The 115343-nt window shown below is 69.5% G+C and carries 104 protein-coding genes and 1 pseudogene (1 of these 105 running past the window's edge); 52 read left to right on the top strand and 53 right to left on the bottom strand.

Annotated features, from left to right (window positions below; all coding sequences use genetic code 11):
* The 10 genes from LR394_RS30125 to LR394_RS30080 all read left to right on the top strand — a co-directional run.
* Window positions 1–1173, top strand: partial view of an aldehyde dehydrogenase (NADP(+)) gene (locus LR394_RS30125; protein ID WP_231447972.1) — the 3' portion only. 213 nt of this gene lie to the left of the window's left edge; only the last 1173 of its 1386 coding nucleotides appear in the window; its start codon lies off the left edge, out of view; it ends in the stop codon at window positions 1171–1173.
* A 144-nt stretch (window positions 1174–1317) separates the two neighbouring features.
* Window positions 1318–1986 (top strand): GntR family transcriptional regulator, encoded by a 669-nt coding sequence (locus tag LR394_RS30120; RefSeq protein WP_231447971.1) that lies wholly within the window; start codon window positions 1318–1320, stop codon window positions 1984–1986.
* A 1745-nt stretch (window positions 1987–3731) separates the two neighbouring features.
* A complete protein-coding gene (locus LR394_RS30115) occupies window positions 3732–5438 on the top strand; it encodes an ABC transporter substrate-binding protein (RefSeq protein WP_231447970.1) in 1707 nt (568 codons plus the stop codon).
* A gap of 1 nt (window position 5439) precedes the next feature.
* On the top strand, window positions 5440–6402 hold the full coding sequence (locus LR394_RS30110) for an ABC transporter permease (RefSeq protein WP_231447969.1): 963 nt from the start codon (window positions 5440–5442) through the stop codon (window positions 6400–6402).
* Window positions 6399–7388: an ABC transporter permease gene (locus LR394_RS43310; protein WP_231447968.1), complete on the top strand. Its 990-nt coding sequence runs from the start codon at window positions 6399–6401 to the stop codon at window positions 7386–7388. The genes LR394_RS30110 and LR394_RS43310 overlap by 4 nt, the downstream gene beginning before the upstream one ends.
* Window positions 7385–8200: an ABC transporter ATP-binding protein gene (locus LR394_RS30100; RefSeq protein ID WP_231447967.1), complete on the top strand. Its 816-nt coding sequence runs from the start codon at window positions 7385–7387 to the stop codon at window positions 8198–8200. Before LR394_RS43310 ends, LR394_RS30100 begins: the two co-directional genes overlap by 4 nt.
* The gene (locus LR394_RS30095; protein WP_231447966.1) at window positions 8197–9036 is read left to right on the top strand and encodes an ATP-binding cassette domain-containing protein; all 840 of its coding nucleotides are present in this window, start codon (window positions 8197–8199) and stop codon (window positions 9034–9036) included. The genes LR394_RS30100 and LR394_RS30095 overlap by 4 nt, the downstream gene beginning before the upstream one ends.
* The gene (locus LR394_RS30090) at window positions 9033–10322 is read left to right on the top strand and encodes an alpha/beta fold hydrolase (protein WP_231447965.1); all 1290 of its coding nucleotides are present in this window, start codon (window positions 9033–9035) and stop codon (window positions 10320–10322) included. Before LR394_RS30095 ends, LR394_RS30090 begins: the two co-directional genes overlap by 4 nt.
* Window positions 10319–11845, top strand: a complete 1527-nt coding sequence (locus tag LR394_RS30085; protein WP_231447964.1) for an aminopeptidase P family protein — start codon at window positions 10319–10321, stop codon at window positions 11843–11845. Before LR394_RS30090 ends, LR394_RS30085 begins: the two co-directional genes overlap by 4 nt.
* Window positions 11842–14553 carry a beta-L-arabinofuranosidase domain-containing protein gene (locus LR394_RS30080; RefSeq protein ID WP_231447963.1) on the top strand — a complete coding sequence of 904 codons (2712 nt, stop codon included), beginning with the start codon at window positions 11842–11844 and terminating at the stop codon, window positions 14551–14553. The genes LR394_RS30085 and LR394_RS30080 overlap by 4 nt, the downstream gene beginning before the upstream one ends.
* A gap of 1 nt (window position 14554) precedes the next feature.
* Here the strand turns inward: LR394_RS30080 and LR394_RS30075 are convergent, their stop codons facing one another.
* Genes LR394_RS30075 through LR394_RS30065 form a run of 3 tightly spaced genes read right to left on the bottom strand, consistent with a single transcriptional unit; the run spans window position 14555 to window position 17827 of the window.
* Window positions 14555–15076 (bottom strand): AAA family ATPase, encoded by a 522-nt coding sequence (locus LR394_RS30075; RefSeq protein ID WP_231447962.1) that lies wholly within the window; start codon window positions 15074–15076, stop codon window positions 14555–14557.
* A complete protein-coding gene (locus LR394_RS30070) occupies window positions 15051–15668 on the bottom strand; it encodes a hypothetical protein (protein WP_231447961.1) in 618 nt (205 codons plus the stop codon). Before LR394_RS30070 ends, LR394_RS30075 begins: the two co-directional genes overlap by 26 nt.
* On the bottom strand, window positions 15665–17827 hold the full coding sequence (locus tag LR394_RS30065) for an MMPL family transporter (RefSeq protein WP_231447960.1): 2163 nt from the start codon (window positions 17825–17827) through the stop codon (window positions 15665–15667). Before LR394_RS30065 ends, LR394_RS30070 begins: the two co-directional genes overlap by 4 nt.
* A gap of 167 nt (window positions 17828–17994) precedes the next feature.
* Here LR394_RS30065 and LR394_RS30060 point away from each other — a divergent pair, with 167 nt between their 5' ends.
* Window positions 17995–18693, top strand: a complete 699-nt coding sequence (locus LR394_RS30060; protein WP_231447959.1) for a response regulator transcription factor — start codon at window positions 17995–17997, stop codon at window positions 18691–18693.
* Window positions 18694–18695: 2 nt separating this feature from the next.
* Window positions 18696–20117: a sensor histidine kinase gene (locus LR394_RS30055; protein WP_231447958.1), complete on the top strand. Its 1422-nt coding sequence runs from the start codon at window positions 18696–18698 to the stop codon at window positions 20115–20117.
* On the opposite strand, the gene LR394_RS30050 is transcribed toward LR394_RS30055, so the two are convergent.
* Entirely contained in the window at window positions 20095–21066 is a 972-nt protein-coding gene (locus LR394_RS30050; RefSeq protein ID WP_231447957.1) for an MBL fold metallo-hydrolase, read from the bottom strand. The genes LR394_RS30055 and LR394_RS30050 overlap by 23 nt on opposite strands.
* A 165-nt stretch (window positions 21067–21231) precedes the next feature.
* On the opposite strand from LR394_RS30050, the gene LR394_RS30045 reads away from it, so the two are divergent.
* The 5 genes from LR394_RS30045 to LR394_RS30025 are packed head-to-tail and all read left to right on the top strand — an operon-like array spanning window position 21232 to window position 25307.
* Entirely contained in the window at window positions 21232–21777 is a 546-nt protein-coding gene (locus LR394_RS30045) for an RNA polymerase sigma factor (protein WP_231447956.1), read from the top strand.
* Window positions 21774–22565: a hypothetical protein gene (locus tag LR394_RS30040; RefSeq protein WP_231447955.1), complete on the top strand. Its 792-nt coding sequence runs from the start codon at window positions 21774–21776 to the stop codon at window positions 22563–22565. Before LR394_RS30045 ends, LR394_RS30040 begins: the two co-directional genes overlap by 4 nt.
* The gene (locus LR394_RS30035) at window positions 22565–23362 is read left to right on the top strand and encodes an ATP-binding cassette domain-containing protein (RefSeq protein WP_231447954.1); all 798 of its coding nucleotides are present in this window, start codon (window positions 22565–22567) and stop codon (window positions 23360–23362) included. Before LR394_RS30040 ends, LR394_RS30035 begins: the two co-directional genes overlap by 1 nt.
* Entirely contained in the window at window positions 23359–24717 is a 1359-nt protein-coding gene (locus tag LR394_RS30030) for a hypothetical protein (RefSeq protein WP_231448043.1), read from the top strand. The genes LR394_RS30035 and LR394_RS30030 overlap by 4 nt, the downstream gene beginning before the upstream one ends.
* The gene (locus tag LR394_RS30025) at window positions 24714–25307 is read left to right on the top strand and encodes a hypothetical protein (protein ID WP_231447953.1); all 594 of its coding nucleotides are present in this window, start codon (window positions 24714–24716) and stop codon (window positions 25305–25307) included. The genes LR394_RS30030 and LR394_RS30025 overlap by 4 nt, the downstream gene beginning before the upstream one ends.
* A 4-nt stretch (window positions 25308–25311) precedes the next feature.
* On the opposite strand, the gene LR394_RS30020 is transcribed toward LR394_RS30025, so the two are convergent.
* Complete coding sequence (locus tag LR394_RS30020) at window positions 25312–25722, bottom strand: MarR family winged helix-turn-helix transcriptional regulator (RefSeq protein WP_269330022.1); 411 nt, start codon at window positions 25720–25722, stop codon at window positions 25312–25314.
* Window positions 25723–25917: 195 nt separating this feature from the next.
* Here LR394_RS30020 and LR394_RS30015 point away from each other — a divergent pair, with 195 nt between their 5' ends.
* Entirely contained in the window at window positions 25918–27390 is a 1473-nt protein-coding gene (locus tag LR394_RS30015; protein WP_231447951.1) for an MFS transporter, read from the top strand.
* Between the two features lie 107 nt (window positions 27391–27497).
* Window positions 27498–27968, top strand: a complete 471-nt coding sequence (locus LR394_RS30010) for a hypothetical protein (protein ID WP_231447950.1) — start codon at window positions 27498–27500, stop codon at window positions 27966–27968.
* A 3-nt stretch (window positions 27969–27971) separates the two neighbouring features.
* On the opposite strand, the gene LR394_RS30005 is transcribed toward LR394_RS30010, so the two are convergent.
* The 3 genes from LR394_RS30005 to LR394_RS29990 form a co-directional block, all read right to left on the bottom strand.
* Window positions 27972–29591, bottom strand: coding sequence for a hypothetical protein (locus LR394_RS30005; protein WP_231447949.1), 1620 nt, complete (start codon window positions 29589–29591; stop codon window positions 27972–27974).
* 147 nt (window positions 29592–29738) lie between these two features.
* Window positions 29739–30815: a sensor histidine kinase gene (locus tag LR394_RS43305; protein ID WP_331283114.1), complete on the bottom strand. Its 1077-nt coding sequence runs from the start codon at window positions 30813–30815 to the stop codon at window positions 29739–29741.
* A 55-nt stretch (window positions 30816–30870) separates the two neighbouring features.
* Window positions 30871–31503 (bottom strand): response regulator, encoded by a 633-nt coding sequence (locus LR394_RS29990; protein WP_231447948.1) that lies wholly within the window; start codon window positions 31501–31503, stop codon window positions 30871–30873.
* 182 nt (window positions 31504–31685) lie between these two features.
* On the opposite strand from LR394_RS29990, the gene LR394_RS29985 reads away from it, so the two are divergent.
* Together LR394_RS29985 and LR394_RS29980 are read left to right on the top strand one after the other, a co-directional pair.
* On the top strand, window positions 31686–32081 hold the full coding sequence (locus LR394_RS29985; protein ID WP_231447947.1) for a hypothetical protein: 396 nt from the start codon (window positions 31686–31688) through the stop codon (window positions 32079–32081).
* A 17-nt stretch (window positions 32082–32098) separates the two neighbouring features.
* Complete coding sequence (locus LR394_RS29980) at window positions 32099–33058, top strand: threonine ammonia-lyase (protein ID WP_231447946.1); 960 nt, start codon at window positions 32099–32101, stop codon at window positions 33056–33058.
* On the opposite strand, the gene LR394_RS29975 is transcribed toward LR394_RS29980, so the two are convergent.
* Window positions 33051–34019 (bottom strand): NADPH:quinone oxidoreductase family protein, encoded by a 969-nt coding sequence (locus LR394_RS29975; protein WP_231447945.1) that lies wholly within the window; start codon window positions 34017–34019, stop codon window positions 33051–33053. The genes LR394_RS29980 and LR394_RS29975 overlap by 8 nt on opposite strands.
* A gap of 238 nt (window positions 34020–34257) precedes the next feature.
* On the opposite strand from LR394_RS29975, the gene LR394_RS29970 reads away from it, so the two are divergent.
* Window positions 34258–35073 carry an ATP-grasp domain-containing protein gene (locus tag LR394_RS29970; RefSeq protein WP_231447944.1) on the top strand — a complete coding sequence of 272 codons (816 nt, stop codon included), beginning with the start codon at window positions 34258–34260 and terminating at the stop codon, window positions 35071–35073.
* Here LR394_RS29970 and LR394_RS29965 read toward each other — a convergent pair.
* The 7 genes and pseudogenes from LR394_RS29965 to LR394_RS43775 all read right to left on the bottom strand — a co-directional run.
* On the bottom strand, window positions 35056–36327 hold the full coding sequence (locus LR394_RS29965) for a cytochrome P450 (protein WP_231447943.1): 1272 nt from the start codon (window positions 36325–36327) through the stop codon (window positions 35056–35058). The two genes, LR394_RS29970 and LR394_RS29965, sit on opposite strands and share 18 nt — an antisense overlap.
* A 57-nt stretch (window positions 36328–36384) precedes the next feature.
* Window positions 36385–37530, bottom strand: a complete 1146-nt coding sequence (locus LR394_RS29960; protein WP_231447942.1) for an FAD-dependent oxidoreductase — start codon at window positions 37528–37530, stop codon at window positions 36385–36387.
* Between the two features lie 19 nt (window positions 37531–37549).
* Window positions 37550–38818, bottom strand: a complete 1269-nt coding sequence (locus LR394_RS29955; protein WP_231447941.1) for a hypothetical protein — start codon at window positions 38816–38818, stop codon at window positions 37550–37552.
* Window positions 38819–38878: 60 nt separating this feature from the next.
* Window positions 38879–40204: a hypothetical protein gene (locus tag LR394_RS29950; RefSeq protein ID WP_231447940.1), complete on the bottom strand. Its 1326-nt coding sequence runs from the start codon at window positions 40202–40204 to the stop codon at window positions 38879–38881.
* Window positions 40205–40296: 92 nt separating this feature from the next.
* Window positions 40297–41295 (bottom strand): alpha/beta hydrolase, encoded by a 999-nt coding sequence (locus tag LR394_RS29945; protein ID WP_231447939.1) that lies wholly within the window; start codon window positions 41293–41295, stop codon window positions 40297–40299.
* 139 nt (window positions 41296–41434) lie between these two features.
* Window positions 41435–42490: a hydroxyacid dehydrogenase gene (locus LR394_RS29940; RefSeq protein WP_231447938.1), complete on the bottom strand. Its 1056-nt coding sequence runs from the start codon at window positions 42488–42490 to the stop codon at window positions 41435–41437.
* 1121 nt (window positions 42491–43611) lie between these two features.
* A pseudogene (locus LR394_RS43775) lies at window positions 43612–43767 on the bottom strand (DapH/DapD/GlmU-related protein); the annotation flags it as partial.
* A gap of 530 nt (window positions 43768–44297) precedes the next feature.
* Between LR394_RS43775 and LR394_RS29930 the strand changes: the two are divergent.
* A complete protein-coding gene (locus LR394_RS29930) occupies window positions 44298–45353 on the top strand; it encodes a substrate-binding domain-containing protein (protein ID WP_231447936.1) in 1056 nt (351 codons plus the stop codon).
* A gap of 16 nt (window positions 45354–45369) precedes the next feature.
* Here the strand turns inward: LR394_RS29930 and LR394_RS29925 are convergent, their stop codons facing one another.
* Window positions 45370–45726 (bottom strand): hypothetical protein, encoded by a 357-nt coding sequence (locus LR394_RS29925; RefSeq protein ID WP_231447935.1) that lies wholly within the window; start codon window positions 45724–45726, stop codon window positions 45370–45372.
* 262 nt (window positions 45727–45988) lie between these two features.
* Between LR394_RS29925 and LR394_RS29920 the strand changes: the two genes are divergently transcribed.
* Window positions 45989–47665: a long-chain-fatty-acid--CoA ligase gene (locus LR394_RS29920; protein WP_231447934.1), complete on the top strand. Its 1677-nt coding sequence runs from the start codon at window positions 45989–45991 to the stop codon at window positions 47663–47665.
* A gap of 10 nt (window positions 47666–47675) precedes the next feature.
* Complete coding sequence (locus tag LR394_RS29915) at window positions 47676–48581, top strand: heme-dependent oxidative N-demethylase family protein (RefSeq protein ID WP_231447933.1); 906 nt, start codon at window positions 47676–47678, stop codon at window positions 48579–48581.
* Window positions 48582–48612: 31 nt separating this feature from the next.
* Here the strand turns inward: LR394_RS29915 and LR394_RS29910 are convergent, their stop codons facing one another.
* From LR394_RS29910 to LR394_RS29895, 4 genes are all read right to left on the bottom strand, one after another.
* On the bottom strand, window positions 48613–49545 hold the full coding sequence (locus LR394_RS29910) for a TIGR03619 family F420-dependent LLM class oxidoreductase (protein WP_231447932.1): 933 nt from the start codon (window positions 49543–49545) through the stop codon (window positions 48613–48615).
* A gap of 88 nt (window positions 49546–49633) precedes the next feature.
* Entirely contained in the window at window positions 49634–50104 is a 471-nt protein-coding gene (locus tag LR394_RS29905) for a CBS domain-containing protein (RefSeq protein ID WP_231447931.1), read from the bottom strand.
* Window positions 50105–50194: 90 nt separating this feature from the next.
* Window positions 50195–51523, bottom strand: coding sequence for a carbohydrate-binding protein (locus LR394_RS29900; RefSeq protein ID WP_231447930.1), 1329 nt, complete (start codon window positions 51521–51523; stop codon window positions 50195–50197).
* 76 nt (window positions 51524–51599) lie between these two features.
* Window positions 51600–53051 carry a glycosyl hydrolase family 18 protein gene (locus LR394_RS29895; RefSeq protein WP_269329999.1) on the bottom strand — a complete coding sequence of 484 codons (1452 nt, stop codon included), beginning with the start codon at window positions 53049–53051 and terminating at the stop codon, window positions 51600–51602.
* Window positions 53052–53294: 243 nt separating this feature from the next.
* Between LR394_RS29895 and LR394_RS29890 the strand changes: the two genes are divergently transcribed.
* The gene (locus LR394_RS29890; protein ID WP_231447929.1) at window positions 53295–53492 is read left to right on the top strand and encodes a hypothetical protein; all 198 of its coding nucleotides are present in this window, start codon (window positions 53295–53297) and stop codon (window positions 53490–53492) included.
* Between the two features lie 4 nt (window positions 53493–53496).
* On the opposite strand, the gene LR394_RS29885 is transcribed toward LR394_RS29890, so the two are convergent.
* Window positions 53497–54381 (bottom strand): S1 family peptidase, encoded by an 885-nt coding sequence (locus LR394_RS29885; RefSeq protein ID WP_231447928.1) that lies wholly within the window; start codon window positions 54379–54381, stop codon window positions 53497–53499.
* Window positions 54382–54615: 234 nt separating this feature from the next.
* Between LR394_RS29885 and LR394_RS29880 the strand changes: the two genes are divergently transcribed.
* Both LR394_RS29880 and LR394_RS29875 read left to right on the top strand, forming a co-directional pair.
* The gene (locus LR394_RS29880; protein ID WP_231448039.1) at window positions 54616–55095 is read left to right on the top strand and encodes an MEKHLA domain-containing protein; all 480 of its coding nucleotides are present in this window, start codon (window positions 54616–54618) and stop codon (window positions 55093–55095) included.
* Between the two features lie 47 nt (window positions 55096–55142).
* Window positions 55143–56153 carry a helix-turn-helix domain-containing protein gene (locus tag LR394_RS29875; protein ID WP_231447927.1) on the top strand — a complete coding sequence of 337 codons (1011 nt, stop codon included), beginning with the start codon at window positions 55143–55145 and terminating at the stop codon, window positions 56151–56153.
* Window positions 56154–56309: 156 nt separating this feature from the next.
* Here the strand turns inward: LR394_RS29875 and LR394_RS29870 are convergent, their stop codons facing one another.
* From LR394_RS29870 to LR394_RS29840, 7 genes are all read right to left on the bottom strand, one after another.
* On the bottom strand, window positions 56310–57431 hold the full coding sequence (locus tag LR394_RS29870) for a M20 family metallopeptidase (RefSeq protein WP_231447926.1): 1122 nt from the start codon (window positions 57429–57431) through the stop codon (window positions 56310–56312).
* Window positions 57424–58092: a DUF1028 domain-containing protein gene (locus LR394_RS29865; protein WP_231447925.1), complete on the bottom strand. Its 669-nt coding sequence runs from the start codon at window positions 58090–58092 to the stop codon at window positions 57424–57426. The genes LR394_RS29870 and LR394_RS29865 overlap by 8 nt, the downstream gene beginning before the upstream one ends.
* On the bottom strand, window positions 58089–58520 hold the full coding sequence (locus LR394_RS29860; RefSeq protein WP_231447924.1) for a RidA family protein: 432 nt from the start codon (window positions 58518–58520) through the stop codon (window positions 58089–58091). The genes LR394_RS29865 and LR394_RS29860 overlap by 4 nt, the downstream gene beginning before the upstream one ends.
* Before the next feature lie 2 nt (window positions 58521–58522).
* On the bottom strand, window positions 58523–59767 hold the full coding sequence (locus LR394_RS29855; RefSeq protein ID WP_231447923.1) for a flavin-containing monooxygenase: 1245 nt from the start codon (window positions 59765–59767) through the stop codon (window positions 58523–58525).
* A 123-nt stretch (window positions 59768–59890) separates the two neighbouring features.
* Window positions 59891–60766 carry a carbohydrate ABC transporter permease gene (locus tag LR394_RS29850; protein ID WP_231447922.1) on the bottom strand — a complete coding sequence of 292 codons (876 nt, stop codon included), beginning with the start codon at window positions 60764–60766 and terminating at the stop codon, window positions 59891–59893.
* The gene (locus LR394_RS29845; protein WP_231447921.1) at window positions 60763–61731 is read right to left on the bottom strand and encodes a carbohydrate ABC transporter permease; all 969 of its coding nucleotides are present in this window, start codon (window positions 61729–61731) and stop codon (window positions 60763–60765) included. The genes LR394_RS29850 and LR394_RS29845 overlap by 4 nt, the downstream gene beginning before the upstream one ends.
* A 78-nt stretch (window positions 61732–61809) precedes the next feature.
* The gene (locus tag LR394_RS29840) at window positions 61810–63192 is read right to left on the bottom strand and encodes an ABC transporter substrate-binding protein (RefSeq protein WP_231447920.1); all 1383 of its coding nucleotides are present in this window, start codon (window positions 63190–63192) and stop codon (window positions 61810–61812) included.
* A gap of 358 nt (window positions 63193–63550) precedes the next feature.
* Between LR394_RS29840 and LR394_RS29835 the strand changes: the two genes are divergently transcribed.
* Both LR394_RS29835 and LR394_RS29830 read left to right on the top strand, forming a co-directional pair.
* Window positions 63551–64492, top strand: a complete 942-nt coding sequence (locus tag LR394_RS29835) for a LysR family transcriptional regulator (RefSeq protein ID WP_231447919.1) — start codon at window positions 63551–63553, stop codon at window positions 64490–64492.
* A 199-nt stretch (window positions 64493–64691) separates the two neighbouring features.
* Window positions 64692–66992, top strand: coding sequence for a beta-glucosidase (locus LR394_RS29830; RefSeq protein WP_231447918.1), 2301 nt, complete (start codon window positions 64692–64694; stop codon window positions 66990–66992).
* An 8-nt stretch (window positions 66993–67000) separates the two neighbouring features.
* Here LR394_RS29830 and LR394_RS29825 read toward each other — a convergent pair whose 3' ends face one another.
* A complete protein-coding gene (locus LR394_RS29825) occupies window positions 67001–67585 on the bottom strand; it encodes a nucleosidase (RefSeq protein ID WP_231447917.1) in 585 nt (194 codons plus the stop codon).
* Window positions 67586–67738: 153 nt separating this feature from the next.
* On the opposite strand from LR394_RS29825, the gene LR394_RS42190 reads away from it, so the two are divergent.
* Entirely contained in the window at window positions 67739–70105 is a 2367-nt protein-coding gene (locus LR394_RS42190; RefSeq protein WP_269329998.1) for an IPT/TIG domain-containing protein, read from the top strand.
* 226 nt (window positions 70106–70331) lie between these two features.
* Complete coding sequence (locus LR394_RS29810) at window positions 70332–70580, top strand: hypothetical protein (RefSeq protein ID WP_231447916.1); 249 nt, start codon at window positions 70332–70334, stop codon at window positions 70578–70580.
* 9 nt (window positions 70581–70589) lie between these two features.
* Here the strand turns inward: LR394_RS29810 and pdxA are convergent, their stop codons facing one another.
* From pdxA to LR394_RS29755, 11 genes are all read right to left on the bottom strand, one after another.
* Entirely contained in the window at window positions 70590–71654 is a 1065-nt protein-coding gene (pdxA, locus tag LR394_RS29805; RefSeq protein ID WP_231447915.1) for a 4-hydroxythreonine-4-phosphate dehydrogenase PdxA, read from the bottom strand.
* Between the two features lie 64 nt (window positions 71655–71718).
* Window positions 71719–72957, bottom strand: coding sequence for a four-carbon acid sugar kinase family protein (locus tag LR394_RS29800; protein ID WP_231447914.1), 1239 nt, complete (start codon window positions 72955–72957; stop codon window positions 71719–71721).
* The gene (locus LR394_RS29795; RefSeq protein WP_231447913.1) at window positions 72954–73628 is read right to left on the bottom strand and encodes an SDR family NAD(P)-dependent oxidoreductase; all 675 of its coding nucleotides are present in this window, start codon (window positions 73626–73628) and stop codon (window positions 72954–72956) included. Before LR394_RS29795 ends, LR394_RS29800 begins: the two co-directional genes overlap by 4 nt.
* 1 nt (window position 73629) lies before the next feature.
* A complete protein-coding gene (locus LR394_RS29790) occupies window positions 73630–74802 on the bottom strand; it encodes a sialidase family protein (protein ID WP_231447912.1) in 1173 nt (390 codons plus the stop codon).
* Window positions 74799–75566 (bottom strand): HpcH/HpaI aldolase family protein, encoded by a 768-nt coding sequence (locus LR394_RS29785; protein WP_231447911.1) that lies wholly within the window; start codon window positions 75564–75566, stop codon window positions 74799–74801. Before LR394_RS29785 ends, LR394_RS29790 begins: the two co-directional genes overlap by 4 nt.
* A gap of 27 nt (window positions 75567–75593) precedes the next feature.
* A complete protein-coding gene (locus LR394_RS29780; RefSeq protein ID WP_231447910.1) occupies window positions 75594–76550 on the bottom strand; it encodes an aldo/keto reductase in 957 nt (318 codons plus the stop codon).
* A complete protein-coding gene (locus LR394_RS29775; RefSeq protein ID WP_231447909.1) occupies window positions 76550–77398 on the bottom strand; it encodes an ATP-binding cassette domain-containing protein in 849 nt (282 codons plus the stop codon). The genes LR394_RS29780 and LR394_RS29775 overlap by 1 nt, the downstream gene beginning before the upstream one ends.
* Window positions 77395–78411, bottom strand: a complete 1017-nt coding sequence (locus LR394_RS29770; protein ID WP_231447908.1) for an ABC transporter ATP-binding protein — start codon at window positions 78409–78411, stop codon at window positions 77395–77397. Before LR394_RS29770 ends, LR394_RS29775 begins: the two co-directional genes overlap by 4 nt.
* The gene (locus tag LR394_RS29765) at window positions 78408–79301 is read right to left on the bottom strand and encodes an ABC transporter permease (protein WP_231447907.1); all 894 of its coding nucleotides are present in this window, start codon (window positions 79299–79301) and stop codon (window positions 78408–78410) included. The genes LR394_RS29770 and LR394_RS29765 overlap by 4 nt, the downstream gene beginning before the upstream one ends.
* Entirely contained in the window at window positions 79298–80257 is a 960-nt protein-coding gene (locus LR394_RS29760; RefSeq protein WP_231447906.1) for an ABC transporter permease, read from the bottom strand. The genes LR394_RS29765 and LR394_RS29760 overlap by 4 nt, the downstream gene beginning before the upstream one ends.
* Window positions 80258–80260: 3 nt before the next feature.
* Window positions 80261–81835 (bottom strand): ABC transporter substrate-binding protein, encoded by a 1575-nt coding sequence (locus LR394_RS29755; protein WP_231447905.1) that lies wholly within the window; start codon window positions 81833–81835, stop codon window positions 80261–80263.
* Between the two features lie 222 nt (window positions 81836–82057).
* Here LR394_RS29755 and LR394_RS29750 point away from each other — a divergent pair, with 222 nt between their 5' ends.
* The 3 genes from LR394_RS29750 to LR394_RS29740 all read left to right on the top strand — a co-directional run bounded on the left by LR394_RS29750 (window position 82058) and on the right by LR394_RS29740 (window position 84459).
* Entirely contained in the window at window positions 82058–82861 is an 804-nt protein-coding gene (locus LR394_RS29750) for a DeoR/GlpR family DNA-binding transcription regulator (protein WP_407937154.1), read from the top strand.
* A gap of 37 nt (window positions 82862–82898) precedes the next feature.
* A complete protein-coding gene (locus tag LR394_RS29745; RefSeq protein ID WP_231447903.1) occupies window positions 82899–83498 on the top strand; it encodes a hypothetical protein in 600 nt (199 codons plus the stop codon).
* Window positions 83499–83700: 202 nt separating this feature from the next.
* Window positions 83701–84459 (top strand): glycoside hydrolase family 16 protein, encoded by a 759-nt coding sequence (locus LR394_RS29740; RefSeq protein ID WP_231447902.1) that lies wholly within the window; start codon window positions 83701–83703, stop codon window positions 84457–84459.
* 69 nt (window positions 84460–84528) lie between these two features.
* Here the strand turns inward: LR394_RS29740 and LR394_RS29735 are convergent, their stop codons facing one another.
* Together LR394_RS29735 and LR394_RS29730 are read right to left on the bottom strand one after the other, a co-directional pair.
* The gene (locus tag LR394_RS29735) at window positions 84529–85068 is read right to left on the bottom strand and encodes a CAP domain-containing protein (protein WP_231447901.1); all 540 of its coding nucleotides are present in this window, start codon (window positions 85066–85068) and stop codon (window positions 84529–84531) included.
* A 186-nt stretch (window positions 85069–85254) separates the two neighbouring features.
* The gene (locus tag LR394_RS29730) at window positions 85255–86466 is read right to left on the bottom strand and encodes a serine hydrolase domain-containing protein (RefSeq protein ID WP_231447900.1); all 1212 of its coding nucleotides are present in this window, start codon (window positions 86464–86466) and stop codon (window positions 85255–85257) included.
* A 276-nt stretch (window positions 86467–86742) separates the two neighbouring features.
* Here LR394_RS29730 and LR394_RS29725 point away from each other — a divergent pair, with 276 nt between their 5' ends.
* From LR394_RS29725 to LR394_RS29700, 6 genes are read left to right on the top strand one after another with little or no spacing between them, the layout of a single operon-like run.
* The gene (locus tag LR394_RS29725; protein WP_231447899.1) at window positions 86743–87435 is read left to right on the top strand and encodes a FadR/GntR family transcriptional regulator; all 693 of its coding nucleotides are present in this window, start codon (window positions 86743–86745) and stop codon (window positions 87433–87435) included.
* On the top strand, window positions 87383–88105 hold the full coding sequence (locus LR394_RS29720; RefSeq protein ID WP_231447898.1) for a PDC sensor domain-containing protein: 723 nt from the start codon (window positions 87383–87385) through the stop codon (window positions 88103–88105). The genes LR394_RS29725 and LR394_RS29720 overlap by 53 nt, the downstream gene beginning before the upstream one ends.
* A 52-nt stretch (window positions 88106–88157) precedes the next feature.
* Window positions 88158–89180 (top strand): ABC transporter ATP-binding protein, encoded by a 1023-nt coding sequence (locus tag LR394_RS29715; protein ID WP_231447897.1) that lies wholly within the window; start codon window positions 88158–88160, stop codon window positions 89178–89180.
* Window positions 89181–89185: 5 nt separating this feature from the next.
* Complete coding sequence (locus tag LR394_RS29710; protein WP_231447896.1) at window positions 89186–90349, top strand: extracellular solute-binding protein; 1164 nt, start codon at window positions 89186–89188, stop codon at window positions 90347–90349.
* Window positions 90346–91209, top strand: coding sequence for an ABC transporter permease (locus LR394_RS29705; RefSeq protein WP_231447895.1), 864 nt, complete (start codon window positions 90346–90348; stop codon window positions 91207–91209). The genes LR394_RS29710 and LR394_RS29705 overlap by 4 nt, the downstream gene beginning before the upstream one ends.
* On the top strand, window positions 91206–91994 hold the full coding sequence (locus LR394_RS29700; RefSeq protein ID WP_231447894.1) for an ABC transporter permease: 789 nt from the start codon (window positions 91206–91208) through the stop codon (window positions 91992–91994). The genes LR394_RS29705 and LR394_RS29700 overlap by 4 nt, the downstream gene beginning before the upstream one ends.
* Here LR394_RS29700 and LR394_RS29695 read toward each other — a convergent pair whose 3' ends face one another.
* Complete coding sequence (locus tag LR394_RS29695; protein WP_231447893.1) at window positions 91995–92453, bottom strand: DinB family protein; 459 nt, start codon at window positions 92451–92453, stop codon at window positions 91995–91997.
* A gap of 12 nt (window positions 92454–92465) precedes the next feature.
* Window positions 92466–93077, bottom strand: coding sequence for a class I SAM-dependent methyltransferase (locus LR394_RS29690; protein ID WP_231447892.1), 612 nt, complete (start codon window positions 93075–93077; stop codon window positions 92466–92468).
* Between the two features lie 122 nt (window positions 93078–93199).
* Here LR394_RS29690 and LR394_RS29685 point away from each other — a divergent pair, with 122 nt between their 5' ends.
* The 3 genes from LR394_RS29685 to LR394_RS29675 all read left to right on the top strand — a co-directional run bounded on the left by LR394_RS29685 (window position 93200) and on the right by LR394_RS29675 (window position 97552).
* A complete protein-coding gene (locus LR394_RS29685) occupies window positions 93200–93751 on the top strand; it encodes a helix-turn-helix domain-containing protein (protein ID WP_231447891.1) in 552 nt (183 codons plus the stop codon).
* Window positions 93752–93833: 82 nt separating this feature from the next.
* Window positions 93834–95627 carry an FAD-dependent oxidoreductase gene (locus tag LR394_RS29680; protein ID WP_231447890.1) on the top strand — a complete coding sequence of 598 codons (1794 nt, stop codon included), beginning with the start codon at window positions 93834–93836 and terminating at the stop codon, window positions 95625–95627.
* A complete protein-coding gene (locus tag LR394_RS29675) occupies window positions 95627–97552 on the top strand; it encodes an iron-containing alcohol dehydrogenase (RefSeq protein WP_231447889.1) in 1926 nt (641 codons plus the stop codon). The genes LR394_RS29680 and LR394_RS29675 overlap by 1 nt, the downstream gene beginning before the upstream one ends.
* On the opposite strand, the gene LR394_RS29670 is transcribed toward LR394_RS29675, so the two are convergent.
* A complete protein-coding gene (locus LR394_RS29670; protein WP_231447888.1) occupies window positions 97549–98289 on the bottom strand; it encodes a cutinase family protein in 741 nt (246 codons plus the stop codon). The two genes, LR394_RS29675 and LR394_RS29670, sit on opposite strands and share 4 nt — an antisense overlap.
* Window positions 98290–98431: 142 nt before the next feature.
* Here LR394_RS29670 and LR394_RS29665 point away from each other — a divergent pair, with 142 nt between their 5' ends.
* Complete coding sequence (locus LR394_RS29665; RefSeq protein ID WP_231447887.1) at window positions 98432–99688, top strand: flavin monoamine oxidase family protein; 1257 nt, start codon at window positions 98432–98434, stop codon at window positions 99686–99688.
* Window positions 99689–99757: 69 nt separating this feature from the next.
* Here LR394_RS29665 and LR394_RS29660 read toward each other — a convergent pair whose 3' ends face one another.
* Window positions 99758–101785, bottom strand: coding sequence for a beta-galactosidase (locus LR394_RS29660; protein ID WP_231447886.1), 2028 nt, complete (start codon window positions 101783–101785; stop codon window positions 99758–99760).
* A gap of 71 nt (window positions 101786–101856) precedes the next feature.
* Entirely contained in the window at window positions 101857–102438 is a 582-nt protein-coding gene (locus LR394_RS29655; RefSeq protein ID WP_231447885.1) for a TetR/AcrR family transcriptional regulator, read from the bottom strand.
* 239 nt (window positions 102439–102677) lie between these two features.
* Here LR394_RS29655 and LR394_RS29650 point away from each other — a divergent pair, with 239 nt between their 5' ends.
* The 4 genes from LR394_RS29650 (at window position 102678) to LR394_RS29635 (ending at window position 104947) form a co-directional block, all read left to right on the top strand.
* Window positions 102678–103238: a hypothetical protein gene (locus tag LR394_RS29650; RefSeq protein WP_231447884.1), complete on the top strand. Its 561-nt coding sequence runs from the start codon at window positions 102678–102680 to the stop codon at window positions 103236–103238.
* Window positions 103239–103247: 9 nt separating this feature from the next.
* Complete coding sequence (locus tag LR394_RS29645) at window positions 103248–103679, top strand: VOC family protein (RefSeq protein WP_231447883.1); 432 nt, start codon at window positions 103248–103250, stop codon at window positions 103677–103679.
* A gap of 216 nt (window positions 103680–103895) precedes the next feature.
* The gene (locus tag LR394_RS29640; protein ID WP_231447882.1) at window positions 103896–104258 is read left to right on the top strand and encodes a hypothetical protein; all 363 of its coding nucleotides are present in this window, start codon (window positions 103896–103898) and stop codon (window positions 104256–104258) included.
* 104 nt (window positions 104259–104362) lie between these two features.
* Window positions 104363–104947, top strand: a complete 585-nt coding sequence (locus LR394_RS29635) for a hypothetical protein (protein ID WP_231447881.1) — start codon at window positions 104363–104365, stop codon at window positions 104945–104947.
* Here the strand turns inward: LR394_RS29635 and LR394_RS29630 are convergent.
* Window positions 104931–108380 carry a protein kinase domain-containing protein gene (locus LR394_RS29630; protein ID WP_231447880.1) on the bottom strand — a complete coding sequence of 1150 codons (3450 nt, stop codon included), beginning with the start codon at window positions 108378–108380 and terminating at the stop codon, window positions 104931–104933. The two genes, LR394_RS29635 and LR394_RS29630, sit on opposite strands and share 17 nt — an antisense overlap.
* Before the next feature lie 175 nt (window positions 108381–108555).
* On the opposite strand from LR394_RS29630, the gene LR394_RS29625 reads away from it, so the two are divergent.
* The 3 genes from LR394_RS29625 to LR394_RS29615 all read left to right on the top strand — a co-directional run bounded on the left by LR394_RS29625 (window position 108556) and on the right by LR394_RS29615 (window position 110801).
* A complete protein-coding gene (locus LR394_RS29625) occupies window positions 108556–109101 on the top strand; it encodes a Chromate resistance protein ChrB (RefSeq protein ID WP_231447879.1) in 546 nt (181 codons plus the stop codon).
* Between the two features lie 11 nt (window positions 109102–109112).
* Entirely contained in the window at window positions 109113–110282 is a 1170-nt protein-coding gene (locus LR394_RS29620; RefSeq protein WP_407937153.1) for an MFS transporter, read from the top strand.
* A 90-nt stretch (window positions 110283–110372) separates the two neighbouring features.
* Window positions 110373–110801 carry a hypothetical protein gene (locus LR394_RS29615; RefSeq protein WP_231447877.1) on the top strand — a complete coding sequence of 143 codons (429 nt, stop codon included), beginning with the start codon at window positions 110373–110375 and terminating at the stop codon, window positions 110799–110801.
* 121 nt (window positions 110802–110922) lie between these two features.
* Here the strand turns inward: LR394_RS29615 and LR394_RS29610 are convergent, their stop codons facing one another.
* From LR394_RS29610 to LR394_RS29595, 4 genes are all read right to left on the bottom strand, one after another.
* The gene (locus LR394_RS29610; protein ID WP_231447876.1) at window positions 110923–112926 is read right to left on the bottom strand and encodes a HelD family protein; all 2004 of its coding nucleotides are present in this window, start codon (window positions 112924–112926) and stop codon (window positions 110923–110925) included.
* Between the two features lie 48 nt (window positions 112927–112974).
* Window positions 112975–113598 carry a TetR/AcrR family transcriptional regulator gene (locus tag LR394_RS29605; RefSeq protein WP_231447875.1) on the bottom strand — a complete coding sequence of 208 codons (624 nt, stop codon included), beginning with the start codon at window positions 113596–113598 and terminating at the stop codon, window positions 112975–112977.
* A 60-nt stretch (window positions 113599–113658) separates the two neighbouring features.
* The gene (locus LR394_RS29600; RefSeq protein ID WP_231447874.1) at window positions 113659–114432 is read right to left on the bottom strand and encodes a sulfite exporter TauE/SafE family protein; all 774 of its coding nucleotides are present in this window, start codon (window positions 114430–114432) and stop codon (window positions 113659–113661) included.
* 38 nt (window positions 114433–114470) lie between these two features.
* Window positions 114471–115343 (bottom strand): alpha/beta hydrolase (locus LR394_RS29595; protein ID WP_231447873.1); only part of this gene is annotated, 873 nt, incomplete at its 5' end.

The raw sequence follows: 115343 nt of genomic DNA, 5'->3' as shown, positions 1-115343 counted from the left end.
GCCCGGCTGTTCGCCACGGCGCTGCGCGAGGGCACGGTGCTGCCCACCCAGATCGACCCGCCGCAAGCCGAGTGGGGCAGCGGCCCACGCCCCGACCTGCGTCGCACGGTGCTCCCGTTGGGGCCGGTGCTGGTGTTCGCGGCGAGCAACTTCCCGTTCGCGTTCAGCGTCTTCGGCGGCGACACGGTCTCGGCCCTGGCAGCCGGCTGCCCGGTCGTGGTCAAGGCTCACCCGGGGCACCCGGTGCTCTCGCGCCGGACCGCCGCGCTGGTCGAGCAGGCGCTCGCCTCGGTGGGCGCGCCGGCGGGTGTGTTCGCTCTGATTGAAGACGTCGAACCGTCCTTGAGCGCGCTGCGGGACCCCCGGATCAAGGCCGTTGGGTTCACCGGTTCCACCGCGGGTGGGCGCGCGCTGCACGACATCGCGCTCTCCCGCCCGGAACCCATCCCGTTCTACGGCGAGCTGGGCAGCGTGAACCCGGTGGTGGTCACCGCCGAGGGCTGGGCCGAGCGTTCGGACGAGATCGCCTCCGGCTGGCTCGATTCGCTGCTGATGGGCTCCGGCCAGTTCTGCACCAACCCCGGCCTGGTGTTCGTGCCCGACGCCGAACAGTTCTTGGCCGGGCTCTCGCTGCCGGCCCCGGGGCGGATGCTGAACTCGCACCTGGAGAAGGGCTTTGCCCAGTCGGTCGAGGTGATGGCCGGACTGCCCGGCGTGGCGCAGGCGCAGGCCGGCCCGGCCAACGAGCAGGGTGTGGTGGCCCGGGTCTTCACCGCCTCGCTGGCCGACGTGGTGGCCTCGCCCCAGGCCCTCGACCTGGAGATGTTCGGCCCGGCCGGGCTGGTGGTCTCGTACGGCGACGACCTGTTCGGCCTGCTCGAACTTCTGCGCACCGTGCCCGGCCAGCTCACCGGCACCGTGCAGGGCACGACCGAAGGATTCGAGGCCGGGGCACTGACCGCGGTGCTGAGCGCTCGGACCGGGCGGGTGCTGTACAACCAGTGGCCCACCGGCGTCAGCGTCACCGCGGCCCAGCAGCACGGTGGCCCCTATCCCGCGTCCACCAGCCCGCTCAGCACTTCGGTCGGTCTGGCCGCGATCGAGCGCTTCCAGCGTCCCGTCGCCTTCCAGAACTTCCCCCCGGCCCTTCTGCCCGCCCACCTGCGCTCCTGATCCACGCGGATCACCCGGACGTGGTCGCAGTTCCTTGCGATCACGTCCGGGTGAACCTGACTCGTTCGTGAAGGCTCTAGGGTTGGACAGCGCGTAGGGACGGGTGCCTGCCGGTTTCGCAGGCCCGCCGGGGAGGTAGAGGTCGTGGTTTCACACATCGGTCCGCTGGCCGTGAGCGCCAACCTGCGGGGCACGGTCGAGGAGGCGCTGGCTGCGGCCATCGTCTCCGGTGAGCTGGGGCCCGGGGAACTGCTCACCGCCCCCACCCTGGGCGCCCGCTTCGGGGTCTCGGCCACGCCGGTCCGCGAGGCCATGCTCAACCTGCAGAAGCGCGGCTTCGTGGAGGCGGTGCGCAACAAGGGCTTCCGCGTCACCGAGGTCAGCGAGCAGGACCTGTGGGAGATCGTCCGGCTGCGCCAGCTGCTGGAGGTGCCCCCGATGCGCGACATCGCCCGGACCATCCAGCCCGCCTCCTGCGCCGAGCTGCGGGTGAAGGCCGACCTGATCGTGCGCAGCGCCGAGGCAGCCGACATTCCCACGTATCTCGACGCCGACGTGGACTTTCACCTCACCCTGCTGAAGCTGACCGGCAACCGGCGCCTGGTCGAGATGGTCCGCGACCTGCGCCAGCAGACCCGGATGGTCGGCCTGGTGAACATGATCGGCACCGAGGAACTGGCCCGCTCGGCGGTGGAACACCACCACCTGATGGACCGGCTGGAGCAGGGCGACGGCCGGGGTGCGGAGCAGCTGATGCACGCCCACATCGAGCACGTGCTGGGCTGGTGGAACGGCCGGGTCGAGCGCGACTGAGGGCAGTGCCATTGCACAGCCCCCAACTGCCTGACCAGCGTCCGTGACCTGGCAGGAGCTCGCACAGCGCCAAAACCCCAGGTCAGCTCACGGCTCGCCAGCGCAACCCCTGGTGATGTGGGGACGCTGGCTGGTGAAGCTTGATGCTGGCCGGCGAGCATGGGGCCGGCTGGCGAAGTGTGGACGCCTGCGGGTGAAGTCGGATGCCGGCCGGCGAGGGTGGGCACCGGCTGGCGAAGCGGGGCGCTGGCCGGTGAGCATGAGGTACCAGCTGGCGAAGCGTGGACGCCTGCGGGTGAAGTCGGATGCTGGCTGGCGAGCATGGGGCCGGCTGGCGAAGCGGGACGTCTGCGGGTGAAGTCGGTTGCTGGCTGGCGAGGGTGAGGTACCGGCTGGCGAAGCGGGGCGCCGGCCGGTGAAGGGGGCACTGGCTGTTGATGCCGGGACGCTGGCTGGCGAGGGGAGTACCGGGTGGTGAGGCAGCGGCCCCGGGTGGTGAGGCAGCGGCACCGGTTGGTGAAGCAGGGAAGCCGTTTGGTGAAGCGGGGGCACCGGCCGTGAAGGTGGATGCTGGCTGGTGAAGCTTGGGTGTGTGCTCAGTCCGGTTGCTTCATTCGGCTGGTCAGCCTAGCTGTTCCCCCGGTGGCTGAGGCATTTCGTGGCCGGGCGCGTGGCTCTGCCGGGTCGACCCAGCTAGTTTCAGCTCGCGGACCTGGCCGCTGCACTGGCCAATCCACCTGGTCAGCCTGGCCACTTCGACCGCCTGAGCCGCTACGCCACGTCACCCAGCCAAGACGCCACCCACGCCAATCCGCCGCCCCCGCCGGGCCCTCGCATCAAATTGCAGCTACGGCAGGCTGCTACGCCAGGCCATTCGCACCGGGTCGCGACCCATGCCAAGCCGTCGCCACGCCGAGCTCGCCGCATCAGACTGCAGCTATGCCGGGCTGCTGCGCCAGGCCACCCGCACCGGGTCGCAACCCATGCCGAGCCGTCGCTACGCCGGGCCCGCCGCATCAGACTGCAGCTATGCCGGGCTGCTGCGCCAGGCCACCCACGCCAGGTCGCGACCCAATGCCAAGCGGCCACGCCGAGCTGCGGCTCGGACCGCCATCCACATCAAACTGCCGCCATGCCCGGCCACCGACGCCGAATTGCCACATCAAGCCACGACACAGGCCGCTTCACTCAACTGCAGGCCCCACCGGCTGCCTCGCCCAACCGCGTGCCCAGCGCTCCGCCCAGCCGCCTCGCTGGCCGGCCGCCTCGCCTGGCTGAAAGGTGCTGCTCACCATCGCTGGGCGGAAGTGTTACGGCGCGGTTGCCGGGCTTGAGCGCTTAAGTAGGAGGGCCCGGCTCATCGTTGCGGTGGGTTACTCAGAAACCTGCTGCAGTGACCACATTTCGCGGCGCCCTGACGAAAATGTGCCATCCGTCGAAACAAACATTGCCGGCTTGTAACTAGTTGGTCCTGGACCCTTCACCTATGAGGTGTGACATATTACTGTTCCTGCAGGTGGCCGGGACCGCAGCAGCGGATCGGCACCCGTCGCCCGGTGACCGGGTGAGCCAGGACAGGGATGTCTCCGTGCTGGTCCACGTGGTCGCCGCGACGCCCCGCCAGCCTGCCCCGATGGCGCGGGCATCTGCTTTAGAGAACGTTTTTCGCTGATCCAGACCAGCGCGGACCGTTGAGGCCGAGGATTCAGGCCCGGTCCGCGCGGCATCCCGGAAGGCAGGACCTCGTGAAGAGAAGCGCACCCCCGGTGGCGATGGGTGGCCTGATGATGGCCTCGGTCCTGGCCCTGTCGGCCTGCTCGGGCGGTTCGTCCGGCGGCGGCAGCACCAGCGGCGCCGGCGGTGAGGCCCCGGTCAAGGGCGGGACCGTCGAGGTGCTGCAGACCTCGGACTTCTCCTACCTGGACCCGACGCGCGGCTGGGACGGTGGGGTCAACTCCTTCTACCGGCTGGTCTACCGCACCCTGGTGGCGAAGGCCCCGAACGACGCGGCCGACCCCAACGCGATGGTGCCGGACCTGGCCGAGTCGCTGGGACAGGCCTCGGAGGACGGCCTGACCTGGACGTACAAGATCAAGCAGGGCGTCAAGTTCGACACCGGCGCCCCGATCACCTCCAAGGACGTCAAGTTCGGCATCAGCCGCAGCTGGGACCCGGAGATCGGGATCGGCTCGCCGTACATGAAGCAGCTGATCGACGCGCCGGACGACTACGAGGGCCCCTACAAGTCCGGTGACCTCGAAACCATCGAGACCCCGGACGACCAGACCATCGTCTTCCATCTGAAGGCGCCGTTCCCGGAGTTCGACGCGGCCCTGTCGCAGCCCAGCGCCACCCCGTTCCCGGAGGGCACCGGCGAGGGCGACGAGTTCATCAACGACATCGTCGCCTCCGGCCCGTACGACCTGGAGAAGTTCACCCCCGGCAGCCTGGTGCAGCTCAAGCGCAACGCGGAGTGGGACGAGAGCACCGACGAGATCCGTAAGGCCTACCCGGACGCCTGGAAGTTCACCATCGGGGTGGACGGCGCCACCATCGACGAGCGGCTGATCGCCCAGCAGGGCTCCGACATCAACACGATGACCAGCGCCCCGACCCTGCAGACCGCCACGATCGCCCGGGTGCAGACCCCGCAGCTGCAGGAACGGCTGATCAAGAACCCGTCGACCTGCCTGACCTACATGGGGATGAACACCACCAAGGCGCCGCTGGACGACGTGAAGGTGCGTCAGGCGATCGAGTTCGCGGTGAACAAGAGCAGCGTGCTGAACGCCACCGGCGGCACCCAGTTCGCCACCATGGCCAGCACGATCATCCCCTCCACGGTCTCCGGCCACACCGGCTTCGACCTGTACCCGAGTGCGGACGGCAGCGGTGACGTGGAGAAGGCCAAGGCCCTGCTGGCCGAGGCCGGCCAGGCCGACGGCTTCGAGCTGACCCTGGACATCCGGGCCACCCCGGCCATGCAGCGTCAGGGTGAGGCCGTGCAGGAGTCGCTGGCCCGGGTCGGGATCGACGTGAAGCTCAACGTGATCGACACGTCCACCTACTACGAGACCATCGGCACCACCTCGCAGCAGAACGACATGGCGATCACCGGCTGGTGCCCGGACTGGAACTCCAGCGCCTCGACCTTCATCCCGCCGCTGTTCGACGGCCGCAACATCTACGACAAGGGCAACTCCAACCTGGCCCAGCTGAACGACGAGGCGGTCAACAAGGCGATCGACGCGGCCAAGGCCGAGACCGACGTGGAGGCCGCCAACGCCGCCTGGGGTGCGCTGGACGAGCAGATCATGCAGCTGGCCCCGATCGTGCCGCTGAACGTGGAGAACCGGCTCTACCTGCCGGGCGAGAACGTGGGCGGGGTGATCACCCCCAGCGGTGACATCGACTACACGATCATCGGGCTGAAGGACCCCTCGAAGAGCTGACATGACCATCCCTTCAACCGGTCTGCAGGTGCCGGCGGAGTCCCCGAACGAGGGGGACTCCGCCGGCACCACCCCGCCGGCACGCTGGAGCGTGCTGCGGAACCTGCTGCGCGACTGGGCCGCCCTGGCCTGCCTGGGCTACGTCGGCCTGATCGTGCTGATGGCGGTGTTCGCCCCGCTGATCGTGAAGGTCAGCGGCTGGGGCCCGTACGAGTTCGACCAGAGCGCGATCGACCCGAACATGGGCGGCATCCCGCTGGGCAGCTGGGGCGGCATCTCCGGCGAGCACTGGCTCGGCGTGGAACCCGGCTCCGGTCGCGACATCTTCGCCCGGATCGTCTACGGTGCTCGTTCCTCGCTGCTGATCGCGCTCAGTGCGACGCTGCTGACCAGCCTTCTCGGCGTGGTCTTCGGGCTGCTGGCGGGCTATTTCGGTGGCCGCACCGACATGGTGATCTCGCGGGTGATGGAGTTCCTGATGGCCTTCCCCGCGCTGATCTTCATGATCGCGGTGCTCTCGGCGCTGCCCGCCGACGACCGGGCCTACCTGCTGGTCCTGGTGATCTCGGTGTTCGGCTGGCCGTACCTGGCCCGGATCGTGCGGGGCCAGACGATGTCGCTCAAGCAGCGTGAGTTCGTCGAGGCGGCAGTGGCTTCCGGCGCATCGCGGCGAACCGTGGTGTTCACCGAGATCCTGCCCAACCTGCGTTCCACCATCCTGGTGATGGTGACCCTGGCGGTGCCCGGCTACATCGGCACCGAGGCCGGCCTGTCGTTCCTCGGTGTGGGTGTGGTGCCGCCCACCCCGTCCTGGGGTCAGATGATCGCCAGCTCGGTGAGCTGGTACGCGGTGGTTCCCACCTACTTCCTGGTGCCGGGAACCTTCCTGGCCCTGCTCGTCCTTTCGTTCATGGTTCTGGGTGACCGGATCCGTGCCGCAGTCGACCCGGGAGGCCGTTCGTGACCCGGTTCGTGGTCAACCGTGTGGCCGGCATGCTGCTGGTCCTGTTCCTGGTCTGCCTGTTCACCTACATGGTGTTCTTCCTGCTCTCGCCCGACCCGGCGGTGCAGATCTGCGGAAAGAACTGCACGCCGGAGCGGATCGACCAGATCCGCGAGAACCTCGGCCTGACAGATCCTTTCCTCACTCAGTTCTGGAACTTCCTGTCCGGCCTGTTCGCCGGGCGTACCTACGGCGGCGGGATCGAGTGCGCGGCGCCCTGCCTGGGCTACTCGTTCCAGACCTCGCAGCTGGTCACCGACATGATCGTGCAGCGCCTGCCGGTCACCGCGGTGGTGGCGATCGGGGCGGCCGTGCTGTGGCTGCTGATGGGCGTGATCGGCGGCCTGCTGAGCGCGGTGCAGGAGGGTAAGTTCGCCGACAAGTTCATCGCCGGGCTGACTCTCGGTGGGATGTCGGTGCCGAACTACGTGCTGGCGCTGGCCCTGCAGTACGTCTTCGTGGTCTGGCTGCAGGTGCTGCCGTTCTCGCAGGCGGTACCGTTCGCCGACGACCCGGTGCAGTGGTTCCTGAACTTCATCCTGCCCTGGTCGGTGCTGGCGATCGGCTACGCGGCGAGCTACACGCGCCTCACCCGGGCCAACGTGATCGACACGCTGAACGAGAACTTCGTGCGCACCGCCAAAGCCAAGGGATTGCGCCCGGATCTGGTCTGGCGCCGGCACGCGTTGCGCCCGGCCCTGACCCCGATCGTCACCATCGCCGGGATGGACTTCGCCGGCCTGCTGGGAGGCGCGCTGATCACCGAGACGGTGTTCGGGATCAACGGCGTGGGCAAGCTCGCGGCCGACTCGATCACCAAGAACGACCAGCCGGTGATCATGGGCGTGACCCTGCTGGCGGCGTTCTTCGTGGTGGTCGGCAACATGGTGGTGGACCTGCTGTACTCGGTGATCGACCCTCGGGTGAAGGCGGGTGCCCCGGCATGAGCCAGCTGCTGAAGGCGAACGGGCTGAGCGTGAGCTTCGGCGCCGCCAAGGTGGTCGACGAGATCAGCTTCGGGGTGCCGCGCGGTGGCACCCTGGGCATCGTCGGCGAGAGCGGATCCGGCAAATCGATGACCAGCCTGGCCATCATGGGTCTGCTGCCCAAGGGCGGAAAACGCGAAGGAAGCCTCGATTTCGACGGCACGGAACTGACCGCGCTGTCCGAACCGCAGATGCGGGCGGTGCGTGGTGACCGGATCGCGATGGTGTTCCAGGATCCGCTGTCCTCGCTGAACCCGTACTACACGGTGGGCACGCAGATCGCCGAGGCCTACCGGTCGCACCGCTCCGGGGTCAGCCGCAAAGCCGCCAAGCAGGCGGCGATCGAGGCGATGGAACGGGTGCACATCCGCGAGGCCGGGCGGCGGGTGGACGACTACCCGCACCAGTTCTCCGGCGGTATGCGCCAGCGCGTGATGATCGCGATGGCGCTGAGCACCGACCCGGAACTGATCATCGCCGACGAGCCGACCACGGCGCTGGACGTGACCGTGCAGGCGCAGATCCTGGAACTGCTGGCCGAGGTGCAGCGCGACACCGGCGCGGCGCTGATCCTGATCACCCATGACCTGGCCGTGGTCAGTGAGGTGGCCGACGAGCTGATCGTGATGCGGCACGGCAAGGTGGTGGAGACCGGCAGCGCCGAGCAGATCTTCTCCGACCCGCAGCACTCCTACACCCAGGCGCTGCTCGACGCCGTGCCCCGGATCGACGACTCGATCGGCGAACTGCGAACCACCGGAGGCAAGGCATGAGCGCGCTGCTGAAGGCCACCGACCTGGTCAAGGAGTTCCCGGTGGCCGGCACGGCCGGGCTGTTCACCCCGGCCAAGAAGTTCACCGCGGTGGACCAGGTCTCGTTCGAGCTGCAGGCCGGGCAGACCCTGGCCCTGGTCGGCGAGTCCGGCTCGGGCAAGTCCACCACCGCGCGGCTGGCCTCCCGGCTGATCGACGTCACCTCCGGCACCGTGCACCTGGACGGCCAGGACATCACCTCGCTGCAGGGCGCGGACCTGCTGGAGGTACGCCGTCAGGTGCAGGTGGTCTTCCAGGACCCGTTCTCCTCGCTCAACCCCCGGCACAAGATCACCCAGATCATCACCGCGCCGCTGCGCTACCAGAAGCGGCCGATGCCCGGCGGCGCCCGCAAGGTGGCGCAGGGCCTGATGGAGCGGGTCGGCCTGAACCCCGAGCACGTCGACCGCTTCCCCTCGCAGTTCTCCGGCGGTCAGGCCCAGCGGATCGGGATCGCCCGGGCCCTGGCCGTGGGCCCGCGGGTGCTGGTCTGCGACGAGGCGGTCTCGGCGCTGGACGTGTCGGTGCAGGCCGCGATCATCAACCTGCTGCGCGATCTGCAGCGCGAAGAGGGCTTCGGCTGCCTGTTCATCGCCCACGACCTGGCCGTGGTCCGGCAGATCGCCACCCGGGTGGCGGTGATGACGGCCGGTCAGGTGGTCGAGACGGGTGAACGTGACGAGGTGTTCGACCACCCGCAGCACGAGTACACCCGCAAGTTGCTGGCCGCGGTGCCCCGGATCCGCCCGGAGTGGGAAGCGGCGCGGCGGCGTAATGCTGAGAAAGTGAAGTCATGAACGTTGTCGAATACCCGATCCCGGGCGCCTGGGTGCGTGAGTTCCGGGTCGAGGTCCCGCTGGACTGGTCCAACCCCTCCGGTCCGGCGATCGAAGTCTTCGTGCGCGAGCTGGCCGACCCGGAACGCCGCCACGACGACCTGCCCCTGCTCACCTTCCTGCAGGGCGGCCCGGGTGGCGCCAACCCCCGGCCCGCGCCGCTGGGGGGCTGGCTGGCCGAGGCGCTGCCGCACTACCGCGTGGTCATGGTCGATCAACGGGGGACGGGTGGCAGCTCACCGGTGGACGGTGGGGTGATCAGTACTTTCCCCGACGGCCGGGCGGCCGCGGACTACCTGCTGAACTTCCGGGCCGACTCGATCGTGCGCGATCTGGAGCATGTCCGGAAAACCGCCTATGACGGCCGGAAATGGGCCACTCTCGCGCAGAGCTTCGGCGGCTGGATCACCCTGACCTACCTGTCGCTGGCGCCCGAGGCACTCAAGGCCTGCTACGTCTGCGGCGGCATTCCGGGCACTCCGCCGGATCCCGACGAGGTCTATCGGCGCACCTTCACCCGTGCGGCGGACAAGACGGCGGACTTCTACCGGCGCTATCCCCAGGACGTGGACACCGTCGGCCGGATCGCCGACCTGCTCGGCTCGGGGGAGATCAAACTTGCGGACGGTTCGCCGCTTTCGGCCCGGAGGTTCCAGAGCCTGGGTGGAGACCTGGGTTTCGGACCTGGCCATCTGCGGTTGCATTGGCTGGTCTCGGAAGGACTACGAACGGACGGCCGACTCACCGACGGCTTCCTGGAGCAGGTTCTGGTGAAGTCGTCCACCGCCGGAAACCCGCTGTTCTGGACGCTGCAGGAATCGATCTACGGGCACGAGGGGAACGGGCCGTTCCGCTGGTCCGCGCAACGCGAACGTGAGCGCCGTCCCGAGTTCGGCGAGGACCAGCGTCCCCTGCTGTTCACCTCGGAAATGGCCTTCCCGTGGATGTTCGAGGAGTTCACGGCGTTGCGTCCGTTCAAGGCAGCAATGGACGTTCTGGCTGAGCAGGCGGTCTGGTCGCCTCTGTACGACCTGGAGCGGCTGGCGGGCAACGAAGTTCCGCTCGCAGCAGCGGTTTACCACGATGATCTGTTCGTGGACGAGGGATTGCAGCGGGACACGCTCTCTCGCCTGGGGAACGCGCAGGCCTGGGTGACGAACGAGTTCGAGCACGACGGGATCGGCAGCGGGCGCACGTTCGGCCGGCTGCGGGAGATGGTGCGCGACCGAGGAGGAGAGCTTCGATGAACCCGAACAGCACGCCGGCAACACCGGACGGGACAGACGTGATGGGCGCGGAGAGCGCCACTCCCACGGCGCCGACCGGGGGCGCTACGCCCACCTCCCCGGCCACCACTCCGACCGGCGATAACAGGCCGTCGCAAGAAATAGACGGTGCTCGACCGGCCCCGGCCGACCGTCGCCCGCGCTGGATCGGCACCCGGCCGCCCCGTCTGGGCGAGGTGAGCACCGGCTTCCAGCAGTGGATTGCGCAAGGCTGGGGCGAGCGCGACGTTGCCGCCCCCGTCGATGCCGCCGCCGCTCAGGCGGCCGCCGACCACCGGGCCCGGCTGAGCGCGGCCATGCCCGGCCAGACCATCGTGCTGGAAGCCGGCCAGGCGCCCAACCGCAACGGTGACGCCGACTACGCCTTCCGCGCCGACAGCGACTTCGTCTGGGCCACCTCGTGCCAGACCGAAGGCGCCGTGCTGGTGATGACGCCGCGCGAGGGTGGGCACGAGTCCGTCCTGTACATCCCTCCGCCGGCCGGCCCCAGCGAGAAGAACTTCTACGCCAGCGCCACCCACGGCGAACTCTGGGTGGGCCCGTCCGCCGGGGTGGACGCCTGGTCCCGAGCGCTGGACCTGCCCGTGCGCCCGGTGGCCGACATCCACAAGCCCGCGCCGTCCGACGGACTGGCCGAGATCGTCTCCAATCTGCGCATGATCAAGGACGACTGGGAACTCGCCCAGCTCCGTGAGGCGATCGACGCCACGGTCGGCGGATTCGAGGCCGTCGCGGCCGAGATCCCGCGCGCCTCGGCCGAAGGCCTGGGCGAACGCTGGCTGCAGGGCACGTTCGACCGGTACGCCCGCACGTTCGGCAACGGACCGGGCTACGCCACCATCGTCGGCTCCGGCCCGCACGCCCCGATCCTGCACTGGGTGCGCTGCGACGGCCCGATCCTGCCCGGCGAGACACTGCTGCTGGACATGGGGGTGGAGGCCCGCTCGCTGTACACCGCCGACGTCACCCGCACGCTGCCCGTCGGCGGGGCGTTCACCGAGGTCCAGCGCAAGGTGCACGATCTGGTCGAGGCCTCGCACCGGGCCGGCATGGCCCAGGTCCGGGCCGGGAACCAGTACTCCGACTTCCATTTCGCCTCGCTCGAGGTCCTGGCCGAAGGCCTGCACGACTGGGGTCTGCTGCCGGTCTCGGTCGACGAGGCGCTGGCCCCGGAAGGGCAGCAGCATCGCCGGTACATCGTCTGCGGCATCGGCCACCACCTCGGCCTGGACGTGCACGACTGCGGCAACTCGGCCTACGAGCAGTACGCCGGCGCCACCATGCAGGCCGACATGGTGATGACGGTCGAGCCCGGTCTGTACTTCCACGCCCACGACGAGACCGTGCCGCCGGAACTGCGCGGGATCGGCGTGCGGATCGAGGACGACCTGCTGGTCACCGAAAACGGCCACGAGGTGCTCTCCGGGGCGCTGCCGATCGACGCCGCCGGACTCGAACGCTGGACCCAGGAGAAAACGCGTTGACGCTCGCCCAGCCCTTCCCGCTCTCCGACGTCACCCTGCTCGACGGCGTGCAGTCGCGCGCCCAGGACCAGATGCTCCACCTGGCCCGGGTCTACCCGGTGGACCGGGCGCTCGCGGTGTTCCGGGCCAACGCCGGTCTGGACACCAAGGGCGCTGTGCCGCCGGGTAACTGGGAAGATTTCGGTCACCCGGACGAACAGCCTTGGTCCGGTGCCGACTACCCGGGCGCCGGGGTCGCGCCCACCGCCAGCCTGTTGCGTGGGCACTACGCCGGGCACTTCCTGTCCATGCTCGCCCTGGCCTACGCCTCGACGGGGGAGGAGGTGTTCCGGCAGAAGTCGGACGAGATGGTTGCCGGTCTGGCCGAGGTTCAGGCTGCGCTGGCCGAGACCAAGCGGTTCACCCATCCGGGATTCCTCGCTGCGTACGGGGAATGGCAGTTCGACCGGCTGGAGGGCATGGCGCCCTACGGGGAGATCTGGGCGCCCTGGTACACCTGTCACAAGATCATGGCCGGGCTGCTCGACGCCTACGAGCACACCGGTTCGCAGCAGGCCCTCGACGTGGTCACCGCGATGGGGCACTGGACGGCCGCCCGGATGCAGCGGGTGGAACGTGAGCAGCTGCAGCGAATGTGGTCGCTCTACATCGCCGGTGAGTACGGCGGGATGAACGAGAGCATGGTGGCGCTGTACCGGATCACCGGCGAGAAGTCCTTCCTGGAGGCTGCTTCCGCCTTCGAGATGGACAGCCTGCTGGACGCGGGTGCGGCCGGGCAGGACATTCTCGACGGGATGCACGCCAACCAGCACCTGCCCATGCTGGTCGGGCATCTGGGGCAGTACGAGGCCACTGGTGAATCCCGCTACCTCGAGGCCGTGCTCAACCTCTGGGACCAGGTCGTGCCCGGCCGCACGTTCGCGCACGGCGGTACCGGCGAGGGCGAACTCTGGGGTCCGGCCGAGGCCGTGTCCCGCTTCATCGGCCGCCGCAACGCCGAGACCTGTGCCACGTACAACCTGCTCAAGATCGGCCGTGGCCTGTTCGCCCACACCCTGGACGTGCGCTACGCCGACTACGCCGAGCGCGCCTGGCTGAATCACATCGTGGGCTCGCGGGCCGACGTCAGCTCGGACGTCGATCCCGAGGTCGTGTACATGTACCCGGTCGACCCGGGTGCGGTCCGTGAGTACGGCAACGTCGGAACCTGCTGCGGCGGAACCGGCCTGGAAAGCCATGTCAAGCACCAGGAATCGGTGTTCTTCCAGGCGCCGGGTGAGCTGTTCGTGCTGCAGTACATCCCCTCGCAGGTGAAGTGGGCCGATGGCACGGTCACCTTGGAAACCCGTTATCCGCGGGAGGGTCAGGTCGCGCTGAAGCTCGACGTGGCGGGTACGTACGCGGTGCACGTGCGGATCCCGAGCTGGGCCCGGGGTTCGGAGCTGGTCACGGTGAACGACCACGAGATCGAGCTCGAACAACAGCATCCGGGGTTCGTCACGATCCGGCGTGAGTTCGCGGCCGGTGACTGCATCATCATCGAGATGCCGCTGAAACTGCGGCTGGTCCCGACGACGGACGACCCCACCCTGGCCAGTCTGGAACTCGGCCCGACGGTGCTGATGGCCCGCGACGACGCCACCACCACCCGCACGGTGGCCCCGGCCGCGTTCCGCCTTCTCGACGGCACGCTGAGCGGATTCCAGCCGGACGGCGACCTGGTCAACGCCCTGGGGCACACGTTCGAGCCGGCCTGGTCGGGCGGTGATCACCGCTACCACCTGTACGTCCGGATCGAGGACGAGCGGATCGCCTTCCTGGGTGAGGGCGGCGACAGTGGGGTGCCCGACCGCAAGGATCAGGACGGCTGGTCGTTCCTGACCGGCTTGTGGTCGAACGGTGGCTACTCCCGTACGCAGGACTTCCTGGCTGCGGTTCACCACAATGCCGTCCAGGCAGCCAAAGCCGGGCTGTTGAGCCGATCCGAGACCATCAGCGTCCTCAATTCTGCGGCCGCCAGCACGCTCGACAACCCAGCTGTTGCGCGCCGCGGGACCACCGACTGGGAGTTGCCGGCCGGTCACACCTGGACCGAGCGTCCCGAAGCTTCGGGTCCGGGGTTCCAGATGTTCCGGTCTGCGGAATCCGTTGAGGACGTGGTGGTCTGGGAGCTGCCTGCGGACGTCGGTTCCGAGCATGCGGCGCCGGTGATCCGGGTGGACGTGGCGGGGGAGCGGGCCTCGTCGGGCTGGTACACCAGCGCGCCTTCGGTTTCGGTCGCCGTGGTTTCGCCGGGCCCGGGTATTGCTTCGGTCGAGATCGCCACCCAGGACGAGTGGACGCCCGTCTCGGGCTCTCTCGCCCTGGAGACCGACGGGCGTTATCGGGTGCGGGCCCGGGCCACCGATGCCACCGGCCGGACCGTGCACGCGGTGCGCGAGATCGACGTGGACACCACGGCGCCGGTGCCGACCGTCCGCGTCCGTTCGCTCGGATCCAGCAGCGTAGAGGTGACTCTCGACGCCAAGGACGACGTCTCCGGCCTGGACCGGATCCAGTGGCGCACCGAGGAGACGTTCCTGGGCGTGTACCAGGAGCCGTTCACCCGGGCGCTGCGCGAAGAACCGCAGATCCTGGAGTACACGGCCACCGACCGGGCCGGTAACCGTACTCCGATGCAGACGGTGAAACTGCCTGCGCTGGGCTGACTTACCGCGTCAGCGTGGGTGCGGGATCCTCCGGGTCCCGCACCCACGCTGTCAGCCGGCCCAGATCGACCGGTCCGGTCGTGTCCACCCGCAGCACTTTCCCCAGATCCAGCGGGGCACCGCGGGCGGCCCAGTCCCTCCACTCCTCGGTCATGTCCCGCTCGTCCTGGTGCACGCGGTGGCGAGTGCGATCGCGATACCGCTGCTGAGCCACGTCGATCGGGACGTCGCACCAGATCTCCAGCACCGTTCGGGCCTCAGACCTGGTGATCCCGGCCCGGGCGAATTCCCGGTCGCGGGGCCGGAACCACCAGGACTCGACGATGACCGGCCCGGTGAGCCCTTCGGCCAGCGACCAGATCGTGTCCATCGCGATCCGGCCGAGCAGGGCCCGGGGCGCGGCCGGGCCGACGAGGTCGGCCAGGCTCTCCTTGAACCGGTCCTTGGCGAGAACCGGGATGTCCAGGCACCGGCCCAAGGAGGTGGCCAGGGTGGTCTTACCCGAGCCCGGGAGTCCGTTCACCATCACGACTGCACTGGCCATGGCCCGTGACCTTATCGATCGCGACCGTCACGGCGAGACCGTCCGAGGTGGCCGACACCTTTTCCAAGGAGACGCCTTCCGGTAGTTCGGGGTCGAAGGTCCGGGGCTCGAGGGCGTCTTGCTCGCCGGTGAGCCGCTGCAGCAGCGCCGCCTGCACCTGCCGGTCGCCGATGACCAGGCTCTGGGGCGTGAGGACCAGGCTGGAGCCGTCAGTGGTCAAGTCCAGCAGGACTTTCAGCGGTCGGCCGAGCATCTGCTCCTGCAGGGTGATGGTGAGCAGGCCGTCCTGTTCGCCGAGGGTGGCGCCGGAGAGGGCCTGCACCTGAGCGCCGATCCGCTCCGCGACGGAGTCGTAGTCGAAGGTCAGGGTGACCGGGCCGAGTCCGCCGGTGGCCAGCTCGAGCAGGACCGGGGTGTGGCCCAGCGAGACCTCGGGGGTGGCCGCGCCGTCGGCTGCGCAACTCAGGGCCTCGGTTATCCGGCTGCGCACCTGATGGGCCACCACGAACTCGGCGGTGATGAGCGCGATCAGCATCACCAGCGTGGCGGCCGCGATCACTCGGAGTTTCACGTGATGGTCATTGCGGTCGGCTGCTCGGCCGGGGCGCTGGGAAGCTTGGCGCCTTCCACGTCGAGGTCCGGCAGCAGACGCTCCAGCCAGGCCGGGAGCCACCAGGCCCGGCGGCCCAGGAGCGTGAGCACGGCCGGGACCAGCGTCATCCGGACCACGAAGGCGTCCACCAGAACACCGGCGGCCAGGGCGAAGGCGATGCTCATGATCGTCGGGTTGTCGCTCAGGGTGAAACTGGCGAAGACCCCGATCATGATCAGCGCGGCGGCGATCACCACCCGGCCGGCCAGCCGGGCGCCGGTGAACACCGCGTCCTGGGGGTCACCGGTGTGCACGTAGTGCTCGCGCATGCCGGAGACGAGAAAGACCTCGTAGTCCATGGCCAGCCCGAACAGCACCGACATCAGCACGATCGGCATGAAGCTGATCATCGGACCGGCTTCCTCCACGCCGAACAGGTCCAGGGCCCAGCCCCACTGGAACACCGCGACGGTCAGGCCGAGGGCGGCGCCGATCGAGAGCAGGTAGCCCAGGGTGGCCTTCACCGGCACCGCGATCGAGCGGAACACCATCATCAGCAGGATCAGCGACAGCCCGGCCACCACGACGCCGTAGGGCACCAGCGCGTCCGCGAGCTTCTCGGACAGGTCGATCTGGATCGCGGTCTGGCCGGTGACCTGGGTCGGGGTTCCGGTGTCGGCCAGAATCTGCGGCTCGGCGGCCCGGATCTCGGTGACCAGGTCGGCGGTGGCCGCATCCCGGGGGCCGGTGGTGGGCACGACCTGCACCACGGCCACCGAGCCGTCCTCGGCCACGGCGCCCGGTACCGCCTGGGCGACGCCCGGCAGGGCCTGCAGGTGTTCGGCGACGGCCTGGGCCGAGCGCTGGGGTTCGTCGTGGCCCTGGGTGTCGGCGACCACCATCAGCGGGCCGTTGGCGCCGGGGCCGAACTTCTCCTCGACGATGTCGTAGGTCTTGCGTTCGGTGCTCTCGGCCGCGGCGGTGGAGTTGTCCGGCAGAGCCAGTTCCAGATCGGCAGCCGGCACGGCCAGGAAGGCCAGGGCTGCGATGCCGGCGACGACGGTGAGCCAGGGGCGGCGGGAAGCCCCCTTGACCCAGCGTTCGCTCGCATTGGTGGTTTCCGGGCGACGCTGCTGGGGGCGCAGGCGTTCCCCGCAGTAGGCGAGCAGGGCCGGTACCAGGGTGAGGGCGACCAGGACGGCGACGGTCACGGCCGCCGCGGCGCTCAGGCCCATCACGGTCAGCATCGGCACGCCGGCCACGGCCAGACCCAGCAGCGCGATGACCACGGTGGCGCCGGCGAAGAGCACGGCGCTGCCGGCGGTGCCGTTGGCCCGGGCCACCGACTCCGCGACCGGCATGCCCTCGGCCAGCTGCCGGCGGTGCCGGGAGACCAGGAACAGGGCGTAGTCCAGGCCGACGGCCAGGCCCAGCATCAGCGACAGGGTGGGGGCGGTGGAGGAGATGGTGAACGCGTGCGAGGCGGCCATCAGCCCGGCCATCCCGATCCCGACCCCGATCAGCGCGGTGATCAGCGGGATCCCCGCAGCGAGCATCGAGCCGAAGGTGACCAGCAGGATCAGCACGGCCACGCCGACCCCGATCAGCTCGGTCGCGTGCACGCCACCGGGCAGGTCGGAATACGCCTGACCACCGGTCTCGACGCTCAGACCGGCCTGGCGCGCCACCTCGACCCCGGCCTCCAGCTCGGACAACGCGTCCGACTCCAGCTCCGCGTTCTCGACCGGGTAGGAGACGCTGGCCAGGGCGGTGCTGCCGTCTGGCGAGACGGTGCCGGTCTCGAAGGGATTGCTCACCGCGGCCACCTGAGGAGCCTCGGCGGCCGCGGCCAGCGCCTGCTGGATCGGCTGCTGGTACTGCTGATCGGTGATCCGGGCGCCGTCCGGCGCCTGGAAAACCAGCTGGGCGCTGGTACCGGCGGCCGCGGGGATCGCCCCGCCGAGATCGTCCATTGCTTGTTGGGAACCGGAACCGGGCAGCGAGAACTCGTCGTCGAGATTCGGGCCGAGTTTCCCGGCCGTACCCACCACCGCCAGCAGCACGAGCAGCCAGCCGGTCAGGACCAGCAGCCGGCGCCGGTAGGAGAACCGGCCGAGACGGTACAGAGCGGATGCCATGTCAACCCTCGGGATCAGGGACCGGACGGCTCTCGCCCGGTCGGATCCCTATGCCAGCGAGCCCAGCCGACGGCTTCACCTCGCGGAACCTGACGGTCAGCTGACGGTTCGTCCCGGAAAGCCCCGCAGAACCGGAGCCCGGCCCGGCGGATGGCAGGATGACCGGGGTGATCAGGCCGGACCGAATTCTTGTGGTGGACGACGACCCGGGCATCCGCGATCTGCTCGGCTCGGCCCTGGAGTTCTCCGGGTTCCGGGTGACGGCAGTGGCCGATGTGGCCGAGGCGCTCCGGCAGATCCCCGACGGCGAGTTCGACGCCCTGGTGCTGGACGTGATGCTGCCCGGCACGGACGGGTTCGACCTGGTGCAGCTGCTGCGCTCGCGGGGTGAGCAGGTGCCGGTGCTGCTGCTGACCGCCCGGGACGCGGTCGAGGACCGGGTGCGGGGGCTGCGTCTGGGCGCGGACGACTACGTGACCAAGCCGTTCAGCGTGGTCGAGGTGGCGGCCCGGCTGGAGGCCCTGCTGCGCCGCGCCCGCCCGGCCGACGAGCCGGCCGAGGACGAAGGGGTGCTGCGGGTGGCCGATCTGGAGCTGAACGAGGCGGTGCACAGCGTGACCCGCGGCGGCCAGGCGGTGCAGCTGTCGCCCACCGAGTTCCGGCTGCTGCGGTACCTGATGCTGAATGCCGGCCGGGTGGTGTCCAAAGCCCAGATCCTGCAGCAGGTCTGGCAGTACGACTTCGGCGGCGACGCGAGTGTGGTGGAGCGCTTCGTGAGCAACCTGCGGCGCAAGCTCGACGACGGGCGCGAGCCGTTGATCCACACCGTGCGCGGGTTCGGCTACTCGATCCGGGCCCCGCATTGAGGATGCTGGCGGCGCACCGGCCGCGCAGCATCCGCCTGCGCCTGATCGCCTCCGTGCTCGCGGTCCTCACGCTGGTCCTGGCCGGGTCGGCGGGGGCGGTGACCTGGTCGCTCAGCACCTTTCTGGAGGACCGGGTGAGCGAGCGGCTGGAGAGCGTGCGCGATCAGATCCAGCAGGCGGTCGCCCTGAACGTGGCCAACCAGGGCGGGCTGGAGGTCGGGATCGAGCGGCTGGAACCGCTGCTGGGCGAGCGCACCGGGCTGATCCTGGTGCTGGACGGGCAGCCGGGGTTCTCGATGAACCTGCCCATCGTCTCCACCGGGCAGGCGGTGCGGGAGTCCGGGCGGGCGCCGGGCGAGGTGGTGTTCGTGGACGGGCCCTCGGCCGCGATCACGGTGCCGACCAAGGGCCTGCGGATCGCCCTGGAGACCGGGACCGAGCCGGTGGAGGTGGATTCGGTGGTGCTGGTGGTCTCCCGCAGCGACGACCTGGAGACGCTGAACCGGCTGGTCCGGATCGGGGTGCTGGTCGGGGTGCTGGCCCTGGGCCTGCTGGCGGTGCTGACCGCGGTGGTGGTGCGGGCCGGGCTGCGGCCGCTGACCGAGCTCGCCGACGCGGTGCAGGCGGTGGGCCGGGGGGAGCGCGGGCCCTCCTCGATCGCTCTGCAGGGCAGTACGGAGACCGGTCAGGTGGCCGCGGCCGTGCGCGAGGCGTTCACCGCGCGGGCCCGGGCCGAGGACCGGCTGCGCTCGTTTGTCGCCGACGCCTCCCACGAGTTGCGCACCCCGCTGACCAAGATCGGCGGCTGGGTGGACCTGTACCTGCAGGGCGGGCTGCGCGGGGAAGAGGGCACCCAGGCGGCGATGGAGAAGGTCGAGGCCGAGGTGGGGCGGATGGGCCTGCTGGTGGAGGAGCTGTCGCTGCTGGCCCGGCTGGACGCGCAGGTGCCGCTGGACCTGGTCGAGCTCGACCTCGGGCCGCTGGTGCGGGAAGTGCTGGACGATGCCCAGGTGGTCTCGGCGCAGCGGGACTTCACGTTCCACGAGCCCGCTGCGCCGGTACGGGTCCGGGGCGACGCCGAGCGGCTGCGCCGGGTGCTGCGCAACCTGGTGGGCAACGCCGTGCAGCACACCCGGGCCGACGCCGCGGTCGAGGTGACGCTCCGGACCCAGGAGCAGACGGTGCTGATCTCGGTCCGCGACCACGGCGACGGCATCCCGGCCGAGCAACTGCCCAAGCTGTTCGAGCGGTTCTGGCGGGCCGAGGAGAGCCGCAGCCGGGCCCAGGGCGGCTCCGGCCTCGGCCTGGCCATCGTCGAGGCGGTGGTGGTGGCGCACGGCGGTACGGTGAGCGCCACCTCGCAGACCGGGGCCGGGCCGGATCAGGGCACGAACGTGACGATCAGCCTGCCCCGCCTGGAGTGATCACGTCGAGGTCGTGGCCGACGTGGACGGGGCCGTCGAACCCGTTCTGCGCCTTGGCTTTCCAGCTGGCATCGGGCACGTTCGGGGTGCCCGGGGCCAGGTGGGAGAGCACGAGCTGCCGCACCCCGGCCGCGGCCGCGACCTGGCCGACCCGCTTGACGTCGGTGTGGCTCTCGGTCAGGTGGGCGATCTGCTCCGGGCTCAGGTCCGGGTCCAGGGCCATCACCTCCAGGTCGATCACCTCGTGCACGAGCACGTCGGCGCCCTGGGCCAGCCGGATCAGGTTGGCCGAGACCGTGGTGTCGCCGCTGATCACCACCGAACCCTTGGCGGTGTCGAACCGGAACCCGAACGAGGGGGTCACCGGCGGATGGTCCACCAGGACCGCGCTGACCCGGACCCGTTCGTCCTTCATCACCTCGAACGGCTCCTGGCCGTCGAGGACCTCGATGTCGTGCGGTACCAGCATCTGGCGGATGTCCGGCCAGCCCTCGTCCCGGGTGCGCAGATTGATGTCGTAGGCGGCGGCCTGGATCGCGCTCGCGAAGAAGTCGCTGATACCCGGCGTGGGGTTGCCGGGATTCACCAGCGGCGGCGGATCCTCGACGCGTCCTTCGGGAAGCCAGCCGGCCCGGCCGGGACCGTAGACGTGCAGGGGCAGGCCCAGCGGGTTCACTCCACCGAACCGCAGCCAGGGCAGGGCGAAGGCATCGGCCAGATGATCCGAGTGCAGATGGGTGACGAAGGCGGCGGGGATGCGCTCGGGTGACAGGTCGGTGGCGCCCAGCTGGTCGAACGCGCCGTGCCCGAGGTCGACCAGGTACGTGTAGCCGTCCACGACGACGGCGGTGCAGATGCCGCTGCGGCCGGGGAACGGCACGGGCCCGCCGGAGGTGCCCAGGAGCACGACGTGGGTGCCGGTCTGAGGGACAGAGGTCTTGGCGAACATCGGGACGGCGTCCTTTCGGCTGGACTCTTATCGACGTCCTCAGCCTCGGGAGACGACCTTCGCGTTGCGCCCCGGAGCGCCTGACGGTTACCTGACGGGCGTTTGTGGCGGCGATCACTTGAATCCGGTGGTCCGGTCCGGGGTCGCCCCAGCGATCAGCAGGTTGTGAAGGAGAGCAGGCTGGACGAGGAGCGGCTGTTGCGGCTCGTGGCGCGCGGCGATGCCGACGCGTTCGACGAGCTGTACCGCCGCAATGCGCCCTGGCTGGCCGTGCGCCTGCGGCGTCGCTGTCCGGACGACGGGATCGTCGCCGAAGTTCTGCAGGACACATTCGTCACGGTTTGGCGGGCGGCCGGCTCGTTCTCGGACCTGCACCCGCGCGGTAGCGCGGCGGGCTGGTTGTGGACGATCGCCGCGCGCCGCCTGGTGGATGCGTTGCGCAGGCAGGCCCGGCGGCCGGAGGTACCGACCGACGATCTGCCGGCCGTCAGTACTCCGGCGGCCGAGGACGAGGCACTGTCGGCCACCGTGGGCCATGAGGTCGGGGCCGCGTTGTCCCGGCTGGCCCCGGAGCTGCAGGACGTGATCCGGTCGATGGTTCTGGACGGGCTGACCGTGCGCGAGACGTCGATTCTGCTCGGGGTGCCGGAAGGCACGGTGAAAAGGCGGGCCCGGCAGGCCCGGCAGTCGTTACGGGAGGCGCTCGGATGAGCAGTCATGTCACCGCTCAGGAGATGGCCGCGTACGTCGACGGCGGCACCGGGGTGGACTTCTGGGCGCTGGAGGTGCACCTGGAGAAGTGCGCCGGGTGCCGGGACGATCTGGCGAAAGCGGCTGCTCCGAGCCTGGATCCGCTGCTCAGCGGTGCCCACACGGCAATTCGGGCGCAAGTGGCCACCGGCCCGGCTCCGGTGCCGCGGCGCCGGGTTCGGGTGCTGGCCCAACGATGGACGGTGTGGTCGCTGATGCCCTGGACCCTCACCACCGCGGTGGCTCTGGTGGCGGCGACGGTGCTGGATCAGGCCTTTCCGCTGCGTCCCTCGCTGGTGCTGCTGCTGGCGCCGGTGGCTCCGCTGAGCGGCTTGGCCGCGGCCTGGTCGGCGCGGGCCGATCCGGCCTGGGAAACCATCTCGGGTACAGCCCGTTTCGGCCTGGAACTGCTGCTCGGCCGGACCCTGGTGGTGCTGGCCACGGTGGTGGCGTTCCTCGGCCTGACCGGGCTGTACCTGGGCCGCTCGCCGGTGATGTGGCTGCTGCCCTGCCTGGCCTTCACCTCGGCCACGCTGCTGCTGGGCGGTTTCGTCGGGGTGGAGCGGGCGGCACTGGGCCTGGGGCTGGGCTGGCTGGCGGTCGTGGTGGCGCCGGCGTTGGTCACCGCTCAGCTGCCGGTGCTGGTCGGGGGTTCCTCGGCGGCTCTGATCTGGGGCCTGACGGCGCTCGGCCTGGGCGCGGCTGCTCTTCTTCGCGCGAGTGATCACCAACAATCGAGAGGCCAGTGATGCGCGCGATCCGGGCGGACGAGCTGCAACCCACGACGAACCCGTGGGCGATCGAGAGCCAGGACCTGAAGGTCAGGGCGGGCAAGTATCTGGCCGTGCGGGGTCTGAGCCTGAACCTGGGCAGCGGGGTGCACGGGCTGCTGGGGCCCAACGGCGCGGGCAAGACCACCTTGATGCGCACCCTGGCAACGGTGATCAAGCCGCACCAGGGCCAGTTGCGGTTGCTGGGGACGGCGGCGGACGACCGGCGGGGTCTGCGCCCGTTGCGCCGGCGGCTGGGTTATCTGCCGCAGAACTTCGGCTACTACCCGAAGTTCACTGTGCGCGACTACGTGGAGTACCTGGCCTGGCTGCGGGAGATGCCTGCGGCGGCGGTGCCGGGGGCGGCGCAGCGGGTGATCGAGCGGGTCGGGCTGGCCGACCGGGCCGACGCCAAGCTGAAGTCGTTGTCCGGCGGGATGTTGCGCCGGGCCGGGGTGGCCCAGGCGATCGTGAACGATCCGGATCTGCTGCTGCTCGACGAGCCGACGGTGGGCCTGGACCCGGAGCAGCGGGTGCAGTTCCGGGAGCTGCTGCGCGAGATCGGCCAGGACAGCTGTGTGCTGGTCTCGACCCACCTGGTCGAGGACGTGGTGGCGGCCTGTTCCGATGTGCTGGTGATGGATCAGGGGCTGCTGGTCTTCCAGGGCCGGCCCGCCGATCTGGTCGACCGGGGCCGCCATCCCGACGGGGTGGGGGACAGCCCGGCCGAGCGTGGTTACTCGGCGCTGCTGCGTCAGCACCGGAGCGCCTCATGATCCGGGTGCTGCGGATCGAGTTGCGTCGTTCCAACGTGCCCGTGGTGGCGCTGAGCGTCTTCCTGGTGAGCGCGCTCGTCCTGGGTCTGACTTTTCGGGAGTGGCTGCGCGACTGGTCGCAACTGGCTGAGATGACCGAGCAGGCAGTGGGTCTGACCGCCGCGCTGGCGGCCGCCGGTGGTGCGGTCCTGGGCCGTCGGGAGAAGCGTTCCCGGGCCGACGAGCTGTTCGCCGGCACCGGACGTCCGGCCTGGCAGAAAGTCGCGCCGACCGCGGGTGCCCTGAGCATCGGGCTGGTGGCGGTCCAGGGTTTGATCCTGGCGGCGGCGCTGGTGCTGGTGCGGGTGAACGCGAGCTACCAGAGCTATTCGGCGGTATGGCAGCTCGGGCCCGATCTGGCGGTCCTGGCCGGGGCCGGTCTGCTCGGGCTGGCGGCCGGTAGGGCCTGGTCCTCGGCGTTCGTGGCGCCGGGGCTGGCGGCCGGGCTGGTACTCGTCCAGGTGGTGTTCAGCGCCAGCGGGGTTCCGCACCCGCTGTCGTTCTTCAACAGCGGCGCCAGCACCTGGACCCGTCTGGCCGACGAGGTCGTGCTCGGCCGGGCCGCACTGGGAGCAGGCCTGCTGGTGGCCGGGATCCTGCTGGCCGCGTCCCGGAACTGGGCCGTGCGCGGGCTGGGGGCGGGTGCGCTGGTCGCCGGGGTGGCCGCAGCCCTGGTGATCACTCCGGTCCAGCGATTCGAGGTGGACCCGGCGGCCCGGCGCCTGGTGTGTTCGGAGGGTGCGCCGCAGGTGTGCGTCACCGCGGTCCACGCCTATGCGCTGGCGGACACCACCCGCCAGGCCCGCGAGGCTCTCGGGCACCTGTCCCAGCTCCCGGACGCCCCGCAGCGGGCGATCGAGCTGAACTACGACCCGGTGGCGGCCGGATTGACCGATACCAGCACCTCGACCCTGCCTTGGGACACCACACCCGACGTTGCGCCTGGGACCATGCAGTTCGAGCTGGTTCTCAAGGACGGGGCCGCCACGGATCCGGACCTGATGCGGAGCATGGTCAGCGGAGCCGGGGCCTCGCTGAACGGATGCCGGCTGGACGATCCGCGGCCGCTGGCGGTGGCCGGCGCCTGGCTGACCGACGCCCCCACCTTCGAGCCGATCTCGCCCTACCTGCGCGATATGCCGTTCCCGATCCCGACACCGCCTGAGGAGATGCAGGCGATCGGGGCGGCCGTGGCGAAACTCCGCGCCCTGCCGCACCAGCAGCAGGTCCAGCGGGTGAGCGAGTTCCGGGAAGCGCTGCGGGCCTGCCGCACCAAGGGCCTGATGGACATCCTGATCGCGCCGGGGCCGGCATGATCACCGGCTGGATCCCGCTCTACGTCCGCTCCCGGGGCGTGCTCCTGGCCCTGCTGGCCGCCCTGGCCGTGATCGCCGGGATCTGGCTTCTGGCCGCGGAGCACGGTGCGATCGACGAGCGCCTGGCCGTGATCACCACCGGCGCGGCGATGATGCTGGCCGGGCCCACGCTGGGCACGTTCGACCAGGCGCTGGAGTCGACCGCGGCGATGCCCTGGCCGCCGCGCCGGGCCCTGCACCTGATCCTGTTCGCCCTGCTGATCGCCGCCGTGCTGGCCGGGATCGGCTACGCGCCCGGATGGGTGGTGCTGCGCAACTGCCTGGGGCTGGCCGGGCTGGTCGGGATCGGGGCCGCGCTGGTCGGGGTGCGTTACGGCTGGGTGCCGGCGTTGCTGTGGACCGCCCCGCAGGCGCTCTTTCACAGTCAGGGCGGGCCGGTGCCCCAGCAGGTGCTGTTCTGGCTCGATCAACCGGCCGCCAGCACCGCGGCGATCGTCACCGCCGCCGTGCTGTTCGGTTTGGGTGTGTCGTTCTACGCCCGGCGGGGTGGCCCGCCGGTCAGCGCGGCCGAATCGGCGCTGCCCAGCTGAGGATTCAGTCCGGACGAGGCCAGACCCGCCCTGCGAGACGCTCTATGTCGGTGTTGAACCGCTGCAGGAACTGGGCGAAGGTGGCGATGTCCTCGTCCGGCCAGTCGGCCATCACCTTGTCCAGGCTGATCAGGATCTGGTCACGCTGGGCGTCCAGGGCCTCGGCCCCGGCCTCGGTGAGCACGAACTTGCGGGCGATCCCGCCGTCCGGGTCGGGGATCCGGTCCATCAGCCCGGCCCGCATCGCCGCCGCGGTCTGCCGGTTCAGGGTGGAGGCGTCGAGCCCGAGCACGTCGCTGAGCTCACCGATCGACATCGCCCCCTTGATCCGCAGCAGGCTGAGCAGGATGTAGGCGCTGCGGTCGAGCTGGTGCTTGCGGGCGTAGGACGACAGCGAGTGCCGGGCCAGGAGCATCTGCTCGTACTCGACCGCCGCTGAACGCCTCACGTGTGCTCCTTCTCGAGTGGATCAAAGGACGTCTGCACGCTGTCATTCTGTCAGCGCGCGGGTCCTTCGGTGGCATTGATTGTGCATCATGCACATGATGTGCGCTATACATGTGTAGTGCGTGATGCACGTCCGTGATCCGTCTCTTCATGGGAGTTCGGCTTGAGCACCCCTCAATCCCCCGCTCAACCTGCTGCTCGCACCGGTGCCGTCGTCGCCACCCTGGCCTTCGCCGGAACCACCGCCGCGATCATGCAGACCCTGGTAACGCCGCTCATCGCCGAGCTGCCGCAGATCCTCGACACCAGCGCCTCCAACTCCGCCTGGGTGATCACCGTCACCCTGCTCGTGGCCGCCGTGTGCGTGCCGATCGTCGGGCGCCTCGGCGACCTGGTGGGCAAGCGGCTGATGCTGCTGGCCTGCACCTTCCCGCTGATCGCGGGCTCTGTCGTGTGCGCCCTGGCCTCCTCCGTCGTCCCGATGATCGTGGGCCGCGGCCTGCAGGGCATGGGCATGGGGATGATCCCGCTGGGCATCGCCCTGCTGCGCGACGTCGTCCCGGCCGAGCGCCTCAGCGGCTCGATCGCCCTGGTCAGCGCCTCGATGGGAATCGGCGGCGGGCTCGGCCTGCCGATCGCCTCGGCGGTGGCGCAGTACGCCAACTGGCGCGTGCTGTTCTGGGGCTCGGCCGTGCTGGCCGCGATCATCATGGTCCTGGTCTGGCGCTTCATTCCGGCCACCCCGCCCGGTGCCAAGGGTCAGCGCTTCGACTTCCTGGGCGCGATCGGCCTGGCCATCGGCCTGGTCTGCCTGCTCCTGGGCATCTCCAAGGGTGCTGACTGGGGCTGGGGCTCGGCGACCACCGTCGGCCTGCTGGTCACCGCCGTGGCCGTGCTCCTGGCCTGGGGCTTCTACGAGACCCGGACCACCGAGCCGCTGGTCGACCTGCGTACCACCGCCCGCCCGCGGGTGCTGCTGACCAACGTCGCCTCGATCTTTATCGGGATCGGCATGTACGCCCAGATGCTGGTCTTCCCGCAGCTGCTGCAGCTGCCCGAGGCCACCGGCTACGGCCTGGGCCAGACCATGCTCGCCGCCGGTCTGTGGATGGCCCCGGCCGGCATCGTGATGATGGTGGTCTCGCCGATCGGCGGGAAGCTGATCGACCGTCGCGGCCCGAAGACGGCTCTGGTGCTGGGTGCGGTGATCCTGGCCGCCGGTTACGGGCTCACCCAGTTCCTGATGGGCTCGGCGCTCGGCCTGATGGTCTCCGGTCTGGTGATCAGCACCGGTGTGGCGTTCGCCTACGGTTCGATGCCGGCGCTGATCATGCGGGCCGTGCCGCAGTCGGAGACGGCTGCCGCCAACGGTTTCAACACGCTGATGCGCTCGCTCGGCACGACCATCGGGGCGGCCGTGATCGGGGTGGTGCTGGCCCAGATGACCACCTCGTTCGGCCCGGTGGCGCTGCCCTCGGAGGACGGCTTCCGGGTGGCTCTGCTGATCGGCGGGGCGGTGGCTCTGCTCTCGGCGATCGTCGCCGCGACCATCCCGTCCACCCCGGCCGGCCGGGGAAACGAGAGCGTCACCCTGTCGGTGAAGCCGGAAGATGCCGTGGCTGAGTCCAGTCACTGACCGGTTGATCGGTCGGATGGGGCAGAAGCCGTTCTTTGACGGTTTCTGCCCCATCTGCCCGCCTTAGCATCGAGGCAACTTGATGCGACCAGGCAGGGGAGCCGACGGTGGCGTTCGTGGAAACGGGCCGTAAGACGGCCGTGTTCGGCAAGGTCTTCGCCTGGGTGGCGGGTATCGCCAGCGCGGTGGTGGCGGCCTTCATCGTGGCCGAACTGGGATTCGAGAAGCCTCCCGAACCGCCGGAGGCGAACCGGGTGGGCACGTACTACGGCGAGGCCCAGAACGCCGGTCTGCGCGCGGGCGTCACCTTCGAGGTGCAGTCGGTGGAGGCGGACGGGGACGCCCTGGCCCGGATCGAGTGGGTCGCACCACTGAACGGCATGGGCTCCCTGAACGGTCAGATCAACGGCGAGGACGCCCGGTTCGAGGGCCAGGTGGCCAGCCTCAACGGCCCGTGGAACACGAAGCTCAGCTGTGACTTCCAGGACGCCGACCAGATCCGCTGCGACTACGGCCTCACCTCGGCCCTGGTGGACAACCGCGGCCCGCAGCAGGGCTCGTTCTCGGCCCGCCGCTGACCCTCAGTCCCCAGTGGCGAACTCGCTGCGCCGCTGGAGCAGGCTGCTCACCGACTGCTTGACGTCGATCTGGGCGAGGCCCACCACCTCACCGCTGCTGCGGTACGGCACCTCGTAACTCACCGCCGCGCCACCCAGTTCCAGGGAGCGCTCGTTGGCGCGGGCGTGCGCGTTGGCCAGAGCGGTCTGCATCGCCTGCGCGGTGCTCGTGGTGGAGCACGAGAGCGTCTTGGTGTCGTTCTGCTTGATCGACACGACCGCCGTGCAACGTCCGGCCTTGGCCCCGTCGTCGTTGATCCGGAAGGTCGCCCGCAGCGCCACCCGGCTGACCGCCGCGGCCGGGCCACCGGCGGCGGCGTTGACCGTGACCTGGGTGCTGAGCGTGCACTGGTCCGCGGTGCACTCGTGCTTCAGCTCCCCGGTGGTCACCGCCACCTGGGCGTCGAGCGCGTTCTTCAGCTGCCCGGTCTGGTCGATCAGCTCGTCGTAGGCCTCGCGCACCTGATCCGTGCTCAGTTCGCTCAGCGCAACCCCGTCGAACACCGACACCTGCGGCGCCGGCCCGGAGGTGGATTCTGAGTAGGACACCGGAGCCTGGTCCGACCGTTCCGAAGCGGGCGCCGGTTCACCCGTGAACAGCGTGGTCGGCAGGTGCAGCAGCCGATGCGGGCTGGAGCGGGTGACGTAGACGGGGCCGGCGGAGGTGCGGGCGATCAACGCGGGCGTGCCGTTCAGCATCTCCTCGGAAGAGCTGGGCGTGAAGCTGGTGCCCGGCTGGTTCAGCACCGCAAGGGTTCGCTCGGCCATGGCCTGGGGCGAGGCGGGGGCCAGATGGTCCAGGTCGAGGTCCGACAGATCGGCGCCGTCGATCTGGACCCAGCTGCGGGCCGGAACACCGGCCGGATCCAGATACGGCAGCACGTTCAGCACATCGGCCCGGGAGAGCCGGGCGAACGTGCCCTCGTCGGTACGGGCGATCGGGGTGTCCTCGTAGCCGAAGCTGCCGGTCAGGTCGCCGTCCCGGGTGATCCGGACATCGAGGACGCCGTCCCGGTAGCTGACCCCGGGTGCGTCCTGCAACGCTCGTACGGCCTCGAGGAAGGGCGCGGACAGTGCCGCCGGCTCCTGGTCGGAACCGCTGTCGTCGCGGCCCAGGAGCGCGAAGGCCAGGCCGGCGGCCAGAACCAGAACCAGCGCACCGGCCCCACCGGCCAGGGCCAGATTCCGGCGTCGGTGATGCGGGGCGGGCCGGGGCTTGCGGACGGGGAGCGGGCTTTCCCGCGTAGGGACGTCGGGGTCAGGCTCCAGCTCGAAGTTCGGCTGGAGTTCCGGCTCGGGTTTCGGCTTGATCGGCACTCCGGGAGCGAAGCGCTGACCTGGCTCGGCCGAGCCCATCGGCGGACGCCAGGGGGAGGTGTCGTTCCACTGCGAAAGCGGTCCGGTCTGCGCCAATTGGCCGATTTCGATGGCCGGGGGCGTCGGCAACATCGGGGTCGGACGGGTGACGGGGGCGGAGCTCGAGGAGGGCGGATCCCAGTGCAGGGAACGGTTCTCCTGGACGGTCTGGTTGCGCGGCTCGCCCGGTTCGGGGGCGGACGAGTCCTTCTGATTCACCAAAACCACGCACCTGAGCATCATCTGGGGCCAACATCGAAGATGCCCCACACCGGGGCGCAGAGGTTAACACCGTTTTGAAGGAGCGACCAAAGGCGGGGGTTTTCGCCCGGGTGAAATCACGGAGTCACGAAATCCTTTGAGCCATGATCCATTTCAGGAAGCGGTCGGCCCGCGCCCGGCCGCCGGAACCCGAAGCGTCACCAGAGTGCCCCCACCCTCGGCCTGCTCCCAGCCGAGCACGGCCCCCAGCGAGTCGGCCCGCTCCCGCATGCCGATCTTGCCGAACGACGGGGTCAGCGCATCGGCCGGCGCTTCGGCCGGCATGCCCACCCCGTCGTCACGCACGCTGACCACCAGATCGCTGCCGTCGATCACCGCCCGCACCGCGATCCGCCGGCAGCCGGCGTGATGCAGGGCGTTGCTGAGCGCCTCCTGCACGATCCGGTAGATCGCCACCTGGTTGTCCGGCGGCAGGTCGTCCGGCAGATGCTCCACGTCGCAGGCCACCGACACCGAACCCTCGGCACCCTCGGCCCGCCGGGACAGCTCCCGCACCGCGGCGGCCAGGCCGAGCGTGTCCAGCGCCAGCGGCCGCATCTGGGTGATCAGGTGCCGGAGCACCCCGATCTGCTCGTGCACCATGCCGCGCGCGTCCTGCACACCCGCCGCCAGCCGGTCCGGATCGTGGGTGCGCGAGAGCCCGGCCAGCCACAGCTCCAGGGCGGCCAGATCCTGCAGGGTCTGGTCGTGCAGCTCCTGGGCCCAGCGCCGCCGCTCCTCCTCCTGCCCCTGCAGCCGGGCCCGCAGATGCCGCATCCGCCGGGCGTGGGCGGCCAGGCGGGCGGCCCGGATCGCCAGGGTGGCGGTGACCAGCAGCAAGAAGGAGGGGACGAGCAGGAGCAGGACCACCGGCTGGTCCCGGCCGGTGGCCCGCCAGAGCCCGACCACCGCCAGCACCGCACCAGCACTGGCCCCGATCAGCAGCCGGGCCCGCAGCGTCATCACCTCGTCGGCGTCCCCCCGGGCCAAGGGGATGCCGGCCAGGAAGAGCAGCGCCGCCACCCCGCCGACCCAGGCGACCAGGTGCGGCTGCGCGTCGGTGAACTCCAGGGTCAGCCCGGCGACGGCCAACGCAATACCCGCCACCGCGCAGGCCAGCAGGCCCCGGCCTCCGGGGGTGCGCAATCGCGCGGCCCAGCTCACGGGAGCGGCCTGAGATCGTCGCTCCACCCGAGAACCACCCCTCGGATCGCTCTCAACACACTGGCCGCGAGCGTCTGCAAGTTCACCCCAAAAGACCGAATCGGCGAGCGGCGTCCACGAGCTCGGACCGGTGATGGGCGCCCAGCCGGGCCCGCAACGCAGCCCGGTGCGCCTCGACGGTCCGCAGGCTGATGAACAGCTCGTGGGCGATCTCGGCGTTGGTGTGCCCCCGCGCGAGCAGCCGCAGCACGTCCCGCTCGCGTTCGCTCAGGCCGTCCTTGCGGGCCTCGGTGTGCCGCAGCAGCTGCGCCCCGAGCTGCGGCTGCAGGTACACCTCGCCGGCCATCACGATCTCGATCGCCCGGATCAGCTCACCCGCCGCCGCATCCTTCAGCAGGTAGCCGTGCGCGCCCCGGCTCAGCGCCTCCCGGGCGAAACCCGGATCGTCGTGCATGGTCAGCACCAGGATCCGCGGCGGGTGGGGCAGGCCGAGCAGGGCCGGCACGGCGTCCAGCCCGCTCTCGCGACCCAGCGCGATGTCCAGCACCACCAGGTCCGGCGCCGACTCCACCACCGTCCCGGCGACCTTGGCCAGATCACCGCACTCACCCACCACCAGACAGCGCGGATCGGCCTCGAGCAGGGCCCGTAACCCGGTGCGGATCATCGAGTGGTCGTCGGCCAGCACGATGCGCCAGGTCAGATCCCCATCCACCGGATCAGGGTATGCCGAAGATCTGCGGCAAACCCGCAAGGTGCTGCGGGCGAACGACGAGGACGCACCTGCGGCGGGCGGCGCATCATCGAGGACGTCTCCACCTGAGTCCCGGGGGGACCGGCAGTTTCCGCACAACGGGGTACGGGTTCGGGACTCCCCGGCACCGGAGGTTCGTCATGATGCACCGTCACCAGCCTGCCCTCACCACGCACACCGTGGAGCTCGACCAGATCCGCGCGATCGACGCCCAGCTGAGCTCCCGCCCGCCGATCACGGCCGCGATGCTCGGGATGGAGCAGGCCGTGGCCGGCGCCGCGGCCGCCTTCGCACCCTCGATGTTCAGCCTGCGCCAGAGCAGCGCCGCGGTGCTCGGGGCACGCGCGGTGCTGCGGCACGTCCGGGCCGAGGGCACCCCGGAGTACCCCTACGTGAACGGGCGGTTCGAGGACCCGGTGACCGGTGCGGTGCACACCGTGGAACTGCACTCCCAGGCGCTGCACCAGCTGTGCGTGGCGATGCGGCTGAGCCAGTGCTGGGGCACGGACGCGGTCCTGAGCGGCAGCAGCATCCGCTGAGAACTACCCTCGGGCGGGTGCAGCACACTCGCCTCGACCTGGCCAGGATCCAGGCGGCCCGCGCGGCCATCGACCCGCTGTTCCTGAACACGCCGCTGTACCGCTGCGAGCCGCTGGAACCGGTGCTCGGGGCCCAGGTCAGCATCAAGCTCGAAACCGCCAACCCGGTGGGCAGCTTCAAGGGCCGGGGCGCGGAATGGGTGGCCCACCAGGCCGAGCAGGCCGGCGTGCAGTCCCTGGTCTGCGCCAGCGCGGGCAACCTGGGCACCGCGCTGGCCTGGTCCGGCCGCCGCCGTGACCTCGACGTCACGGTGGTGGCCCGCCGCAACGCGCCCCGGGCCAAACTGGAGCGGATCAGCGCCCTGGGTGCCAAGCTCGAGCTGGTCGACGGCGACTTCGAGGTGGCCCGCGAGCGCGCCGTGGTGCTGGCCCACCGCGACGGCGCCCAGCTGGTCGAGGACAGCCTCGATCTGCGCACCTGCGAGGGCGCGGGCACGATCGGCCTGGAACTGGCCCAGAGCCTGAGCTCGTTCGACACCGTGCTGATCGCGCTCGGTGGTGGGGCGATGGCCACCGGCGTGGGGTACGTCCTGAGCCGGCTCGCCCCCGACACCGAGGTGGTCTGCGTGCAGCCGCAGGAGGCGCCCGCCCTGACACTGTCCTGGCGGCAGCGCAAGGTGGTCACCACCGAGACGATGAACACGATCGCCGACGGGGTGGCCGGGCGCTTCCCGATCCCGGCCGTGCTGGACGATCTGCTGCTGGTGGCCGACGACGCCGTGCTGGTGGCGGAGGAGTCGATCGTCGCGGGCCTGCGGGTGCTGCGGGAACGGGCCGGCCTGGTGGTCGAGCCCTCGGCCGCGCTCGGCGTGGCCGCCGTGCTGGAGGACCGGGAGCGGTTCGAGGGCAAGCACGTGGTCACCATCGTCTGCGGGAACAACGTCGATCCGGACGCCTACCTGGGCTGGGTCAGCTGAGTTGCCGGGGCAGCACGACCACCTTGCCGAGCACCGAGCGTTCCTCCAGCGAAGCCACCGCCTCACCGGCCTGCTCGAGCGGGTACGTGCGGTGCAGCGGGGGAGTGAACGACAGCAGCGGCACGAGCTGGGCCCACTCCTGCACGAACGCCTCGGGATGCTTGGCGTTGTAGGCACCCCAGCCCACGCCACGCACGTCAATGTTGTTCAGCAGCAGACGATTCACCTTCACCGAGGGAATCTCGCCCGCGGTGAAGCCGATCACCAGCAGCCGCCCCAGCGGCGCCAGGCAGCGCAGCGAATCGGTGAACCGGTCACCACCGACCGGGTCGACCACGATGTCCACCCCCGCCCCCGACGTCAACGCGAGCACCGCGTCCTTGAATTCGTCGGCCAGCACCACCTCCTCGCAACCCAGCGACCGCACGAACTCGGCTTTTTCCGGCGTGGAGACCACCGAGATCACCCGCGCGCCCAGCACCTGCGCCAGCTGGATCGTCGCCGTGCCGATACCGCCGGCGGCCCCGTGCACCAGCACCGTCTCGCCCTTGCGCAACCCACCCCGCCGCACCAGAGCGTGCGACATGGTCAGGTAATTCAGCGGCAGACAGGCGCCGGCCACGAAATCCACCGCGGCGGGCAGCAGGCCGACCCGATGCACGGGTGCGGCCACGGTGGCGGCGAAGGCGCCGGTCGTGGTGGCCGCCACCACCCGGTCGCCGGGCGAAAATCCCCACCCCGCAGGCGCTTCACGCACCGTCCCGGCCACCTCGCCGCCGAGGACGAAGGGCAGCTCGGGCTTGTACTGGTACTGGTTCTTCGACATCAGCACGTCGGGAAAGTTCGCCCCGGCCGCCTCGACGTCGATCAGGACCTCGTCCGGCCCGGCGACCGGCTCGGCCACCTCCTCGATCCGGACCGACCGCGGCCCGTCCGTGCTGATGATGCGCGCTGCCCGCACCGATGCCTCCTAGGTCGGGTTTTGGAATTCCATGCCTACTGCGGGGCGCCCGGGACGCCGTCTGACCGCGTCCGGTGGGGCCCTACGTAGAACACCGCTACGAAGGGCCCCACCGGCCACGCCCAGCCGACGCCCCGGGCACCTCCTCGCTACGGCAGCGAATTCCAAAACACTCCCTAGTACCAGACGGCTGAACCCATCACCCTGCCATCGATCCGGGTCGGCTACCTTTCGGACGATGAGCACCCTGCTGTACGTCAGCGACCTGAGCTACCCGGCGAAGGGCCGCCGCTACTGCGACGAGGACATCTACCTCTCGGCCCGGATGCGCGCGGAGTTCGACGTGGCGCTGTGCCACCCGCTGGACGCCGCGAACCTGATGAGCGGCTTCGACGTCGTGGTGGTGCGCAACAGCGGCCCGGTGATCCACTACCCGGCCCCGTACCAGGCCTTCCGCACCGCCGCGCTCGCGGCCGGGACCCCGGTGTTCAACCAGCTCACCGGCAAGGCCGACATGCGCGGCAAGCAGTACCTGATCGAGCTGTTCCAGGCCGGCTACCCGGTGATCCCCACCATCGACCGGCCCGGCGACCTGGACCGGTTGCCGCCGGCGAAGCAGTTCGTGGCCAAGCCCAAGTTCGGTGCCGACTCGGTGGGCCTGACCTTTCTCGACTCCCCGGAGCAGGCGGCCTTCACCGACCAGCTGGTCCAGCCCCGGATCGACTTCCGCTACGAGGTGTCCTTCTACTTCGTCGACCGCACCCTGCACTACGCGCTGTACGCCCCCGACCCGGCCCGGCGCTGGCAGTTGCAGCGGTACGAGCCCACCGAGGCCGACCGTGCGTTCGCCCAGCGGTTCATCGACTGGAACGACATCGAGCACGGCATCCAGCGGGTGGACGCCTGCCGCACGCCGGACGGTGAGCTGCTGCTGGTCGAGCTGGAGGACCTCAACCCGTACCTGTCGCTGGACCTGGTGGCCGAGGCGGAGCGGGAGGCGTTCGTGGCCGCGATGACACGCTCAATCCAGGCCCTCTCAGCCGCGCACCGGTAGCCGGCGGTAGGCCCGTATGTTCTGGGTGGGCTGCCAGCGCGCCCGGCCCGCCCGGCGTAGCTCGGGCAGCCGCTCGAACAGGGCCTGCAACCCGACCTCGGTCTCCAGCCGGGCCAGGCCGGCGCCGATGCAGTAGTGCTCGCCGGCTGAGAACGCCAGATGTGCCTTGCTGTTGGCTCGGAAGAGCTGGAACGCGTTCGGGTTCTCGAACACCTGCGGATCCCGGTTGGCCCCACCCAGCAGCAGGAACAGCTCGACGCCGGCCTGCAGCCGGTGCCCGGCCACCTCGCAGTCCTGGTTCACCCGGCGCGCGGTGAACTGCACCGGCGGTTCGTAGCGCAGCGTCTCCTCCAGCACCTCGGTCAGCACGCTGCGGTCGGCCACGGCGGCCCGGCGCAGGTCCGGCTGGTCGAGGAAGCGCGCGGTGACGTGCCCGATCAGCCCCACCGACGTCTCGAAGCCGGCGATCAGCAGCACCCCGAGGGTGGCCAGCAGGTCGTGCCGCCCGAGCTGTTCCGGGTCCTGCGAGCGCTCGACCAGCGAGGCCAGCAGCGAACCCTCAGGGGCCTGCGACTTCTGCGCGATCGCGGTGTCCAGGTAGGCGTTCAGGTTCGCCCAGCCCGCGTCGAGACGTCGCTGGTTGCGGGTGGAGGGCAGCCCGGCTGTGGTGGACAGCGGCAGGATGTCGCCGAGCGCGGCCAGGCGCCGCCAGTCCTCGCCCACCGGCAGGCCGGTGAGCTCGCAGATCACCCGCACGGCCAGCGGCACGGCGTAGTCCTGCACCACGTCGAACGAGGGCTGCCCGGCCAGTTCGTCGATGCGCTGGTGGGCCAGCTTGAGCAGGCTCTCGCGGCGCTGCTGCAGGGCCTTGGCGGTGAACCAGGGGGTGACCAGGCGGCGCAGCCGGGGATGGTCCGGGCGATTGCGCATCAGGAACGAGTCCTCGATCGGCCGCACCAGCCCGCTCCTGCGCGCCGGCGGCTCGGCCACCCCCAGCTCGGGCGCGCGCAGGGCCTGGGCGACGAAGCCGTGCGAGGCGCTGATCGCGACCGGGCCCAGGGTGCTGTGCACCAGCTCGCCCTGGCTGCGGATCCGCTCGTACAGCGGGTACGGTGCCCGCTGCGGCCGGCGCACGATCAGCTCGGCCAGCGGCTCCTTCCGGAACGCGGCGAGCTGGTAGAACATCCGGATCTGGAACAGCTCCCACTGCGTCCGCGCGCTGTGGGACAGCTCTTCTGCACTGGGATTCGCCACGATGCCCCCGCCCGCGATGTCTGATGCGTAGGCAAAAGATACCGAGAGACCGGCCGGTCAGGCCGAGAGCGGGGTGTCCCATTCCAGGTGCCGGGCCACGTCCTCGTCGCTGAACGGGGCCGGCGGCAGCGTCGGCGGCCGCGAAGCACCGGTCATCGCTGCACTGGCCGCGATGTTGTACTCGGTCCGGGGCCGCCGGACCTGCTCGTACAGCTTCAGCGCCGAGTCCTGATCCGGGCTGTCCCGCAACGCCTTCGCCAGCACCACCGCGTCCTCGAAGGCCATCGACGCCCCCTGGCCGGTGGCCGGGGAAGCCGCGTGCGCTGCGTCCCCGATGATCAGCATCCGCTCGCTGCGCCACTTCTCGACCTGGGGCAGGTCGCGGGCATTGGTGACGAGGATGCCCTCGGTGGCGGCCACGATCTCGGCGGTGGGCGTCTGGTCCTGCTGCAGACCTTCCAGCAGCTGCGCGCGCAACTCGGCCGAGGGCTCGACCCCGACCTGCTCCAGTGCTGGCGCGGTCTGCCGGGCGAACCAGTAGGTCTGCCCGGCGGGGGAGAGCGTGTAGCCGAAGCTGGCGGCCCGGCCGCGGACCATCGTGATCCGGCCGGGAACGCTGGGCGGGGTGGCGGTGCTGGTGTAGCCGTAGAACACGCGCTGCCCGGCGTACCGGGGCCCGGCCGCGTTCGGGTCGATCAGCGTGCGCACCAGGGAGTTCAGGCCGTCGGCCCCGATCAGCAGATCGGCCGTGACGGTGCTGCCGTCGGCCAGCTCGGCGGTGACCCCGTCGGCGTTCTCCACCGCGCCGAGGAGCCCGGCGCCGTGGCGCAGTTCGATGCCCTGCACCCCGACCTCGGCCTGCAGCGCAGCGGTGAGCTCGCTCCAGCGCAGGCAGCGGAAGCGGGTCAGCTCGTCCTCGACCTCGCCCAGCGGCCGGGCGATCAGCTCGGTGCCGTTCTCGTCCAGCGCGCTCATCGAGGTCAGGTCGAACCCGGCCCGGCTGATCGGCGCGGCCGCCCCGAACTGCCCCAGCGCCTTCATCCCGTTACTGGCCAGGGTCAGGAAGGCGCCCAGGTCGGTGGCCGTGCGCGGGTGCGCCTCGCAGACCACCACGCGCAGGCCGGCGCGGTGCAGGGCCAGGGCTGCGGCGGTGCCGGCGATGCCGCCACCGATGATCACGACGTGAGCGTTTTGTCCGGGCACGGGCCCCAGCCTAGGGGAGCTACGGGGCTGCGGTGAGCTCCTCGCGCCGCTCCTGGAGAGTGCCGGTCAGCTTCTTTACGTCGTTCTCGACGACCGCCCGGGTCAGGTGGGAGCCCCAGTAGAACGGGCCGGGCATCCAGCTCGGGCCCTCGGGTCCGTACCCCAGCCGTTCCGCCTGCTTCTTGATCGCCGCGTTCGTCTTGGTGGTGGAGCACGAGACGGTACCGGACTGGTGCAGAGGGACGGTGACGATGGCGCTGCAGTTACCGGCCTCGGCGTGGCGGCCGACGAGCGTGAAGTGGGCGTCCACCAGGACCCGGGCACTCTTGCGGTCGGGGACGTGGCGCTTTGCGTTCTGGCCGGCTGCCTTCGCGTCGGCCTCGGCGTAGGTCCGGGCCTCCAGCGGGACGGTTTGCTCGCACTTGCGGTAGGTGCAGGTGGTGGTGGCCTGGCCCAGCCCCAGTTCGATGCTCGGGTCGAACACCACACCCAGGTCCGCGGACTGCTCGATCATCGTGTCGTACTCCCGGGCGACCTGGGCGGTGTTCATCTCCTGCAGGTCGGCCCCGCCGATCTGCAGCAGTTCCGGTATGTGCCCCGGGGTCAGGCCGTTACCGGGGCTGCGCCGCTCGGTCTCGGGGTCTCCCCACGCCTGGCTGAGCACGAAGGCCTCGGACAGATGAGTCACCCGGTGCGGTTTCTCCTTGGTGACGTACAGCGGGCCGTCCACCGTGTTGACCATCAGAAAGAGCCTGGGGCCGTTGGACACCACGGTGTGCCTCGGGAGCCAGGACGAGCGGGACAGGTCGTCGGGGTTGGGCGAGAAGTCGGTGTCGGGTCGCTCCAGGAGCTTCAGGATGCGGTCGGCCAGGGCGACGGAGGACTCCGGCAGCGGGTGCACCAGCTGCAGCTTCTGAAGTCCCCTCTCGTCCATCGCCGTCCAGTTGTGCTTCGGCCGGTGGTCCGAGCGGATGTACGGCATGATCTGCCTCAGCGCGCCCCCCTCGAGATCCACGAAGGTCTGCCCGCCGGTGCGCAGAATCGGCAGCTCGGGCAGGACCGTGCCGCTCACCTCGCCGTACCTGCTGATCCGCACGTCGTACTGGGGGCCGACGCTGTAGGCCACCCCCGGCGCCGCCCTGAGCGACTGCGCCGCCTCGAAGAACGGCGCGGCCAGCTCATCCCGGTTCTTGCCGAACGTCACCTGGTACACCCCGAACCCGACGGCCAGGACGATCACGAGGGCAGCGGCCAGCCGGGCCCGCGGGTACTTCTTCGTCTCATCCATCACGTCACCTGCAGTGCCTCGTCCGCTGCCTTGCCCGCTCATCTCGTCCCGCTGGTCGCGCTACTGCGCCGCCAGGTCCTTCTCCCGCTGCTTCAGGGTGACGGCGATCTGCTTCAGGTCGGGGTTGGAGACCGCGAAAGCTGTTCCGCTGCTGCGGTAGTAGGGGTTGATCCGGGCGCCGAGCTGCTTCGACTCCTTCTTGCTCCGGGCGAGCTCCGCGCGGACCGCGTCCGCCGTCTTGCCGGTCGAGCAGGACAGGAACTGCGGCTCGCCGAGCCGGACGGTGGTGGTGGAGGTGCAGGTGCCGTTCCAGCGGGTGTCCGGGAACCAGAAGCTGGCCTTCACGGTGACCGGGACGCTGGTCGGCTCCTCGGTGCTGGTCTCGGAGGGCTGGGCCAGCACCTCGACGCGGTGCGTGCAGGCGCGCACCGTGCACGAGGTCTCCGGCTCCTCCACCACCAGATCGATCCGTGGGTCCATGACGTAGGTGAGTTTCTTGGCGATCACGGCCAGGTTGGCGACGGCCATCGCCATGTCCTGGGCGCTGCGCTGCGAGACCTCGAAGCTGGCGACCGGCCGGGCGTCGTGAAGAACGAGCGGGTCGGGCTCCTGGTAGGCCACCGGTGCCACGTTGTCCGAAGACATCGCCTGGCCGGCCGGATCGCCGGAGCTGGAGCTGCCGGCGGTCTTGCTGCCGGTCGGTGACGGCAGGCTGCCGATCAACTCGGCGGGCAGGTTCAGCAGCCGATGCGGCTCGGCCTTGCTGACGTACACCCGGCCGACGGACGTGTTCGCCATGTACGCCGGGACCTCGCCGTACAGCAGGACCTGGGTGTTGCGCGCCCCCGGCGGCAGCGGGGCGCTGGTGTACAGGTCGGCGAAATCGTCGTCGTCGAACGGGTCGGGGACGAAGTTGGTGCTCGGCTCCCGCAGGATCTGCAGGACGTGGTCGGCCAGTGCCTGTGGAGAGTCCGGCAGCATGTAGTCGTGGCGCAGGACCTTCACCTCCTCGGGCCCGATCCGGGCCCAGGCCGAGGTCGGCCTGGCACTGGGCGGAAAACTCATGGCGAAGGGCAGCAGATCGGTCACGTCATGGCTGACCAGACGGTTGTAGGTGACGCCGTCGGTGCGCACCATCTCAGTGGCCCCCAGGGTGCCGACCGCGTCACCGTCCCGGCTGATCCGCACGTCGTACCCGTGCCCCTCCACGCGGATGCCGGCCGCCTCCCGCATCGACTCGGCCGCCTCGAAGAAGGGGGCCGAAGGACTCGCCTCGGCTGGGGCGCGGTCCTCGGCCGTAGCGAAGGTGTGCGCCGCCAGGGCCGCGATCGCCACCAGACCCACCGCGCTGCCGATCACGGCCAGCTTGTACTGCTGCTTCACCACGCACCACACCTGAACATCACCCGGGCATCCCAGGTCGATGCCCGCTTCGGGGTCCTAGACCCTAACAGTCCCGTTCCGGGCCGTCAGAGGGCTCAGCCCTCGTAAAGCTCCAGGTAGAGCTGGTGGATCTGCTCGGCCTGCTCGCCCAGGCTGTCGGGGTTGGCCAGGTTGTGCGGCAGGTTCAGCTCGGCCGGGAACTCGTGCTCGGCCACCTTCAGATCGTTGGCCTCGGCGATCTGCCCGGGAACGGCGGTGGCCGCGTCCAGGTCGATGTACGGGTCCTTGGCCGAGTAGGCCACCGCGATGCCGGCGAGCTTGTCGTTGACCGGGTCCTCGCGCAGGTTGCGCATGATCCGCAGGTACTGGCCCAGGCCGCTGAGGGTGAAGTTGGTGTCGCCGACCTTGCGGTCGGGCAGGACCCGGTTGCCGTACAGCACGGTCAGTGGCCGCAGCAGGTACGGCGGGGCCTGCGAGGCGGCCGGCTGGTAGAACGGCGAGAGCAGCAGCAGACGGCTCACCGCGTCGGTGCGGTACTCGGCCAGCCAGGTGCCCAGCACCCCACCGCCCGACATCCCGATCACTCCGGCCTCCTCACCCAGGCCGGCCACCACGTTCATCGCGTCGTCGGCATAGTCGCCCAGCTCGTCCGCACTGACCTGGCTGGCCTCGTCCACGTCCGTCAGGCCGTGGTGCCCCTCACGCGGCACGTAGACGTTGTAGCCGCGCTCGTAGAACACGTCGGCCAGGGCCACGAAGTCTTTCGGGCAGGCGGTGTAGCCGTGCAGCATCAGCACCGACTTGGCGGTCTTCTCCGGGTGCACCCGCAGCACGCTGCGGCACTCCTCGAGCACCTCGCCGTTGGCCGTGTCCTGTTCCACCGCAGCCGTTCCCGCGGCCCTGGCCTCCTCGAAGGACAGCGCCTGCGGTTCGGCGTTCTGCAGCCGGTCGCTGCCCAGCGGCCAGACGTAGAGCAGGCCGACCAGCACAACCAGAACTGCGATCACGGCCCCGACGCCCAGCCCCACCCGGCGCCAGATCCGTGACTTCCCCCTGCGCGTGCCGGTCTCGCCGGCCCGTTCGCCACTATTCACCATGTGTTCCCGCCCCAGATCGATCAGGTAATTCTGGGGTGATTACTAGCAGCACGCGCCTCAATTTCACCAATTGGCACGTGAGGGCAATCCGGCAACAAAGGACGCTCGCGGCCCGGAACGCTGGAAAGCTGCGGTTTCAGGCCTGCAGGGCAGCGCTCTCGCGCCGGATCGGGCGGGCCAGGGGCCGGCCCGTGACCAGACGCTCGAGTTCGTCCAGCGCGCCTTCGCTCATCCGGATCGTCTCGGAGCCGGTCGAGCCGGCGATGTGCGGGGTGAGCATCACGTTGGGCAGGGTGCGCAGCGGTGAGTCCAGGGGCAGGGGTTCGGGGTCGGTGACGTCGAGCATGGCGTTGAGACGTCCGCGGCGGCATTCCTCGGTCAGCGCGGCGGTGTCGATCAGGGCACCTCGGGCGGTGTTGATCACGCAGCAGTGTTCCGGCAGCGCGGCCAGTTGCTGCGCCCCGATCATCTGCCGGGTGGAGGGCAGGTCCGGGGCGTGCAGGGTGAGGATGTCCACGCGCGGCAGGATCGCTTCGAGGCTGGTCAGCTCGGCACCGGCGGCCTCCACCGCGGCCTGCTCGGCGTAGGGGTCGGCCACCAGACACGTCACCTCGCGCAGGTTTTGCGTGATCAGGCGCACCACCCGGCGGCCGATGCGCGAGAAACCGACCACGCCGATGGTCAGGCCGGTATTGCTCAACCGGCCGAAGCGGAAGGGATCAGGGTCCTGCTGAGCGGCGGCAGACAGGAACGGCGCCTTCTTACCGGCCATGACGACCGCGGCGAAGGTGAACTCGGCCACCGGGTCGGCGTTGAGATCGGCGCTGTTGGAGACCTGGATGCCGCGCTCCCACAGCTGCGGGCTGACCACGTGGCGAACGCTTCCGGCACAGTGCAGCACAGCCCGCAAGCGGGGCATCCGGCTCAGCGCCCAGGCATCGATGGTGGGTACGCCCCAACCGGTGAGCAGGACTTCCACCTCGGCCAGGCGCTGTTCGGTGCCGGGCTGGTCGAAGTCGGGCAGCCAGAGCGGTTCCACGGCTTGGCTCAGGCTGCGCAGGCGCCGGCGGCGGGGTTCGTCGAACTGGGTGTGCCACCACTGCTCGTCCATCACCACCAGGGCGTTGGGCATCTCCAAGCCGGCAGATCTCGTGCTGCTGGCCGTTGCGGCCTTGCTGGCCGGTTGGGTCATGCCTGCAGGTCCAGTGCCGGTTCCGGCCGGTGCACGCCGCGCGGGCGGTAGCCGAGGTGGTCGGACAAGCCGAGAAGGTCGGCCAGCAGCCAGATCACGGCGCACCACATTTCGGTGCCCTGCAGGCCCGGGATCGTCCTCAGCTCACCCCCTGCCGCGAAACCGAAGCCTTCGTCTCTGCGCCACTGACCCAGGACGTCCTCAAGCAGCTTGTGGGCCACCGCGGCCACCTCTTCGGACCGGTAGCCGCTCGCCCGGGTCAGCCACAACGGGTGCGCCACATCCAGAACGTTGCAGGCGTTGTACCGCCCGAGCCGGAAGTAGCGGGCGTCGCGGAGATGCTCGAGTACCGTGTCGACGATCCGCTCGGAATGCCCTACCGGAAGCCCGAACTGGGCGAACGTGCCGCGCGAGGCCCGGTAGAAGCCGTTGACCACCTGCAGCAGACCCTCCGTCGACGAGCGCCGGCCCCACATGCCGGTGGCCGGATCAGTGTTGGTCACCAGCCAGCCGACCAGCGCCTCGAACGCAGCCGACCGCCCGGCGCTTAGAGCCTTCTGGTTCCAGAGCAGGGCCGTGCCCACGCCGTCCACCCAGTGCCCGGCCTGCCAGGCGTTCGTGCGCCACGGCTGGGCTCGCAGGCCGGTGACGATCTGCTCGGCGCTTGCAGCGGCGACCACGTTCACCGGAGCGGGGAAAGCGCTGCCGAGCACGTCCAGGGCATATCCCACGCAGAGGACATGGTAGGCCGTCTCGCCGTCGAAAAGTTCACTTGCGGAGGGTGGTTGGGTGATTGGGCGGCCGAGTTCGGGGACCAGCCCGGTCACCGGATCCTGCCAGCCGCGCAGTCTTTCGATCTGCTCGGCGGCGGGCAGTTGGTCCGGGGCCCGGGAGAGCAGAAGGTCGGCGATCTCGATGGCGTCGCACTGCGCGCGCACGGTGGGCGCCGCCCCGGGGGTGTCGGTGAACAGGCGCTGCTCAGCGTCCCAGGACCGGGCCAGGATCGCCGGGGCCGATCCGCGCGCCTCGTCCGCCCAGGCGGACAGTCGCTGCCCAAGGCTCCCGATCGTCCGTTGCTCCTGCTCCTGCTCCTGCTCTTGTTCTTGATCGGCCGGTTTCACCCGCCAGCGCAGCAGGCGGGCCGGGTTGCCGCCCACCACCGCCCCGGCCGCGACATCCTTGGTCACCACCGCCCCGGCCGCGATCACCGACCGGTCGCCCACCACCACACCGTCGAGAATCACCACGTGCGAGCCGATCCACACGTCGTTGCCGATGCTGATGCCCTGCGACTTCAGCGGCTGACGGAACACCTCCACGTCGGGATCGTCCATGGTGTGGTTGAAACCGAGGATCGAGGTGTGAGCGCCGATCCGCACCGCGTTGCCCAGGGTGACGGCGCCACGCACCACGGTGTACGCGTTGATGCTGCAGTCCCGACCGGTGCTGAGCGTGCCACTCAGGTAGGCGCCCGCCGCGACGTAAGAGCCTGATCCGAGCCGAAGTTCGTCATTCTGCACCGACGCCGCCTCGGACACGAAGCAGCGCTCGCCGAACTCGAAGCCGTCGGCCCGGGCCAGACCTTCCTGCAGCTGCTGTTGCCGGGCCAGCGCGCCCTGATCGGCCCGGTCCCAGAACAGCCAGGGCGAGTAGTCCACGTCCTGGCGATGGAAGTCCCCGGCCACATCCCGCGTCATGCTTCGCCTTCCCGTCCGCCTTGACGAGTTCCGACTGGTGCTGTGAAGTACATGCTGTTCGATCGAACAACGCAACCAATCGAACACACTCGAACATCGGGCAAGGGTGGATGGCCGTCTCCAGAACGGGTTTCGCGCAGCAGCGCCGCGACCACCTGCTGCAGCTGGCCCGGGCTCAGGGTTCACTGGTGGTGAGCGAGGTGGCGCCCACGCTCGGGGTCTCGGAGCTGACCATCCGGCGCGACGTGAACGACCTAGCCGCCCAGGGACTTCTGACCCGGGTGCACGGTGGGGCGGTCCTGCCGCAGAAACCGGCCGCCCGTTCCCGTTCTCGCGGTCCGGGTGGGCCGGTGCTGATGCTCTCGCCCGGTCGTAGCCACTACCACGCCCAGATCGCCGAGGGTGCGCGCTCCGGCGCCCAGCGTCTCGGGCTGGACCTGAGCGTTGAGCACTCGGCGAACCCGGTCGGCGGCGCAGGTGGGGCGGAACTCGAGCGGCTGCTGGGAGTGCTGTGGACCCCGCGCTGGCGTGCCTCGTCCAGCGCGGGAGACATGCTCGGCGAGAAGCCGGTTGTCCTGGTGGAACGCTTCGCCCCACCGGGCAGTGCGCTGTTCGGTCTGGATGCGGTCGGCGCCGATCATGCTCACGGTGTGCACCTGGCGCTGGAGCACCTGCGCGAGCGCGGCCATACCCGGATCCTGCTGGCCGCCCGCAACGACAGTCCCACCGCCCGGACCGTCCGCGCCACCTTCCGGCAGTTGCAGGGCGCGGATCTGATCGCCGAGCCCTTTCTGAGTGCGGCCGGAGCAGATCCGCAGCCCGGCGCGGCCGCGGTGTACCTGCCGGACGAGGTTGCCCGGCACGGCGCCACCGCGGTGATCGTGCACAACGACGTAGACGCGCTGAACCTGATCGAGCAACTGCACGGCGCCGGTCTGCAGGTGCCCGGAGATGTCTCGATCGTGGCCTACGACGACGTGGTGGCCGGATTGGGCGGCCTGGACCTGACCACCGTTGCCCCGCCCACCCGAGAGATCGGCCAGGAAGCGCTGCGGCTGCTGGTGCGCCGGATCGAGCACGGCGGGCCGGCCCGCCGGCACCTGCGGCTGCTACCCACGTTGATCGATCGCGGTTCCACCACTCACCGGCCGGCCGACCGGGCGTGAGTGGATGCGGAACGGGTCAGGGGATCCGGGCGATGCACTCGTCGGCCTTGACCGGGTCGTCGGGGAACAGGCTGTTGCAGCCGGCGATCTGGTTCTGCTGGTAGAGATCGCTGTTCTCGAGCTGGTAGCGGCCGCTGCCGTTGAGCACCAGCAAGGTGGCAGCGGCCCCCACGACGACCGCGAACAGCAGGCCCAGGGTCAGGGCGAGGACGAGTCGGCGCTCCCGGTCCTCCGGTAGTGGCGGGCGCCGGATCTGGGCTTCGTCCTGCCGCAGTTCCCGGCGTCTTCGCGGTTCCTGACGTTTTCGCGGTTCCTGACGTTTACGGGACGGAGGGCGCCGCCGCGCGGTCCAGCCCTCCAGGCTCTCGGCCAAGCGAATGCCTCCAACGGTGACGTGCGATCGGGACGGGAAGCCTCCGATCGCCTTCGTGGCCAGGTCGGCAGCCGCTCAGAACGAACACATGCTGCCACCTCGCCCTCGGGACCGGAAGAGGCCGGGCCAGTACCGGCAGTGCGGGGACGGTACGTCCCCGTGACGAGATCAACTCCGGCAAATGCCGTACCGGTGGCGCGGACGGGCTCAGGTTCGACTAACCTACGTTCCCGTAGGTTAACCGTCGCGAAGGAGATCCGCTGTGCCCGAGCCGTCGATCTGGGCAGGTTCCTACGGACCGGGAGTCCCGCTCCAGCTGGAGTACGACGACGAGACCCTGGTCGACCAGCTCGAGAACACCGTCGCCCGGTTCGGCGAGCGGCCGGCCATGGAGTTCCTGGGCCGCTCGGTCAGCTACGCGCAGTTCGGCGAGCAGGTCTCCCGGGCCGCCGAGGCGCTGCGCCGGCTCGGGGTGCAGGCTGGTGACCACGTGGCCGTGCTGATGCCGACCTGCCCGCAGCACCTCGTCGCCTTCCACGCCGTGCTGCGCCTGGGCGCCACCGTGGTCGAGCACAACCCGCTCTACACCACCGGCGAGCTCAAGGCCCCGTTCGCCGACCACCGCGCGAAGGTGGCTCTGGTCTGGGACAAGGCGGTGAAGACGATCACCCCGATCCTGCGCGACCCGGACCAGGCCCTGCAGAGCGTCGTCACCCTGGACATGACCCTCGACCTGCCGCTGGCCAAGCGCCTGGCCCTGCGCCTGCCGATCGCCAAGGCCCGGGCCACCCGGGCCGAGATGACCGGCCCGGCCGAGGGCTTCCCCAAGTTCGCCGACCTGCTGAAGGCCCCGCTGGACCCGGCCCACCCCAAGCCCGGCCCGGACGACGTCGCGCTGCTGCTGTACACCTCGGGCACCAGCGGTACCCCCAAGGGCGTGCCGCTGCTGCACCGCAACGTGATCGCCAACTGCAAGATGGGCGTGGCCTGGGTGCCCGGCCTCAAGCACGGCCAGGAACGCTGGCTGTCGTCGCTGCCGATGTTCCACGCCTACGGCCTGACCGTGGGCCTGCTGTGCGGGATCCGGGCCGGCGCCGAGCTGGTGCTGCTGCCCAAGCCGGACACCACGCTGATGGTGGACGCCCTGCAGCGCCGCCGGCCCACCTTCGTGCCCGGCGTGCCGCCGATCTACCGGCGCATCCTGGACGAGGCCACCAAGCGCGGGGTCTCGATGCGCAGCATGCAGTACTCGCTGTCCGGGGCGATGCCGTTGCCGGCCGAGCTGATCAAGGAGTGGGAAGCGGCGACCGGGGGCACCCTGGTCGAGGGCTACGGCCTGACCGAGACCGCGCCGATGGTGATCGGCAACCCGATGACCCAGACCCGCCCGGGCTCGATCGGCGTGCCCTTCCCCGACACCGAGGTCCGCATCGTCAACCCCGACCAGCCCGCCGAGGAGGTGCCGCTGGGCGAGCGCGGCGAGCTGGTGGTCAAGGGCCCGCAGGTGTTCGGCGGCTACCGCGACCGGCCCGAGGAGACGGCCGAGGTGCTGCAGGACGGCTGGTTCCGCACCGGTGACATCGTCACCATGTCCGAGGACGGCTTCCTCACCGTGGTCGACCGGATCAAGGAAGTGGTGATCGTCGGCGGTTTCAACGTCTACCCCAGCGAGGTCGAGGACGTCCTGCGCCGGCACTCCAGCGTGCAGGACGCGGCCGTGGTGGGCGTGCCCGACGAGCACGGCAACGACGAGGTGGTGGCCGCGGTGGTGGCGGCCGAGGGCGAGAAGGTGGACCCGGACGCGCTCGGTGCCTACCTGCGCGAGGAGCTGACCCGCTACAAGGTGCCGCGCCGGTTCGTGGTGGTGGAGAAGCTGCCGGTCAACCAGATGGGCAAGGTCCTGCGCCGCGAGGTGGCCGATCTGGTGAAGCAGGCCTGACACTGGCCGGATGACGACACCGCAGGAGCTGGAGGCAGCGCTCCCAGCCGCAGCTTTGCGGGCGGAGGACGCGTGGTGGCCGAAACCGGCCCCACGCCCCTTCCGGCACGTGGTGGGGGCCCGTCGGCTCCCGAGCGAGCAGTGGTTGCGCCCCCGGGAGCAGGATGCGGCGCTGGTGGCCTGGCGGCGGGCCTTGCTGGACGCCGAAGGCGCCCGGGCGTTCGCTGCGTTGCCCGGTACCGACCTGGCCGGGGATGTGCTGCTGGGCCTGATCCGGTCGGTGCTCGCAAGCCCGGTTGAGGACGCGGCGGGGTCACCGAGCGGTCATCCGCTCGACGTCGCGGGGCGGCTGGTGGCCGAGGACCTGTGCCTGGTCGACCTGGCCGACGGCCGCCCGCGCCTGGTCGGGGCCAGCCTGGCGATGCCCAACCGCTGGCTGCTGGCCGAGAAGCTGGGCCAGGACATGGCCGGCATCCACGTGCCCGTGCCCGGGTACGCCGAGCAGCTCTCACCCGCGGTGGACAAGTTCCTGACCAGCCTGCGCGAGGACCGGATCATGACCCGGGCCAACTGGGCGATCACCGACGACCCGCGCCTGTTCCAGCCCGCCGCCGACTCCCGCGCCCAGCAAGGGGTTTCGGTGCGCACCCCGCAGGAGGCGGCCAGGCTTCTGCACGTGCGGGTGGAGTACCAGACCCTGCGCCTGCTGCCGCCGCCCGCCCGCAGCAGCGTGGTGTTCACCATTCGTACCGCCCACGAGCCGCTCTCGGCGCTGGCCGACCGCCCTCAGGTGGCCGCGGACCTGGCCTCGACGATCGAGGTCATGCCCGCGGACGACCTGGAGTACAAGGGCGTGCTGCCCTACCGGGAGCCGGTTCTGGAACTGCTGCAGGATTTTTCGATGAGGGACGCTTGAACGGCGCCGACGGGTGGGCGGTGCGGCCGCTCTAGAGCCCCGCCGCGCGGACCGCGCCGTGGAACTGGGCGGCCCAGTCCACCAGTTCGGCCCGGTCCCGCGCGGCGCTGGAGGAAGCCAGGAACACGTGGTCCACCCCGTGCTCGGCCAGCGCCGCGACATCCTCGGTGAACTGCTCGAAATCGCCGGCGTAGGGCTCGCGCCCGGCCGTGGTGACCCGGCTGAAATCGCGCTTGATCACCTGGGTGATGCACGTGACGGCACCCGGGTCCCGCCCGTACTCGGCTGCCTTCTCGCGCAACTGAGCCAGCTGGGCGCCGATCTGGGCCGGCGTGAGATTGGTCGGCAGCCAGCCGTCGGCCCGCCGGGCGATCCGGTCCAGTGCCTTGCCCCGGCCCCCGCCGAGGACGACCGGGATCGGGCGCGCAGGCTTGGGCCCGACCGTCGAGGGCGAGATGGTGTAGCGCTCGTTGCGGAACTTGACCGGGTCCGGGCCCCAGACCGCCTCGGCCACGTCGAGGAACTCGTCCAGGGCGGCGCCCCGCTCGGCGAAGGGGCGAGGTGCGCTGGCGTCGTACTCGTCGATCGACCAGCCGGTGCCCAGCCCGGCGATCAGCCGCCCGCCGATGATCCGGTCGATGCTGGCCAGGGAGTTGGCCAGGACGACCGGCAGGTGCAGCGGAGCGACCAGGACGTTGGTGCCGAGCTCGAGCCGGGAGGTGACCGCCCCGGCCGCGGTGAGCACGGCGAGCGGGTCGGGGGAGTTGCGGTAGTACTCGGGCCAGGGCACGTCCGGCATGCCGTACAGGCCGTGCCCGCCGCTCTGGTCCTCCGGCACCAGCAGCCGCTCGAACGCCCAGGCGCTGTCCAGGCCGATCTCCTCGAAAGCCTGGGCGGTGGCGGTGATGTCGGTGCGCAGGTCGTACCAGTGCAACTGCGGAAGGCTCATCCCGAGCTTGATCACGGCGACTCCTCGAACCACGGGGAACAGTAACGGGCAGATTATCCGGGTTCGGGGCGATTCGGCGGCTGGAGCAGTCGCTCCTGCGGGTTCAGGCGGACTCCGGGGCGCAGGGCCGGCCCGAGCGCTCGGCTGCCCGGGAGGCCACGTTCGCGTCCGAGCAGAATCCGGTGCGCCTCCGCTTCAGGCACAGCAGACCGATCAGCCGGCCCGCATCGTCCACCACCGCGCGTCGGCGTTGCCCGGCTGCGAGCAGCTGCTGGCGGGCCTCCTCGGCGCTCAGCGTGGCCTCGAGGGTGCGCCCGTCCAGCGTGGCGTACGCCAGCGCCGGGCCGTTCGCCGCATCGGGCAGGTCGTCGCGCACCAGCGTCCCGGCCAGGGTCCCGTCCGGCGCGACCAGCAGCAGCATGTGCACGTGGTCGTCGTCGAACTCGGCCAGCGCCTGCGGCACGGTGACGCCGGTCGGCAGCGTCTTCGGCATCCGCACCAGCACGTCGCCCACCTGCAGGCCGAGGAGCTCGGCGGAGGGTGCGCGCAGATCGGCCGGGGTGGTGCCAGACATTGCTTCACTTCCTTGTGACGTCACTGCGAAGAACGGGTGCCCCTTCGATGATGACTGAAGAGGCACCCGTTGTCCCAACCAGGACAATCTCTAGTTACGGAAGGTGAAGCTGTCGAGGTCCACGAAGTCGGACGGCTGACCCGAGGTGAAGGTCAGGTAGACGTCGTGGGTTCCGGTCACTCCGGACAAAGCGCCGGGCACATCGCGGTAGCTGGTCCAGCCGCCGGTATTGCCCACCGCTATGGTCGAGACCGGAGCAGCGGTTCGGCTGTCCAGCCTGACCTCGATCAGCCCGCTCACCCCGGAGGCAGCGCCCGAGGCCACCTTGGCCACGAACGTCCGGGCCGGGGTGGTGCCGAACTTGACGCCCTGGAACTGCGCCCAGTCACCGTTGGAGATGTAGCCGAGCTTGTTGCCGTCGACCACCTGGGTGCCGGACTGGCTGTCGAAGCTCTCGGCCTGGATGGTGCTGTACGCGTCGCGGTTCCCGCCGCCGGTCGGGGGCGGCGTGGTGCCACCGCCGTTCTTCTGCGAGACCGTCACGTAGTCCACGATCATCGGTACGCCGGAGGCGGTCTGGGCGGTCGGGTTGCCCGGCCAGCTGCCGCCGATCGCCACGTTGAGGATCAGGAAGAAGCCGTGGTGGGTGGCGTTGTTCCAGGTGGTGGCGTCCATCTGGTTGGCGTTGACGGTGAAGAACTGCTGGCCGTCCACGTACCAGCGCAGCTGCTCCGGCGAGGTGCTGCGGTCGAGTTCCACCGCGTAGGTGTGGAATCCGGCCTGGGGTGAGGGGCTGAGGTTGGAGCGGCTACCGCTCAGGCCGCTGAACTCGTTGCACGGCCCGCCCGGGGCGACCCCGCAGTGCAGGGTGCCGTGCACGGTGTTCTGGCCGTTCACGTTCTCCAGCACGTCGATCTCGCCGACGCCCGGCCAGTTGGTGTAGTTGCCGCGAAAGGCCTCGCCCAGCGACCAGAAGGCGGGCCAGATGCCCTGCGCCGCAGCGCCGGTCACGTTCGGCAGCTGGATCCGGCTCTCGAACCGCACCACGCCGCCGGCCGGAGCGGCGAAGTTGGTGCGCTGGGTCTCGATCCGGGCCGAGGTCCAGTTGCCGGCCGAGTCGCGCCGCGGGGTGATCCGCAGGTTGCCGTTGCCGTCCAGGCTGACGTTCTGCGTGCTGTTGGTGTGGTAGGCGATCTCGCCCGTTCCCCAGTTGGCGGCGCCGCCGGGGTAGTTGTGACCGATGTCGAAGATCCAGTTCGACGACGAGGGAAGGGTGTTCGCGGTCCCGTTGAAGTCGTCGCTCCACACCGTGGTGAATCCTGCCGGGGGAGCAGGTACGGCGGCGGTCGCCGCCGGGGCGGTCAGGGCGAGCGCGGCGGCGATGACGGCGGTGGCCAGGAGGGCGGTGCGTTTGAGCATGGTGATCCTCTTCTTCGAGTTTCACTGCGGAGGAAGGCGCCCGGCCCGGCCCCCCGCCGAGCCGGGCGCCGGCTTGCTAGCTCAGGCCGTTGGCCACGGCCTTGGTGAGTTCGGCGGTGCTGGTGTCACCGGACAGCTCCCAGAAGAACGACCCGCCCAGGCTCTGCTGCTTGGCGTAGGTCATCTTCCCGGCGATGGTGGCCGGTGTGTCGTAGCTCCACCAGTTGCTGCCGCACTTGGCGTAGGCGGTGCCACCCACCGTGCCCGTGGCCGGGCAGGTGTTCTTCAGGACCTTGTAGTCCTCGATGCCGGCCTCGTAGGTACCGGGGGCCGGGCCGGTGGCTGATCCGCCCGGCGCCGCCTGGGACACCCCGGTCCAGCCCCGGCCGTAGAAACCGACGCCCAGAAGCAGTTTCGAGCTGGGGATGCCCAGGCTCTTCAGCTTCTTGATCGCGGTGTCGGAGTCGAAGCCGGGGTTCGGGGCACCGGTGTAGTTGTTCAGCGGGGAGTGCGGGGCGGTCGGGCCGTCGGCGTCGAAGGCCCCGTAGAAGTCGTACGTCATCGGCAGGTACCAGTCCACGTACTGGGCCGCCCCGGCGTAGTCGGCCTTCTCGATCTTGCCGCCCGCGGTGCCGTCGGCGGTGATCGCGGAGGTGACCAGGTCGTTGCCGAACGCGGTGCGCAGCGCCTGCATCAGGTTGCGGTACGCGGCTGCTCCGCTGGTGTCGCAGGACAGGCCGCAGGCGTTCGGGTACTCCCAGTCGATGTCGATTCCGTCGAAAACATCAGCCCAGCGCGAGTCCTCGACCAGGGCCCGGCAGGACTGGGCGAAGGCCGTCGGGTTCTTCGCCGCCTCACCGAAGCCGCCCGACCAGGTCCAGCCGCCGAACGACCAGATCACCTTCAGGTTCGGGTACTTCTTCTTCAGCTGGCGCAGCTGGTTGAAGTTGCCGGCCACCGGCTGGTCCCAGGTGTCGGCCACCCCGCTCACGGAATCGGCTGCGGTGAAGGTCTTCTGGTAGTCGGCGTAGGCGTCACCGATCACGCACTTGCCGCCGGTGACGTTGCCGAAGGCGTAGTTGATGTGGGTGAGCCGGGCCGCCGCGCCACTGGTGTCCAGCGCCTTGACCTGGAAGTTGCGCTGGTAGGTGCTCCAGTTGGTGTAGTAACCGATCACCTTCTTGCCGCTGGGGTTGGGCGGCGGATCGGTGGTCGGCGGGGGAGTGGTGGGCGGCGTGGTCGGGTCGGTGCCGCCGCAGGCACCCCCGTCCACCCACACGTCCTGCGCGTTGGCGCCCGGAACATCGCCGTACGTCCACCATTTCGCGGTCCAGGTGTGGTTGTTGTACGTGACCACGGCGCCGCCGTTGTAGGCCACGTCCTTGGCCCAGGCAGGACCGGTGCAGGCGGCCGAGACGGCCGACCGGTTGGGGGTGGCGGCCTGGGCGCCGGCCGGGACGAGGGTGGCGACGAGCGCCACGGTGGCAGTGGCCGCAAGGCAGGCAGCGGCCAGTCGAACACGTTTCATGACGATCCCTTCAGGGCGGGAGGCATGATTAGTGAGGAGGCCTTACTTAATGCTGAACCAAGGGTACAAGTCCGGACCCGCAAATGGGAAGAAGGTAAAACGCCGGACGTCGCCCGACGGGGGCGCATTGTGCTGGTAATCGGCGCCCGGCGCAGGCGGTACGCTCTGAGCGCATTCATCCGGTTCCTTCTGAATGCGCCCAATCCCGCCTGCTTCCGCCTGCTCTGATCTGGAGAACCTCCCATGGCCCTGAGTCGCCGTCCCCGTCAGCTGGTGAGCCTTGGTGCGGTCGCCGGTGTCCTGGGCGTCGGTGTGGTGGTCATCGGCCTGAGCGACCGCGCCGAGGCGGCCGCCGTTCCCAGTTGTGCGACGGCGAGTGCCTGCCCGGATCAGGGCGTGCTCCCGAATCAGGGCGAGGCGCAGCAGATATCGCGCCGCTGAGCGGTCAGCCGGTCACGGAGCGGATCCACTTCAGCTGCTTGGTGATCGCGGCGGCGCCGACCATCTTCTCCCGGTCGGATCCCCAGAACACGCCGACCATGCGCTCCTTGCCCTTGGGGGCGATCGTCATCACCGGGGCCCCTGAATCGCCTCCGGCCGGAACGCCGCGCACCTTCACCGCGCAGAAGTCCTTACCGCCCGGGGCGGCGTAGTACTCACAGCCCTTCTTCTTGGCCGAGAGCACCTTCAGATCGGCCTGGCGCAACTGGTTGGCCTGGCACTTGTGCTCGTCGTCCTCGCAGGTCGCGCCCCAGCCGAACACCCGCACCGCCTGCCCGGGCCGAACCGCGGCCCTGGACAGCTTGGCCGGCTTCACGTCCTTCATCTTCTGCACCTTGATCAGCATGACGTCGGCGCCGTTCGGGCTGGCCACCCGGCTGCCCCGGATCACCCGCACCTTCTGCCCCTCACGCTGATTGAGGTTGCCCGCCCGGAACGTGATCCGCCGGTCGGCCACCGGCTTGTCCGGCCGGTCGAAGAAGCAGTGCGACGCGCTGATCACCCACTGATCGGTGAGCGCGGTTCCCGTGCAATGGGGCTTGCCGTCCACCAGCATCCGCACCGCCCAGGGGCCGTAAACACTCTTCTTGCCGTCGATCACCCCCACGCTCGCCTGCGCCGAAGGGGGTGCGACCAGCAGCCCCGCCCCCGCCATCAAACCCACCGCCATCAGGCTCACTGCCACCGAAGCACCCCGGCCCCGCACCCGTCCGCCCAGCTTCTTCGGCGCCCCACTGCCTTGCCGGCACCGCTCGCCGCCACCTGACCGCGAACTGCCGCGATCCTGCTTCAGCCCAGCTCGTTCCTGCCCCGACCCGTCCTGCTGCATCTGCCCACTCCCTGTCTGCCCGAATCCGGCCGACAGGTCTGATGCGCGCACCGGCCACTTTGTTCGCCCGAATCGTCGACTTACTCAGGCGCATTCCGGACCGGTTCCCTGGAGACGAGTCCGCAACGTGTACACCGCGTCCTTCTGGTACCACGTGTACACAAACCGAAACGGTGGTTCCTCCGCGCCCGGGTCTGCGCCGGCGAGCCGACCAGTAGATTCGGTCCGGTGAGCATGCACGAAATGGATACCCGCAGCCCTCAGTTCGCCGAACTCATGGCCCGGAGCTACCACGAGCTGGTCGGCGAGCCGCTCGTGCCCGATGGCCCGGCCGGACGGCCACCCGGCAGCGACGGGCCGACCGTTGCGGACCGGCTCTACCGGGCGCCGTTCGGGTTGCTGGCCCACGACACGTCCCCGGATCCGGTGTTCAGGTACGCGAACCTGGCGGTGCAGAAGCTCTTCGAATACGGCTGGGACGAGTTCGTCGGGCTGCCTTCCCGGTTGTCCGCGGGCGAAGAGGACCGGGAGGCTCGCCGGGTCCTGCTGGAGAACGTCCGTCGTCATGGGTTCACGAACGACTACCGTGGGCCACGGGTGGCTCGTTCCGGGCGGCGGTTCTGGATCGACAACGTCACGGTTTGGAATCTGATCGATGACGATGGCACACGGGTCGGGCAAGCAGCGCTGATCCGGCGCTGGGAGGACTTCTGAGCAACCGGCTTGCGGCTCAAGCGGCTTGAGAGCGCAGGGTGAAGGGCATGGACAAGAACGAGGACCGGCGGTATCCGATCGGTGACGTGGCCCGGCGGACCGGGCTGGCGGTGAGTGCCGTGCGCTTCTACTCGGACGAGGGCATCGTGCGCCCGGCCGGGACCAACAGCGCGGGCCATCGGCTCTACGACCTGCACACGATCGCGCAGCTCGAGCTGATCCGCACACTGCGTGAGCTGGGTGCCGGGCTGGAGGAGATCCGGCGCCTGCTCACCGGCGAGACCGAGCTGCGGTACCTGCTGGCCGAACATCTGGAACTGGTGGAACAGCAAGGGAAAGATCTGCTGGCCCGAAGGGCAGTGTTACGCACCCTGGTTCGGCTGGAGCACCCGGCCGAGCAGGCGGCGCTGCTGCACAAGCTGGTGACGATGCCCGACGCAGAGCGTGAGCGTCTGGTGGATGCCTTCTGGTCCGAGGTCGCGGCGGACCTGCCGGGCGACTTCGGGCAGCGCCTGGCCACGATGCGTCCGACGTTGTCGCCGGACCCGACCGCCGCTCAGCTCGAGGCCTGGATCGAGCTGGCCGATCTGTTGCAGGACAACGATTTCCGGGCTGAAGTCCGTGAATACCTGCGCGCGGTGCACGGCGAAGGGCCGGGCGTGGCAATGTCGGCCGGGCCGGTGCAGGACATGATCCACGGGCCGGGCGCCGAGATCGTCGAGGCCATGCTGGCGGCCCGTCGCAGCGGTCTGGCGCCGGAGGCCGACCATGCCCAGGATCTGGCCCGGCGCCTGTCTGAGCAGGCCGGTCTGCCGTTCGGGGTGCAGGACTCGCCGGAGTGTCGGCTGCGGTTGGCCGAGGCTTTCCGGATGCTCGGCCCGATGCCGCCCGACCTGGCTGATCCGCAGTACGAAGCCACGCACGGCCGGTACCTTGCCCTGGTCGCGGTGATCAACGGGACGCAGCCGGTGCCGCCGCTGGATGAGCAGGAAGACCTGGCCGGCCTGTCCGAGTGGATCGCCGCTGCCCTGCAGGCTTCGGCCGTGGCATCCCAATAGGGAGGTCCACGCGAACGCGCCGGTTCAGTAGTTGCCGATGACCACGAGCGGCGCGGGGAACCTGACCGAACTCAAGCGCCACTTCGGAGCCGACCCTGGCCGTCTTCGTGAAGCGCCGGGAACCAGCCTGGGCCAAACGGTTCCCGGCGCAGGAGCTTACGCGGCGCTGATGTCCAGGGCGGTCCAGGCCAGGGCAGTCGCGGCGTCGAGCAGAGCCTTCTCGGCGTCAGGCCCCACGCAGTGCGCGGCGAACTCGGGCTGGTGGTTCAGCGCGGGGGCCGAGTTGATGCCGATGTACGGGTGGATGGCCGGGACCACCTGGGACACGTTGCCCATGTCGGTGGAGGCGCGGTTCATCGCCCGGGCCGGGGAGCCGCGATCGAACACCCGACCCAGCTGATGCGCGTTCTGGACGTAGGCGCGCAAAGCCGGGTCGAACGTCCTGAATTCCGCGTAGGGCCGGCTCTCCGGGGAGATGTCGAGCGTTGCGCCGGTGGCCAGCGCTCCGGCCTGGAAGCAGCGCCAGACCTTCTCCTCGGTCTCGGCGAGCTGGGCCAGTGACTCGGCCCGCACGTACCAGCGGCCCTCGGTGTGCGCGGGAATGGCGTTCGGCGCTTCCCCGCCGTTGGTCATCACCCCGTGCACCCGGACCGTGGGCGGAAGTTGCTGGCGCAGAAGCCCGATCGCGACCTGGGCGATGGTGAAGGCATCGGCGGCATTGACGCCCTGCTGGGGGTAGGCCGCTGCGTGCGCGGCCTTGCCCTGGTAGGAGACGTGCGAGTGCGACACCGCGAACGGTTCGGCCTCGGCGACGTCCACCGGTGCGGGGTGGGCCATCATCGCCAGGTCCAGCCCGGCGAACGCTCCCCGCTCCAGCAGCTCGATCTTGCCTCCACCGCCTTCTTCGGCCGGCGTGCCGTAGACCTCGATGGTCAGGCCGGCGGCATCGGCGAGCGGAGCCAGGGCCCGCGCTGCGCCTACGGTGATGGCCGAGATCAGGTTGTGCCCGCAGGCGTGGCCCAGGCCGGGCAGGGCGTCGTATTCCGCGCACAGCCCGAGCCGGAAGGGCCCGCTGCCGTAGGTGGCCAGGAAGGCGGTTTCGAGGCCGAGGTAGGCCGGGGTCACGGCGAACCCGGCCTCCTCCAGCGACTCGGCCACCCAGCGCGCCGAACGATGCTCCTCCCATGCGGTTTCGGGGTTCGCGTGCAGCAGTTCGGAGAGCTGGATCAGGCGCTCGGCGTCCTGGGCGATGGTCCGGGCGGCGGCATCCTTACTCATCGCCGGGTACTCCGTACGAGGGTGCCTGCTCCGGATTCAGGCCGCGCGTCACGTACGCGTCGCGCTGTGGCATCCAAATCTCGAGCAGGGCGCGCAGGTCCTGGATCGGGGTGTCGCTCCAGTCCACCCGCAGATCGGTCTCCCGCCAGGCCACCTTCCGGACCACCGAAAGTCCGGCCGAGCGAACCGGTCCGGCCTCGCCACCGGCGTCGAGACCGGCTTCCAGGGCGGCCAGCAGACGCTCTTCGAGTTCACCTGAGGACGCTTCGAACGCCTTGACGATCACGGCGACGACGTCGGCGGATTCCAGGAGGTTTCCGGCCGCGACTACCTGGGTACCTACCTGGTGGTGGTGCACGCCCAGGGTCTTCGAGCCGGAGAACGCGGCCCCCTGGCCGTTCAGATCCAGCACCGTGAGCTGGCGGTGCTGGATCAGCTCGCGTCCCTCGACCAGACCCGACAGGGCAGCCTGCGCTCCGGCGCCGGTCTCCAGAGCGTCCAAAAGCTCGGTACCCAGGCGCGGATCGGTGACGTTCTGCGAGGACGCCCCACCCACCCCAGCGCGCAGGTGGATGCACCGGGCGGCCACCGCCGGGCTGGAGGACGAGACCGCGATGCCCACTGCGCCCGAGCCGTCCGTGGCCAGAATCGAGAAAGTCACTGGGGGATCACCGCAATCGCGTCGACCTCGACCAGCCACTCCGGCCGGGCCAGCGCCGAGACCACCAGGCCGGTGGAGATCGGGTGCACGCCCTTGGTGTACTTGCCGATAATGCGGTACACCGTCTCGCGGTAGCGCGGGTCGACGATGTAGATGGTGAGCTTGACCAGGTGCTCCAGCTTGGCGCCGGACTCCTCGAGCAGCATCGCGATGTTGGTCATCGCCTGCTCGGTCTGCGCGCCGACGTCACCGATCCCGACCGATTCGCTGGTGTCGAGGTTCTGGCCGATCTGGCCGCGCACGTAGACCGTGTTCCCGGCGACGACCGCCTGGCAGAGGTCGTTGTCGAGGTTCTGCTCGGGGTAGGTGACCTTGGTGTTGAACGGGCGGATGCGCTTGTGCCCGCCCACGACGATCGGTTCGGACATCTTCAGGCCCCCTGGTAGGCGTGGTAGCTGAGCTTGGTGGTGATGTGCCCGGCCACGTGCTTGGCGTCGTGCCACACCCCCCAGATGAAACTGGAGCCGCGGCGTGAGAGCCAGGGCAGACCGAGGAAGTACACACCGGGTTCCTGCGAGACACCGCGCCGGTGAACGGGTTTGCCCTTGGCGTCGAAGGTGTCCACCTGGAGCCAGCCGTAGTCGGCGGTGAAGCCGGTGGCCCAGATGATCGAGGTGACCCCCGCGGCGGCCAGGTCGAGTTCGAGCAGCGGCTCGGACTGCGAGAACGGCTTCAGGACGCGGGCCTCGGGTTCCTCGGGAAGGTCCAGTCCGTTGCGGCTCACGTAGGCGTCGGCGGCGTCCAGCAGGGCCAGGTAGTTGCTGTCGCCGGCGGCGATGTTGTCGGCCAGGTCGGGCTTGAACCGCACGGTGCCGTTCTCGAACGAGTCGGTCAGGCCGACCAGGTTGATGCCGTCGGCGGCCAGGTTGCGGAAGTCGACGGTGTGACCGCCGCGGGCACCGCTGACCGCGATGGTGACGTGCTCGGCGCCGGCCGGCGGGGTCTCCATGTCCCACAGATCGAGAACGCCGAGCCACCAGACGAAGTCACGTCCCCGGTAGCTGCGCGGCGGGCGGTCGTGCGCGCCCACGCTCAGGTAGACCTCGCGGCCGGCGCGCTTGAGCTCGTCGGCGATCTGCACCCCGGAGGATCCGGCTCCGACCACGAGCACGCCGCCTTCGGGCAGCTGCTGCGGGTTGTGGTAGCTGCTGGAGTGGATCTGGTGCAGGTTCTCGCTCGGCGCGACGATCGGCGGGTAGGACGGCTTCTGGAACGGGCCGGTGGCGGCGACCACGAAGCGCGCGTTCACCGTTCCCTCGGAGGTCTGCGCCCGAAAGCCCGGACGGTCGGAATTACGCTGCACCGAAGTGACTTCCACGCCGGTGCGGATCGGCAGGGCGAACTTCTCGGCGTAGGCCTCGAAGTAACCGGCCACCTGCTCCTTGCCGGCGAAGCCGTCGGGGGCCACGTCGGCGAACTCCAGGCCGGGAAAGCGGTCGTGCCAGGCCGGGCCGTTGGCGACCAGCGAGTCCCACCGCTCCGAGCGCCAGCGTTCGGCGATCCGGCCGCGTTCCAGCACCAGGTGCGAAACCCCCGCTGCGGTGAGGTGCTCGCTCATCGCGACACCGGCCTGGCCGGCCCCGACGACGAGGACCTCGACCTCTTGGTGAGACATAGGAAGACTCCACTCCGGACAGAATTGTGTTACCCCGTGGACGATTTCATCGTGGTCCCGGGATTGAGTTCTGTCCAACACATGTTCTTGACGAAGCAATTCAGTTCTGCAGATGCACGAGGGTCAGCCCTTGACCGCGCCGCCCAGGATTCCGCGCACGAAGTAGCGCTGCAGGGCCAGGGTGACCACCACGGGCGGGATCATCGACATCAGCGCAGCGGCCGAGAGCGCGTTCAGGCCGCCTCCGGTGGACTGCACCAGCCCGGCGATCTGCACGGTGGCCGGGGCCACGTCGGCGCCACCGCCCAGGAACAGCAGCGGCACCAGCAGGTCGTTCCAGGACCACATGAACTGGATGATGGCCAGCGCCACCATGATCGGGACGCTGGTGGGCAGCACGATGCTGAAGAAGGTACGCGGCACGCTGGCGCCGTCCAGGGCGGCGGCCTCGAGCAGTTCCTCGGGGAAGGCCCGGAAGAAGCCGTGCAGCAGGTAGGTGCCGAACGGGATCACGAAACCGGCCTGGAACAGCCAGACACTGGGCAGTTCACCGGTCAGGCCGAGGTCGCCGAACAACCGCAGCAGCGGCACCAGGGTCAGCTGCGGTGGCACCACCAGCAGGCTGACCACGATCGCGAGCAGCGTCATCCGGCCGCGGAACTTCATCCGGGCCAGGGTGTAGGCGGCCACCGCGCAGATCACCACGGTGATCGCGGTGGTCGGCAGGGTGACCAGGGTGCTGTTCAGGATCGCCCGGCCGATCCCGCCGGTGGTCCACGCGTCCTGGTAGTTGGTCATCGTGAACCAGGGCTTGACCAGGGCGTTCCACCAGCCGTTGGTGGCCGAGTCGGCGATCGTGCGGAACGAGTAGACGATCAGGCCGAGCAGCGGCAGGACCCAGGCCGCGCAGACCACGACCAGGACGGTGTGCACCAGGCCGCGGGCGGGGGAGAACGGTCGGCGCCGGGCCCGGGCGGGCGCCGGAAGGGTGGTGCTCATCGGGCGTTCTCCTCGCGGAACTGGCGGACGTTGACGACGATGATCGGGACGGCGGCGATCAGCAGGACCACCGCGATCGCCGAGGCGTGGCCGTAGTCGCGGGCCTGGAACAGTTCGGCGTACATCCGGTTGGCGATCACGTTGGTGTCGAAGGCGCCGTTGGTCATCGTGTAGACGATGTCGAAGATCTTCAGCGCGAAGATCACCTGCGTGGTGTAGACGACGATGATGGTCGGGGCGATCTGCGGGACCGCGATGTGCCAGAACGCCCGCAGCTCACCGGCCCCGTCCAGGCGGGCGGCCTCCAGGGTGGAGGCGTCCACGTTCTTGATCGCGGCCGAGAGCATCAGCATCGCGGTGCCGGTGGACATCCACACGCCCACCGCGATCAGCGCCCAGGTGGTCAGCGCCGGGTCGGACAGGAAGGCGATCGGCTCCAGCCCGAGCTGGTTGAGCATGCCGTTCAGGGTGCCGGTCTGGGCGGCGCCGGCCGGCTGGTAGGCGTACATCAGCCGCCAGATCACCGCGGCGGCCGAGAACGAGATGGCCATCGGCAGGATCATCACGGTCCGCACCAGCCACTCGTAGCGCACCCGGTCGGCCAGGGCGGCGATCACCAGGCCCAGCGCCAGGGTGAGCACCGGCAGCACGATCAGCCAGATCAGGTTGTTCACCAGCACCGGGCGGACCTGCTCGCTGAGCACCCAGCCGTAGTTGTCCAGGCCGACGAAGCCCTCACCGGAACGGTTGCGGAACGACATCAGCAGGGTCTGGATCAGCGGGTAGACCAGGATCGTGCCGCCCAGCAGCAGCGGCAGGGCCAGCCAGAGCCACGGGCGCACCCGGTCCTGGGCGCGGGCCGGCAGCAGCCGCAGGAGGCGTTCGCCCAGGGCCAGCCACAGCAGGACCAGCGCGGGGATCACCAGGACACCCGCCACGAGGGAGAACAACGGCGTGGAGTTCACGGTTCGGCTCCAGGATCTTCGGCAGAGTCAGGGCGGGGGAGCCCGGCGGTACCGGGCTCCCCCGAGAAAGAGGGCAGGTCAGCCGAGGGCGGCCTGGGCGTCGTCGATCGACTTCAGCCCGGCGTCCAGGGTGGAGGCGTCCTGAACGTAGTTGGAGAACGCGGTGTAGACGGTGGACCGCACGCTGGTGTCGATGGTGTGGCTCGGCAGCGGCGCCAGGTCCTTGCTGAGCAGGTCGGTGGAGATCTTCTTCAGCAGTTCGTTCGGGTAGGCCTCGGCCGGCACGTTCTGGTTCGGGGCCACGTAGTTGCCGGTGGCCGCGATCAGGGTCTGCGCCTCGTCGGAGGCCAGGTACTTCAGGAACGACTGCACCTCGGGCCGGTCGGCGAAGGCGGCCACCACGGTGCCGGTGTAGGCCTCGGTGCCGGCGTAGTCCGGGTTCTCGGCCGGGATCGGCATGAAGTCCAGGTTCTCGCCGGCCTTGACCGCCGGGTTGCCGGCCATCAGGGTGGCGGCCCCGTAGGTACCCCACTCGAACAGCGAGCACTGGTCGTTGTACATGCCGTTGCCGGCCGCCCCGGGCTCGGTGGACAGCGCCGCCGAGGGACCGCCGTAGACCATGCCGTCGGTGTGCACGATCTCGCCGATCGCCTCGAAGGCGGCCTTCACCTTCGGGTCCGACCACTTGGTCTCACCGGTGGCCAGGCCCGCGGTGAACTCCGGGCCCTGCGACTTCATGATCTGGTTGAACACCATGAAGGTGCCCGGCCAGCCGGTGCTGGCGCCCGCACTCAGGCCCAGGCACCAGGGGGCGCTGCCGGAGGCGGCCTGCTGCTCGGTCCAGGCGCTGAGCTCGTCCCAGTCGCCGTCGGTCGGCCCGTCGTACTTCTGCGGGTCGTACCAGACCATGAAGTTGTCCAGCGACATGTACAGCGCGTAGGTCTTGTCGTCGAACGTGGCCGCGTCGATCAGGCCCTGCTCGAAGTTCTTCTCCAGGGTGTCGGCGCCGACGATCGAGCCGACGTCCTTCAGGTCGCCGGAGTTCGCGTACTGGCGCACCATCGCCATGCTGGAGACGGTCATCACGTCGACCGGGTTGCCGGAGTCGACCCCGGCCTGGATCACCGTGGTGTAGTCCTCGGTGCCGGTGTAGTCGACCTTGATCCCGGTGGCCTCCTCGAACGGGGCGAAGGCGGACAGCAGCCGCTCCCGCTCGGTCCCGGCCAGGGTGCCGACCACAGTGACCGTGCCCTCGGTCTTCTCGCCGTTGCTCAGCAGGCTCTCGGAGAACGACTTGGCCGCGTCCACGTACTGCGCGGGCAGTTCCGGGGCCGAGGCGGCCGAGCCGCCGGAGGCGGAGCTGCCGGCATCGGCGCAACCGGCCAGGGTCACGCCCAGAGCGGCGAAGGCGGCACCGACGACCGTGGTCGTGCGGCGGCGGGTGGATCGGGGAGAACGCATCGGGACCTCCGTCGAAGGGGGACTGGCGGGGGATGGCGTCACCGGTGATCCGGGCGCGATCGGTTCGGGTTCTTTCGGCAGTAGGGCCGGACGTCCCCACCGCAGTGGGCATCTCGTCGGCCGCTGCCCAGATTAGGAGCGCTCGCTTCCGGAGTAAAAAATGGATTGGGCGGGTAAGTGCATCAGTTTCGGAGATGAATTAATCCGATAACTGACGAGAAACATTGGCGAAACCTGAAGAGGTCGCTGCAGGTCGGAGCGGGGTTGCCGGAAGGCGACGGGATCGGTCATCGTGCCGGGACCGCATCGGAATTACTGATGCGGTCGGGCAACGAACGAAATCGAGCAGGGGAGAGCAATGGCCCGCAAGGCCGACATCACGCTGGCTCAGCTGCGCTACTTCGTCGAGGCAGCCACCTGCCTGAGCATGACCCAGGCGGCGATGAACCTGCTGGTGGCCCAGTCGGCGGTCTCCTCCGCGGTGGCCCAGCTCGAAAGCCAGGTCGGGGCGCAGCTGTTCATCCGGATGCGCTCCAAGGGCCTGGCCCTCACCCCGGCCGGCCAGCAACTGCTGGGCGACGCCCGCTCGGTGCTCGGCAACCTCGACGAGGCGCTGGACGCCGCCCGCGGGATGGACGAGCAGGTGCGCGGCACGATCCGGATCGCCTTCTTCGTCACCCTCGCCCCGTTCCTGCTCGCCGACGTGATGACGCTGCTGGCCGAACGGCACCCGCACCTGGACGTGGACGTGGTCGAGGTGGACGCCGACGAGGCCCGCGAGGCGCTGCGCTCGGGCCGGGCCGAGATGGCGGTCAGTTACGACTTCGCCTTCGGCGACGAGATGCGCCGGGAGACCGTCACCACGGTCAGCCCGCACGTGGTGCTGCCCGACGGGCACGTGCTGGCCGCCCGCAGCCGGGTCCCGCTGCGCGAACTGGCCCGCGACAAGCTGATCCTGCTGGACCTGCCGCACAGCCGGGAGTACTTCCTGGACGTGATGCGCGGGGCCGGGGTCGAGCCGATCGTCGGGCACCGCTCGCACGGCTACGAGACCGTGCGCTCGCTGGTGGCCAAGGGCTACGGCTACTCCATCCTGAACCAGCGCCCGCAGCACGACTTCACCTACGACGGGCGGCGGGTGATCACCCGGCCGATCGCCGACGAGGTGCCCGGCCTGCCACTGGTGGTGGCCACCCTGCGCTCGGTACGGGCCACGGCCCGGGTCCGGGCGGTGGCGGACGCGGTCCGGGTGGCGGCCACCGGGCTGACCGGCGAAAACCGCCCAGAACGGGCAATCTGAATCAGCGGACGGGTGGAGCCGGTGTGATTCTCATGTTTCCACGAGGTTTCGCGCACCGGGGTGGACGTGAAGTACATCGCACCGGTCGATGTACTTCACCCGGATCAGCTATTTGAAAGATCCGGCCCGGCTCCGCACACTGCCGCACAACCCCAGCACCGCTCCGTACCGAGCCTGCACCACCTGATCTGGAGTCCTCTTGAGCGACAACGCCAGCCCGTCCGGCCTCTTCGACGTCGAGGCCGTCCTCGCCGCGCTGACCGAGCCGGAAAAGGTCGACCTGCTCTCCGGCCGGGGGATGTGGAAGACCGCGGCGCTGCCTCGGCACGGCGTGCCGAGCATCGTGATGACCGACGGCACCTACGGCGTGCGCTACTCCGAGGAACAGATCGAGAACGACCAGCAGGGCGGTTTCGACCTGGACGACTTCCTGGCGGTGGTCAACCGCCGGGCCAACGGCACCGACACCGCCTGGGGCCGCACCCGCCCCGCCACCTGCTTCCCGACCGGCGCCACCCTGGCCTGCTCCTGGGACCCGGCGCTGGCCCGGCAACTGGGTGCCGCGCTGGCCGCCGAGTGCGGCGAGTTCGGGGTGGACGTGCTGCTGGGGCCGGGCATCAACCTGCGCCGCACCCCCCTGGGCGGGCGTAGCTACGAGTACTACTCCGAAGACCCGCTGCTCACCGCCGAGATCGCGGCCGGCGTGGTGGAGGGCCTGCAGGAGAACGGGGTCGGGGCCTCGCTGAAGCACTTCGCCGCCAACAACAGCGAGGTCGAGCGCACCACCATGGACTCGGTGATCGAGGAACGGGCGCTGCGCGAGATCTACCTGAAGGCCTTCGAGCGGGTGGTCGGGCGCAGCGACCCGTGGACGGTGATGAGCTCGTACAACCGGCTCAACGGGGTTCAGACGTCGCAGGATCCGTGGCTGCTGAGCGAGGTGCTGCGCGAGGACTGGGGTTATCGCGGGGCGGTGGTGTCCGACTGGCACGGCATCAAGGACCGCGCCGCCTCGGTCCGCGCCGGCAACGACCTGGACATGCCCGAGAGCCCGGCCCGCAAGGCCGCCCTGCGCCGGGCGATCGACGAGAAGCTGATCAGCACCGAGGATCTGGACCGGGCCTGCCGCCGGGTGCTGGAACTGGTGCACCGCGCGGTCGCCGCCCGGCCGCTGCGTCAGCAGGCGTTCGACCGGGCCGAGCACCACGAGCTGGCCCGCAGCATGGCCGCCCGCTCGCTGGTGCTGCTGAAGAACACGGGGGTGCTGCCGCTGAACCCGGCTGAGCTGAAGCGGGTTCTGGTGGTGGGCCCGGGCGCGGTCCAGCCGATCATCCAGGGCTCCGGCAGCGCCACCACCATGCCCACCCAGGTTGACATCCCGCTCGAGGAGATCCGCCGGGCGCTGGGCGAAGACGTGCAGGTGCTGCATACCGACGACGACTCCGGGGCGGCCGAGGCCGATCTGGTGTTGGTCTTCGTCAACACCGACCTGCAGTACGACGGTGAGGGCGCCGACCGCCGCACCCTGAATCTGGCCGCCGGGCAGGATCAGCTGGTGCAGGAACTGGCCGCCTCCGGAACCGACGTAGTGGTGCTCCTGGCCAGCCCGGACGCGGTCGTGATGCCCTGGCTGAACGAGGTTTCCGCGGTCGTGGCCACCTTCCTGGCCGGGCAGGGAGCGGGCCGGGCCATCGCCGACGTCCTGGTCGGCATCGCCGAGCCGACCGGGCGGCTCACCACCACCTTCCCGGCCCGGATCGAGGACATCCCGAGCTACCTGACCTACCCCGGCGAGAACGGCCGGCATGTTTACTCCGAGGGCATCCACGTCGGGTACCGCTCGTACGACGCCCTCGGCCGCGAGCCGCTGTTCGCCTTTGGGCACGGCCTGGGCTACACCATGTTCGAGATCGGTTCCGTCACCGCCACGGTCGTCGGCGAAACGGTAGAACTGGTTGTCCCGGTGAAGAACACGGGCGAACGTCAGGGGCGCGAGACGGTCCAGATCTACGCCGAACACCAAAACCCGCGCGTGCAGCGTCCGTTGCTGGAACTGGTCGCCTTCGCCGGAGTCGAGCTGGACGCGGGCGAGAGCACCGAGCTCGAGATCGCCTTCCCCGTGGACGACCTCCGGTTCTGGGACACCTCCCGGCAGGCCTGGGTGCTGGACGGCGAGAGCGTGCGCCTGCACGCCGGGCGCTCCAGCCGCGACCTGGTCTCGGCGGCCGAGGTGGTCACGCAGGAATCGGCGCCGCGCCATCGCCCGGTCGTGCGTGACACCCAACCGGTGTTCATCCTGAACAACCCGGCCGCCCGCCGCGCCACCGTGCGGTTCCTGGCCGAGACCCTCAACCGCACCCCCGAGGACGTGGACCGGCTGCTGGAGTACAGCCGGGACTCGTTCATCGGCATCGTCGCCACCCTGGAGCGGCGCTTCCGGATCAGCTTCACCGACCAGCAGGCCGAGGACCTGCTGGCCGCGATCCGCGCCGAGGTCTAGGCCCTGTCCTAGGCGAGCTCGCGCTGCACCCAGTCGGCCAGCACCCGGGCGCACTCGCTCACCGTCTCCGGCCAGGTGCGGGCGGAGTTCTCGTCGGCGTCGTCGCTGACCAGCTTGATCAGCCGCACCGGCAGGTCCAGGCGGGCCGCGGCGGCGGCCACGGCGTAGCCCTCCATGTCCACCAGGTGCGCCTGCTCGGCCAGGGCATCGCGCTGCGGCCCACCCGCGACGAACGTGTCGCCTGAGGCCAGCGCGATGCCGCCGGGCGCCGCGAGCTGCAGCGGGGCACCGTAGGTCTCACCGGTGAGCCGGAACAGCAGATCGGTGTCCAGGTCGTGCTGGATCACCGTGCTGATCTCGTGCAGGCCCACCAGACCGGAACGCAACGCTCCGGCCGTCCCCAGATTGACCAGGCTCGCCGGGCGCACCCCGGCGGCCAGGGTCAGGGTCAGCGCGGTGGTGGCGTTGATCTTGCCGATCCCAGTGATCAGCACCGGCAGCCCGGCGTCCAGGAACTGGGCCTCCTCCTTGACCGCGACCACCAGCAAAGGCTTGTCGGCACTGATGGTTCCGATCAGCTGTTCGGTGCTCACAAACGTCCTTAGTCAGGCTTGGTCAGGTGGTTGGTCCGTCCGGGCGATTCTAGGTGGCGAACCGTGAGGCATCACCCGGTCGGCCGTTCACGTAACGGTGTCAGATGGCCACACTCGGTGACCATGGGTTGGGCGAGAACTGAACGCATGGTGATGAGCAGCATCCTGGCGGCCGGGATGGGCGTGGCGTTGTTCGCCCCCGCCGCGGCCGCCGAGGACCGCCCGGTGCACTACGGCGGGCTGAAGTTCTCCAGCCAGGTCGTCCAGGCCGACCGCCTCTACGCCTCCGCGCCGCTGCCGGCCTCGGTGGACCTGCGCGCGTACGCGGTTCCGGTGGGCAACCAGGGCGCCGTGGACTCCTGCGTCGCCTGGTCGCAGGGCTACGCGATCGCCGGCTGGTACGCCAACCGCTACGGCAAGGGCGGTCAGCCGTTCGCCCCGATGTACATGTACTCGCAGATCAAGGTCAGCAACAGCGGCGGGGGCGGCGGCGCCTACTCGGTCGACGGCCTGCAACTGCTGGACGACCAGGGCATCGCCCCCAAGGCCAAGTACTCCGGCGACGACTACGACTTCCGCACCGCGCCGACCTCGGGCGACCGGCTCGCGGCAGCGCCGTACAAGATGGCCGGATTCAACATGCTGTACGCGGGGAACACCTCCCCGGGCAGCACCAACACCGCCAAGAACAACGCGATCAAGGCCGCCCTGGCCGGTGGCGACCCGGTGTACCTGGCGCTGCCGATCTACAACGAGTTCGACTACCTGAACGCGCCCGGCCACGACAACGTCCTGGAGGCCTCCGAGGTCGCCGGGCAGAGCGAGCGCGGCGGCCACGCGGTGGTCGCGATGGGCTACGACAGCACCGGCATCCAGATCCAGAACTCATGGGGGACGGGCTGGGGTAACGCCGGGTACGGCACGCTGGCTTGGGATTTCGTGGGCCAGTACGTGCGCGAGGCCGCCACCCTGGGCGGCTTCGAGAGCAACACCCCGGTCACCGACCAGGACCCGGACGACTCGGCCGGCACCTTCAGCGTGATCGGCTCGAGCCAGCAGCCGGCCACCGGCAACGCCAAGCTCGAGCTGTCCTCGAGCACCAGCCTGGGCGCCACCGCCGCAGCCTTCCGCAGCGCCAAGTACACCGCCACCGTCACCACAAGCACCGGCACTCGTAAGGTTTCGCCGACCTGGGTGTCCAGTTCCTCGCTGCGGATCGCCCTGCCCGCGGGCCAGGGCGGCACCGACGCCACGATCGAGATCCAGAAGAACGGCGTGTCGGCCGGGACGGTGACCGTGACCTACCTGGGCCGGGTCACCGCGGCCGCCTGGAAGGTGGACGCGGCGACCGGCGCCCGCAACGGCACGATCACCGGAACCGGCCTGTCGAAGTCACAGAACTGGAAGCTGAGCGAGGTCGCCGGCAGCGGTGAGGTCAGCCTGCCGATCGTGGCTTCGCAGGCGGCGCTGAACTCCGCCTCGGCCGGTGTCTTCCTCGAAAGTGACTCTCGGGTGCAGGTGAAGCTGCCGGCCCAGGTCGCTGGCGGCGCCGGTACCTGGCGAGTCTCGTTCGCCCCCACCTCGGGCGCCGGCTTCTCCGCCCTCAGCCCGGCCACCCGTCTGGACGTGAAGTACACGGCGCCGAAAATCAGCCGTCTGTCCAGCACGGCCTTCGCGGTCACCGGAGGCGCGGCGATCACCGTCACCGGAACCGATCTCGCGGCGCTCGACGCCACCCAGTCCGACGCGCTCGTGCTGCGGCCGACCAGCAGCAGCGTGAACAGCGGCCAGGACATCGACGCCGTCATCACCTCGAAGACCCAGACCCAGATCGGCTTCACCGCTCCGGCCGCCCCGGCGGGTCAGTACCGGGTGGTGCTCAAGAGCGGCCTGGGCGAGAGCGCCGACTCCGGCCGGACCCTGGACAAGCTCGAGGCCGTAGCTGTGTCGGCGGTGACCAGTTCCAGCACCCGGTTGCTGGCCGGCGGCGGCAAGCTGGTCCTGACCACCACCGGTCTGGGCGCCAACGCCCGGGAGATGACCGCCAAGAAGATCACGGCCAAGCTGGAGAGCACGGTCAACGGCAGGACGATCGCCCGCCCGGTCGCGCTGAAGTGGCTGTCCGACACCACCGCCGAGGCAACCGTCCCGGCCGGTACTCCCGGGCAGAACGCCGACCTCATCGTCTACCGATCCGGGATCGCGGCTCCGGCGGTGACTCTCACCTACACCGCCGGGATCTCCGGCAGCTCCAAGGCCGTGCTGCCGACCACCGGCGGCACGGTCAAGCTCACCGGTCACGGCCTGTCCGGAACCTTCGTCCTGCGTAACCTCAACGCCGGCACCGAAGTCCAGCTCGACGACGTCGCCCCGGCCGCCGACGGCAAGTCCGCCGTGATCACCGTCCCGGCCTCGGCCGAGGGCATCTACCAGGTGAAGTTCACCCCGAGCGGCACTTTCACCGGCGCGCCCCTGGCGTTCACCAGCAAGGCGATCCTCACGGTCACCGACAACGGCTGATCCGACACCACGATGCCCCGCAGGCCATTCCGGCCGGCGGGGCATCGCGACGTTTGCGTGATCTCGGCCACATCCTACGAAGGATCAAGTAGCCCGTTCTCCTTGCTGCGTGTACCTTCCTGAGCATCGGCAACCTGGGGGATGCGGCCGGTTCTCCACCTGCGCACCCGGTTGCCCCTTCACTCTTCTCGCCTGACTTCCCCACGAGAACGGAAACCCCCTACCCATGCACTGCCTCGACTGTGCCCTGCACAACGGCCACCACGCCACCGCCGTCGGCTGCTGCCACTACTGCGGCGCCGCAACCTGTCTCGAGCACGCGACCGTCGTCCAGCCCACCGCCGGCCCGATCGGCATGGTCCCCAGGGCCCCGAAGCGCCGCATCGTCAGCTGCCTGAACTGCACCCCCAACGGCCAGAGCCTCAGCGCGCCCGCACCGATCGTGCTGCCGCGCACCGAGACCCTGGCCGTCTGAAAGCATCTGTCAGGCAGGCGTACTGGCCCCGGCGATCGCCGCCTGGTACACGTCGTCCCAGCCCGGGGCCAGCGCCGCCGCCCGCTCGCAGGCCAGCACCAGGCTGGCTTCCCGGGCGATGCCCTGACCGGCGATGTCGAAGGCCGTGCCGTGGTCGACCGAGACCCGTACCACCGGCAGGCCGATCGTGATGTTGACCCCGTCGTCGCCGTACACCGCCTTGAACGGCGCGTGCCCCTGGTCGTGGTAGCAGGCCACCACGATGTTCCACTTTCCGCGCACCGCAGCCGGAATCAGTGCATCCGCCGGGATCGGGCCGTGCGCGTTGATGCCCCGCTCCTTGGCCCGCTCGATCGCCGGGGCCAGCACGTCCGCGTCCTGGTTACCGAAGATCCGGTTCTCCCCGGCGTGCGGGTTCAGGCCGCACACCCCGATCGGCTCGTCCGGCTTGCCCAGCGCCCGCACGAACGCCCCGGCGAGCGAGAGCAGATCGTCCGACCGCTGCGGCGTGGTGTTCTCCACCGCATCGGCCAGGGACATGTGCCCGGTGAGGTGGAAGAAGTACAGATCGCCGGCCGAGAGCACCAGACTGAAGTTGCGCACGTCGAACTCGTGCGCCAGCAGTTCGGTGTGGCCCGGCCAGTTGTGCCCACCGGCGTGCATCGCGGCCTTGTTCAGCGGGGCCGTCACGATGCCGTCGATCAGCCCTTCGCGGCCCAGCCGGCAGGCCTCCACCACGAAGCGGTAGGACCCGTCCCCGGCCGCAGCGTTGAGCTCGCCGACCGGGATGTGCCCGAGCGAGGGGCCGGTCTGCAGCACCTCGATCGTGTTCGGGTCGTTGGTCGCCTCCCGCGGATCACTGATCACCCGTACCGCTTCCGGGTCGAGCCCGGCGTAACGCGCACCGTTGCGCAGCGCGTCGGCGTCGCCCACCACCACCGGCACGCAGATCTCGCGCAGTTCGGGGTGGCTGAGCAGGGTGCGGGCGGTGATCTCGGGGCCGATCCCGGCGACGTCGCCAAGGGTCACGGCGAGCACGGGACGTCGGCCGGTCGAGTTGCTGGGGGAAGGCATGAGGGTTCCTTTCCGAGGACGGTGCAGGTTCTTGAACTACGGACGGGGTGGCTGGCGACGCTGGTCAGCCCGGCTCACGAGGTGGTGGGTTTCGCAGCCGACGGACGATCTGGGCCAGGCCGGCGTTGTCGCCGAACCCGCCGGATCTGGTCACGATGCGCAGACCGGCTGCGGTGCCGCCGTTCACGGTGCCGAGCGGGACGCCCGGCAGCAGGTTGCAGTGGAGCGTCACCGACGTGGCGCCGATCTCCTTGAGAGTGGCGGCGGCGCCGTCACCGCCGACGAGAACGATCGCGCTGTAGTCGTTCTGGCGGAGCTGCTCGGCCACGCGTTGGCCGAACTGCTGAGCTGCCCCGGAGGTGCTCGGCTGGCGTTCGGTGGGCGTGGTGACGACGTCGGTGTCGGGCTCGGTGAGGTTGGCGACGGCTGCCGCTGCGGTCGGGTGAAGTGAGCTGACGGCCACCAGGATCCGCCCGGGTGCCTGATGTGCCGGCCCGGGTTGGCTTGTGTTGTCGGCCCAGAGTTCAGCGAAGGCGTTGGCCAGCCCGGCCGAACCCGCTGCCAGGACCGCTGGGCCGGCTTCGTCGATCAAGGCCGCCAGTGCATCCAGGTCGGACTCGGTCGCCGCATCCGCCGTCAACACGCTGCCGTGCTGACCAGCTTTTGGCGCAGGGCAAACCCCACCCGCCCGGGGAGACACGGCCACGCCGAGCAAAGGTTGAGACGTAGGCGTGCCCTTATATCGCACCCGACCCGGTGCGGTCGCCAAATCCCAGGCAACTGACCCTTGCACCAGCTCCGACAGCCGACTCGCACGGACTGGCGTCACCGGATCCGAAGCAGCCGCCGATGAAGCCAACGAAACCCCACCGACCAGCACCACCCCGTCCACGACAGTCCGCCCCTGAGAGGGAAACGCCGGGCAGAGCACCACCGAAGCATCAGCGAAAGCGGTGGACCAAGCAGCCAGCGCACCACGCACCTGCCCGGCGACCGAACCCCGCATGGTCGAGTCCACCTTCACGAACACCCGGTCGCACCCCCGGGCCAGCAGATCCAGCACACCCGCAGACGTGACCGAGGCAGCCTTCTCATCCGGTAGGGCCCGAGCACCGGTAGCGACTGCCAGCACCCCGGAGTCGGCACCTAGCCCAGGCTCAGCCGCCGACCAGACAGATGACTCGGCCGCCGGATCAGCGGGCAGCAACAACTGCACGGAGAAGCCACACCCGGCGAAAACCACGGCGGAATCGGCGGCTCCGGTCAGGTCGTCGGCGACAATGCCCAGCAGCGATGGCTTCACAACGACGCCCCACCGCAGATCACCAGGTGCTGCCCAGTGATCGAACCGCCGTCCGGCCCCAGCAGGAACGCCGTCAGACCGGCCACCTCGGAAGGCTCCACGAACCGTCCGAGCGCAGGAACCCGCGGGGGAGTGGCAGAGCGGTTCGGGTCCTGCAGCATGGCCGTGGCCGTCGGGCCCGGCGCCACCACATTCACGGTGATCCGGCGGGGTGCCAGTTCCATGGCCCAGGAGCGGGTCAGACCGATCAGCGCAGCCTTGGTGGCCGAGTACTGACTCTTGCCCGCAACTCCGGTGGCCGTGCGGCTACCGATCAGCACGATTCGGGCACCGTCCGGCAGACCGCCCACCACCGCATCGACCAGCCGGCTCGGAGCGTCCACGTGCAGCGCCCACATCCGGGCGCCGTCCTCGTGGTCCAGCTTGCCCAGCGGAGCACTGAACTGGACCCCGGCGGCATGCACCACGGCATCCAGATCGCCCCGGCCGGCCACATCCGCAGCCACCGCGCCGAGCTCTGAGGCCGAGGAAAGATCCGCCGAGACCCATTCACAGCCGGGCAAAGAGGGATCGCGACGACTGACGCCCACCACGCGCCGACCGTCCCCGATCAGCTTCTCGGCAATCGCCCGGCCGATCCCCGAGCTCACACCGGTCACCAGCACGGCCATGTCAGACGCCGATCCGGGAAAGGTCCAGCCGGACGTGCTTGATGGTCTGCCGGTGGTACGTGTAGGTCACGTGCAGCAGGCCGTCCGCGCCCTGGTGGATCGCCGGGTAGGACAGCTCACGGTTCAGGCCGTCGCGGGAGTTGTTGGTCAGGCAGTAGCCGTCGCCCTCGTCCAGGTTGAGCACGCGCTGCCAACTTTCGCCACCGTCGGGCGAGAGGGCCAGCGTCATCGGCGCCCGCGGAGCACCCCAGAAGGCCTTGTGCTCCGCAACCTCGACCACGGCTGGAGCAGCGTCCTCCACAATGCCGTTCTCGTCGATCTCGTCGTAGAGCGAAAGCCGGCGTTCGGTGGCGTCGAGCCGGCTGGAGTCGTTGAACACCAGGGCCAGGCGGCCGTCGGACAGGCGGGTCTGCATGATGGACGAGTTGTTGTTGGGCAGGTCGGTCGGCTGCGGGGCGCTCCAGCTCGAGCCGTCGTCGGACGATCGGGACAGGTAGATGTGGTCGGCCCACCGGCTGCGGTACAGGGCCACCAGCGAACCACCGCCCAGGTCAACGATGTTCATGTGTACCGAGCCGACGCTGGCCGGAACTTCGACCTCGCGCCAGGTCGTGCCCTGGTCGTCCGACAGCATCACCGAGCTGGTGTCCGCATCACCGCTCCAGCGTTCGCCGGGCACCTTCACACAGCGGAAGATCCCCAGCAGCCAACGGCCGGATTCGGTGACCACGACCGGTTGCCGGATGAAAACGCCACTGCGCTCGTCCGCCGGGAAGAGGGTCTCGACCTCGCCCCAGGTCTGCCCCGAGTCCTTCGAGATCCGGCGCCGCACCGAGGCCGTGTCCTGATCGCCGGCGCGCTGCGCGGTCCACAGCAGCCACAGGTCACCGCCGGGAGTCGGGAAGAGGACCGGGTTCTGCTCGGAATGCTGGGCATCGTCGGACAACTGGACCGGTGCGGTCCAGACGTCTTCGATCAGCCGGGAGAACCAGACGCTGATGTCGCCGACGCCCTCCTGCGTGCCGCCGAACCAGACCATTCCGAGGTCGCCGTCGGGGAGCGTGGTAATGAAGGACGCGTGGCTCTGGACCGTGGGAACGTCCAGATAGGCGTCGGAGCGGCCCGGGTCGCCGGGCCGGAGCCGGCCGTCCAGCAGCGCCTTGTCGACGCTCATGCCTCACCTCGGGCGACCGAAAGGTGATTACGGGCAGCCACTTCCAGGTGAACCAGGTCGCAGGCGACGGTCAGGACCGTCCACCCTTCGGAGATTCGCTTGGCCGCGACCTCGCCGGAGGGGGTGTGCAGACCGGCCGCGATCCCGTTCTCCTCGCAGGCCTGCTTCACCCGGGTCAGCGCGGCCTCGAACGCGTCGGCCACGGCCGGATCGGTCGACGTCGCGCCGCCGATGGCCAAAGTCAGGTCGGAGGGCCCGACGTAGAGCCCGTCCAGCCCGGGCGTGGCGGCGATCGCCTCCACGTTCTCCAGGCCCTGCGCGGTCTCGATCATCGCCAGCACGGCCACCGCGGCATCGGCCTCGGCCGGCTTCGGCCCGACCCGGAGCATCGAGCGCATCGGACCGTAGGAGCGAATGCCGTTGGGCGCGTAGCGTGCGGCCGCGACCGCCGCGGCCGCGTCCTCGGCGGTGTTGATCAGCGGCACGATGATGCCGGTGGCGCCCGCGTCCAGGGCCCGGCCGATCGTGCCCGGGTCGTTCGAGCTCACCCGGATCACCCCGGCCGAGCTGCCGCCGGCGTCGATCGCGGTGAGGCCGGCCAGCATGCCGTCGTAGCCGAACAGGCCGTGCTGGGCGTCCATCGCGACGTAGTCGTAGCCGAGGCGGGCCAGTCTCTCGGTCGAGGGCGGGGCGTCCAGCAGGACCCAGTACCCGACCAGGGTCTCGCGGTTGCGCAGCCGGGCGGCGAAGTCAGCGACGGTCATGGGAGAAATTCCTTTCTGGGGTGACTTTCAGCGGTGGTAGGCAGGCATCGGGCCGCGCAGCTGCGCGCCGACCTGATCGCAGGCCTCCACCACGTCCTGCGGCAGCGGGCCCTTCTCGGCGGCGGCCAGGTTGGCCTCCAGGTGTGCGACCTTGGAGCCGCCGAGCAGGATCGAGCCGACCACGTCCCGGCTCAGCAGCCAGCGCAGAGCCAGCTCACTCGGGCTCAGGCCGGCCTGCTCGGCGATGTCGTTCACCGCCTCGATCGCGTCGAAGATCTCGGCGTTCCAGTAGCGTTCGGTGTACATCGCGGCCAGCCGGGAGTCGCCGAACCGGCCGTGCTCGGGCCGGTCGCCGAAGCTGTGCCGGCCGGCCAGCAGCCCACCGCCGAGCGGGTTGTAGACCATGGTCGAAAGGCCGCTGGTGACGGCGAACTCGGCGTACTCCTCCTCGATCCGGCGGGCGATCAGGTTGTAGAGCTGCTGCGCGACAACTGGACGCGGGGTGCCGACGGCGTCGGCGGCCGCATCCACGGCGGCGATGTGCCAGGCGGAGAAGTTGGAGACGCCGAGCGCACCGATCTTGCCTTCGGCGACCAGCCGGGCAACCTCGCCGAGAGTCTCCTCCAGCGGGGTGGAACGGTCGGGCTGGTGCAGGTAGAACAGGTCGACCCGCTCCACGCCCAGCCGGTTCAGGCTGCCCTCGACGCAGGCCCGGATGGCCTTGGCCGAAAGGGGCGGGGCGCCGTCGGCATCGGGGTGGGGGATGCCCGCCTTGGTGGCCAGCACGAATCCGCTCCGGGAGGGAAGAAGCTCTCCCAGGAGCGATTCCGTGGCCCCGCCGGCGTATCCGTTGGCCGTGTCGATCATCGTGACACCGGCGTCCAGGGCGACGTCGAGCATGCGCCCGGCCGTCTCCTTGTCCACCGTGTCGCCGAACGTCATCGTGCCGAGGGCGAGGCGGCTGAATTCGAATGGGGGACGCACTACGCAACCTTTCCCTGTACAGCGAGGACGCTGCGGGGCTTGCGTCCTCGAATCGTGGCCGGGTCGAGCGCGGCTGCTCGCAGCGCCCGGGTGTAGGGCTCGGCCGGCTGGGACAGCACCTGCTGCGTGGGTCCGGCCTCGACCACCTGGCCCCGGCGCATCACCACCACGTCCTGGCTGATTTCCCGCACCACGCCGAGGTTGTGCGAGATGAACAGGTAGCTCACCCCGGTCTGCTGCTGCAGTTCGGCCAGCAGCTTGAGCACCTGAGCCTGCACCGACACGTCAAGTGCGCTGGTGGCCTCGTCGCAGACCAGCACCTCAGGGCGGCTGGCCAGGGCCCGGGCAATGCCGATCCGCTGGCGCTGGCCGCCGGAGAACTCGGCCGGTCCCCGGTTCAGCGCGGTCGACGGCAGCCCGACCAGGTCGATCAGGTGCGCGGCCTCCTTGTTCCGCTCGGCGGTGGAAACCCCGCGCAGTTTCAGCGGTTCGGCCACGATCTGCTGCGCGGTCAGGTGCGGGTCGAGCGAGCCGTACGGGTCCTGGAACACCATCTGGATCTTCGAGCGCAGCGGCCGCAGCTTCTTCTCCGGCAATTGGGCGATATCGGTCTCGGCGAGGACGATTGATCCCGAAGTCGGCTTGACCAGGCGTACCAAAGCGCGCGCCACGGTGGATTTTCCGCAGCCCGATTCACCGACCAGGGCCACGGTGCGTCCGCGTTCCACGCTCAGGCTGACATCGTCCACGGCGCGGTGGATGCCGGTGGGGGTGGGGTAGTCGACCACGAGGTGTTCCACGCGGAGAACGACGTCGGCGCGGTGCTCGGTGTTGTGGTGCTCGGTCACGGGCGTGCTCCTTCCGGCCGGGCAGCGGTTGTGGCAGTGGTTGCGGTGCCGGGGACGGCCGAGAGGCCGGTTGCCCCGGCGGGGCGGCGGGCGTCCTCTGGTTTGAGGGTTGTGGCGGTTGGTTCTGCAGGGCTGGCCGCGGGAGCCTCGGCCGGGGGTGCGGGGGTTGGGCTTTCCTGCTTGGGGACGTTCTGGCCGGCCGGGGTTTCCGGTGCGGTGGTGGACGGCGCGTCGAGTTGGGGGATGGCCGCGAGAAGCTTGCGGGTGTACTCGGTCTGGGGGCGCTCGACGATGTCCTCCACCTCGCCGCTCTCGGTGAAGCGGCCGGCCTTCATCACGTGGATGCGGTCGGACACCACCCGGGCCACGCCGAGGTCGTGCGTGATCATCAGGATGCCGATCCGGGTGCGCTCCTGCAGTTCCAGCAGCAGGTCGAGCACGCCCGCCTGAACGGTCACGTCCAGGGCACTGGTCGGCTCGTCGGCCACCAGCAGCCGGGGCTCGCCGGCCAGGGCGATCGCGATCAGGATGCGCTGGAGCATGCCCCCCGAGAGCTGGTGCGGGTACTTGCGCAGCTGAGCCGAAGGGTCGGGAATGTGCACGCTGTCCAGGAGTTCGGCCGCGCGGTCCCGGGCCTGGGAACGGGAGAGTTCCGGATGCCGGGTGCGCACCGCCCCGGCCAGTTGGCGCCCCACCGTGAAGACCGGGTTCAGCGCGGTCATCGGGTCCTGCGGGATCAGCGAGACCGAGCGGCCACGCACGTCCACGATCGAGTCCGGGTCGGCGATGACGTCCTTACCGGCCAGCTCCACCCGGCCCGACAGCACCGCCAGGCCGGCCGGCAGCAGCCGCAGCACACCCATCGCGGTGGTCGACTTGCCCGAGCCGGACTCGCCGATCAGGGTGACGGTCTCGCCCTCCCCGACGCAGAAGCTCACGCCGTCGACCGCGCGGACCACGCCCGCTTCGGTCATCAGCTCGATCTGCAGGTCCTCTACTTCGAGAAGCTTCACGACTGCACCACCTTCCGACGGCGCACCCGGTCGCGCACGCCGTCACCGAGCAGGTTGACCCCGACCACCAGCAGCACGATCACCAGGCCGGGAAGAGTGACCAGCCACCACGAGGTGGTGATGTAGTTCTGGCCGTCGGAGATGATCCGTCCCCAGGTGGCGAACGGACGCTGGGGACCGGCGCCGAGGTAGCTCAGCGCGCTCTCCAGAAGCACGGCCTGGGCCAGCAGCAGAAGCACCACCAGCGAGGCCGGGCGGATCACGTTGGGCAGCACGTGCTGCGACAGGATCTGCAGCCGGCGCAGTCCCAGGACCTGAGCGGCGGCCACGTAAGGCTTTTCCCGCTCCACCAGCACCAGCGAGCGGGTCAGCCGGGCCACCTCGGGCCACTGCGCGATCGCGATGACCAGGGTGATCACCGGCAGCGAGGGGCCGAACAGGGCGACCACGAGCAGGAGCATCATCAGCAGCGGCAGCGACATCTGGGCCTCCAGCAGCCGGGAGACCGCGGTGTCCACCCAGCCGCCGAAGAACCCGGCGGCCGAACCGGCCAGGATCCCGATCAGGCCGGAGACGGTGACCGCGAGCAGGCCGATGGCGATCGAGACCTGGCCGCCGTGCAGTACCAGCGAGAGCAGATCGCGGCCCAGGGCGTCGGTGCCGAACAGGTGCCCGTCGGTCAGCGGCGGCAGCCGGCGCTGGGACAGGTCCTGCTGGTCCGGGTCGGGGATCGGCAGCACCTGGGCCAGCGCCACCGGGATCACCACGACCAGGGTGCAGATCGCGCCGGTGACGGTCTTGAAACGGTTGCCCCGGTGCTTGCCCGCCACGGCCGAGCGGGCGAGATCGTCCGCGGTGACCGCACTGGGCCTTTCGACGGAGACGCTCATGAGGTGGCCTTTCCGAGGCGGACCCGCGGGTCCAGCAGCGGGTACAGGAGATCGATCAGCAGTTGCACGGTGACCGACAGGACCGAGGTGACCAGTACGGTGGCCACGATCAGCGGGTAGTCGCGGGTCTCCAGGGCCCGCACCACCAGGGAGCCGACGCCGGGCCAGGCGAACACCACCTCGACCACGACCACACCGTTCAGCAGCGCGGCGAACCGGGTGCCGAGCGCGGTGATCACCGGCACGGCGGCGTTGCCCATGGCGTACTGCCAGGTCAGGGCGCGTTCGCCGACCCCGCGGGAGCGGGCCACGGTGAGGTAGGGCGAGGCGAAGTTGTTCACCATCTCGCGCCGCACCATCCGGCTGATCAGGGCGATCTGCAGGATGGCGACGGTGACCGTGGGCAGCACCAGCCCGCCCCAGGTGGTGAACCCGGAGGCCGGCAGGATCGGCACCAGCACGGCGAACAGGGTCAGCAGCATGACGCCGGTCCAGAACTCCGGCATCGACTGCCCGGCCACGGTGAGGACGTTCGCGCCCAGTTCGCGGCGGCTGTCGGCGTGCCGGGCCATCCAGACCCCCAGCGGCACCGAGACGATCGTGGTCAGCAGGATCGCCGAGGTGGCCAGGGTGATCGTGTAGGGCATCCGGTCCAGGACCACGCTCAGCGCCGAGTCCTGGTAACTGAAGGACGTCCCGAGGTCGCCCTGGAAGAGCCCGGTCAGGAAGGTCCAGTACTGGGAGAGGATCGACTGGTCCAGGCCGAAGCGCTCACGGACCTCGGCGAGCTGCTCGTTGGTGGCGAACGGGCCGGCGTAGGCCCGGGCCGGATCGCCGGGGGCCAGCCGGATCAGGACGAAAACCGTGGAGACGGTGAGGAACACGGTGAGCACGCTCTGGGTCAGGCGTTTGCCCGCGTACTTGGTCAGCGGCGGCAGTTGAGGTCTGCGCGACATGGCTCATGCCCCCAATCGCACGGTGGTGAGGTCGTAGGAGTTGTTGGCGCCGAGCGTCATTCCGCCCACTCGGTCGCGCCGGGCGACCACGGCCTTCGGGGCGAACGCCCACATCGCCGGCCAGGTCTTCCAGACCGCTTCCTGGGCCTGCACCAGCAGCTCCTCGCGTTGCTGCTCGTCCACCTCGGAGGAGGCCTGGCCGATCAGCTTCGTGACCTCGGGAACGATGTACCCGTGGTAGGTGTCCCGGGTCTTCTCCTTCTCCGGGGTACCGGTGAACATGCCCTGGAGCATGGTCACGGCCAGGCCGGTGGGGCTGGCGTAGCCGTTGGCCAGCAGATCCCAGTCGCCGCCCTTGCCCTGGCGCCAGGTGGAGATGTCGCCGCCGGGCTCGAACTGCTGCAGCTTCACCCGGACCCCGACCGCGCGGAGCATCTCGTAGACCGCTTCCATCACCTGGCTGTCACCGGCGAACTCGCCCGACTCCCAGATGATCGTCATCGGCAGGTCGCGCACGCCCAGGTCGCTGAGCAACTGACGGGCCCTGGCCGGGTCGTAGCGGTACTCACCGACCGCGGCGGCGCCGGTCAGATCCGGCGCCACCACCCCCTGCACGGGTACGACCGCGCCCTGCAGCACGTCATTGATCAGCGAGTCGCCGTCGATCGCGTAGCTGAGCGCCTCACGGACCCGGACATCGGCCAGCGGGCTGCTCTCGGGCTTGCGGAAGTTGTAGAAGAAATGGGTCAGCCGGGTGCCCGGGCGGGTCTCGATCCTCACGCCCTTGAGCCCGCGCAGCTGCTCCACCGAGTCGGGGGTGATCGAGTCGATCACGTCGATCTCCCCGCTGCGCAGGCTGACCACCCGACCCGACTCCGAAGGCAGGAAACGGACGTCCACCTGTTCGATCGTCGGTTTGGTCCCCCAGTAGTTGGGGTTGGCCTGCAACCGGTAGGTGCCCGCCCCGCGGTCGGAGTTCAGCACCGTGTAGGGGCCGGTGCCGACGCCGGTCTGCAGCTCCTCGGGCCGGTTCGCCCGCGCCGGAGTGATCAGGATGTTGGTGAGCAGGTAGTCCAGGATCGGCAGCGGCTGGTCGGTGACCAGGCGGAAGGTGCGCTCGTCGACCTTCTGCACCCGCGGCCACTCCGGGAAGAACGTGGCCAGGAAGCCGCCGTCGGTGTCCCGGTAGGACTCCAGCGCCACCTTGACGTCGTCGACCTGCACCGCGCTGCCGTCGGAGTAGCGGATGCCCTCGCGCAGCTGCACGGTCCACTCGGTGGGGGCGGTGAGGGTGATGCTCTCGGCCAGGACCGGCTGGACCTTCAGGTCGGGAGTCAGCCGGGTCAGGCTCTGGCGGACCGCGCGCTGCACGGTCACCGCCGCGTCGAACTGGTTCAGCTTGTTGTCCAGGCTGACCAGCGAACGGTTGAGCGCAAGATTCAGGGTGCCCGGACCGGGCAGGCCGGTCGGGGTGGCGCAGCCGGCGAGGCCTCCGGTGGCGCCTGCGGCTGAGGCGAGCATGCCCAGCTTCAGCAGGCTCCGCCGGCTCAGCGCGCCGGGGTGTTTCGGTGGGGTCATCGTTGACCACTCCTCGCAACGGGTGAGGGGCTTGCCGGGAACCTTCACACCGGTTGCGCGTTCCGCGCCAGGTTTTCGCGCAGAATGGGCGCCAATTGAGTGACCTGCTTAACATCGCCGGGGAGTTCTTGCGCTGACCTGCGCACAACGCGCAACCTGTTCTTCGGTCGTCGGAGAAACCGCCGGCCCGTCCCTCAGAGTCGAGGAGGCCCCGTGGTCCAGGTGCTCAGTTCCCGCCGCCGGCGCGAGGAGATCGTCCGGCTGGCCGAGACCCGTGGCCTGGCCGAGGTCGGCGAGATGGCCGAGCGCTTCGCGGTCTCGCCCTCGACCATCCGCCGCGACCTGGCCCGGCTGGAGTCCGCCGGGAAGCTGGCCCGGACCTACGGCGGGGCGATGGTGGCGCAGAGCCACACCGAGCCGTCGCTGCAGCAGCGCATCGGTGAGGCGTTCAGCGAGAAGCTGGCCATCGCCACCTGGGCCGCCGAGCAGATCCAGCCCGGCGAGTCGATCGCGCTGGACGCCGGCTCCACCACGGCCGCCCTGGCCCACCGCCTGCGCTCGCGCTCCGGCGTCACCGTGACCACCGCCAGCCTGACCGTGCTGGGGGAGCTGACCGGCGCCGAGGGCGTGACCCTGCACTGCCTGGGCGGCACCCTGCGCCCGCTCAGCCAGGCCCTGGTCGGCCCGATCGCCGAGATCGCCCTGAGCCGGATGAGCTTCGACCGGGTGTTCCTGGGCGCCGACAGCGTGGACGCCGAGCGCGGCATCTGCGAGGCCGACCTGTCCCAGTCCCAGCTGAAGGAGCTGCTGGCCGCCCGCAGCGATCACGTCTACGTGCTGGCCCACGCCGCCAAGCTGGGCCGCCGCCCGTTCCACGCCTGGACCCGGTTCGCCCCGGGCTGGACGCTGGTCACCACCGGCACCGGCGAGCTGGTCGAGCCTTTCCTGGAGCAGGGCATCCAGGTGATCACGGTGCCTGGCCCGGAAAGGGCTGAGGCGCCGGAGCGGGGCGTGGGTAATTGGTGATCTGAGCCGCCACGTCACCAGAACTAGCCTGACCCGCATGACAGATCGCGAAGTGCTGGCCCGGATCAGGTCCACCGCATGGATGCAGGAAGACCTTGCGGAATGCGGTTTCGACATGGCGCAAGCCGGAAAGCCCCTGCCGGAAGAGCTGGTGCTACCCATCGGCGCACCGTGGGAGAAGGTTGCCGGCGACTCCTCCGGCGATGCCTACCTGCTGGTCGGCACCGGTGACGACTTCCCGGTGGTCTATCTCGACACCGAAGGCCGGGGTGGGCTCCTGGCTCCTACGCTGCGCGAGGCCCTGGCGTTGGTGGTCGGTGTGCCACACGTGGCCGATGCCGAGCGTTACACCGGCCTGGCGGACGAGGCAGCGCTGGCGGCGCTGATGGCCGAGAACGACGAGAAGGAGTACGGCCATCAGCCGGAATACGCCCCTCGACGCGCCGATTTGGTCGAGGAACTCGGCCTGCCCGGCACGCTGGGTGTCCTTTCGAGGTTCTTGACGGCGTCCCAGGACCGCCGATACCGGCCGTTCTCCGTCGAGCTGAACATGTCCTACGGTCCTCTGGCCGGCCCGGACGAAACGGATCTCCCGGTGGAGGAGAACGGTGAAACAAGGTTCGGTCTCCAGCCGTGACCGGCCCGTTGGACGCTCCGTGAAGAGCCGGGGCCCATCTTTCTGGGCCCTGAATGCGCTTTCGGACCAACGGAAATGCCCGGCCGGGGAGATCAGGAGAACATCTATCGCGCAGTTATCCGCAGCTTAAGCGTCGCGGGTTGTTGGCCGGAATTCGGCCGGTTACGTTGAGGCTGCGAGGTTTTCGCGGCGTTGTGAGGAGATGGATGTGACACCCAAGGGCTGGCGGATCGCCGGTGGAGTTTCTGCGGTACTGGTGGCCGTGGGCGCTTTCACGGCGGTGCAGGCGAGCGCCACCGAGCCGGCCAAGACCTCCGGAAAGGCCGTCGCTGCGGCGGTTCCGGAGTTCCGCGACGACTTCACCAGCTTCGACAAGAACGTGTGGAGCTGCGAGTACACCTGCCCGACGATCGAGGGTGAGAAGGCCCGGTTCCGGCTGAAGTCCGCGGTTGCGCCGGACAACTACGGTTCCTGGTCGAAGGCCAGGTACAAGGCGCGCAAGTTCACCGAGGGCAAGTTCACGGTGCGTTTCGCGCTGACCGACCGGCCGGAGAAGAAGGTGGACGACAAGAAGGGCGTCTGGTGGGGCGTCGCGCTGTGGGACGACGGTCCGAAGGCCGACGGGAGCCAGTTCAACGAGATCAACTTCGGCTACACCACGAACCAGAGCTTCACCAACACCCAGTTGCTGTTCGAGAGCGCCAAGCGGGGCAAGTACAAGTCGGTCAAGGTCGACACCGGCGTGAACCTGTACGACCAGCAGTGGCACGAGGCCACCCTGGAGTACGACCGGAACGCGGTGAAGTTCTACCTCGACGGCAAGCTGCTGGAGACGATCACCGACCAGGCGGTCATCCCGACCGACCCGATGAGCCTGATCCTCGGCCCGCGCCTGGTCACCGGCAGCCAGCCGCTGACCCAGGGCTTCACCGAGTCGATCGACTGGGTCACGATCAACTGAGACCACTGTGAAGGAAGCGGCGCCGGACCCTGATCCCGGCGCCGCTTCGCTGTGCGGGGCCGAAAGGGCTCAGTAGCCGAAGTTCTGGGTCCAGAACGGCCCGCCCGGCCGCAGGTCAACGCCCACCCCGAGCGAGACGAACGCCGGGTTGAGAATGTTGACCCGATGGCCCGGGCTGTTCATCCAGGCCTGCATCACCGGCTCGGCCGCGGCCTGCCCGGCGGCGATGTTCTCGGCTCCTGGGGCGGGATGACCGGCCGCCAGCATGCGCTGCCCCGGGTCGGAGCCGTCCGGGTCCATGTGGTCGAAGAACTGCAGATCAGACATTCGCTCGCTGTGCTGCCGGGCCGCTGCCCGCAGCCGTTCGTCGGCCTTCAGCGGTGGGCTCCCGGCACGCTGGCGGGCCGCGTTGACCAGCCGTAGCACCTGGTCCTCCAGATGCCGGCGCCGCGCCTGCCCGGTGGCGCTGCCCTTCTCGATCCGGACCTGAACGGTTGCCGGGGCCCAGGTGTCAGGCTCTTCGGTGGGCAGGCTCCGCCGCGTCGGGGGACCGGACGGGCGGTCCGGCGGTCGTTTCCGGCCGCTGCGCGGCTTGGCTCGCTTGGGCATACGTCCTCTGTATACCTTTTCGCACGCTCGAGCAAAGCGCTCGCCGTGCGTGCGGGATCGGGGCAACAAAGTCTGCCCCTGGCAAACTTTGTTGCCCCGATATTGAGATTCGGCGATAACAGGCTGTGTCGCGACTAGGAGAAGGGTGGCGGCGCTGGAACCGGTTGACCAGCGCCGCCTTCCGGGCTACTTCTGCGCCGGAACCTCCTTGCCGAACATCGCGCACACCGCCACGAGCTGCACCTGGCCCTGTGCCAGGGCGAAACGTTCCAGTGCCGGATCTTCCTGCGCTTCCGAAGACACGAAGGCGTTGTTGACGTCTCCTGCCACGGAACGCTTTCCGTCGCTGCTGACCAGCGTCGTCGTGTTGTGCCCGAGGGTGCCGCCGTCGTGGCCCCAGCCGGTCCCGCACGGTGTCTCCTGGCGGTACAGGCCCAGGCCGTAGCCGATCGGAGCGCCCCACTCCTCGCTCAGGTCGACCGTCTTCTTCATCTCGTTCAGCTGCGCCTTCGGCAGCAGGTCGCCACCCAGCAGCGTCGAGTAGAAGGTGCTCAGGTCGCGGGCTGTCGAGACCACCGCCCCGGCCGACCCGGCCCAGCTCAACGACCACTGCGAGGTGTCGGCGTAGCTGAACCTGCCGTCCGCGACCTCGGTCAGGTACCCGTGTGCGAAGCCCGGCCCGGGGTTCGCCACCTTCGGGTCGGCCAGATAGGTGTCGCGCAGCCGCAACGGCTTGGCGATCTTCTGCTGGATCAGCGTTTTCACCGGCTGGCCGGTGACCTGGTGCAGCATCTCGCCGAGCACGATGTAGCCGGTGTTCGAGTAGTGCCAGCCCTGGCCCGGGGCGAAGTACGGGTCGTTACGGAAGCCCACCTCGAGCAGTTCCTGCGGGGTGGCCTCCCGTTCGGGATCGGCCAGGATCTCCTTGAAGGCCTGCTCGTCCTCGGTGTAGTTGAACAGGCCGCTGGTGTGCTGCAGCAGCATCCGCACGGTGATCTTCTGGCCGTTCGGCACCACCCCCGGCAGGTACTTCTCCACCGGGGCGTCCAGCTTGAGCTTGCCCTGGGCGGCCAGTTGCAGGGTCAGCACGGCCACGAAGGTCTTGGTCTGGCTCCCGGCCTCGTACTGGTCCTTGTTCTTCAGCCGCCGCTTGGTCTCGCGATCGGCCAGGCCGGCCGTGGCGGTGCGCAGCTTGTGGCCGTCGTCCACCCGGACCAGGGTGCCGACCGCGCCGGCCTTCACCAGGGCGTCGACCGAATGCTGCAGATCGTTGTGGTGATCGCCGGCGGCCGCGGAGGCCGGGACGGCCGTGAGGACGGTGCCGGTCAGCACGGCGGCCAGGGCGAAGGCCGCGGTGGCGGACCGGCCCAGGCGGTGCGAACTGCTGGATCGCTTCATCTGCGGGTACGCTCCCTTGCGGTAGAAACCCGGAAACACACAGGCGAACGAAGCCGGGTACCCAGCCCGGCCGTCCCCCATTCACCCTACGAGCAAAGCCCGGCAAAGGTGCCTCGGGTGATCCGAAAACCGCACTCTGAGAACAGTTCCGGGAACGGGAGTGCCCTTTGGGGCGGTCTCGGTCGGGAGCAGAGCAACGGACGGGTGGGTCGCCTCGGGCGGGGGAGTCGCCGAGGCTCCTGGGGGACTGTGGTTTCGGCCCCGTATCCTTGAGCCGTGTCTGTCCGCCGTGCATCGCGCTCGCGCTCGGCGGTGTTCGCGCCGCTCGGCGACGTGGGGAGGGCGGTCCGGGTCGAGCAGCGCCTGGCCGACGCCATCCGGGTGGGCCTGCTGGCCGACGGTGAGCGGCTGCCCAGCGAACAAGAGCTGGCCACCATGCTCGGGGTCGCCACCGTCACCGCCCGCGAGGCGTTGCAGGCCCTGCGCGAGAAGGGTCTGGTCACCACCGTCCGGGGCCGGGGCGGCGGGAGCTTCGTGCACCGTCCGCACAAGATGGACGAGCAGGCGCTGAGCCATCGTCTGGCCGGGATGTCCCGGGTCGAGCTGCGTGACCGGGGCACCCTGTACCGGGTGATCCTGGCCGGTTGCGCGGAACTGGCCGCGGAGTACGCCGACGAGCAGGACGTGGAAGAACTACGCAGCCTGATCACCCCCGACGCCTCTGGTCATCAGGGGGTGGAGTTCACTCTGGCTGTGGCCGCGCTGACCCAGTCGGCGCGGATGACTCGCGAGATGATCCGGCAGGAGGCGGACTTCGGCGTCCTGCTGCGGTTCGGCGCCCAGACGTATCAGGAAGCACTGGTCGACGCGATCGCGAAACATGACGGTGACACCGCCCGGCGTACCGTTCAGGCCCATGTGGACGGAGCGCTCGCAGGTCTGGCCGAGCTCCACCGCGCGGTGCGATGATGCGGCGGTGCGCACCGAGACGCCTTTGGGTGCTGTTGCCCGCGATGTCTCCGGCCTTTTCGAAGGCCTCTTCGTAGCGCTCGAAGACATGCGCGAGTGCCTGGCCGGGCTCTTCGCCCTGGGGCCGGCCCCGGCTCAGGCTGTGGTCGGCGTCCTGCAGGAGCGGGCCCGGGCGCGACTGGACGCGGGGCTCGTCCTCGGTTGTGGATTCGTCTCGGCCAAGGACGCCCTGGCCGACCGGTCGTTGTATCTGGCCTGGTGGCAAGGGGAGCGCCGACAGTTCCTGGGGGAGGCGGGCGCGCCGGACGCAGACGTGCTCGACTACACCCGCCGCGAGTGGTTCCGGGTGCCGGAGCAGACCCGGCGGCGGCATGTCACCGGCCCGTACGTCGACTACATCTGCACGGACGAGTACGTGGTCACGCTCAGCGTTCCGGTGGTGGTGCAGGAGCGGATGCTGGGCATCGTCGGCGCCGACACTCTGGTCGAGACGCTGGAGGAGGTGCTGCTGGAGGGGCTGGGGGCAGCCGGCGCCACCTTGGTCTCCGGGCACGGCCGGGTGATCGCTTCGGCCGACCATCGGCTCGCCGCAGGCAAATTGATCAACCTGGACGCGTGCCGGGAGGGCGCCGCTTGCGGGTCGCTGCCGCTGTCGGTGGTGCGGATGTAAAAAACGAATGTCGCTCTGGACGTTTAAACATCTGGTCCCATAGGTTTAAGGCGTGCAGCCCACGCCCCCGGTTCTTCTGCGCGCCCTGACCAAGCGTTTCGGTGAGGTCGTGGCCGTCGACGGCCTTGACCTGACGGTTCACGACGGCGAGTTCTTCTCGATGCTCGGCCCTTCCGGCTCGGGCAAGACCACGGTGCTGCGGCTGATCGCGGGCTTCGAGCGAGCCACCTCCGGCACGATCGAGCTCGACGGCCAGGACGTCACCGCCACGGCCGCGCATCAGCGCGACGTGAGCACCGTGTTCCAGGACTACGCGCTGTTCCCGCACCTGAGCGTGCTCGACAACGTCGCCTACGGCCTGCGGGTCCGGCGGGTTCCCAAGCGCAGCCGTCACGAAAAGGCCCGCGAGGCGCTGGCCCTGATGCGGCTGGAGCAGGTGGCCGAGCGCCGTCCGCACCAGCTCTCGGGCGGGCAGCGGCAGCGGGTGGCGCTGGCCCGGGCGATCGTGGTGCAGCCCAAGGTGCTGCTGCTCGACGAGCCGCTCGGGGCACTGGATCTCAAGCTCCGTGAGCAGATGCAGGTCGAGCTCAAGCAGTTGCAGCGCCGGCTCGGCACCACCTTCGTCTTCGTCACCCACGACCAGGAAGAAGCGCTGAGCCTGAGCGACCGGGTGGCGGTGTTCGACCAGGGCCGGATCGTCCAGATCGGCACCCCGGCCGAGATCTACGAACGGCCCGCCAGTCCTTACGTGGCCCAGTTCGTCGGCACGTCCAATCTGTTCGATTCCGCCACGTCGCAGAGGCTGTTCGGGATCGCGCGGCGTCATGGCCTGCGGCCCGAGAAGATTCAGCTGCACCACGAGCGCGTTCCCGACGCGGAGATCGTCGTGGAAGGCGTGATCGCCGAGTCGATCTACCTGGGCAGTGAGATCCGCGTGCACCTGCAGCTGGACGACGGCACCCAGCTGATCGTGCTGGAACGGGCCGGCGAGCACACCGAGCACCGAGGCGAGAAGGTCGTGGCCTCCTGGTCCCGCCGCGACCTGGTCCCCCTGACCGACGAGAAGGCGAGTTGAGTTCCATGAAGAGCTTGGCCACAGCCCTGGTGTCCGCGGTGGCACTGACCGCCCTGGCTGCCTGCGGGGGCGGTAGTGACAGCGCCGAGACATCGCAAGCGGTCGAAGAACTCGGGGAGAAGGAGGGGCAGGTCTCGATCCTGGCCTGGCCCGGCTACGTCGAGGACGGCACCAACGATCCCGAGGTCGACTGGGTGACGCCGTTCGAGGAGCAGACCGGCTGCCAGGTCACCAGCAAGACGTACGGCACCTCCGACGAGGCACTGAACCTGGCCAAGACCGGCGAGTACGACGTGGTCGCGGCCTCCGGTGACCTGTCGCTGCGGCTGATCGCCTCGAAGGAGGCGGCGGCGGTGAACACCGATCTGGTGCCGAACTACGCCGAGGTGTTCGACTTCCTCAAGAACACCGAGTGGAACACCGTGGACGGCGTGAACTACGGTATCCCGCACGGTTACGGCGCGAACCTGCTGCAGTACAACACCGACGTGGTCACCGAGGCGCCGACCTCGTGGAGCGCGGTGTTCGAGGAGTCCGAACTGGCCAAGTACCAGGGCAAGGTCACCGCCTACGACTCGCCGATCTACATCGCCGACGCCGCGCTGTACCTGATGAAGCACGACCCGGACAGCGGCATCACCAACCCGTACGCGCTGGATCAGGAGCAGCTGGACGCGGCCGTGCAGTTGCTGAAGACCCAGCGCAAGTACGTGGGGGAGTACTGGTCGGACTACCTGAAGCTGATCTCCGCCTCGGAGACCGGCGACACCGTGGTCGGCACCACCTGGCAGGTGATCGTGAACTCGATCGGCAAGGACAACATCAGGGCGGTCCTGCCGGAGGAGGGCTCGACCGCCTGGAACGACACCTGGATGCTCTCGGCCCAGGCCGAGAACCCGAACTGCGGCTACGCCTGGCTCGACTACATCGTCAGCCCGAAGGCCAACGCCCAGGCCACCGAGTACTTCGGCGAGGCCCCGAACAGCGAGGCGGCCTGCGCCGAGACCACCGACCCGAAGCACTGCGAGACCTACCACGCCGGTGACGAGGAGTTCTCCAAGAGCCTGTGGTACTGGCGCACCCCGATCAAGGAGTGCCTGGACGGCCGGGACGTCGAATGCACCGACTACGCCCAGTGGACGGCCGCCTGGACCGAGATCAAGGGATGAGTCACCGCGTCGGCGCACTGCTCGGCCGTTACCCGGCCCTGCGCCTGGGCCTGCTCATCGCCGCGCCGCTGACCTGGCTGGTCGCGGTCTACGTGGTGGCCCTGGCGGCGCTGCTGGTGACCGCGCTGTGGCAGGTCGACAGTTTCACCGGTGACCTGGAGCGCACGGTCAGCCTGGAGAACCTGAAGACCGTGCTCACCGGCGAGCTGTACCGCACCGTCACCCTGCGCACGGTCGGGGTGGCGGCCCTGGTCACCGTGATCGACGTGCTGATCGCCCTGCCGATCGCCTTCTACATGGCCAAGGTCGCCACCCCGCGGCGGCGCCGGATCCTGCTGATCGCCGTGCTCACCCCGCTGTGGGCCAGTTACCTGGTGAAGGCGTTCGCCTGGCGGGCAACCCTTTCCGACGGCGGCCTGCTGGAGTGGCTGGGCACCCCGATCGGCCTGCAGAGCCCGGGCTACGGCCTGAGCGCGGTGGTGATGACCCAGGCCTACATCTGGCTGCCGTACGTGATCCTGCCGATCTTCGCCGGGCTGGAACGGGTTCCGGACTCGCTCCTGGAGGCCTCCGGCGACCTGGGCGGCGGCCCGGTGCACACGCTGCGCTGGGTCGTGCTCCCGCTGCTGGTGCCCGCCGTCATCGCCGGCTCGATCTTCAGCTTCTCCCTGACCCTGGGCGACTACATCACCGTCAACATCGTCGGCGGCACCAGCCAGATGCTCGGCAACCTGGTCTTCGTCAACGCCGGCGCGGCCAACAACCTGCCGCTGGCCGCCACGATCGCGCTGATCCCGATCGTGGTCATGCTCGGCTACCTCGCTGCGGTCCGCCGCACCGGAGCTCTGGACAACCTATGACCCTCAGCCGCACCGCCCGCCGGGTCCTGGCCGGGCTGACCGGGCTGATCCTGACCGGCATCTACCTGCCGCTGATGGTCGTGGTGATCAACTCGTTCAACACCGACCAGGCGATGACCTGGCCACCCAGCGGCCTGACCCTGGAATGGTGGCGCCGCGCCGCAAGCAACACCGGTGCCCGCGACGCGGTGCTCACCAGCGTCCAGGTGGCCGCCCTGGCCACGCTGATCGCGCTGATCCTGGGCACACTGCTGTCGCTGGCCCTGCAGCGCTTCGCCTTCTTCGGTCAGAACGCGGTGAACCTGCTGGTCATCCTGCCGATCGCGTTGCCCGGCATCGTCACCGGCATCGCCCTGAACAACGCCTTCAAGGGCATCCTGGGCCTGCAACTGGGTCTGCTCACCGTGGTGGTGGCCCATGCGACCTTCTGCATCGTGACGGTCTTCAACAACGTGCAGGCCCGGCTGCGGCGTCTGGGCGGCAGCCTGGAAGAGGCCTCGGCCGACCTGGGGGCCGGGCCGTGGACCACCTTCCGGCTGGTCACCTTTCCCCAGCTGCGCTCGGCGTTGCTGGCCGGGGGCCTGCTGGCCTTCGCCCTGAGCTTCGACGAGATCATCGTGACCACCTTCACCGCCGGCAGCGGCGTGCAGACCCTGCCGATCTGGATCCTGAACAACCTGTTCCGGCCCAGCCAGGCGCCGATCGTGAATGTGGTTGCGGTGGTGCTGATCCTGATCTCCGTCATCCCGATCTGGATCGCCCAGCGGCTCGACGGCGAACGCTGATCAGCGCCCGGTCGAGCCGTCGATCTGCTCGCGCAGAATGTCCGCGTGCCCGGCGTGCCGTCCGGTCTCCTCGATCAGGTGGGTCAGGGCCCAGCGCACGCTCGGGCCACCCGGCAGGACCGCCGCCGCGTCGTCGAACCCGTCGAGCACCTCATTGGCCCGGGCCACCGTTTCCCGGTACCGGGCCACCACATCCGGCAAGGACGCGTCCGTGGTGAAAGTTTTCGACCAATCGGGGACGTTCGCGCGCAGGAAGGTGGCTCGTTCCACCTCGGTGAGGTGGTTGAGCAGACCGATCAGGTTCGTGCCCGACGGTACGCCGGGCCTGCGAACCTCGGGCTCGGGCGTGCCGGCTACCTTTTCGGCGATCGAGGCACGTAGATAGTCGAGAAAGCCTCGCAACACCTCGAGTTCGCTGGAACCGGTGCGGGGCGGGGGAGTGTCACGGCGCCTGGGCATGCAGAACCTCTCTCAGCGAACGCGGCGGATCAGGATGACGTGGTCGGTCACCTCGGCGCTCTGGCCGTTGGGCCCGGTGGCCAGGCGGTTGAGGGCAGCGGCCCGTTCCACCGTCCAGGGCGCTTCCAGAGCCAGTTCAGCCACCTTCGCGGCCACGCTGGGAATGGTCGCGTCCTGGTCCCAGGACCATGGAGCCACCGAGCCGTGATCGACGATCAGCAGATGCCCACCCGGGTTCAGCACCTCGGCTGCGGTCCGCAGCACCTTCACCCGGTCCAGCGCGAACGGCGTGTGGAAGTAGTGCGCGCTGACCAGGTCGAACCGGCCGGCGGGGAAGGTCTGGCCCAGTTCGTGCTGCTCGGCGGTGATCGGCAGATTCAGCGACCGCGCCAGCTCCGCCAGCCGCGACACCGCCACCGGCGAGATGTCGGTGGCGGTGACCTTCCAGCCCTGCCGGGCCAGCCACAGCGCGTCTCCACCCGCCCCACAACCCAGATCAAGAGCGTCTCCGATTGGCAGTCCGGAAACGATCTCGGTCAGGCGGGCGTTCGGCCGGGGATCACGGACCGCGGGCCGTCCGGCGTACAGGTTGTCCCAGAAACCGAGCGGATCGGTGTCGTTCATCGTGAGCTCCTCGTATCGGCGATGCAGAAGTCTCACCACCTCGGGCCGGAGGAAGCACGAAAACTTGCCGTTCCAGCAAGACGTTCCACCCGCGAGCCGGACCACCGGGCAAGCTGACCCGTGTGGATCCCGCGACCGAAGACGTCCTCAATGCCGTCGGCCCCCGCCTGCGCACCCTGCGCCGCCAGCGCAACATCACCCTGGCCGACCTCGCCCAGAGAACCGGCATCTCGCAAAGCTCGCTCTCCCGGCTGGAAAGCGGCCAGCGCCGGGCCACCCTGGAACTGCTGCTCCCGCTCGCGCGCACCTACCACGTCCCGCTCGACGATCTGGTCGGCGCGCCCCGCACCGGCGATCCGCGGATCCATCTGAAGCCGGTGCAGCAGTTCGGCGTCTCGCTGGTGCCGCTGTCGCGGGACCCGGGCGGTGTGCACGCGTTCAAGATGATCATCCCGGCCCGGCCTGAACCGCTGGAGCCGGACCTGCAGACGCACGAGGGCGTCCAATGGCTCTACGTGCTCAGCGGACGGCTGCGGCTGGTGGTGGCCGAGCGCGACCGTACGCTTGCGGCCGGTGAGGTGGCCCAGTTCGACACGAGGCAGCCGCACTGGCTGGGCAGTGCCGACGCCCGTGCGGTGGAACTGCTCATCCTGTTCGGCGTCCAGGGTCTATAACTAAACGGTTCCAAAACCGGCAAAAGCCTCATCCTGCGAGATACTTCCTGAGCTGATCCACCGGCTCAAGGAAGAGGTTGCGATGCCCGAGTTCGACGACGGCCAGCCGGAGACCGAGCTTCCGGACACGGCCGTGGTGCAGACCGATGTGCTGATCGTCGGCTCCGGCCCGGCCGGCGCCTCGGCCGCGCTCTTCCTGGCCACCCTGGGCGTACCGACCATCATGATCACGAAGTACCGCTGGACCGCGAACACCCCGCGCGCCCACATCACCAACCAGCGGGCGATGGAGATCTTCCGGGACCTGGGCATCGAGGAGCAGGTGCTGGCCGACGCCACCCCGCACCACCTGGTCGGCGACACGGTGTTCTGCACCTCGATCGCCGGGGAGGAGATCGGCCGGATCCAGACCTGGGGGACCAGTGCCGCTCGCGAGGCCGACTACCAGCTGGCCTCGCCCTGCCTGACCGTGGACATCCCGCAGACCTATCTCGAGCCGATCCTGGTGCGCAACGCGGCCGAACGCGGCGCCCAGAACCGGTTCTCCACCGAATACCTCTCGCACACCCAGGACGCGGACGGCGTCGACGTGCAGGTGCTCGACCGGCTGACCGGGCGCCCGTACACCATCCGGGCCAAGTACCTGATCGGCGCGGACGGGGCACGGTCCAAGGTGGCGGCCGACATCGGCCTGCCGTTCGAGGGGGCGATGGACATTGCCGGCTCCATGAACATCACCTTCAAGGCCGATCTGAGCGCCTACTGCGAACCCCGGCCGTCGGTGCTGTACTGGGTGATTCAGCCGGGCTCGAACGTCGGCGGCATCGGGGCCGGGCTGGTCCGGATGGTGCGCACCTGGAACGAGTGGCTGATCGTCTGGGGCTACGACATCGCCGGCCCGCCGCCGGTGGTGGACGAGGAAGCCGCCACCCAGATCGTGCGCAGCCTGCTCGGACTGCCGGAGATCGAGGTGGAGATCACCGGCACCTCGTTGTGGGGCAACAACGAGATGTACGCGACGCATCTGCAGGCCGGGCGGGTGTTCTGCGCCGGGGACGCGGTGCACCGGCATCCGCCCTCGAACGGCCTGGGCTCGAACACCTCCGTCCAGGACTCGTACAACCTGGCCTGGAAGCTGGCGGCCGTGCTCAAGGGCCAGGCCCGACCGTCGCTGCTGGAGACGTATTCGGCCGAGCGGGCACCGGTGGCCGAGCGCATCGTCCAGCGGGCCAACCGCTCCAGCCGGGAGTTCGTCGACTTCTTCGTGGCGCTGGGCCTGACCGATGCTCCGGACGAGGCCGAGATGGTCCGCCGGATCGAGGAGCGCAAGGAGAACTCGCCGGCCGGCCTGGCCAAGCGGGCGGCGCTGGTCAAGGCGATGGAGCTGAAGCACTACGAGTTCAACGCGCACGGTGTGGAACTGGGCCAGTTCTACACCTCGGACGCGGTGGTGCCGGACGGTTCCCGGCGGCCGGATCCGGAACGGGACCCCGACCTGTACTACCAGTCCTCCACGGTGCCCGGTTCGCACCTGCCGCACGCCTGGGTCGGGGACAGCCGGCATCGGCTGGCGATGATGGATCTGGCCTCCTACCAATGCTTTACCTTGATCACGGGGATCGCTGGTGAGCGCTGGGAAGACGTGGCGGCGAAGGTATCGGCCGCGCTGGACGTTGAGATCGCCACGGTGGTGATCGGGCCCGGCCGGGCGGTCACCGACCTGTACTACGACTGGTCGCGCCTTCGGGAGATCGAGGAGAGCGGCGCGCTGCTGGTGCGGCCGGACAAGCACATCGGCTGGCGGGTCAGCGCGATGCCGGCCGAACCGGAAGGTGCTCTGCGCGAGGCATTGAGCCGGATTCTCGGGCGTTCGTAATGCAGTTCGCCCACGAGACACTCGGTCAGCGGGTCCGGTTCGCCACCGGCGGCGCGGCCGAGGCGGTGGCCGAGGAGATCGCCTCGCTCGGGGCCACGCGGGTCATGCTCATCGCTGGTGCGTCCGAAGCCGCTGTCGCCCAACGGATCACGGCGGGCCTGCCGGTGGTGGAGACGTTCGACGAAGTCGTCAGGCACGTTCCGGTCGCCGTGGCCGAAAGAGCCAGAGCAACTGCCAGCAACGGACGCGTGGACGCCCTGGTGTGTGTCGGCGGCGGTTCCTCCACCGGGCTGGCGAAGGCAGTGGCGCTCAGCACCAGCCTGCCGATCGTTGCCGTCCCGACCACCTACGCCGGCTCCGAGGCAACCGATATCTGGGGGCTGACCGAGGGCGGGTCCAAGACCACCGGGGCCGACCGCTGGGTGCTGCCCCGGTCAGTGGTTTACGACGCCGAGCTGACCCTTTCGCTGCCGCTGGACCTCAGCGTGGCCTCCGGCCTGAACGCCATGGCACATTGCGTGGACAGCCTCTGGGCGCCGCGGGCCGATGCGATCAACGCCGCCATGGCCACCGAAGGCATCCGGGCCCTGAGCGCAGCCCTGGCGCAGATCGTCCAGAATCCCAGTGATCTGGCAGGCCGCGAGCAAGCCCTGTACGGGGCGTATCTGTCCGCGGTGGCCTTCGCCTCAGCGGGTTCTGGCCTGCACCACAAGATCTGCCACGTGCTCGGCGGCCTCTACGACCTGCCCCACGCCCCCACGCACGCCGTGATCCTGCCGCACGTGCTCGCCCTCAACGCCCCGCACGCTCCCGCCGCAGCCGACCGGCTGGCCCAGGCATTCGGCAGCACCACCGCGCTGGAAGGCCTGCAAGACCTGCGGCGCCGAATCGGCGCCCCGACCGCGCTACGTGACTTCGGCCTGACCGAAGAGCAGATCCCCGCAGCCGTCGAGGCTCTGAGCGCCGTGGTGCCACCGTCCAACCCGGCGCCGGTCACTCCCGCTGCGCTGCAAGAGCTCCTGCACAACGCCTGGTCCGGTCACCAGCCGGCGGAAACCAGCCGGCAGCGTCACCGTGAGGCCGATCTAGTGCGGCGCGTGGTCGCATCCTTCGATCAAACCCCCGATCCCCGCCTGAAAGAGCTCATGCAGCAGGTGGTCCGGCACACCCACGCCTTCCTGCGCGCGGTGCGCCTCACCGAGGCCGAATGGCAGAAGGGCATCGACTTCCTGACCGCCGTCGGCCACATCACCGACGACCGGCGCCAGGAGTTCATCCTGCTCTCCGACACCCTCGGCGTCTCGATGCAGACCATCACGATCAACCACGAAGCCTACGAGAACGCCACGGAAGCAACCGTCTTCGGCCCGTTCTTCGTCGAGGACTCGCCCCGCATCCCGCTCGGCGGCAACATCGCGGCCGATGCCCCCGGCCAGCCGTGCTGGGTCGCCGGCACGGTCCGCGACACCAACGGGCAGCCGGTGCCGAACGCCCGGATCGAGGTGTGGCAGGCCGACGACGACGGCTTGTACGACGTGCAGTACGACGACGGCCGGACCGCCGCCCGAGCCCACCTGTTCAGTGACGCCGAGGGCGAATTCTGCTTCTGGGCCGTTACTCCCACGCCCTACCCGATCCCGCACGACGGTCCGGTCGGAGCCATGCTGACCGCGACCGGGCGCTCACCGATGCGGGCTTCCCACCTGCACTTCATGGTGACCGCCGAGGGACTGCGCACGCTCGTCACGCACATCTTCGTCCGGGGCGACGAACTTCTCGGCAGCGACAGCGTGTTCGGCGTCCGGGATTCGCTGGTGCAGGACTTCGTCACGCATCCGGCTGATCATCCGACGCCGGACGGGCGCGAAATGAGTGGTCAGGACTGGACCGAGGTGCACTTCGGCATCGTCCTGGCCCCGGGCTAGAACTTGCCGAGCGCGAATTCGGCGCCCTGCTGGCGCATCCCGTTGTTGAAGTAGGACACGTGCGGGTCGAACTGCCCACCCGCCTGGCACACGAAGTCGTTCGCCACGCAGTAACTGCGCAGCCGATCTGCGAACTCGTCCAGAGCCCCGGCCCTACGCTGGTTCGTCATCATCCCGTTCAGGCTGCTGTCGTACGTGCCGGCATTGAACGGTTCGCTACCCACGAACCGCGGGTCACCGTAGAGCACCGACGCAACCACATCGTCCTTTGCTTTGGGGGTGAGCTCTCCGGCTTCCTGGCCGGCATCGCGTTCGGACGGGCTGATCAGCGCATCGCCCACCACCAGCGCCCCCTGCGAGAACCCCATCACCACCGACCGCTGATCCGGACAGGCCCGGGCCGCCGCATTCAGCTCCTGCACCACCAGCCGCACACCCTCGTCGGCGCTCTCCCCGAAGTACGCATCGCCCGGGGTAGTGCTCAGCGACTGCGCGTTCGCCGGGTAGGGCACGTCGTAATGCCGGACCGCGTGCTCCTGCGAGATCTGCGCGGCCACCGGGCTCAGCAGGTTCGTCTCGTCCAACGGTTCACCGGTGCCGCGTACGGTCACGACCAGAACCTCGGTGCAGGCCGCGTCGTACGTAGTCGTCGGCCGATCCGGCGTCTCCTCGTCGCCGCTGCAGCCGGTCACCAGGAGCGCTACCAGGGCCGAGCAGGCGATCCAGCGGGGTGGCACGATCCCTCCGAAGGGTGTGGGTGAGTCAGGCAACTCAATCACGCTTGCGGCAGCAGCGCCGGTTCGGGTGGCTCAGCCATCGGCGCGGACAGCCGTGAATATTCGCTGGGATCCCGGTAGCCCCACTGCTAGCTTTCGGCCTATGTCCGCGCCACCCCTGCCGACCGCCTTCGCTGTCTCGCGCTGGGGCGAAGACCCCTGGTCGCGCGGTTCCTGGAGCCTGATCGGGCGCCACGGGAGCGCTGCTGACCGGATCCAACTGGGGACGCCCGTGGGCACCCGGCTGCGGATCGCCGGCGAAGCGACCCACCCCACTCGCTCGGGTATGACACACGGGGCCTACGAGCAGGGCATCGAGGCGGCGGCCTGGGCCGCAGAGTTCGGGCATCGGCGGGTGGCGGTTCTCGGAGCCGGGATGGCAGGGCTCGGCGCGGCCCGTGAGCTGGCGCATCGTGGCCTTGACACGCAGGTGTGGGAGGCCCGCGACCGCGTCGGCGGACGTACGGCAGGCATCGACCTCGACGGCTTCACCTTCGACCTGGGCGCGAACTGGCTGCAGCAGTACGACCAGAACGTCCTGGCCCGCCTGGCCGAACTGCTCCAGCTGACCACCACCGCAACCGATTTCACCTCCCCACTGGTCCTGGGCGCGGCGGATCACACGAGCGGCCTTGATCAGGCCTTACGCGATCGCCTGGCCACCGCCGCGGAAGGCTCGTCCGTGGCCGATGTGCTGACCGAGTGGACCGCGAACCCGCACCCCTGGACGCCCGCGGCCATCCGCCGCTTCATCGACGCGGAGATCACCATGGACGCCGGTGTTCCGCTGGAATGGCTCAGCGCCCGGCACGGTTTCGAGGCCGGCGTGGGTGAGGGCGATCAGTGGATCTCCGGCAGCTACCGCCTCCTGGTAGACCACCTGGCCCAGGGCCTGGACATCCGCCTGGAGCATCCCGTGCACACGATCCGCGTCAGCACCGACGGCGTGACCCTGACCGGTGAAGCCGGCGAGTTCTCAGCGGACGCCGTGATCGTCACCGCCCCCGTCGCGGTCCTGGCCGCCGACGTCATCGAGTTCTCACCGCCCCTGCCCGCAGAGCACCGCGTCGCCCTCGGCCACCTCGGCATGGGACGGGTGGAAAAGGTGATCCTGCGCTTCGCCGAACGCTCCTGGCCGCAGAGCCCGTCCGGCTACTACCGCCTGCACGGCCCGGACGAGGGCTCGGTCAGCGAATGGCTCGACGCCACCTCAGCCGACGGCAAGCCCACGCTGGTCGGCCTCTTCGCCGGACCCTGGCTGGAGCGGATCTGGGCCGGCCCGGACGCGGAGGTGGCGGCCGCGGCCTCCCAGATCTTCCATGCAGCAGGCCTTTATACCCGTCCGTCGTGGCAAATGTGACATGAACGCACGATCGGCGGGCCGGGATTATCTCTCGGCCCGCCGATCGGAGGTTTCAACCAGTGCGAACTAAACCGCCTTGATGAACGCGAATTCCTGGGGGGCGAGTTCACGCGTACCGAATTCTTTCCCGCTCAGCAATTCCACGCCAGGGAGCATTACCGTTGCCGGGGAAGCGCTGTGGTTGATCACCGTGATGAGATCTCCCCGGCTGGCAATTTCCACCCCCTCGGGCAGATCTGCCAACAGGGGAGTCACGAAGGCCTCGCGGAGCAGACGGTCGACGATAGCGTTCAGGCCGGAGGGGTCGGGCATGGTGCCTACGTACCAGGCCTGGCCGGCGCCGTGGGCGCGCCGGGTGAGGGCGGGGCGGCCGGCCGAGGGGCCGGAGCGGAAGGTGCCCAGGACCTCGGCGGAGTCTGCCCACAGGGCTTCGGCGAAGTGCGTGCCGCCGAGCACACCCCCGCTGGCCAACTCAAGCGTCACGCGGTCGAGGCCGTCGGGGGCCTGTTCTGCGTCCTGTGCTTCGGCCGCGCCGGCGCGCTCGGCGACAGTGGTGGAGGTGGGCAGCGGCAGGGCGCGGAAGTCTTCCAGGCCGACGCCCAGCAGTGGCCCGAGTTGGGTCAGGAAGCCGCCCTCGCGGAAGCGGTCGTTGGCGTCCACGATGTCGCTGAACGGGCCGGTCAGCAGCACACCGCCGTCGGCCACGAACCGGCTCAGGGCGGCAGCGCCGTCGTCGCGCAGCAGGTACAGGAACGGGGCGATGGCCAGGTTGTAGCGGCCGGAAACCTGCTCCGGGGGCACGATGTCGACCATCACGCCACGCCGGTGCAGCGCGCCGTACCACTCCCGGATCAGGGCGAGGTAATCCAGTGTGCTCGGGTGGTCAGGGTTCTCGATCGCCCACCAGTTCTCCCAGTCGAACACCAAGGCGACCTGGGCATCGTCCCCTGGTGTAGGCAGTTCCGGCAGCGCCGCCAGCTGCTTGCCCAGGGCGGAGGCTTCCTGCCAGGTACGGGTGCGGGTACCCGCGTGAGGGAGCATCGCCGAGTGGAACTTCTCGGCGCCGGCCCGCGACTGCCGCCACTGGAAGTAGAAGATGCCGTCGGCGCCGCGGCCGATCGACTGCGCGGTCTCGGCCGCCAACTGGCCGTCCTGCTTGGAGACGTTCGTGCGTCGCCAGTTCACCGCGTCCGTTGCCTGTTCCATCAGCAGCCAGGGCGTTCCCGGCTTCAGCGAGCGCATCAGGTCGCGCTGGAAGGCGGTGTTGCGGGGGCGGTTCGGGTCGAGCGGGTCGGGGTAGCAGTCGTCGGTGATGACGTCGATGTGCGGCGCCCAGGACTGGTAGTTGCCGGGCTTGAAGGCGCCCATCATGTTCGTGGAGATGGGCTGGGTGGCCCCGGCGGCGCGGATGATGTCGCGCTCGGCCAGATAGCACTCCAGCCACATGTCCGACATGAAGCGGTGGTAGTCCAGGAGCTGCGCGGGGTTGCGGCTGTAGGGGGCCTTGCGCGGCGGCATGACCTCTTCCCACCGGCCGTAACGCTGCGACCAGAACGCGGTGCCCCAGGCCTCGTTCAGCTCGGGAATGCCTCCGTACCGCTTCTGCAGCCAGTCCCGGAAGGCGGTTTGGGCGGCGTCGGAGTACTCGACCGGCAGGTGGCAGCCGTACTCGTTGTTGACGTGCCACATCACTACGGCGGGGTGGTCGGCGTACCGTTCGGCCAGCTTGCCGACCAGCTCGGCGGCCAGGCGGCGGTAGGTGGGCGAGGCGGGGGAGTAGTGCTGACGCGAGCCGTGCCAGTAGGTGGCGCCGTTCTCGTCCACCGCCAGCGTGTCGGGGTGCTCCACGCTCATCCAGGGCGGGGGCGAGGCGGTGGCGGTGGCCAGGTTGACCCCGATACCGCCCGCGTGCAGCTTGCCGATGATCCGGTCGAGCCAGTCGAAGTCCCAGGTACCGGGCGCGGGCTGCAGCCGGGACCAGGAGAAGATGCCCAGGCTGACGGTGGTCACGCAGGCTTCGCGCATCCGCTTCACGTCCTCGTCCCAGACGTGTTCCGGCCACTGCTCGGGGTTGTAGTCGGCACCGTAGAGCATGGGTACGTCAGCGTCCTTGCCACTCGGGAGCATTTACTTGCCCGGCAAGCTTAAACAACTGCTCCCATCGGTCAGACGAGCCCTTCGAGCACTCCCGACAGCAGCCCCCAGACCCGTTCGCCGAACGCCCGGACCTCGTCCTCACCGGCCGGTTCGGGGTCGGCCAGCCAGGTGGAAAGCAGGGCCAGGGTGCCCCCGGCGACGAAGTGCGCGGCCTCGAGTGCGCGATCGTAGGGCACCTCGGGCTGGCGCAGCAGGATCAGGTCGCGCACGTGCTCGGTGAGGTAGCTGACCACCTCGCCCCGGCTCTGCCCGAACGACGTGGTCTGGCTGACCAGGCAGCGGTACAGCCAGCGCACCCGGTTGAGCTCGCCGATGAGTTCGAGCAGGGCCTGCGGCGGGCCGGTGTCCTCCGGGCGGGGCACCGCGGCGCTGCCGGCCAGGACGTCGAGGTCACGCCGCACGGTCTCGGCCAGCAGATCGTCCGGGCTGGTGTAATGCAGGTAGAAGGTGGGCCGGCTGACCTTGGCCACGCTGGTGATGTCGGTGATCGAGATGCCCGCCGGATCCCGCTCGCGCAGGAGTTCGCGCACCGCGCTGCCCAGTTGAGCGCGGGTGCGCTTGACGCGGGGGTCGAGCGGCTCGGCGATCATCATTGCACTATCCAACACCCGAACCCCACAACGGTTTTCAGGGCAAAGGTCCGTGCGAAAACAGGACCATGCGCACTGGGGCGATCTAAACCCGCAATTAAGGACGTTGTGGGCGCCTGATCGGGGCGCGGAGGCTTCCAGCCGTCCCGGGAACGATAGGGCACGCTATCGGCCGGGAGCGAGCGACCTGATGGCCCGGTCGGGAGGCGCTCGCCGGAGAGCCGGGTCAAAATGCGGCAATGCGCCGCAAACTTCAGGCTCTACCGCTGTGGGTCACGGCGCTGCTCGCCTGGCCATTTGTCACGGTCTGCGTTCTGGCGGCCAGTCTCTTGGTCAACCCTTTCATCGGTGTGCAGAAGAGCTTCGCAGACCTGGCGATCGATGCGGCGATACGCGGGCTGAGCATCGGCCCGGTCACGGTGATCATTCTGGCCCGTTACCACCGCCGGGCCCGTGAAGTCACCGGTATCGAGGACCGTGACGAGTTGCGCGTTGTCCAGCGCGCGACTCAGAAAGGTCCGGTGCCGAGCGATCCCCGACTGCGGGCGGCAGCCCGGAATCTGGCTCTTGATCTGCGTGAGAAACAGCTGATGCTGCGTCCTTTCGCCGTGTGCTTCGAGATTCTGCTCGGGCTGGCCTTCACCGCCGCGGTGGTCTGGTCGTTCTGGTTCGCCGTGGTCGCGACGCTCTTCTTCCTGATCGCGGCGCTGACCTGGACTGCCCCGCGCCGGATCGAGCGGCGGATCGAACTGCTCAGCGATGCCGAGAACACCTCAGCCGATACCAAGGGCGCTCGCTAGGATCGGCGCATGGCGACGGTACGCGAGGTTCAGGTCACCTTCGACTGTGCGGAGCCGGAGATGGTGGCGCGATTCTGGTGCGCGGTGCTGGGTTACGAGGCGCCGCCGCCCAGCGGGTATGCGAGCTGGGACGAGTACCACCAGACTCTGCCGCCCGAGGACCGCGGCTCGCACTATGCCTGTGTGGACCCGGCCGGGAAGGGCCCGCGGCTGTTCTTCCAGCGGGTTCCCGAGGGCAAGACGGTGAAGAACCGGGTGCACCTGGACGTGCGGGTCGGGACCGGAATGGTCGGGGCGCAACGTCAGGCTGCGCTCGAGGCCGAGTGCGCCCGGCTGGAGAAGCTCGGCGGCAAGAAGGTCCGGCTGATGGTGGCCGATGAGGACAACGAGTCCTGCCTGGTCATGCAGGACATCGAGGGCAACGAGTTCTGCCTGGACTAGATTCGGTGAGCGGGCGGGCGGATCTGGTTCGTCCCGTTTCCGGCGGCAAGTACAGCGTGAGTCTGCTGATCGGTAAGCTTGGACACGCCTGGCACCAGGATTTCGCCGAAACCTCTCATGTCCTACTGGGGACGGCCGACTGAGGCCTCAAGATTGCCCCTCCACCGCGCAATCAAGCATCTCCCGGATGTGAGGCTCAGCGGTATGGACGTAAAAGTGTCAGTCGCGCCGGCTCCGATGCCGGCGCCGGTACCACCCTCTTCGTCGGTCGCGGTCCAGACCCTGACCCGCGGATCGGGCGAGTCGGCAGGCCCTTCGGCCGGGGACAAGTTCCCGATCATGGCCTCCCAGCTCGCCGCTGCCCGGCAGGGCGCCTCCCTGGCCGCAATTCCCTGGGACGACATCACCTCGGCCGACCTGTACGCCATGCACAACAGCGGAATCATCGACGCCCAGTTCCTGAACCTGGCCCTCAACTACATGACGATGGCGCCCGGAATGGGGCGCGGCGAACCGCTGATGCCACCGACCATCTCCAGCACCCCGGACGGAAGCATCAGCCTGGACGGCTACATCTGACACGCCCGTTCGGGTAGGCGCCCCTCACACCGCTTTCCGGCCCGCCGACCGGCATTCGCAACAGGCCGGAAGACCGCTGGCCCTTGAGGTGCCACGGAGGCCCGGTGACGTCCCACGGCTCAATGCCGCCCAACTCCGCCTTACCTAAGGCATCCCCGGCCGACCAGGCACCCAACTCGGCCATCCCCCGGCAGCGCGGCGGACGTCCGGTGGTCCGCTGTGAGGTCTGCGAGCGCCGCTTCCCCGCCGGAGACGACTCGGGAAGCGTGCTGCCCCTGCACGTGGGGGTAGACGGCGAGACCTGCCCAGGCGCCCAGACAGTTCAGTTCACGCCGTACCAGCCTCCGTGCCCGGTCTGTTCCATCCCCGTCCAGATGTTCTACGGAGCGCAGGACGGGCAGTACTTCCCGGAGCACAACCGTCCCCGCACCGAGGACGACCCCGCCGTAGAGCTCTGCAGCGGCAGCGTGGCCGAAGATCTGCCGCGTCAGCGTTCCGCAGCCCCTGCCGGCATGGCCGCTGGGCGGCGTCGAATCCCGCACTGGGCCCAGGACCTCGTCAGCACCCTGATCACCTGGGCCTTCCTGATCGGGGCGCTGCTGGTGGTCGTCAGCCTGATCTGGCTGGTGGTGACCATGACCCAGGACAGCGCCCTGAACGCCCTTCCGGTGGTTACTTGGCGGGCTTGAAGGTCCGCATCACGATGTCGAAGTCGTCCTGCCGGGACTCCCAGTCGTCCGCCGGGATCGACCAGACCAGGGCGTAGGCTCGGGAGTCGCTGATCCGCATGTTCCGGTTGATCACGTGCAGCTGGTTGCCGTTCGACGTGCGCCAGGTGTACTCCCAGTCGGCCGCGTCGTAGTTCCGGTACTTGATCTCCTCCAGGCTGATCAGCTTGTACCCGGAGAACCGGTTGCGGGCCGACGGCTCGTTGGCCTGCCAGTCCTTCAGCGCGTTCGGCTTGGGCTCGGTGGTGGTGTCGACCTGCAGGTATGCCCCGCTCCGAGAATCGCGGAAATACACGCTGCTGTTCCGCGTCGAGCGCTCCCAGCCCTTCGGCAGCGCCACACTGAACCCGGTCGAGTCCCGCCGCACCTCGAAATCGTCGGGAAGAGCATTCGGATCAGAGGACGGTTCGGTCGCCTCAGGCTCCTGGGTCTCCTGAGTGGGCGCTTCGGTGGGGGCCTCGGTCGGGTCGGCGCCTTCCGTCTCTTCGGCCGAGGGCTCGGCCCCTTCGGTCGCCGACGCGCTGGGTGTGGGCTGCGGGGGTGTGGCCTGGTCGGCCGGATCGTCTCCGCGGGTCTGGACCAGGATCAGGGCGATGGAGACCAGGACCACGGCAAGCGCCGCGACCACGGCCAGCCGGCGGCCCTCCGGGGGAAGATTACGTAGCCGGTGCGAAAGCGGTGGCCGGTCGCGCGGTGGCTGCGGTGGGGTAGCTGGTTGCAGCGGTGCCGCGGGGGAGTGCGTGGTGGGCTGGGTGCTCGACGACGGGGTGTTCTGCGACGGGGTAATTGTCGACGGGGTGGTTGGAGCGGGCGGCGAGGCGTCCAGTGCTTCGGTGGGCGCGGGCTGGACCTGTGCGGACGGGATAGCTTCCGTGGCAGCAGGTTCCGCCGGGGTAGAGGCGGCACTCGACGGTGCCGCGGCCGAGCCTGACGCCGCCGAGGTCTTCGCCGTGGATGCCTGCGGGGCGCTCGGCGTAGCGGTATCTACGGACGGTGCCGCCGCGGGGGTAGGAGCTGCTTCGGCGCTGGCCTTCGTGGGGCGGCCCGGCTTCGTGGTGCCGTCGGGAGTGGGGCTGCCAGGAGCAGCTTTGGCGGATGCGGCGGTGACGCTGGTGGGTGTTGCGGGACTAGATGCGGCATCAGCGGGTGTGGTGCTGCCGGGTGCTGGAGTGCTCGATGTAGAGCTGCCGGATGTGCCGCTGGTGGGCGTCACGGTGCCGGGTGTGCCCTGGGCGGGTGTTGTGCTGCCGCCGGGTGTGCCGTCGTGCTTGGCAGTGCCGGGTGCAGCGCTGGCGGACGTGGTGCTCTCGGACGTGGGGCTGCCGGGAGCTGGAGTTCTCGATGCAGAGCTGCCGGGCGCATCGCTGGTGGGCGTCACGCGGGGTACAGCGCTGGCAGGCGTGGCGCTGTCGGACGTCGCGCTGTCGGACGTCGCGCTGTCGGAGGTGGTGCTGCCGGGCATCACGGTGCCAGGCTGGCCCTGGGCGGGTGTTGTGCTGCTACCAGGCGTGCCCTTGGCGGGTGCGCTGTCGTGCGTGGCGGTGCCGGGTGCAGCGCCCTCGGACGTGGCGCTCCCGGACGAGGCCGGGTCCAGGTCCGGGGTTGACGGGTCACCGGGTGTTGCGTCGGTGTCTTTCTTCGCCGCGTTGCCGGAGCTTGCTTCGGCGTCGGGTGCCGGTTTGTCGCCAGAAGACTTGGCGGATTCGGGTTCTGGCTCCTGGCCAGAGTCTCCCGTGGAGCCTGCGGCGGTAACGCCGCTCAGCTTGGAAGCCGCGGCCTTGTCAGCGGATTCGTCTTCCGAGCTCGGCTCGGTCTTCGAGGCGGGCTCGGCTCGGGAAGCTGCCTCGCCGCTGGAGGTGGGCTCGGCCTCGGAAGCGGTTTCGGGGCTGGAAGCAGGCTCTGCCGTGGAACTGGCCTGAGTCTTGGTGGCCGCTGCCTCGGATGCGGGCTTGCCCTGGGAGCCGGGTCCAGCCTGAGACTTGGCATCGCCATCGGCAGGCTCGACATCGGGGCTGAGCTTGGCTCCGGCCTGACCCTTGGCCTCGGCGTCAGACTCGTTCTCGGGACTGGACTCGGCTGCGCCTTCACCTTGAGCGCTGCCTTCTGGGGCCGTTGGCGCGGCGCCCGCAGCCGCCTGCTCGTCAGCCTCGGCGGAGTCCTGACCCGGTCGCCCGGCTTCCTCGATCGACTGCGCGGCGCCAACCGGCTCGACCTGAGCCGACTCTGCTTCAGCCGGCTTCTCGCCCACCGATGCCCCGCTGCCCGCCACCGAAACGCCCGGTACCGAAGCGCTCGGTACCGAAGGGCCGTCTGGCGTGGCATCCGGGGCAGCAACGTCTGCCCCATCGACTTGTGCTTCACCGGTCTTTGGGGCAGCGGAATCGCCGGCCAAAGCGGTCTCGGCCGGTTCGGCGGCGAGCGGCTCCGAAGGTGCGCCACCGCGGACCGGACCGGGGGTGCCCGAGGCGAGCACACCGTCCTTTGGTTCGCTCTTACCCGGCGCAGCCGTTCTGGAAGGCAGCCCGAGGATCGGCGGCACCACCCGCGTCTGCGCCTCGGCCAGCTTGGTCCGCGCCCGCAGCAGCAACTGCCGGGTGCCGGCCGCGTCGGGCCGCGCCCAGGCGTCCTTCTTCAGCATCTGCGCGATCACCGGGCCGAGGGCACCGGCGTTCACGGTCGGCGGCGTGGGCTGATTGACCACAGCGGTGAGGGTGAGCACCGCGGACTCGCGGCGGAACGGGGGCAGACCTTCGGTGATCGCGAACAGCGTGGCCCCCAGGGACCACAGGTCGCAGGCCGGGCCAGGCGACTCGCCGCGGGCCCGCTCGGGGGACATGTAGCCCGGCGAGCCGACGAACATGCCGCTGGTGCTGAGCGTGGTCTCGTCGGTGATCCGGGCGATGCCGAAGTCGGTGAGGACCGCTCGCCCGCTGTCGGTGACGATGATGTTGCCCGGCTTGACGTCGCGGTGCACCACCCCGGCCCGGTGCGCGGCCTCCAGGGCGTCCAGCAGGTCCAGGCCGATGCCGATCGCCTGGTCCAGCGGGATCGGCTCGTCCTGCTTGATCAGGTCGGACAGCGTCTTGCCGGACAGCAGCTGCATCACGATCCAGGGCCGGCCGTCGGCCTGGAACACGTCGAAGATGGTGACCGCGGAGGGGTGGTCGATCCGGCCGGCCGCGCGGGCCTCCCGCAGCATCCACAGGTTCAGGTCGTCGCGCTGCTGCTGGTTCACCCCGGCCGCGGGGCGCAGTTCCTTGATCGCGACCGGACGGTGCAGCAGCACGTCGAAGCCGGTCCAGACCGCGCCCATCCCGCCGCGGCCCAGCAACTCACCGATGCGGTAGCGGTTGGCCAGCAGCTTCTCGCCGGACCGGTAGTCGGACGTACTCATGACGCGGTACTCACCCCGCGCTCCTTCCGTCCGTTCGCCGAAGCCCGCTCAACCGCGGGCGAATCTCTCCCACCGGTCTTGTATCCGAGATCGGGTGAACACCACAAACCTGGCATGTAGTGAGCTCGATCGCCAACTCGCACGTCGCGATGTAACGCCTGCTACATTCACTGCTGTGACGGACGACGTGAGTTGGCTGATCCTGGTGGTCAAACTCCCCGCCGAGCCCTCCCGCCACCGGGTTGCCGTGTGGCGGGAGCTGCGCAAGGTGGGGGCGTTGTCGCTGGGGCAGGGCATCTGGGCGGCACCCGACGTCCCGGTCTTCGCCGAGGGCGTCGAACGCGCGCTGGCCCTCACCGAGCGGGCCGAGGGGGTGAGCGTGACCCTGCAGGCCTCGGGGCGCACCGCGCTGGACGCCGAGCGCTTCCGGGAGATGTTCACCGCCGAGCGGGCCGACGAGTGGAAAGAGTTCCTGGCCGACTGCTTCAAGTTCGAGCAGGAGATCGCCAAGGAGATCCGGGTCGCCAAGTTCACCCTGGCGGAACTGGAAGAGGAAGAGCAGAGCCTGGAGCGGCTACGGCGCTGGCACCGGGACATCTCGGCGCGGGACGTGTTCGGCGCCCCGGCCGCCGCCGAGGCCGGTGAACGGCTCAAGCAGTGCGCCGAGGCCTGCGAGGACTACGCGGAGAAGGTTTTCGCCGCCCTGCACGGGAACCGATGATGCAACGTTCGATGTGGCCGCTGTACGCGGCCGGATTCACCACCGCCTTCGGAGCCCACGGCATCGCCGCCAACCTGGGCGGATTCTCCGACGACATGGTCAGCTCATTGCTCGTGCTCGGCGCCCTGCTGGCCCTGTACGACGGCGCCGAGGTCGTCCTGAAGCCGGTCTTCGGTGCGCTGTCCGACCGGATCGGCGCCCGGCCGGTGCTGCTGGGCGGCCTGATCGCCTTCGCCGCGGCCTCGTCGTTGTACGTGATCGCCGACACCCAGGCCATGCTCTGGGCCGCCCGGCTCGGTCAGGGCGCGGCCGCCTCGGCCTTCTCCCCGTCGGCCTCGGCCCTGGTCGCGCTGATCAACCCGGCGGCGAAACGAGGCCGGGCCTTCGGCAGTTACGGGTTCTACAAGTCCATCGGCTACACCCTCGGCCCGCTGCTGGGCGGTGTGCTGGTCTGGCTCGGTGGCCTGCGCCTGCTCTTCCTGGTCATGGCGTTGTGCGGTGCGCTCGTGGCGCTCTGGGCCTGGCGCGAGGTGCCCGACGTGAAACCCAAGGCAAGCAAGCGTCAAACCCTGGCCGATCTGGCCAGGCGCCTTTCTGACCGGGCGTTTCTGGCCCCCACTGCCGCGCTTGCGGCTGCGACAGCTGCGCTTTCGGCCGGTGTCGGTTTCTTGCCGGTCTCGGGTGCGGCGGCTGGTCTGGGGACGATCGCGACCGGTGCGGCGGTCTCGGTCCTCGCGGCGACAGCGGCAGTGGTCCAGCCAAGGACGGGCCGACTGATGGACGAGGGGCGCCTCACGGTGCGCTTCGGGTTGCTGACCGGGTTGTTCATCACCGCGGGCGGTCTCGCGTTCGCCATGGTGCCCGGTCTGACCGGCATCCTGATCGCGGCCGCTCTGATCGGCGCCGGCACCGGCATGGTCACGCCGTTGGGCTTCGCCGCGCTGGCTGCATCTACACCGGAAGAACGCATGGGACAGACCATGGGCTCGGCCGAACTCGGTCGCGAACTTGGAGACGCGGGAGGTCCCCTTCTGGTGGCCGGGGTGGCCGCCGCTTCGGCTCTGGTCTGGGGGTGGGCGGCGCTTGCCGTGATCGTGGGGCTGGGCGCGTTGATCGCTTCGCTCGGCGGGCGCCGGGCTCCAGCGCAGTCGGTGGCGGACCGGCCGGAGACGGCGAGGTAATCGGGACCAAAGGCCCGGGCCACTCGTCCCTGATCGATGCTCGTTATCGTGCGAGGGCGTGAGTGCGCTGACCGACTAGGAGATCTCCCTGTGAACGACGTCTATCTGTTTATCCACGTCGCCACCGCGATCATGTTCATCGGCGCGGTCATGGTGGCCACCAGCTTATTCCCGAGGTACGCGGCGGCGGACGACGCAGCCGAGGGTGGGCGTGCGGTTGCCGTGGCGATGCACCGGATCACGCAGCTCTACGGTCTGCTGGCGCTGATCTGCCCGGCGGCCGGGGCGATTCTGGCGGTGCGGTACGGCATTCTGGGCGAGACCTGGATCTGGCTGTCGATCGTGCTGGTCGCTGTGGCCTGGCTGATGCTCCTGCTGAAAATCATTCCCCAGCAGGAGAAGATGCTGACGGCCGAGTCTGCTGGGCTGAGCAAGCTGCGAGGTCAGGCGGCGGCTTTCGCCGGCGTGTTCAACCTGCTGTGGTTCGTGGTGCTGATCCTGATGTACGCCAGGCCCTGACTTCTGGTTGTCGGCAGACCCTCACTGATCTTCAGTGAGCGGAACGTCGATCGGAAGGCCTGCTGCCAGGGCGGCATCTGCCAGTCGATCCGAACGGGAATCGGTGCTTGGGGTGGGAGTGCTAATCGATCGGCAAGGGGCGACGGTGCAGAATTTCCAGACGGGTGACTGCTCTGGTGAGTGCAACATACAGGTGGTTCAGGCCGCGGGCGTCCCCCTCGACGATGGCAGCCGGTTCGACCACGATGACATGGTCGAACTCCAGGCCTTTGGCCGTGGCGGCGGGCAGCACGCTCACTCGTGGTGGTGACGTGTTGAGGCCGGCTGCCGAGACCATCCGTTGGAGGCGGCCGACCTCGCCGGGCGCGGCGATGACGCCGATGGAACCCGGCAATTTCACGGCGCTTTGCACGGCTTTGAGGGTTGCCCGCGTGAGGTCGGGGGTGGCTTGGACCGCCAGATGGCCGTCCGTGCGGAAGGATAGCGAGGGAGGGACGCTGACGTTGAGCGAGGGCAGGAGCCGGTTGGCGTAGGCCAGAATGGTGGCGGGTACGCGAAAACCGGTCGTCAGGGACAAGATTTGGGACTCTGGTTTGCCTAGGTGAGCCAGCTGTTCAGGCCAGGTGCGGGCGGCCCAGGGCGTGGTGCCCTGAGCGAGGTCACCGAGCACGGTGACGGAGCCCAGGTCGACACGTCGGCCGAGTACGCGGCACTGCATGGGTGAAAGATCCTGAGCCTCGTCGATCACGACGTGCCCGTACCCAGGAGGGCGTTCCACCAGAGCAGCCACCTCGTCGATGAGCACCAGGTCCGCGTCGGACCAGCGGGCACTCTTCCAGGAGCGGGGCGGCTTCGGCCAGAGCAGGGCTTTCTGCTCCTCGGCGGTCAGCCTGCCGTCGGCTGCGGCGGCGAGGGCGGTCGGGGAGGTGAGTACCGCGGCCACGATCTCTTCAGGACGAACCTTGGGCCAGACCGAGTCGACGAACGCCGCGATGGAACGACCCGTCTTACGCATCCATTCGTTGTTCTTCGGCCCGGCCCGCCGCTCGGCCTGCTGCCGGACCACATTCACCACCCGGGTCCGGACCCGCTCGCGACCCACGGCGTACGGGGCATCCTGAGCCAGGACGCCGGCCACCACTTCGCGCAGTTCGTCGAGCGAGACACGCCAGCGGTACGAGCCGTCGACCACGGCAACGGATGAGGTGGGTTCGGTGACCCGCGCATACAGCGCGCGGCGCAGTACCTGGGCCATCCGGGCGTCGTGTTTCACCAATGCGGTGGCCTGCGGATCCTGGGCCCGCACCGGGTGGCGGGCGATCTCGTCCTGGATCGTGCACTGCCGCACCTCGAGCTCGCCCAGCGAAGGCAGGACATCGGAGATGTACTGCAGAAAGGCCCGGTTGGGGCCGACGATCAGAAGCCCGCTGCGTTGGACCCGGCCGGGATAGGTGTAAAGCAGATAGGCGGCCCGGTGCAGGCCGACGGCGGTCTTGCCGGTGCCGGGCGCTCCCTGCACGCACACCGACTTGCTCAGCGGTGCCCGCACCAGATCGTCCTGCTCGGGCTGGATCGTGGCCGCGATGTCACGCATCGGGCCGACACGAGGTCGTTCGAGTTCTCTGGCCACCGTCAGGCTTGGTGCCGACTCGCCGGCGGCCAGGTGTTCGTCCTCCAGACTGCTCAGATCCTCGGATGCCCCGCTGCTTCCGGGAGTCCAGCCGAACCGACGCCGTACCGCCACACCCTTCGGGTCGTGAGCGCCGGCCTGGTAGAAGGCGCGTGATACCGGCGCTCGCCAGTCGACGACGAGGGGTGGCGCCTCGGGATGTTCGGCGAGCCGGCGGCGACCGATGTGGTAGCTCTGCCCGAGGTGGTCGCCGGCTGCCGATGACTCGTCAAACGTCACACGCCCGAAGAACAACGGACGATCCGGCTCCTCGCTCAGTGCCTTGGCCCGGCTGCGCAGCACGTACCCCAGCGCTTCGGCGTCTGCGCCGGAGGCCGCCACCCCTTCACCGGCGACCACCTGCTCGGTGCTGTCGGTGATCGTCGCCGCCAGTGCTGTGCGGCATCGATCGTGGTATCGCCGTTCCTGGTCCAGAGCGTGATCCAACGACTTCACACCACAAGGATAGCGCAACCGAGTATCAAATGTTACTGAGTTGTGTTTTCAGGAGAGTGCGGTCAGTCCCTGCCGAAGCTGACCGAAGGCAAGATCTGCTGAGGCGACCGCGTCAGAAACCATCGCGTCCGCCGCCTCCCCAGCGGACACACGTCTCCAATTCTCCAGCGCGAGGACCCTTTGCACCGCGACGATCTGGCCGGCGGCCAACCGGGACGCGATCGCACCGTTCTCATCCAGTGCCTGGGTCAGCGCCGATTCCGCACGCATCGTGTACTCGTACAGGCGGGCGACCAGCCGGGGCGTTCCGTACAGCAGTGAATGAAAGGCCAGCACCTGCGGATCGTCGTTCAGCCCGGTTACCGGATCCCGGGCGTGCAGCCGGTCGAGGAAATGGTGATGCAACGCATCCAGTGGTGACTGGTCCGTCAACCGTTCGCGCACCACCCGGGCGGCCTCGTCCTCATGATCGGCCAGACGGTGCAACGCGAGATCTTCCTTGGCAGGGAAGTACCGGAACAACGTGGGTTTGGAGACCCCGGCCGCGCTCGCCACCTGTTCCACTGACACCTTGTCGAACCCGTCGGCCAGAAAGAGGGCGATCGCCGCATCCGAGATCTCGCGATACGTGCGCTGCTTCTTGCGCTCCCTCAGGCCCGGCTGCTCGCTCATGGCCACCGATCGTAGGGGGTGAGGCACAATCGGCCGTTGATCGAGCCGGTCACGGTGACCTCAGCGCAGAGCCACGGCCGCGCCTGAAATGACCAGCAGCACGAGGTAGGCCCAGGCATGAACGGTGTCGGGGACGGGAACGCGGCGGCGTCGGAGCAGGATGACGACGGGAATCGCGGAGACCAATAGACATGCGGCGGCCCCGATGTCGGCCGAGCCCACCAGTAGACGTCCGGAGTCGTCGGCGTCGGGGGTGGTCAGGAGCGCTACGAGGGTTGCGGGGAGCGCGATGGCGAAGGTGAGGGGGTTGGCCAAGGCTGTCGCGTCGGCCATGGAGACGCCAGAGCGGCGCATGGCCGGCACAGTGAGCACGCTGCCCCCTACACCGAGGAAAGAGGCGACGGCGCCGATGGGGATGCCTAGGGAGGGCGGTGCTTGGCGGGGGTTGGGGGAGTCGGGGTGGACGAAGCCTGGGCGAAAGAGCAGATCCAGCACCGTCAGCCCGATGTAGGTCACGAACGCCCACTTCAGCACCCGGCCGTCGACCAGTGGGTTGGCGGCGGCGCCCAGAGCGCCGCCGATGGCCAGGTAGATGATCAGGGCGGGTTTGATCCGGGCCAGCAGTTCGCGGCGCGAGGCCAGCGTGGCGACCAGGGCGTTCACCAGCATGATCAGCAGCGAGGTGGCGGTGGCGATGCCGAGCACCTGGGCCCCGTCGCCGCCGTGCGCCCAGGCGATCACCGGCACCGCGACGAAACCACCGCCGAAGCCGAACCACACCGTGCTCACGCCGAGCAGCACGCCGACGCCGACCAGGATCAGATTGACCGTCACCCCCAGAGCCAACAACCAAATGGGGGACGTAGTCGAGTTCAGTTTCGCTCGTGGGCGCTGCCGAGCAGGGTGGTGGAGGTCAGCCAGTCGGCCATGCGCGTGATGCTGGCCTGGGCCTGAGGGACGTCAGGGGTGTTGAGATGGCCGTGGACGGTGTCGGGTTCGCGGATCACGGTGACGTCCACGCCTCCGGCGAGCAGTTCGGCGCCGAACTGCTCGCCGGAGGCGCGCAGGGTGTCGTGGTCGCAGTTGATGATGAACGTGGGTGGTAGGCCGCTGAGGTCGTGGCCACCGGGGAAGGCGTAGGGCTGTTTGAGCAGGGCCGGGTCTTCGACGTAGTTCAGGTTCATCGAGCGCACCGAGTCCGGCCAGAACGCGGCCTCGTCCGGCAGGGCCTCGGCCTTGGCCCGGAGCTCGGCCGACAGCGGCGGTAGCTCGGCGTGGACCACGGGGTAGGCCAGGAGCAGGGCACGGGGGACGGGCCCGCCCCGGTCGCGTAGGCGGAGGGTGGCGCCGGCGGCCAGGTTGGCTCCGGCACTGGCCCCACCGAGTGCCCAGGATCGGGCGGTGTCGTGGTTGCTGGCCCAGACCCAGGCTGCGGTGACTTCTTCGGACGCGACCGGGAAATGGTTCGGCCGCTCGAGGTCGTTGTCGGCGGCCAGGTCCTTCCAGCGCGGTCCCTCGGGCTTGGGCACGCGCCGGTAGTCGACGGTGACCACGCGAATGCCTCGCTGTGCGAGCCGGCGGGCCACCCAGTCGTTCTCGGGCATGTCCAGGTCGCCCGCGAAGAAGGCGCCGCCATGGCACCAGACCAGGCCCAGATCGCTCGATTCCCCGTCGGGCAGGTAGATGCGCAGCGGGATCGTGCCGTGGGGGCCGTCGATGCCGCGTTCCTCGATCACTGGGTACGC

Origin of the sequence: Kineosporia babensis, from assembly GCF_021129305.1 — a bacterium.
GTDB lineage: Bacteria > Actinomycetota > Actinomycetes > Actinomycetales > Kineosporiaceae > Kineosporia > Kineosporia babensis.
The sequence above is the reverse complement of the archived record's forward strand: the minus strand, read 5'-3'. Positions and strand labels throughout refer to the sequence as shown.

What these genes read in the sequence shown, in the direction of transcription:
- LR394_RS30110 (WP_231447969.1), top strand. Translation starts at nt 5,440, where the DNA reads ATGACCATCCCTTCAACCGGTCTGCAGGTGCCGGCGGAGTCCCCGAAC.
- LR394_RS30100 (WP_231447967.1), top strand. Translation starts at nt 7,385, where the DNA reads ATGAGCCAGCTGCTGAAGGCGAACGGGCTGAGCGTGAGCTTCGGCGCC.
- LR394_RS30095 (WP_231447966.1), top strand. Translation starts at nt 8,197, where the DNA reads ATGAGCGCGCTGCTGAAGGCCACCGACCTGGTCAAGGAGTTCCCGGTG.
- LR394_RS30090 (WP_231447965.1), top strand. Translation starts at nt 9,033, where the DNA reads ATGAACGTTGTCGAATACCCGATCCCGGGCGCCTGGGTGCGTGAGTTC.
- LR394_RS30085 (WP_231447964.1), top strand. Translation starts at nt 10,319, where the DNA reads ATGAACCCGAACAGCACGCCGGCAACACCGGACGGGACAGACGTGATG.
- LR394_RS30065 (WP_231447960.1), bottom strand. Translation starts at nt 17,827, where the DNA reads ATGGCATCCGCTCTGTACCGTCTCGGCCGGTTCTCCTACCGGCGCCGG.
- LR394_RS30055 (WP_231447958.1), top strand. Translation starts at nt 18,696, where the DNA reads ATGCTGGCGGCGCACCGGCCGCGCAGCATCCGCCTGCGCCTGATCGCC.
- LR394_RS30050 (WP_231447957.1), bottom strand. Translation starts at nt 21,066, where the DNA reads ATGTTCGCCAAGACCTCTGTCCCTCAGACCGGCACCCACGTCGTGCTC.
- LR394_RS30040 (WP_231447955.1), top strand. Translation starts at nt 21,774, where the DNA reads ATGAGCAGTCATGTCACCGCTCAGGAGATGGCCGCGTACGTCGACGGC.
- LR394_RS30035 (WP_231447954.1), top strand. Translation starts at nt 22,565, where the DNA reads ATGCGCGCGATCCGGGCGGACGAGCTGCAACCCACGACGAACCCGTGG.
- LR394_RS30030 (WP_231448043.1), top strand. Translation starts at nt 23,359, where the DNA reads ATGATCCGGGTGCTGCGGATCGAGTTGCGTCGTTCCAACGTGCCCGTG.
- LR394_RS30025 (WP_231447953.1), top strand. Translation starts at nt 24,714, where the DNA reads ATGATCACCGGCTGGATCCCGCTCTACGTCCGCTCCCGGGGCGTGCTC.
- LR394_RS30020 (WP_269330022.1), bottom strand. Translation starts at nt 25,722, where the DNA reads ATGCTCCTGGCCCGGCACTCGCTGTCGTCCTACGCCCGCAAGCACCAG.
- LR394_RS29985 (WP_231447947.1), top strand. Translation starts at nt 31,686, where the DNA reads ATGCACCGTCACCAGCCTGCCCTCACCACGCACACCGTGGAGCTCGAC.
- LR394_RS29970 (WP_231447944.1), top strand. Translation starts at nt 34,258, where the DNA reads ATGAGCACCCTGCTGTACGTCAGCGACCTGAGCTACCCGGCGAAGGGC.
- LR394_RS29955 (WP_231447941.1), bottom strand. Translation starts at nt 38,818, where the DNA reads ATGGATGAGACGAAGAAGTACCCGCGGGCCCGGCTGGCCGCTGCCCTC.
- LR394_RS29940 (WP_231447938.1), bottom strand. Translation starts at nt 42,490, where the DNA reads ATGACCCAACCGGCCAGCAAGGCCGCAACGGCCAGCAGCACGAGATCT.
- LR394_RS29930 (WP_231447936.1), top strand. Translation starts at nt 44,298, where the DNA reads ATGGCCGTCTCCAGAACGGGTTTCGCGCAGCAGCGCCGCGACCACCTG.
- LR394_RS29915 (WP_231447933.1), top strand. Translation starts at nt 47,676, where the DNA reads ATGACGACACCGCAGGAGCTGGAGGCAGCGCTCCCAGCCGCAGCTTTG.
- LR394_RS29905 (WP_231447931.1), bottom strand. Translation starts at nt 50,104, where the DNA reads ATGTCTGGCACCACCCCGGCCGATCTGCGCGCACCCTCCGCCGAGCTC.
- LR394_RS29900 (WP_231447930.1), bottom strand. Translation starts at nt 51,523, where the DNA reads ATGCTCAAACGCACCGCCCTCCTGGCCACCGCCGTCATCGCCGCCGCG.
- LR394_RS29895 (WP_269329999.1), bottom strand. Translation starts at nt 53,051, where the DNA reads ATGAAACGTGTTCGACTGGCCGCTGCCTGCCTTGCGGCCACTGCCACC.
- LR394_RS29890 (WP_231447929.1), top strand. Translation starts at nt 53,295, where the DNA reads ATGGCCCTGAGTCGCCGTCCCCGTCAGCTGGTGAGCCTTGGTGCGGTC.
- LR394_RS29885 (WP_231447928.1), bottom strand. Translation starts at nt 54,381, where the DNA reads ATGCAGCAGGACGGGTCGGGGCAGGAACGAGCTGGGCTGAAGCAGGAT.
- LR394_RS29880 (WP_231448039.1), top strand. Translation starts at nt 54,616, where the DNA reads ATGCACGAAATGGATACCCGCAGCCCTCAGTTCGCCGAACTCATGGCC.
- LR394_RS29875 (WP_231447927.1), top strand. Translation starts at nt 55,143, where the DNA reads ATGGACAAGAACGAGGACCGGCGGTATCCGATCGGTGACGTGGCCCGG.
- LR394_RS29870 (WP_231447926.1), bottom strand. Translation starts at nt 57,431, where the DNA reads ATGAGTAAGGATGCCGCCGCCCGGACCATCGCCCAGGACGCCGAGCGC.
- LR394_RS29860 (WP_231447924.1), bottom strand. Translation starts at nt 58,520, where the DNA reads ATGTCCGAACCGATCGTCGTGGGCGGGCACAAGCGCATCCGCCCGTTC.
- LR394_RS29855 (WP_231447923.1), bottom strand. Translation starts at nt 59,767, where the DNA reads ATGTCTCACCAAGAGGTCGAGGTCCTCGTCGTCGGGGCCGGCCAGGCC.
- LR394_RS29850 (WP_231447922.1), bottom strand. Translation starts at nt 60,766, where the DNA reads ATGAGCACCACCCTTCCGGCGCCCGCCCGGGCCCGGCGCCGACCGTTC.
- LR394_RS29840 (WP_231447920.1), bottom strand. Translation starts at nt 63,192, where the DNA reads ATGCGTTCTCCCCGATCCACCCGCCGCCGCACGACCACGGTCGTCGGT.
- LR394_RS29835 (WP_231447919.1), top strand. Translation starts at nt 63,551, where the DNA reads ATGGCCCGCAAGGCCGACATCACGCTGGCTCAGCTGCGCTACTTCGTC.
- LR394_RS42190 (WP_269329998.1), top strand. Translation starts at nt 67,739, where the DNA reads ATGAGCAGCATCCTGGCGGCCGGGATGGGCGTGGCGTTGTTCGCCCCC.
- LR394_RS29810 (WP_231447916.1), top strand. Translation starts at nt 70,332, where the DNA reads ATGCACTGCCTCGACTGTGCCCTGCACAACGGCCACCACGCCACCGCC.
- pdxA (WP_231447915.1), bottom strand. Translation starts at nt 71,654, where the DNA reads ATGCCTTCCCCCAGCAACTCGACCGGCCGACGTCCCGTGCTCGCCGTG.
- LR394_RS29795 (WP_231447913.1), bottom strand. Translation starts at nt 73,628, where the DNA reads ATGGCCGTGCTGGTGACCGGTGTGAGCTCGGGGATCGGCCGGGCGATT.
- LR394_RS29790 (WP_231447912.1), bottom strand. Translation starts at nt 74,802, where the DNA reads ATGAGCGTCGACAAGGCGCTGCTGGACGGCCGGCTCCGGCCCGGCGAC.
- LR394_RS29785 (WP_231447911.1), bottom strand. Translation starts at nt 75,566, where the DNA reads ATGACCGTCGCTGACTTCGCCGCCCGGCTGCGCAACCGCGAGACCCTG.
- LR394_RS29765 (WP_231447907.1), bottom strand. Translation starts at nt 79,301, where the DNA reads ATGAGCGTCTCCGTCGAAAGGCCCAGTGCGGTCACCGCGGACGATCTC.
- LR394_RS29760 (WP_231447906.1), bottom strand. Translation starts at nt 80,257, where the DNA reads ATGTCGCGCAGACCTCAACTGCCGCCGCTGACCAAGTACGCGGGCAAA.
- LR394_RS29755 (WP_231447905.1), bottom strand. Translation starts at nt 81,835, where the DNA reads ATGACCCCACCGAAACACCCCGGCGCGCTGAGCCGGCGGAGCCTGCTG.
- LR394_RS29745 (WP_231447903.1), top strand. Translation starts at nt 82,899, where the DNA reads ATGACAGATCGCGAAGTGCTGGCCCGGATCAGGTCCACCGCATGGATG.
- LR394_RS29740 (WP_231447902.1), top strand. Translation starts at nt 83,701, where the DNA reads ATGGATGTGACACCCAAGGGCTGGCGGATCGCCGGTGGAGTTTCTGCG.
- LR394_RS29735 (WP_231447901.1), bottom strand. Translation starts at nt 85,068, where the DNA reads ATGCCCAAGCGAGCCAAGCCGCGCAGCGGCCGGAAACGACCGCCGGAC.
- LR394_RS29730 (WP_231447900.1), bottom strand. Translation starts at nt 86,466, where the DNA reads ATGAAGCGATCCAGCAGTTCGCACCGCCTGGGCCGGTCCGCCACCGCG.
- LR394_RS29720 (WP_231447898.1), top strand. Translation starts at nt 87,383, where the DNA reads ATGTGGACGGAGCGCTCGCAGGTCTGGCCGAGCTCCACCGCGCGGTGC.
- LR394_RS29710 (WP_231447896.1), top strand. Translation starts at nt 89,186, where the DNA reads ATGAAGAGCTTGGCCACAGCCCTGGTGTCCGCGGTGGCACTGACCGCC.
- LR394_RS29705 (WP_231447895.1), top strand. Translation starts at nt 90,346, where the DNA reads ATGAGTCACCGCGTCGGCGCACTGCTCGGCCGTTACCCGGCCCTGCGC.
- LR394_RS29700 (WP_231447894.1), top strand. Translation starts at nt 91,206, where the DNA reads ATGACCCTCAGCCGCACCGCCCGCCGGGTCCTGGCCGGGCTGACCGGG.
- LR394_RS29695 (WP_231447893.1), bottom strand. Translation starts at nt 92,453, where the DNA reads ATGCCCAGGCGCCGTGACACTCCCCCGCCCCGCACCGGTTCCAGCGAA.
- LR394_RS29690 (WP_231447892.1), bottom strand. Translation starts at nt 93,077, where the DNA reads ATGAACGACACCGATCCGCTCGGTTTCTGGGACAACCTGTACGCCGGA.
- LR394_RS29680 (WP_231447890.1), top strand. Translation starts at nt 93,834, where the DNA reads ATGCCCGAGTTCGACGACGGCCAGCCGGAGACCGAGCTTCCGGACACG.
- LR394_RS29675 (WP_231447889.1), top strand. Translation starts at nt 95,627, where the DNA reads ATGCAGTTCGCCCACGAGACACTCGGTCAGCGGGTCCGGTTCGCCACC.
- LR394_RS29665 (WP_231447887.1), top strand. Translation starts at nt 98,432, where the DNA reads ATGTCCGCGCCACCCCTGCCGACCGCCTTCGCTGTCTCGCGCTGGGGC.
- LR394_RS29660 (WP_231447886.1), bottom strand. Translation starts at nt 101,785, where the DNA reads ATGCTCTACGGTGCCGACTACAACCCCGAGCAGTGGCCGGAACACGTC.
- LR394_RS29655 (WP_231447885.1), bottom strand. Translation starts at nt 102,438, where the DNA reads ATGATCGCCGAGCCGCTCGACCCCCGCGTCAAGCGCACCCGCGCTCAA.
- LR394_RS29650 (WP_231447884.1), top strand. Translation starts at nt 102,678, where the DNA reads ATGCGCCGCAAACTTCAGGCTCTACCGCTGTGGGTCACGGCGCTGCTC.
- LR394_RS29645 (WP_231447883.1), top strand. Translation starts at nt 103,248, where the DNA reads ATGGCGACGGTACGCGAGGTTCAGGTCACCTTCGACTGTGCGGAGCCG.
- LR394_RS29630 (WP_231447880.1), bottom strand. Translation starts at nt 108,380, where the DNA reads ATGAGTACGTCCGACTACCGGTCCGGCGAGAAGCTGCTGGCCAACCGC.
- LR394_RS29620 (WP_407937153.1), top strand. Translation starts at nt 109,113, where the DNA reads ATGTGGCCGCTGTACGCGGCCGGATTCACCACCGCCTTCGGAGCCCAC.
- LR394_RS29605 (WP_231447875.1), bottom strand. Translation starts at nt 113,598, where the DNA reads ATGAGCGAGCAGCCGGGCCTGAGGGAGCGCAAGAAGCAGCGCACGTAT.